This is a genomic window from Phyllobacterium sp. YR531, from assembly GCF_000282595.1.
Taxonomy (GTDB): Bacteria; Pseudomonadota; Alphaproteobacteria; order Rhizobiales; family Rhizobiaceae; genus Phyllobacterium.
In genome coordinates this window covers 227,893-336,087 of record NZ_AKIZ01000014.1, presented here as the reverse complement: position 1 = coordinate 336,087, position 108,195 = coordinate 227,893, and the positions used below count along the sequence as shown (strand labels likewise).

Genomic DNA, 108,195 nt, shown 5'->3' with positions numbered 1-108,195 from the left:
TTGACCTCGGCATCAGCAAGTCGGCCACGCTCGGCCTCAGCTATACCGGGCAGTTCTCATCGCAGAACCATGACAACGCCATCAAGGCCGACCTCAGCGTCAGGTTTTGACAAACCATCCGTCCCAACCGCAGAAATGTTTCCCCTCTGCGGAAACTTGCAGGCCCTTCTGGGCCTGTCTTTTTAAGTGCAGTGATAGTCACTGCTGGTCGGCAGCCGGTGCCTAGGTTCGGACCCTAGCAATAGAGCGGCAGGGTGAGGACCACAACGAAGCCCCGTTCGTTACGGGGGCGGAAGCTCAGACTTCCGCCATGAGCCTTGGCCACTTCCTGCGCTATGGCAAAACCAAGACCGGAACTGCCTTCATGCGATTTGGAGGTAGAGAAGCGCTGCATGGCTTTTTCCCAGCCTTCGGGCGGAATACCCGGACCATCATCTTCCACCTCGACCAGAGCCTGCGTTTCACCAGCGCTGACGCGCACCTCCAGCCGATGTCGCGCACCGTGCCGAAGCGCATTGTCAATCACGTTGACAATAGCTTCCCGCAAGCTGACCGCATCTCCAAGGACAAACGGCCTGTCCTCAGGAGCTTCGAAAGATACCACTATATCCGGGTCGACAGTAATCGGGACCGCGGCGCGCCAGGCGCGGCGCGCTACATCGACAAGGCTTATCGGTTCAAGTTGCACAGAATCCGCACGGTGTATGACCATGGCGTGGCTAAGCAACTGGTTTGTCAGACGCGATAGCTCTCCGGTCCGCTCCTTGACTCGATCAAAGTGCTGCCGATCGGCTTTGCTCATCTTGCCCGAGCCGAGCAAATCAATCTGGGCTGTCAGTGCCGTCAGCGGCGTGCGTATCTGATGTGCGGCATCAGCGATAAAGCGCTGCAGCAGATCCACTCGCTCGCCGAGGCGGCCCATGAAATGATTGATCGATCCGACGAAAGGATCAAGTTCGCGAGGGACATTCACCGAAACCGGAGTCAGATCGTGCGGATCGCGGCGGCGTACCGCTGTGCCCAGATGCTCCACGGGCTGTAACGCATAACGGATGGCCAGCATGGCGCCCGCAAATGCCAGCAAGCTCATGACGATGACTAGAATGGTTGCGCGCAAAGTGAGCTCACGGGTCAAAGCTGAGCGCGCTTCATTGGTCTGGGCGACGATCACATAGGCCCGGCCCGTAACAGCGGGATCGGCCAGAACCCGGGTGGCGCGGGTGATACGAACATCCTCACCCTTATAAGTGCCCTCCTCGACACGCATCGCATCGCTATTGCCTTCCGGCGGGCTCGGGTCCTGCAGATCGTCATATCCTGTCAGGGTCCGGCCATTGGTATCGATGACGCGGTAAAATATCCGGTCACGATCTGCTAACCCGAGCAACTCAAAGGCTGAGGCCGGCAGGCGGACGCTGAGCTTGCCATCTTCTACGGCAAGGCTTTCCGCCATTTGCAATGCCGCGCCCACAAGCAGGCGGTCATAGGCCTTGTCTGCGGCGGTATCGGCATAATACCAGGCGGCACTGACCAGCAAGGCTGCACCAATGCCAAGCACCAGCGAAATACGCCGTGCGAGACGGGCAAACAGCGAGGGCTGATGTGCAGAGGGTTCAGGATGCATCGCCGGACACCAGCTGATAACCCAGACCGCGCACCGTCACGATGTGGGCTTTCGCGCCTTCAAGCTTTTTGCGCAGGCGGCCCACATAAAGCTCGATGGCATTGGCATTGGCAGCTTCTTCAAAGCCGAAGAGCTGGTCGAGCAGCTCATCCTTGCTGAAAACGCGGCCTGGCCGTGCGACAAGCACTTCAAGCAGTGTGAGTTCCCGCCGTTTCAACTGGATTTCGCGTTGTCCCACATGCACCGAACGCGTGGCGCGATCCACGGCAATATCACCGCACTTGATAAGATTGGTCGCCTCACCGCCGCTATGTCGCCGCATCAAAACACGCGCTCGTGCTTCCAGCTCGCGAAAATCGAAAGGCTTTACCAGATAATCATCGGCACCAAGATCAAGCGCGCTGACGCGATCATCAATTTCCGACCGCGCCGTCAGGATCAGCACCGGAACGGCATTGCCGGACTTACGAATTGATTTGAGTATTTCAAAGCCATCCATACCGGGCAGCATGACATCGAGAATGATCAGCGCATACTCGGTGAAATCGATTATTTCCGCCGCACTGCGGCCATTGGTTTCCCAATCGACAGCATGGCCTGTCGCCTCGAAGCGTTTGGCGATCGCTTCCCCCACATCGTGCGTGTCTTCAACCAGCAATATACGCATGGCTTTTCATTGCCATGAAACAGGAAGACCCGCAAACAGTATGATTACCGTCGTGTCACCTGACGCAACTGCTCAACCGACAGCCTTGACTGAATACAACCCTGCATTCGTTGCAGCCCGCGCATTTTCGAGCGATGAATCAATGGCTTATTCAGTTTTGGGGCAGAAGCAGCAGCGTCGAGCCAGCCGGCGCATCAGGGGAGATAGGCTTCCTTGACTGCGGCATCAGCCTTGCCCTTAAACTTGGAGGTAAGCTATGTGGCGAAAACCGCTTAGCATTACCCTCATCGTAAAAAGAACCCGGACGAGCTGGTCACTCACGATCCGGGTTCACTTTACGAAATGAGGAAAGGGGCGGACGAGAGTTCGCCCCACTCCAAGGCTGACTATATCACTTTCCAGTCATTTCTAAAGTCTCAATTAGTCTAATATGAATGCGGTTCAGGGGTGGACGACGGCGGTCAGAGGCTTATTCTATTGTTCCGAACATAGTGCGGGACCGACAGACAATGCGAATGAATTTAGGCAACCGCTCGCTGGGGTTGCAGTGGCTGATCCTTCTCGCGCTTTCCCTGCTTTTCTTTGTGATTTTTCAGGCAATGCGCCTGCCCGCTGCACTGCTTTTGGGACCAATGGCGGCGGCAATTGCTGTTGCGGCTGCCGAAGGCGTGGTGCGTGTTCCGGTGCGACCCTTCGTCGTGTCTCAAGGTGTTATCGGCTGCCTCATCGCCCATAGTATTGAGCCTTCCACCCTCACGGAAATGGTGCATGACTGGCCGATATTTCTGATTGTAATCGCCTCTGTGATTCTTGCCAGCAATACGCTTGGCTGGTTTCTGGCACGCTGGCAGGTGCTACCGGGTACAACCGCTGTTTGGGGCTCATCGCCGGGAGCAGCAGCAGCCATGACCTTGATGGCCGAGGCATATGGTGCGGACATCCGCCTTGTCGCATTCATGCAATATCTGCGTGTTGTCTTCGTCGCTGTCGTGGCATCGCTGGTATCCCGCATCTGGGTAACAGGGCCCGTTGCCGCAGCACCAGAGTTCATCTGGTTTCCGCCGTTGGACTGGATCGGTTTCGGGCAGACATTGCTGCTGATCGTGGGCGGAAGCTGGTTGGCGGTCCGCTTGCGAATTCCGGCCGGACCAATGCTGGTGCCAATGATCCTCGGGGTAATCTTGCATAATACCGGACTGATGACGATTGTGCTGCCGCCTTGGCTGCTGGCGGCAAGTTACGCGCTGATCGGTTGGAACATCGGCTCCCGCTTTACACGTCCGATCCTCGTTCATGCCGCGCGTGCCCTGCCCCGCGTGGTTGCATCAATATTGACGCTTATAACAATCTGCGGTGGTATCGCGGCGCTGCTGGTTTATTTTGCCGATGTTGACCCATTAACCGCCTATCTTGCCACCAGTCCGGGCGGCGCGGATTCCATCGCCATCATTGCCGCATCCAGCGACGTGGATTTGCCATTCGTCATGGCAATGCAGACGGCCCGCTTTCTTATTGTGCTGATAACTGGCCCGGCCATCGCCCGCTTCATCGCAAAGCGGACAGGACTGGCGGGCAGAAATGATCTGTAAAAGACCGGAGGCAACAAATGAGCGTTGAGCAACTCAAGGATGTAAAAGCCGTTATCTTCGACGTATTCGGGACGGTTGTTGACTGGCGCACCGGCGTATCGCGTGAAGCCGCAGCCTTTCTGACGCGCCATAATCGCCAGGATATCAATCCGGATGATTTCGCCGATTGCTGGCGGGATTTTTATGCCCCGGCAATGGCAGAGGTTAATAGCGGGCGCCGTCCTTTTGTACGGCTCGACATTTTGCATCGTGAAAATCTGGATAAGGTGCTTGAGAAACTCGGCATTGACGCTGCGGCGATACCGCATTCCGAACTCGATGAACTTAATCGCGCATGGCACAGGCTGGACCCTTGGCCAGACTCCGTGCAGGGCATCCAGCGTTTAAAGAAGCGGTTCATCGTTGCACCGCTTTCCAACGGCAACATCATTCTGATGATCAATATGGCGAAGCGCGCCGGCTTGCCTTGGGATGCGATCCTCGGGGCAGAGGTCGCAGGGATATACAAGCCCATGCCGGAAGCTTATCTCAGAACCGCAGATATTCTGGCAATGCGCCCGGAGGAAATCTGTCTGGTTGCCGCGCATAATGATGACCTTGCAGCGGCACGCAAATGTGGCCTGCGCACGGCGTTTGTTTTACGTCCCACCGATCATGGCCCCAACCAGAAAACCGATCTCTGTCCAACGCAGGAATGGGATGTCATTGCCGACACTATCGATGATCTTGCGGCCAAGCTTGGTACATAGAAAAGGCGGCAATTCATGGGTGTAAAAATCGAAACTTCGCGCCTTACGCTGCGGCCTTGGGCGGACCAGGACATTGAACAACTCAGCCGAGGCTTGAACGATCTCGAGCTGGCAAAGTGGCTGGCGTTCGTCCCTCACCCCTATTCAATGTCGCACGCCCAAAATTGGGTGAAGAGGTGCCAGGAAATTTCAAGCACAACCGACCGACCCATTGCATATGAATTTGCGATTGAACTCAAGCCGGAGCGAACGGTGATCGGTGGGGTCAGTCTCAACAAGATTGACTGGAAGCTGGGGACGGCTGGTGGTGGAATCTGGATAGCCAAGCCATATCAGGGGCGCGGCTATGGACGCGAAGCATTTGAAGCAAAAATCCGGTTTGCTTTTGGCGCACTGGGCCTGACAAAGCTGGTCAATGGTTACTTCGACGGCAACGAGAACTCCTGGACGATGCAGCATAAATTAGGGTATCGCCGCACTGGCGAAGTTCCCGCCCGTTGCATGGCTGATGGAAGGCAAACGATAGAGCATGTAACGACATTGCTACGAAGTGATTGGAAAGATCGCGCGGACTAAAGCTCTTGGCCTATTCAACGATCTCGCTGAAGTTGGAGCTTAGATATTGCGCGTGTTTTCACGTTCACCCGCGTCACACCGCTGACAATATTTCTGGCCAATGCTGCGCCTGAACTCCACCGGCAAGGGCTGCGGAGTGAATACATGGCCATGACGGAGTGGATTAAAATGGACGACAAAGAAGTGGGCATCAAAATCAACGCCAGGATGCTGCCATTTCCGCAGTCGATCAGCCCGGAGGCGCAGGCTGTCTTGCGCCGTCTCGTTAATGAAGACGGCGTGCCGCTGAATTCGCTGCATACCATGCCTGCAATTGATGACCATGACGGCTGGCTGGCTGTCAAGGAGGCTACCGGGCGCTACTACACCGCACTTGCCGAGCAGCTCGCCCCCACTCTTCGCTCAAGCGTGGAAACGGTGAAAACCGGGGATGCAGTTATTCACATCGCGACTCCTGCTGAGCCTTTCAATACAGAACTCGCCTATATCGAACTCCATGGCGGCGCTTTTGTGTTTGGCGGCGGAGAGGCCTGCCGGGTCGGTGCGCAGATGCAGGCGGATCAGCTGGGAATACGTTGCTTCAGCATAGATTACCGGATGCCGCCTGAGCATTGCCACCCCGCCGCGCTTGATGATTGTCTGGCTGCTTATCGCTATGTGCTGGATCGCCATGAATCCGGCAACGTCATTATCGGTGGCCGCTCGGCCGGGGGAAACCTCGCCGTTGCCATGCTGCTACGGGCAAGAGACGAAGGTCTGCCGTTTCCAGCGGCGCTGATCCTTTTATCGCCTGAAGTAGACCTCACAGAATCCGGTGATAGCTTTCAGGTCAATACGATGATCGACGCAATGCTGCCGATATCGCTCATGCAACCCAATCTTCTCTATGCAGGCGGAGCCGATCTTACCGACCCGTACGTGTCGCCTCTGTTTGGAGACTTTGACGGTTTCCCGCCCACTTTCCTGCAGACCGGGACCCGGGATCTTTTCTTGTCCAACGCCGTTCGGATGCACCGTTCACTGCGACGTGTCGGCGTATCCGCCGAACTGCATGTTTTCGAGGCGATGCCGCATGGCGGATTCACCGGTGGAACCCCTGAGGATGCTGAACTGTTGGTTGAAATCAGGAACTTCGTCAAACGCCATTTGAACGCCACCCGCCTTTAACGGCGAGCATTTTCCACAATTGCTGTCACCACGACATTATACAGTTCAGGAGGAAGATCATGGCCCATCCCCTCCATTATCATGAGTTCAGCATCCTTGATGTTTGCTGCAATATCCCTGCCTGCTTCCGGCGGGACTAATTTATCGGCAGATCCATGCACAACAACGGTTGCGGCCGTAATGCCATGCAGACGGGGTCGAATGTCGCCGGTAGCGACAAGGGCGGCAAGCTGCCTACCGAATCCGGCAGGGTTATATGCTCGTTTGATTTCCGTCAGAGCTTGCGCACGTTGTGCATCCTCATCGAATGGATAAGCGGGGCTAGCAATAACGCGCGCTGTCGCAACTGCGTGGTTGAGGAAGCCAGCTTCATCGTCCAACGGGTGCGGTGCGGGTCGCATTAATGCGGCCATCGCGTCCGGTGCAGACGGTGGTAAAGCAGCATTACCGGTTCCGGACATAATGACAGCGAGTGAAAGCACGCGATCCGGATGACTACTAGCCACCAGTTGAGCAATCATTCCACCCATTGACCTTCCAACAAGATGCGCTTGTTCTATCCCGAGGGCATCAAAAAGACCGATAACATCGCTTGCCATATTGTCGAGTGTATATGGCACCTCAGGATTTTCGCCGCTGGCAACGGCCTTGGCTACGGTGGTCAAATCGGGAACTGGCGCATTATCGAAGTAAGTTGAAAGGCCGACATCTCTGTTGTCGAAACGAATGACACGAAAACCCCGTGCAGCCAAAATATTGCAGAACGGCAAACTCCAGCGGATCATCTGCACCCCCAACCCGGAAATCAGCACTATCGGGTCGTTGGCTTCCGATCCAAAGGCATCATATTCAATAGTAGTTCCATTCACTAAAACCGAAGCCATGCTTGCTAAGTCCTTTTCAACCCTCCCTAATTATATCCGGGTAATTTTCAAAATAGCAATATTACCCGTATAATATTATTGGGAAGCTTGGTTGGCAAAGCACGTTATTGATTCCGACGTCCTCCGGTATCATAACTTGCTTAGTAGGTGTCACCCTAAGAGGGAGAACGGCCAGATATGCGCCCGTTTGTAACGACCAATTTCAGTTAAAAGACCAACACTAGTGCTACGAAGTTCAAATAATGCGCGTCCTGAAGGCCTCGCGAAAGCGTGTGGCACAAAAATGGAAGCGATATGTGGCAGCACCCGATAATGAACAGCCAGCTTACTTCAACAAAAGCAATAATTATCGATGCTGGGGGAGTGGTAAATGGTACGGACGGGTCGCTTCACCGTGCCGACAAAGACCCAGTGTTTACTGGTTTTCCAGCAAATAAGAGGCTAATGTGGCATATAATGCGGAACGCTGTCTGGCTCAAATTTCCGTAATATTCATACCTAATCTAATCGACCATGTTGATGAGATTCATTGGCTAATGTTTCAATTACCCGGCATTCTGCAACGCGACCGCAAGCACACTCAGCTAACATACGCTGTAGTTCCGATCGCAAAGAGTTAAGGCTTGTAATTCTGGCTTCGACATCCGCCAGCCGGGCCGATGCTATACGATCTGCGGTACTGCATGACTGGTTCGGATTGTCTTGCAATGAGAGCAAAGTTCGGATGGCCTCAACCTCAAATCCAAGCTCTCGGGCATGTCTTATAAAAGCCAGTCGCGATATCCCCTTTTTATCATAACGTCGCTGTTGACCCTCCGTCCGGGTGGGTGGCGGTAAAAGTCCAATTTGTTCGTAATATCGAATTGTCGGTACCTTCACACCAGTGTGCTTGGCCAACTCGCCTATTGAATAATCCATGAAAATACCCCTTGAACCTCTAGTCACTATAGGGTGTAGCGTCCGCTGACAAAAGGAGCATCTTATGTCAGAGCATTGCTGCAAGCACGAAGCCGGGGACACTTGTACACCACCCCTACTCACTCTTCCGTCAGGTACAGTGAACGGCGTAAAAGAAATCAACGATACGTGCTGCTCTGGTGGCGTGCCGGTTTTCGATGGCGTAGACCCTCGGTATAAGCGAATTCTTTGGGCTGTCATTGGCATTAATGGTGCAATGTTCTTTACAGAAATGATCGCTGGCCAAATGGCAGGTTCACAGGCATTGAAAGCCGATGCTTTGGACTTTCTCGCCGATACGGTCACATATGGATTAAGTCTGGCTGTTATCGGAGCCAGCCTTCGAATTCGTGCAACAGCAGCCCTGTTCAAGGGTCTATCGCTGTTTCTCATGGCCTTGTGGGTCTTTGGTTCTACTGTTTATCAAATTCTGGTACTGGGGTTACCGAGCGCAGAGGTAATGGGCGCCATTGGCTTTCTGGCACTTGCTGCAAATGTGGGTTCGGTTTTTCTGCTGCGGCCATACAAAGATGGCGATGCCAATGTGCGATCCGTATGGTTATGTTCCCGAAACGATGCCATTGGCAATGTTGTCGTGATGGCGGCGGCACTCGGAGTCTGGGGAACTTCAATGGCTTGGCCCGACCTTGCCGTGGCAGCGCTAATGGCAGGTATTTTTCTCACATCAGCATTGCAGATTCTCAAACAAGCCTGGAGCGAATACAAGGGTGGATCGCGCGCCGACAGGCTTGGTATCGCTTAAGCAAGACGAATCTTGGGCAATATCCAATGTTGGCAATAAGCTGCACAAAACCACGATGTGGAGCATGCTCTGTTCGTCAGGGACGAGGTCATTACAAATAAAAAATGCTGGGGAGTGGTGAATGGTACGGACGGGTGGATTCGAACCACCGACCTCAGGAGCCACAATCCTGCGCTCTAACCAACTGAGCTACGACCGCACACCGTCAAGTTTTTGACTTGGCGTCACATACGGAGAATTGATGCTTTTTGCAAGCACCTGATGCAACAAAAGGCAGCGACATTCCCAAAAAAACGCGCCAGCCTGTTATGAAAAAGAAAAAAGGCCGGGGGGAGGACCCGGCCTTTTCCATTATTGCGAGAACGAGGCGGGAGGAGGTGCCGGTTCTCGCGTCCCCGGCGGCTGGGAGGAGGAATGCCGCAGGAGAATACCTAACGTAAGTGCCTTATTAGGCTACCTTAACGTCCTTGATTGCCTTCTCTACAGCGGACTTGACCGGTGCGGAGATTTCTTCAACTGCCTTGGAAGCAACAGCCTGAAGCTCTTTAGCCTGGCCGGTGATTGCTTCAGCCTGCTTGCGAACAAATGCAGTCTGCAGTTCGATAACTTCGCCGAACGACTTTACGCCGAACAGAGCTTCGATGTGTGCAAAGCCAGCTTCTGTGTTGGTGCGCAGGGCAGCCAGCGCCTTCAACGAAATTGCAGTGCTGTTGGACTGTGCAGTTTCGAAAGTTGATTCGAGAGTCTTCTGTGCAGCTTCTGCCTGATCCTTGATCTTGGCATAAGCTTCCTTGGACTGGGCAACGCCCTTTTCAGTGAATTCGCGAACCTGATCGGTTACAGCGGTTGCATCGAAGGCAGGAATTGCAAATGCGTCGGCAGTCTGTTTAGCAGTCTTGCTCATAATAAGGCCCTTCCTTGGTGCAGATGTTTGTCTCTGCAAGTTGTTTGATGGACCGTATATAGACTCATTTATTGTGCATTGCAACATTTTTCTTGCGCTGCACCATTTCCTGTTGATTTTGCTCAGAAATTATTATGGGGACGATTACAAAGTGCAGGCGCAAGTTAACTAAACCAAGAGAAAGAGCTGCCAGACAAGAGCCTGACTGTGGACGTGCGCCCTTGTGGCTATTATTAATAAAGTATTAAGGACTTCGTATGAATGCGACGTCCGCTGCGGAGCTGCTAAACAATAATGGCGTCTGGAACTTACCCGTTCATCGACATTGCCGTTCTCGATGAAATTCGCGAGCACTTTGCCAATGGCGATGCGCTCGTGGTCATTTCGCCGGATCTGACCCATGTCATATGGGCCAATGGCCAAGGCGCGGCCATGCTTGGCTATGCAACGGTCGATGATATACTCAATGCAGGCGAAGTTCTGAGCGTTCAGGCGCAGCGGCAATTGAAAGCGCTGGACGGTTTCCCCTCCATCGGCCATGGACGCACGGTTTCTTTGCGTGCCGCCTTTGGCCTCACCAGCCGCATTCTGACTTTTCAGGCAAGCGATCTTGTGCTGCCGCGTGGGGAGCAGGCCATTCTGCTGACCATTGCCAATATTGACCGTGCGAGTTCCGATGCTCAGATCGCAGCTCTGGCAATAAAAGGCTTCGGCGACGAGACGACCCATGCAGCCATTGTTAATGGTTCGGGGGCGGTGATTGCCGCATCGCAGCAATTTTCCAGATTGAGCTTTAACGACAAGAATCTCAGCGATCTGGTACGCGAGGTTCGGCATGAGCGTAATCGTCTGGTGAAGCGTCCCGTCGCTACATCAAACGGCGCAGTGCCAACAGGCATAGCCCGCCTGACTGACAGCCCTGCCCTGCATCTTCTCCTGGCAATCGAACCAGAAGATAACCGGCAAACGGCTCCCGTGGCCGATCTGATCCCGGCTGCACCTGTTCCTGATATTGAGGTGAGCATTGCACCGCAAGCTCAACTGTCTTTCGAACAGTCTGTGCCGGAACCATCTGTACCTGCCGACATCAAAGCAACAGAAACTGTTGCAGATGTGGATGAGCGAACTTCTGAAGCCTTCTACTACAAGCCTACCGACGCTACAGCGCGGTTTGTGTGGAAGGTCGATGCACAGGCGAACTTCAGCGAAATTTCACCGGAGTTTGCCGCGGCAGTAGGACCAGTTTCCGCTGATGTTATCGGCAAGTCTTTCCGGGATGTGGCAGCGGCTTACGGTTTCGACGCGGATGGCGAAATCGCCGGGCTGCTGGAGCGGCGCGATACGTGGTCCGGGCGTTCGGTCCTCTGGCCGATCCAAGGAACCAGCCTGCGCGTACCAATCGAGCTGGCGGCACTGCCGATTTATTCACGCGAACGGGCGTTTATGGGATTTCGCGGTTTTGGTATTGCGAAGATGGGCGATGTTGCGGATATCCCTGATGGCGTTGGCGCGACATTGGAATCAAACGAGACTGATACTGCCGTTGACCAGGCGCCAGTCAGCGAGAGCGATATGTTTGCGGGCGAAACGCCCGCGTTGTCTTTAACATCGCCGGAACCGAGCAATGTCGTGGCGCTCAAGACGCAGCGAAGCCTGCAGAATGACGGGCGCCTTAACGATGCAGAGCGCAACGCGTTTCGCGAAATCGCTGAAAGATTGCGCCGCGAGGTTCTGGCTGAACCTGCCGCGGCTGCAACGCAGAAAACTGCCGAAGTTCCCGACGCAAATACACCGCTGGCAAAGGTCAAATCCAACGTTCCGGACGCGGAGGTCGTCGGACCGGGATTTGCCGTCAAAGCCTCGGTCACAGCGCCCGAAACACCCTCCAAGGATTTTGCCAGCGACATTCGCGAACAGGCCCGCCAAGGAGTTGATACGTCTATTCTTGCTGCCTTGCCGCTCGCTGTATTGATTCACCGTGAAGGACAGATTCTCTACGCCAACAGCGCCATGCTTGAAACGATCGCATATGAGAATGCAGAGGCGATCAATGCCGCAGGCGGGTTGAGCACGCTGTTTGCCGATAGTGCGGAAGATGACGAGGATGAAGACGAAAGCGGCATGAACCTTCGCCGCAATGACGGCTCGACGCTTCGTGTGGAAGCGCATTTACAGGCGGTACGCTGGAATGATGAAAGTGGCGCGGGGTCACGGGCCTTGCTTCTGGCTCTGTCGCCGCAGGTGAAAGCCGCGAACCACTTTGATGAAAGCGAACGTCTGCTTCTGCAGACGCGTATCGACGAACTGAATGCTATTCTCGATACGGCTACGGATGGTGTGATCCTGCTCGATTCAGCCGGTTCTATCCGGTCAGTCAATCATTCCGCATCTGCACTGTTCGGCTATGAGCCGGATGAGGTCAGCGGCAAGGCATTCTCGTTGCTGTTTGCAATCGAGAGCCAGCGTGCGGCCATGGATTATCTCAACAGCCTCTCCGATAATGGCGTCGCCAGCTTGCTCAATGATGGACGCGAAGTCATTGGCCGGGAGAGTCAGGGCCGGTTCATTCCGCTATTCATGACAATTGGCAAGCTGGATGCCTCCAAGGGCTTTTGTGTCGTGCTGCGTGATATCACCCACTGGAAGCGCGCGGAAGAAGAACTCGTCAGCGCAAAGCGTGAGGCGGAACGTACATCGACGCAAAAAAGTGAATTTCTGGCACGCATCAGCCATGAGATTCGCACGCCACTCAATGCCATCATAGGCTTTTCGGAGTTGATGGCTGACGAGAAGTTCGGCCCTATCGGCAGTGAGCGCTACCGCGATTATTTGCATGACATCAGCCGCTCCGGCAATCACGTGCTGTCACTGGTCAATGATCTTCTGGACATTTCCAAGATCGAGGCTGGCGCTGTTGAGATGAATTTCGAAGCGGTTTCGCTGAACGATGCACTGACAGAGGCTGTTGCGATCATGCAGCCGCAGGCCAATCGCGAACGTGTCATCATCCGCTCCAGCCTGACTTCACGCCTGCCTGACATCGTCGCGGACAATCGCTCGATCACCCAGATTGCGTTGAACCTTCTCTCCAATGCGGTGCGTTTCACCGGCCCCGGCGGGCAGGTCATCGTTTCCACAAGTTATGAAGCCAGCGGCGATGTGCTGTTGCGAGTGCGTGACACGGGGATTGGCATGACCCGGCAGGAGGTTGAACAAGCCTTGCGGCCCTACAAGCAGATTACCACACCGGGCAATGTGCGTAGCGATGGAACCGGTCTAGGCCTGCCACTGACCAAGGCCATGGCGGAAGCAAACCGGGCAAATTTCCACATCGACTCCAGCCCGGGACGCGGCACGATGGTAGAAATTACATTCCCTTCCACGAGGGTTTTGGCTGAGTGATATAAACCACATCAATAGCGGGGTATATCAATCATCAATTGGAAGAATAAGGCTACGACTGGCAATTTCCTGATGTAAAGGAGATTGTCATGGTTAAAACCCTTGTTCTTGTATTTCATCCGGACTTCAAAGAGTCACGCGCCAACAAGGCCTTGGTAAAGAACATTACGGAGTTGCCCGGTGTCGAAACTTTCGATGTGCAGGCGGCCTATCCGGACAATGTTATCGATACGGATAAAGAGGTCGCAAGGCTTTTAGCCGCAGACCGCATCGTCTTCCAGTTTCCCATTCAATGGTACAGCGCCCCGCCTATCCTCCAAGCTTGGCAGAACGCCGTTCTGACACGCATGTATTATATCAATTATGAAAATGAGGGTCGGTTGCTTGAGGGCAAGCCGCTGCTGCTTGCTGTAACGGCTGGCAATACGCCTTCCGCTTATACAACTGGCGGCGCGAACATCATGCCATTGCAGGAGATACTCAATCCGCTGCGGGTGACCGCCAATCGCTGCGGCCTGCAATGGAGCGACCCATTCATCGTTTACGAGGCAATGAAAGCGAGCGACGAGCAATTGCGCGTCGTAGCCGAACGCTATCGCAATTGGCTTTTCTCCGGAAATGATGAGCCGGACATCCAGACACATCAATCACAAGCTTTGGCGGCTTTGTAAGCGCATCAGCATCACGGGCGGCGCTTCTGCGAATAACAGAAGCACAATCCGTTTTTGTGATCAGGCGACGATTTCGATGGGTCCGTGATTGTCACAATGATCGCCATGCGGATGATGCAAATGGCCATCAACCAGATAATCAATGTGATCGCCATGTGGAACAGCCTCGTGGCCACAACCCGGTCCATGTACATGGGATGCATCATGACCGGCACAATGATGGTCCGGTGTGCATTCCGCAGGGTTCTTCTCGCTGACCTCAATGACATGCTCATCGATATGGTCACCGTGAGGATGGTGGAGGTGACCATCGTGAAGATAATCAACGTGATCACCGTGGCGAATGGCGGTATGACCGCATCCTGCCTCATGTTTGTGATCGTGATTATCGTGATGGGCAGCGTTGCAATTACTCATAATTATTTCCTTTATAAAATATGCAGTCCATAAATGGGCTCGCGATTGCCCGAGACACAATAGACCACAATTTGCCCATTCCTGCTCCAGAAAAATCATGCTGGCAGGGATAAAAACGGCTGCAATGCTGTTCACACGCAATAAAATTGCCAGAAAGACGCTATATCGACTTGAATTGCTATCCATGATGGCTAAACCGTGAATGGCGTTGCAAATATTGTTCGTTGGTTTCTGACACAACGATAGTAAATCTCGGAAATGCCCATGTCCTGGCTAAGGCCAAGAAACCTTCTCGCGACTATCCTGGTATTGGCGCTCATCGCCGGTGGGATACTTGTTGCCTTGCCAAGCCTTGTCAGCACCGACCTCATCCGGGCGCGTCTGGTTCAGGAGATCAGCAACTGGACAGGCTATGGTGTCGAAGCGAAGCAAGCGCCTCACATCTCGTTCTTTCCAACATTCACCGCATCAATGGGCGACGTGACGATCCGCAACCCTTGGGCTAGCGATGGCGCACCTTTCATGCAGGCGGAACGCATCGAGGTTGATCTGTCTCTCGTCTCGGCGCTCATGGGAAAGATAGAATTTACCGAGACCAAGATCGTCAGGCCGCGCTTTGTCCTTGATGAGCCGATCAAGAGCCTGTCGGATATTGGCGAAGCTCTTGCCAAGAGCGATGGCCGCATCGGCGATGTCATGCGCGAAGCGAAGGCCGCCATTGTCGCAAATCCTGCCAAGCCAGACATGAGTGCAGTTTCATCACAGCCATTCGGACGCGTGCGGCTCGAAGATGCGATGGTAACATTCAAACGGCCAATCAATGGCGCGGAAGAACAGATTTCCAGCATAAGCGGTGTTTTTGACTGGCCGCAGACTTCAGGTGTAGCGAGCTTTCAGGGCAAGGCCATATGGCACGGCGAGGAGACGGAAATCGATAGCTCCGCCAGCAAGGCATTGCTGTTGCTGGCGGGTGGCGCAAGCCCGATGCAGATCAATCTCAGCTCGACACCTTTGACGCTTTCGTTCAATGGCTCCGCCAATATTGCCAAGGACCGGTTTTTCGAAGGAACCCTTTCCCTCACTTCACCATCGTTACGGCGGACGCTGGAATGGTCGAGAATGGCCGAAATTCCCGCAGCGCCCATCGGCAGCTTTACACTTGATGCTTCCGTCACCGGCTCATCGACCCGCGTCAAGCTGGATAGCCTGACTGCCACGCTGAACGACAATCCGGCCAAGGGTGTTATTGAGGTCACCCTCGATAATGCGGCTAACGGCACTCCACTTGGAATCAACGGGACATTGGCTTTCGAGACGCTGGACCTGCGCTCGGTATTTTCGGGCATCATGCCGCTACCCGATGGCACTGCCGGCTCAGACAGTGTGATCAGCACGGCCTTCCTCAAACAGCTCAATCTCGACCTGCGGGTTTCCACCCAAAAGGCAACCGCGGGAAATGTGAGCCTTTCGAACGTGGCAGCGACAGCGCAAGTGCGCAACGGCCGCGCAATATTCGATATTGGCGATGCAACTGCATTTGATGGATCGATTGCAGGCAGCTTTCAGCTCGCGGATGAACCTGAGGCCGGAACAACGGGTGAGTTGCGGTTGAACGGTACTGACGTCAACAGCGCCTCGATTGCCTCACTGCTTGGGCTTGGCAATCGTTTTGAACTCGGCAAAGGCACCGTTTCTCTTGTGCTGAAGGGGCCAATCAAACGTTGGTCGACTGCATTGAACAGCGCCAAAGGCACCCTTTCCATGCGTTTTGGCAATGGTCAAATCCGCAGCATTGATCTCAACCGCTTGCTCAGCAAAGCCAAAACAGATCGGTTTTTCAGCCTTAACGAGAAGACCGATGCCTGGCTTGCACTCGACAGGCTGGAACTAAAAGCCAATATCATGGACGGCGTTGCGGCACTTGAAACCGCGCAAATCCAGAACAAGCTTGGCACACTGACATTTGCGGGCATTGTGACTCTGATGAGCAAGAGCCTTGCTTTGACCGGTGACTTTGCTGCTCCTGTCACCGTGCCTGCTCCCGCAGAAGCTGCCCCCGCCGACGCTCCGAAGCCTGAACCCGTATTCAATCACACGCGGTTCTTTATCGGCGGCTCATGGGATAATCCGTTCATTTCACCGATTATTTCGCAGTAGAGCCGGAGGAAAATCCATCGTGATCATACTCAAGTTGGATCACGTTCAACTCGCCATGCCAGCTGGCGAGGAACCGGCAGCGCGCAGCTTCTATGATGGCCTGCTTGGCATACCGGAAGTACCGAAGCCGTCTCAACTTGCTTCAAGAGGTGGATGCTGGTTTGAAAACGGCAGCGTCAAAGTACATCTCGGTGTCGAACCGGGCTTCCAACCGGCACGGAAAGCACACCCGGCTTTTATCGTTGATGATCTGGATGCGCTGACAACACTATTGGAAGCCAACGGGTTTTTAACGAGCGAAGACCAGCCGTTGGATGGCTATGCCCGCAGGTATGTATACGACCCTTTCGGCAATCGCATTGAGTTGATGCAAGTTATCTTGTTGTAGCGCCCCTTTATCTCCCCCCTTGTGGGGGAGAAAGTGATTTCGGCATCTTAGCCCTTGCTAAGTGCCAGAAATCACAAGAGAGGGGAAAGTGCCTATCGGTTGATTCTATCTCCGGTTGAAACACCGTCTCTAGATGCCAAAAACGACTGTATACGATTTAGGGAAATGATCCCCTCTCTTGGATTTTCTAAGAATTTAGCGAAGAGGCTAAATTCAAGAAAATCCGTTCTCCCCCACAAAGGGGGGAGATAAGGCAGCGCCAATCCGCGTTAGTTCCTCGCGGCCGCTTGCTCGTCGCGGGCACGGTTGACCTCGCGGCGCTTATTGGCAATTGAGGCTATGATCACGCCGACGGCAACGATGGCGATAAGGATTGTGCAGGCCGCATTGATTTCCGGCGTAACGCCCAGACGCACCTGCGAGTAGATGCGCATCGGCAAGGTGGTAGCGCCCGGACCTGATGTGAAACTGGAGATAACCAGATCATCAAGGGACAGGGTGAAAGCTAGCATCCAGCCGGAAACAACTGCTGGCAGGATAACCGGCAAGGTCACTTTGAAGAAAGTGGTGACAGGCGTCGCGCCAAGGTCCATGGCCGCTTCTTCCAGCGAGCGGTCAAATGTAACAAGCCGCGACTGGACCACCACAGCCACAAAGCACATGGAAAAAGTGATGTGTGCGAGTGTCACTGTCAAAATACCGCGGTCGAGACCGATAGCGACAAACAGCAGGAGCAGTGACAGGCCGGTAATCACTTCAGGCATAACCAGCGGCGCATATATCATCGCGGAAAACAGCATGCGTCCGCGAAAACGCGTGTAACGTGTCATCGCCAAGGCCCCGAGAGTGCCGAGAATGGTGGCAAATGTCGCGGAAATCAGACCGACGCGAATAGTGACCCATGCCGCGTCGATAAAAGCCTGATTGTTGAACAGCGATGTGTACCATTTCGTTGAAAAGCCGGCCCAGACTGTGACCAGACGGGATTCATTGAAGGAATAGATCACCAGCAGGACAATGGGCAGGTAAAGAAAAGCGAAGCCCAGAACCAGCGAAGCGATGTTGAAGCGAGACCAGGTAGTGTTCATATTATTTCTCGCTTTCCTGGGCTTTGGCTTCGGACCGTTGGAACAGCACAATGGGCACAACCAGCAGCAACAGCAGGATAACGGCAACAGCTGATGAAACCGGCCAGTCGCGGTTCGAGAAGAACTCGCTCCACAATGTCTTGCCGATCATGAGTGTCGATGAACCGCCCAACAGATCAGGGATGACGAATTCGCCTGTGGCAGGAATGAAAACAAGGAAACAGCCAGCGATGACGCCGGGCATGGACAGCGGGAAAGTGATCTTCCAGAACGCCATGAGAGGCGTACAGCCAAGATCTTCAGCCGCTTCCACAAGCGAATAATCCATCTTTTCCAGTGCCGAATAAATCGGCAGCACAAGGAATGGCAGATATGAATAGACAATTCCGATGAAGATGGCGGTATTGGTGTTGAGAATGTTTAGCGGCGTATCGATAACGTTGGCCCACATGAGGAACTGATTGAGCAGGCCTTCGGGTTTTAGAATACCAATCCACGCATAAACGCGGATAAGAAAACTCGTCCAGAATGGCAGGATAACCAGCATCAGCAGCGTTGGGCGGATTGTCGCCGGGGCCCGCGCCATACCATAGGCAATCGGATAGCCGATAATAAGCGTGAGGAATGTCGAGACAATCGCGATGACTAGGCTTGATATATAGGCTTTGTAATAAAGCGGGTCTTCGACCAGCCAGACATAATTATCCCAGGAAAACTGCGATATGCTGTTGAAGACAGACTTGATGCCCGCTGTAATATCCACCACCGGCGTATAAGGCGGAATGGCCATCGCCACTTCGGATAGCGAAATCTTGAATACGATAATGAACGGGATAAGAAAGAAAACCAACAGCCATAGATAAGGGATGCTGATGACCAGCCGGCTTGTGACAGAGGCTATCAATTTTTGCATTGCATAGCCCTCCTCACGCGGTCAGAAGAATACCGGCATCGGTATCGAAGTTGACCCAAACCATATCCTCATAGCCCAGCGGGTCTTCCACGGTGCGAACCGCATTGAGACTTGCGGCCTTGATGATACGGCCATTTTCAAGCCGCACATGGAACACCGTCATGTCCCCGAAATAGGCGATATCGTAAAGTTCACCATAAGCGGCATTAACGGCAGGATTGGCTGGCTCTTTGCGGCTGAGGCGGATTTTCTCCGGCCGGATGGCAAAGCCGACAGTTTGCCCAACGGAACAGTTGCGCGTCGCATCGGTACGGATGGTCATCTTGTCGGCGGCAACATCAATGTCAATCTTGCCGTTTTCCACCGCCGCGGCGGTGCCTTCGAACATGTTCACATTGCCGATGAAGTCGGCGACAAATTTCGAATTCGGAGCCTCATAGACTTCCGCAGGTGTTGCAACCTGTTTGACTTTGCCCTTATCCATGACCGCGATGCGATCGGACATGGTCATGGCCTCCTCCTGATCATGGGTCACGACAACGAATGTCAGGCCCAGCTTCATTTGCAGGTCCATCAGCTCGAACTGGGTTTCTTCCCGCAGCTTCTTGTCCAGCGCGCCCAAAGGCTCATCGAGAAGCAGCACTTTGGGGCGCTTGGCCACGCAACGGGCCAGAGCAACGCGCTGGCGCTGGCCACCGGAAAGCTGGTGCGGCTTGCGTTTGGCAAATTGCTCGAGCTTGACCAGCTTGAGCATCTCCGCGACGCGCGCTTCAATCTCGTTTTTCGGCATGCCATCCTGCTTCAGACCGAAGGCGATATTTGCCTCGACAGTCATATGCGGAAACAGTGCATAGGACTGGAACATCATGTTGACCGGGCGCTTGTAGGGCGGGATACCGCTCATGTCCTGACCATCGATCAGGATGCGGCCCGATGTGGGCGTTTCGAAGCCAGCCAGCATGCGGAGCAGGGTTGACTTGCCACAGCCGGATGCTCCAAGCAGCGCAAAGAACTCGCGATTATAGATATTCAGGGAAAGATCATCCACGGCGGTAAAGTCACCGAACCTCTTGGTGACGTTCTCGATAGCAATGAAGGGCTTTGCTTCCGGATCATTCCACGGTGCGAATTTGCGTCGAAAACTTCCCAATGACTTCATGATGTCCCCGATATTCTATCGCTTTTGTTGAAAGACCCCGGCATTGGTTGCCGGGGTCTTTTGCATGTTATTGGCCTGTTACAACTTTCGTCCACAGGCGCGTTACAACGCGCTGCACCTTTGTATCATAGGGGGTAACCGTGAACAGCTTTCCAAGAACCTCTGGCGTCGGGTAGATCGCCGGGTCATCCATGATTTCCTTGCTGACAAACTCCTGCGAGGCTTTGTTGCCATTGGCGTAGAACACGACATTGGAAGCCTTGGCGGCAACATCCGGACGCATCAGATAGTTGATGAGCTCATGTGCTTCGGCCACGTGTGGCGCGTCGGCCGGAATTGCCAGCACGTCAAACCACATTTGCGCAGCGCCGGGAATGGCATAACCAACCTCGACGCCAGCCTTGGCTTCCGCAGCACGATCGCGAGCCTGGAAAATATCGCCGGAATAGCCAAGCGCCAGGCAAACGTCGCCATTTGCCAGACCGTTAATGTATTCGGACGAATGGAACTTGCGGATGTTCGGGCGAACTTTCTCAAGCAATTCGCCCGCCTTTGCCAGATCATCCGGATTCTTGCTATCAGGATCGAGGCCCAGATAGGCAAGAACGGACGGCATCACATCGGTCGCCGAATCAAGAACATTGATACCGCAGTCCTTGAACTTCGCGGCCAGCTCCGGCTTGAACAACGCGTCCCATGTCGGCGGCTCGTCGGTACCGAGGATTTCCTTGGCCTTGGCGACATTGTAGCCGAGGCCAGTGGTGCCCCACATCCAGTCAACGGCATACTCGTTGCCGGGATCATATTTCTGAATACGTTCGCTGATGACATCCCACATGTTGGAAAGGTTCGGCAGCTTGGACTTATCCAGCTTCTGGAACACACCGGCAGCGATCTGGCGCTGCAAGAACGATGCTGTCGGAACAACAACGTCATAGCCTGTACCACCGGCCAGAAGCTTGGTTTCGAGAATTTCATTGGAATCGAAGGTGTCATAGACAACCTTGATTCCAGTTTCCTTGGTAAAATCTTCAAGTGTGGTCGGATCGATATAGTCAGACCAGTTATACACATTGACGACGCGTTCCTGCGCCCAAACAGACGTTGTCAGCCCCAGCGCAAGCGTTGCGGTCAACAATACAGTTTTGATACCCATTATTTTCTCCATGCTGCCGGCATCTCCAACAATGCCGCTTGTTCCCAGATCGATGTTCCGCTGTATCTTTGTGCACCTGCAAGGCGCACCGCACAGGTGAGTTTCCCCTACCTTTTTAGATTGCGATCACTTCGTCAACTGGGATCGGGCAACTCTGATGCGGAAAGTTGCTTTGACATGATGTTTTTTAGGTTCAACTTCTTGTGGTCACGAGCTTTTTGACCCGGAAACCAGTGAACGCACTAGCACAAATAAACGCTTCCAGAGGGACGAGAATCGACCGGGCGACCGCCCATATTTTTCGTAATACTCATCCTCCGGCATCCGGCGCTTCTTGCCTGACGTGATGTGCTGCTTCGTAATAGCCCACAAAAGGTAATAATAACTGCTCATATTTATCTCCAGCAAAAAATGAATTGCACGAAATTGTAAAATGGGCAGGTTATTCCTCCATATCTACGCGCTCCGATGAAACAGGTTTTTCACAAATGAAAAATGAGAATTGGGATGATCTGAAGCTGTTCCTGCATGTTGCTCGCGAAGGCGGGCTAACTGGCGCATCGGAAAAGACCGGTGCCAGTCCGGCAACAATCGGGCGGCGTCTGCTTGCGTTGGAACACCGGATGGGCCGCAACTTTTTTGTGCGCAGGCAAACCGGCTATTCCCTGACCAAGGACGGCCAAGCGCTTTTGACTCATGTACTAGCCATGAACGAAGCTGCACAATCCATTGGCGCCTGGAATGAAGGCGTCAACGAGTTGCCAACGGTCCGCATATCCGCGGGGAGTTGGATGTCGCATTTCATGGCAGTTAATCTGGCGCAGCTTTGGACCCCGGATGATCCCTTTCGCCTTTGCTTCAAGACGGCAGAAATCCGCCTCGACCTCGCGCACCGGGAGGCGGAAATCGGCATTCGCAACTCTTTTCCGGAAAGCACAAGCCTTGCTGCCCGCCCGATAGGCGATGTTGCCTATGCGCCCTATTGTGCCAGCCACTTCAACATGGTCCGTGACTGCAATTGGGTGGGTATCGGGGCAGACGACGCGGTCGCCCCCTCGGCGCGCTGGCTACTGGCGCAGACCGATCTGTGGGTAACGATCTGGGCGAACACACCGCGCATGCTGCACGATCTTTTGCGTAGTGGTGCAGGGCGCGGTGTTCTGCCCTGCTTTGTCGGCGATACCGACCCCGCGCTGGTGCGCGCCGGAGAGGATATAAAACCGCTTTATCACCGGCAATGGCTCGTCATGCATAATGATGACAGGCATCGCCCGGAAATCCGCACCCTGGTGGAGCGGCTAGCGCAGTTGATTGAAAAACAGCAACCACTGTTTCGCGGATTAAGGCCAAGAGGATAACTACTGAAAATCAAAGGCACTCAAGCCCGTGACCATTTCATCAAGGCCGAGTGGGCGTGTGACCGGCGGTTCGGCACGGGAAAGGCAGGCCGAACGTTCGCATAGGCGGCAGGCAGGGCCGACCGGCGTGACGCCAACAAATTTGCCAAGTGGTGCGGCGCTGATGCTGCGATTGCCCAAGGCTGAGCCATAGACAGTCTCGTCGGCAAAGCCGATATCGCAACCCAAAAGCAGTGCCGTACGACGCGGGCGCTCGTTGAAGGCACCCTGCGGTCCCTCGAGTGTGCGGGCGATGGTGAGAAATTCCGCGCCATCCGGCATTTCTACAGCTTCGACCAATATCTGGCCGGGCTGTGAAAAGGCAGCATATGCAGCAAGTTTGGGGCAATCGCCACCGAAGCGCGACTGCGGAAAGCCCTGTGCCCCTGCCCTGCGGAAACGGTTCCCCGCATGATCGACTTCGAGCATGAAAAAGGGAATGCCGTTGCCGGGAGCGGCAAGCGTCGTAAGCCGGTTTGCCGCCTGCTCATAAGAAACCGAAAACCGGGAACGCAACACATCCACATCGTATCGCGCGCGCGTCGCGGCTGTCTGGAACGCCTGATAGGGCATCATCAATGCATGGGCGGCGTAGCGGCCAAACTCAAAACGGGCGATGCGGCGCGCTTCATCCGACGAGAACTTCATATCCTGAATTTCGGCGGCGATAACCACCTGCATACGGATCAGTACCGCTTCCATAGCCAGTTCACGCAATTGGTCGAATGGCGAGAGGCGCTCTGACAGGAACAGGCGTTGGGAATGCCGGTCATAACGGCGGCGCCAATTGGGCATGGTCGCAACCGGTAGAATACGTACCGTGGTGCCATATTCGCTTTTGAGCCAGGCTTTCAACGCGCCGGAAAGATCATCCCCGGGCTTTATCAGATTGAGGAAACTGTCGACCTCTCCCTCAATGCGCGGAAAATAATTGGCGCGACGCTCCATGACTTCGCGCACTTCATTGAGCGGCAGCCGTGTGCCGGAAAGTGATGGCGTGTGTCCGTCTTTTGCAAGAAGCTCCGACAGGTCAGACAGACGTTCCTGCTGCTCTCGATAAGCCCGATAAAGCTTGATCATTCCCGTTGCGGCATTAGGCGCAGCATTGGATATCTCGATCAGCTCCTGATCGCCGGGCAATTCACCACTCAATAATGGATCGGAGAACACCTCTTTCAGGGCCACCATGGATGAGCCGGATTCAAGCTGCAGCGTATCGAGATCGATCTTGTAGGTAGAGGAAAGCTTCAGCAGCAGTTGCACAGTCAGCGGACGCTGGTTGCGTTCAATCAGGTTGAGATAAGACGGAGAAATGCCGAGCGCTTCGGCCATTGATGTCTGCGTCAAGCCCTGTTCATTGCGAATGCGCCTGATGCGCGGACCTGCAAAGATTTTGCCCTCAGCCATCACAACTCCCGCATTCTGTGACAAGATTTACATTAGAACGCCTTCAAAAAGATATTACAATTTTTACAGATTTACAATCGGATATTGTAAATCGCTCGACAAGATAACTCGATAAATCAGCGTTAATTGGCGATATTGCTCGCTTTCATCGCAGTGCAATGTAAATTTAGTCATACAGAAACGGCGATATACACCTCCCGATCTGACCGCCGCAAAAGCAAAACTTTATTCTGGAGACGACAATGACTGATTTTTACAATCTTGTACCGAATGCGCCTGCTGGCCGCTATGACAATATTGAACGCCCTTACACTGTCGAGGATGTAAAGCGGCTGCGCGGCTCGGTACAGATCAAGCACACGCTTGCGGAGAACGGTGCAAACCGGTTGTGGAAGCTCATTCACGAGGAAGATTTCGTCAACGCGTTGGGCGCTCTTTCGGGCAATCAGGCAATGCAGATGGTTCGCGCCGGACTGAAGGCGATTTATCTCTCTGGCTGGCAGGTTGCTGCGGATGCCAATACAGCCTCGTCCATGTATCCGGACCAGTCGCTTTATCCGGCAAATGCTGCCCCTGAACTGGCCAAGCGCATCAACAAGACATTGCAACGTGCCGACCAGATCGAAACTGCCGAAGGCAATGGACTTTCAGTTGATACATGGTTTGCGCCGATCATCGCTGATGCGGAGGCAGGTTTTGGCGGACCACTTAATGCTTTCGAGATCATGAAAGCCTTTATTGAAGCTGGTGCTGCCGGCGTTCACTACGAAGACCAGCTGGCTTCTGAAAAGAAGTGCGGACATCTTGGCGGCAAGGTTCTGATCCCAACCGCTGCACATATACGCAACCTTGACGCTGCGCGGCTTGCTGCGGACGTGATGGGAACGCCAACATTGGTTATTGCCCGCACCGATGCGGAAGCTGCAAAGCTTCTGACCTCGGATATTGACGAGCGCGACCAGCCATTCGTTGATTACGATGCAGGACGCACGACAGAAGGCTTCTATCAGGTCAAGAACGGCCTCGACTCCTGTATCGCCCGTGCCGTCGCCTATGCGCCACATGCGGACCTCATCTGGTGCGAGACATCAAAACCCGATCTGGAACAGGCACGGCGTTTTGCCGAGGGCGTGCACAAGGAACATCCGGGCAAGTTGCTGGCTTATAACTGCTCGCCTTCCTTTAACTGGAAGAAGCATCTGGACGAGGCAACCATCGCCAAGTTCCAGCGCGAATTGGGTGCGATGGGCTACAAGTTCCAGTTCATCACGCTGGCCGGTTTCCATCAGTTGAACTTTGGCATGTTTGAACTGGCACGTGGCTACAAGGAACGGCAGATGTCCGCCTATTCCGAGTTGCAAGAGGCAGAGTTCGCCGCGGAAGTTAATGGCTACACAGCCACCAAGCATCAGCGCGAAGTCGGCACCGGCTATTTCGATGCGGTCTCACTGGCAATCACCGGCGGTCAGTCATCGACCACTGCAATGAAAGAATCAACGGAAACCGCGCAATTCCGCCCGGCTGCCGAATAAAGATAACGAGAGGAGAACAATCATGGCTTCCATTTCACGCGTAAAAGAACGGGCTGAGGAACAGGCTTCCTCCATGAATGCGGACCAGCAGGCTGTCATTCGTATGGTCGCCAATGATCTGCACCGCCTCAACCAGTCTGTCATGAAAGCAGTTGATGCCGGGGTTTCCGTGGAACTGGTCCGCTCCGCCCGTCACCACGGTGGTGATGGCAACTGGGGCGATCTTCTGATCCCGGTCGTTGTTACCCGGCAGTAGTATTTGCTGTGGCCTTCTCTGGTTCGGTCTGGGACCAGCACGGCACACGGAACCGCCCGCAAGCAATTGCGGGCGGTTTTGTTTTCAGGATTTCGGATAGTGCCTCACCTCTACATCATTCTCGGGCTTGACCCGAGAACCCAAAGAACAGCGCTGGCGCGATCAAATTAGATCCTCGGGTCAAGGGCCCGAGGATGACGGAGAGGTGGTATAAGGGGAAATAACCGACGCCGTCTTAGATCAACTGCCGTAGGATAATAAACAGTGTGAACGATAGCCCGATCGACACGGGCAGCGTGAGAACCCATGCCATTAACAGATTGCGGACTGTCGACATTTGCAGCCCGGACCCGTTGGCGGTCATTGTTCCTGCCACGCCGGACGACAGAATATGCGTCGTGGAAACCGGCAAACCCAGTGTGTCCGCTGTAAAGATCGTGCCCATGGCCACCAGTTCGGCTGAGGCACCCTGCCCGTAGGTCAAATGCGTCTTGCCAATCTTTTCGCCTACCGTGACAACGATGCGCTTCCAGCCGACCATGGTGCCCAGCCCAAGCGCCAGCGCGACGGCAACCTTTACCCAAGTCGGAATGAACTTCGTCGCGTCGTCGATTGCCTTGTGATAGGTTTTGATGGCCGCCAAATCAGCTGGCTCGACGGGAAGCAGCTTGTTTTTTTCGATCAGTTTCAGCGCCTCACCAGTAAGATACATATCGTTACGGGTATTGCTGACCATGCCATCAGGTACGTTGGCAACAGAACCATAGGGCGAAACATTCGTATGTGTATCAGTGATGAGCTGGCGCAGACCGACTGTCGTTTCGTCGCTCCATGTTTTGTTACGCACCGCATCGCCAACCACTTTTCTGGAGTCGGACACGGTAATGCCGGGCTTTTCATATTTCTGCAAAGTATCGGCAGCAGCAACAGATGCGGACTTGTAGGCCTCCAGATAATTGACATCCGGTGTGCGGTTCAGAGCAAAGGCGGTCGGAACGACGCCGATCAAGATCAGCATGATCAAGCCCATGCCTTTTTGGCCATCATTCGAACCGTGGGCAAAGGAAACGCCGGTGCATGTGAAAATAAGCAATGCCCTGATCCAGAATGGTGGAGGTGTGCTGCCCTTTGGCGCTTCGTAGAGCGCCTTGTTGCGGATGAAAAGCTTCATCGCCAGCAACAGCAAGGCAGCGGCACCGAAACCGACAAGCGGCGAAACAAGCAGGGACATGCCAACTTCCGTCGCCTTGGACCAGTCGACACCACTTGTCGCGGTCCCGGCAGGCGCCAGAAACTGATTGGCAAGGCCAACCCCGACGATCGAACCGATGAGCGTGTGCGAACTTGAAGATGGCAGGCCGAGATACCACGTGCCAAGATTCCAAAGGATTGCCGCTGTCAGCAGCGAAAACACCATTGCAAGACCGGCGCTGGAACCGACCTGCATGATAAGTTCCACTGGAAGAAGCGATATGATGCCAAAGGCAACCGCGCCGCTTGCGGTAAGAACGCCGAGGAAGTTGAAAAAGCCTGACCATATGACAGCGATCTCAGCAGGCAAGGAATTGGTATAGATGACGGTCGCTACAGCATTGGCCGTGTCATGGAAGCCGTTCACAAACTCAAAACCGAGAGCCGTGACCAGTGCCAGACCCAACAGTATCCACGGCACTGCAACCGAGCTGGTCAAATCCTGTGTGAGTGACCAAGCCACATAGAACAGACCGCCAATCAGAATTGCCACCACGGCATAATTCGGCAGATTGCCCAACTTGCCGGGTTTACCCAGCGGATGATCGGCACCAATCGGGCCTGTATCTTTTGTACTGGTGATCGTCATAGCAAAATCCCCTCATCAAAGAAGGAAAAGCTAGGACTGCTGCGTGAACCTCTGATGACAGTATGGGTTCCATTTGATTCTTCTTTGCTCTATCGCTTGGTGAAGAAAAATAAACTCTGGAAACGTTCATGCATAAGGTAGTCATCAGCGGCACTGGCGTGTTTACGCCTGATCAGTCCATCAGCAATGCCGAACTGGTGGCAGCTTTCAATACCTACGCGACAAAGCAAAATGAGTTGCACGCGGAAGAAATTGCCGCGGGCACGCGTGAGGCGATGACCATGTCCAATGAGGATTTCATTGTTCGCGCCTCGGGTATTGAAAACCGCTATGTCCTCAACAAATCCAGTATTCTCGATCCGGAAATCATGCACCCGGTTTTACCGGAGCGCGGCGACGAAGACATCTCTGTCATGGCACAAATGGCGGTGCACGCGGCAACATTGGCGTTGAAAAAAGCTGGCCGCGATGCATCGGAGATTGATGCGGTTATCTGCGCGGCGTCAAATCATGAGCGCGCTTATCCTGCCATCGCTATCGAAGTACAGCAGGCACTTGGTATTGAGGGCTTCGGCTTCGACATGAACGTTGCCTGTTCATCTGCTACGTTCGGCATTCAGGCGGCGGCAGACATGATCCGTTCAGGGTCGGCACGCGCCATCCTTATGGTCAATCCGGAAATCTGCTCGGCACATCTCGAATGGCGTGATCGCGACTGCCATTTCATCTTTGGCGATGTTTGCACGGCGGTACTGCTCGAACGCGACGACCTCGCGACGGCGGAAGACCGGTTCGAGATCGTCTCGACGCGATGCCTGACCCAGTTTTCCAATAATATTCGCAACAATAATGGCTTCTTGCGACGGACACGCGAAGGCCACATGACGGACCGCCGCGACATGCTTTTCAAGCAGGAAGGCCGCAAGGTGTTCAAGCAGGTCGTGCCGATTGTTTCCGACCTGATCCTGACGCATCTTGCAGATGAGAATATCGCACCGGCACATTTATCGCGGCTATGGTTGCATCAGGCAAACAAAGGCATGAATGATCTGATTGGCGTCAAAGTGCTTGGCCGCGAGCCTGAGCCCGGCGAGCAGCCCAACATCCTGCAGGATTATGCCAATACCTCCTCGGCGGGTTCGATCATCGCATTCTCGAAATATTCCGATGATCTTGCCCCCGGCAGCCTCGGCGTCATCTGCTCGTTTGGGGCAGGATATTCAGTCGGCAGCGTGATTGTGCGTAAGGTTTAAGTCTATAATTGTTCATTTAAGAATTATTGACCGCTTGTATTTCGTACGGCATGACCGTACATAGGTGATATATGAAAATTCGTAGTGTCCGGCACAAAGGACTTAAGCGTTTTGTTGAAGATGATGATGCTAAAGGGATAAGGCCCGATTTAACAAACAGGATCAGAAATATTCTCGCCGCACTGATTGTTGCGGACGGCATCGATAATCTACGCGGCCCGCCCGGTTGGCGAATTCATTTGCTGACTGGTGATCGAGCCAATATTTGGAGCATCTCGGCGTCCGGAAACTGGCGGATCACCTTCGAGATTATCGGCGGCGAAATCTCTGATCTGGATTTGGAGGATTATCACTGATGAGTGACACAATTGAAAAGATCGGGATGAAGCCGCCCCATGTCGGAGGTTTTATACGCGACGAAATTTTGAATGAACTCGGGTTGTCGATTACCAAGGCCGCAACAGCGTTAAATGTGCGCCGCGCTACCCTGTCCGATCTCGTGAACGAGAAAACGTCCCTCACCCCTGAAATGGCTCTGCGGATAGAAAAAGCATTTGGCGTGAACATGGATATATTGCTGAAAATTCAAGCTTGGTATGACACGGTGACCATGCGTCAGCATGCCGACCAGATCAACGTGCAACGATATAGTCCGGTCAACGAACACTGATCCTGTTGCTTAAATCCGGTCCATCAGCGCATACCAGCTCAGCGCGAGAAACAGCATGGGCGCGCGGAATGTGCGCCCACCCGGGAATGATGGAACTTTCAGATCTTCCAGCAGCTTTAACCGGTCCCGATTACCCGCTACAGTCTCCGCATAGAGCTTGCCGACGAAGTTCGACAGCATCACGCCATGCCCGGAATAGCCTCCGGCAGAAATGACATTTGGCATGACTTCGCGCACGAATGGCTGGCGCGGCATGGTGATACCGACAGAACCACCCCAGGCCTGCGTCATTTCCACATTTGCGAGTGCCGGATAAATCTCTGCAATCTGGCGGCGGATATGGGTGCTGATGTCCAGCGGATTATCAGCCGTATAGGCTTCTCGCCCTCCGAACAGGAGGCGGCCATCCTGCGAGCGGCGGAAATAACGCACCACAAAGCGGGAGTCATCGACACTCTCACCACCGGGCAGGACCGGACTGTCGTCACCCAAAGGCACAGTTGCGCCAATGAAGGAGCGTATCGGCATGACATGCGATGCGCTGACAGGCTCCAGATTTCCACCATAGGCGTTGACCGCGATCAGCGCCTTTGCCGCTGTTATGGTGCCGGTGGCAGTGGTGGCCGTAACCTTGCCGTTCTCTGATTTGATGCCGGTAACTTTGGTGTTTTCATAAAGATGCGCACCGGCCTTTGCCGCGGCACGCGCAGTGCCGACAACAAGTTTCATCGGTTGAATATGCCCCGTGCCCTTGTCGTAGAGCCCGCCAAGATACCGGGTTGAACCAAGCCGCTCGGCAGTTTCATCCGCTTCCATGTAGTGAATGTGGGGGTAATTGAACCGAGTCGTCATCAGTTCCGCATGCTCGCGATAGCTTTTCAGATAACGCTTCTTGTGCACAACGGACATCTGCCCGGGCACATATTCAATATCGATCTTGTGCGTTTCCGCAAATTCCAGCAGGTGGCTTTTCGCCTCCTCGGCAAGATCAAACAGTGCTTTGGCCCGCTCGAAACCATATTGCGCTTCAAGCTCTTCCGCCCACGACCGTTGCCCTGTGCCAAGCTGGCCGCCATTGCGCCCCGATGCACCATCGCCAAACCTGAAAGCTTCGAGCAAGACAACATCGACACCAGCTGATGCCAGATGCACAGCGGCCGATAGACCCGTGAATCCGCCGCCAACGATAACGACATCAGCGCTGCGCGAGCCATCCAAAGCAGGATATTGCGTGCGATCGGCAATCGTGGATTCGTACCATGATATGCCGGGCGAGATGGGAGACTGATATGCCATTTTGAATACAATCCGTTTGGAAAAACTTGGCTCCGCTTATCTCTCCCCTTGCGGGAGAGATAGGATTTTCCTGGGTTTAGACCCTTTGCTAAATCCTTGGAAAATCCAAGTGAGGGGGTAGTTCAGCAGGCAATCCCCTCTCTTGTGATTTCTAGCACTTAGCAAATGCTAAGATGCTGAAATCACTTTCTCCCCCACAAGGGGGGAGAAAGGCGTTAACTCAAACGTTCAGCAGCAGATATTCGCGCTCCCAAGGGCTGATAACCTCCATGAAGGTTTCAAACTCGGCGCGCTTGATCGCGGCATAGGTGATGGCGAAGGACTCGCCCAGCATGGCAATCAAGTCCCTGTCCTGCTCAAACAGCAAAGTGGCCTCAATCAATCCTCGCGGCAGTTCAATCAGATTATCGTTGACAGTGGTCGAAGCCGGCGCATCAGGTTCGACCTTGTTGTTCATGCCCAGCAAGCCGCACGCAAGTGAAGCCGCAAGTGCCAGATATGGATTGGCGTCGGAGGAAGGAATGCGGTTTTCGACACGCCGTGCTGCCGGGTCCGAACGCGGCACACGGAATGCCGTGGTGCGGTTGTCGTAACCCCATTTGACATTGACCGGAGCCGAGGCCGCAGGCGTCAGGCGGCGATAGGAATTCACATAGGGGGCGAACATGACCAGCGAAGCCGGAACATGTTTCTGCATACCGCCGATAAAGTGCCGGAATGCTTCGCTTTCCGTACCATCGGGGTTGGAAAACACATTCCGCCCCGTCTTTTTATCGACAATGGACTGATGAATATGCATCGCCGATCCGGGCTGACCCTGGATGGGCTTTGCCATGAAGGTTGCATACATATCGTGCTTGAGTGCAGCTTCCCTGATTGTGCGCTTGAACAGGAACACCTGATCTGCAAGCTCAACGGGATCACCGTGACGCAGGTTGATCTCCAGCTGCGCTGCGCCTTCTTCGTGGATCAGCGTATCGATCTCAAGACCCTGGCTTTCAGAGAAGTGATAGATATCATCGATAAGCTCGTCGAATTCGTTGACGCCGGCAATGGAATAACCCTGCCCGCCGCCAATGGCGCGGCCCGACCTGCCAACCGGAGGTGTCAGCGGATAGTCCGGATCAGGATTCTTCTTGACGAGGTAGAATTCGATTTCGGGCGCGACGACCGGCTTGAGGCCCTTTTTGCTATAGGCGGCTACGACACGCTTCAATACATTGCGCGGTGTAAACTCTACAGCTTGCCCGTCCTTATTGACGAGATCGCATATGACCTGCGCGGTGCGGTCGCTTTCCCAAGGCACTTCCGACAAGGTCGAAAGATCGGGCATAAGCTTCAGGTCGCCATCGTCTTCCGGATAAGAAAAGCCATGACCATCTTCCGGATAGGAACCGGAAATCGTTGCCATGAACACAGCGGAAGGCAAGGCAAGCGATGTGTTGGAAGTAAATTTTTTCGACGGCATCATCTTGCCGCGCGCCACGCCTGCCTGGTCCGGGGTAATGCATTCTATGTCTTCGATGTCCCGCCAGGCCAGCCATTCAGCAGCTTCACGCCAGTTTTTCACTCCCCGGGTGGCCTTGACGTAAGCGGGCGTACGCCGCCGTGTCGCTGTGGTCCGCGCGGGTTTTTTTTCAGGAGTTTCGGAGGGCATCAATCACCAGTTTTTATTGCGGTGACAAGATGATAGCGCATAAAACAAGCCGATGGGAGGCTGGACGGAGAAAATTATTTCAACTTATCGATGCGGCGATTTTCGGTGTGCGGATAAGGAGTTCCGGTACCCGCACACCATTTTTGTTATTGCTTGGGAGAATCTGCGCCTGCGCTTACTTCTGCCCATGCATCAAAATCACGCTGCATTTCCCTGATTTTCTCGCGGCCGCCATCAAGTGCAATCTTGCCAAGCAAAAGACGCAGCGGCGGGTCTTTTGCCTCCACGGCTTTGACGATGGCCTGCACAGCCTTCACCGGATCGCCCGGCTGATTGCCGCTCGCGGCACGGATCTGGCGCATACGCTCGCCTGCTGAAGCACGATAGTCTTCAATCGTTTCCGGAGCTTCATTGGCAGAACGACCTGCCCAATCCGTACGGAACCCGCTTGGCTCAACGATCAGTACCTTGATGCCGAGATGAGCGACTTCCTTGGAAAGGGACTCAGAAAGCCCTTCCACAGCAAACTTTGTACCATTGTAGAAGCCCACCGCCGGGAAGCCTCGCAACCCGCCAATTGACGAGATGTTGACGACCGTACCGGAACGCTGCCTGCGCAAGATCGGCAGGACAGCGCGGGTCATATCCATAAGACCCCAGATATTGATATCGAACATCTTGCGGGCTTCGCTGAGATCACTCTCCTCAAGAGAGCCGAAATAGCCAATGCCGGCATTATTGACCAACACGTCTATCCGCCCGAAGCGCTCTTCCGCCGCCTTGACCGCAGCAGCTACTTCATCGAGCTTGGTGACGTCGAGTTTGAGGACAAGCGCATTGTCTTCATGGCCTTTGACGATATCGTCAAGTTGAGCTGGATTGCGAGCCGTAACCACAGTGGGATAGCCAAGCGCAAGAGTGTGTTGGGCAAGTTCGCGGCCAAAGCCGGTTGAGCAGCCAGTGATGAACCAGACAGGTTTGGATGTCATGATGATTTCCTTGAAAAAGCATAACGCCAGAGCGGCAGCTAGACCGGGCAGCGCTTATCAGAAGGGGAATACAAGGAAAATGTAGGCCCCCTAGCCGATCTTTCAAGGCTAAAGGCGCTTTTAAATGCAGCGTCCGCCATCGACCTCCAGCGCGACGCCGGTGATGAACTGAGCCTCGTCAGAGGCCAGATAGAGCGCGGCATTGGCAACATCCAGCGGTACTGAAAGACGGCCGAGAGGAATTGTGGCCTTGAATTGTGCACGGCGCTCCGGCGTATCCTCGCCCAGAAACAGTCCAAGCATGGGTGTTTCACCTGCCGCAGGGCAAAGGCAATTGACGCGGATATTCTTTGGGCCAAGCTCGACTGCCATGGACTTGGTAACGCTGATCGCCCAACCCTTTGAAGCATTGTACCAGGTCAGACCCGGGCGCGGGCGTAAACCGGCGGTTGATGCGGTTGTGATAATTGAGCCGCTGCCCTGCCGCTCCATGATCGGAACAACGGCGAGCGCTGTATAGTAAATCGCCTTCATATTGATGGCGGCAATCAGATCATATGTATCTTCGTCCACGCCCAGCATTGAGCCGTTACGATGGGAGTAACCCGCATTATTAACCATGATGTCGATGCGGCCAAACTTATCCATCGTAGCTTGAACCATCGCGTCAATCTCTTCCTTGCGCGTCACATCCGTATGAACGGCAAGGGCAGTTTTACCAATGGACCCGGCTACGGCTTCCGCCCCCACGAGATTGAGATCGGCAACGACAACATTTGCACCTTCTTCTGCAAAGCGGCGCGCCATTGCCTCGCCGAAACCTGATGCTGCACCAGTAATGATCGCTGTTTTGCCTGCCAAACGGGCCATACTCCATCCTCCATCTATTCTGATTTATCTGTGAGCTTTAATCGTGGCGGAAAACGATCGTCTTGGTTGCAGACATATCATAAAGCGCCTCAAAGCCCTTTTCGCGGCCATGACCTGAACGCTTGAAGCCGCCAAAAGGCAGTTCCACACCTCCGCCAGCGCCATAAGCGTTGACATAGACCTGTCCCGCCCGCACACGCTTTGCAACACGATGCTGTCTTGCTCCGTCTTTGGTCCAGACACCCGCTACCAGACCATACTCAGTGCCATTTGCCATCCGGATTGCGTCCGCTTCATCCTCGAATGCAAAGAGCGAAAGCACGGGGCCGAAGACCTCTTCCTGTGCCAAAGTCGCAGACGGATCGACGGCGCCAAAAAGAACCGGTGCAACATAAAAACCCGTAAGGGGCGCATCGATATGGATCGAGCCCCGCGCGATGACCTCAATGCCGGCTTCGGCAGCCGCTGTTACATAGTTTTCCACCCGGCGCTTTTGCGCTGCATTGATCATGGGTCCAAGATCAAGATCGGCATCATGCGGCCCTGCAACAAGCTCGCGGAACCGCGATCCCAAGGCATCGGCAACCTTATCATAAATCGGACGTTCAATCAGAATGCGGCTGCCTGCAGAACAGGTTTGGCCGCCGTTCTGTATGATTGCATTGACGAGAACCGGAAATGCCTTTTCGATATCCGCATCGGCAAAAACAATTTGCGGGGATTTTCCACCCAACTCCATTGTCACACCGCGATTATGCGCCGCGGCTGCCTGCTGAATCGCCGTGCCGGTGGCTGGTGAGCCGGTGAACGTCACATAATCCACGCCGGGATGCGCTGATAATGCAGCTCCAGCCTCGCTGCCATAACCGGTGATGATGTTGAGCACACCATCGGGGAATCCCGCTTCGATGGCCAGTTCGCCAATGCGAATTGTTGATAATGATGCATCTTCGGCGGGCTTGATGACCAGAGTATTGCCCATGGCAAGAGCAGCACCGACCACGCGCGCCATGATTTGCATGGGATAATTCCACGGCGTGATGCCAGCCACAACACCATGGGGCTCCCGCAATGTCAGGGCCGTATAACCATCCAGAAACGGGATTGTATCGCCATGAATCTTATCGGCAGCGCCACCATAGAATTCATAATAGCGGATCGTGGCCGCAACATCGGCCTTACCCTGTCTTATCGGCTTACCCGTATCGCGTGCTTCGAGTGCCGCCAGTTCATCGCCATGTTTTTCTATGAGCAGCCCAAGGCGTGTCAGGAGGCGCCCGCGTTCAAAGGCAGGCATGCGGGACCATGGCCCTTCTTCAAAAGCCTGACGGGCCGCATCGACAGCACGATCAACATCAATAGCATCGTAGGAAGGTACGGTGGCAAATTCCAACCCGTCGGACGGGCAGACGACAGGGATCGTTTTTCCATTCGTTGCTGCAACGCGCCTGCCATTGATGATGCCGAGGAAATTCTTATCCTGTGCGACAATTCGCGAGAGATTCTGTAACATGGCTGTTTCCCGTTCGTTGTAGTCGTACCGGAACTTCAGCGGATTGGAAATGCAATTTGACGCAGTTTGCGCTTAAGGACTGGTCATTTTAAATCGATTAGATTATAGAAACCATGCGCCTCAAAGTTCGACTTTGCATCGCGCAATTCAGGCATAGCGAGACTCTATTCATGACAAGTCAGATTATCCCGGTTGAACCATTTGATTGTATCGTTTTCGGCGGAACCGGCGATCTTGCCGAACGCAAACTTATTCCGGCGCTTTATCAGCGCCAGCGTGACGGCCAGCTTTCGGAACCGACACGCATCATCGGTGCATCGCGTTCGGCCATGTCGACTGAGGATTATCGCAAATTCGCGCAGGCTGCGATCAAGGAATTCGTCAAGGCCGACGAGTATGACAAAAAACAGGTCGACCAGTTTCTGGAGCGCCTTTCCTATGTGGCCGTCGATGCGACATCTGAATCTGGATGGGAAGAACTCAAGACAGAAATCGGCACAGACCACAAGCGTATCCGCGCATTCTATCTTGCGGTCAGCCCTTCCCTTTTCGGCGATATTGCCAGCCGCCTGAAAAGCTACAAGCTCGTTACCGACCACACACGCATCATCGTTGAAAAGCCGATTGGCCGCGATCTGGACAGCGCGATTGCGCTCAACGATACGATTGGTCACGTGTTCAGCGAACAGCAGATTTTCCGCATTGATCACTATCTCGGCAAAGAAACAGTCCAGAACCTCATGGCGCTGCGCTTTGCCAACGCATTTTATGAGCCTCTGTGGAATTCCGCGCATATCGATCATGTTCAAATTACTGTCGCCGAACAGGTAGGGCTGGAAGGCCGTGCCGGTTACTATGATAAGGCCGGAGCGTTGCGCGATATGGTGCAGAACCATATCATGCAGCTATTGTGTCTTGTAGCGATGGAGCCGCCGGCTTCCATGGATGCCGATGCGGTTCGCGATGAAAAACTGAAGGTCCTGCGCTCGCTCAGCCCTATCACATCACAGAATGCCGATGAGCTTACCGTACGCGGCCAATATCGCGCGGGCGCGTCGTCCGGCGGTGCCGTAAAAGGCTATCTGGATGAACTCGGCACGCCGAGCAATACAGAAACATTCGTTGCCATAAAGGCCGAGATTGCTAACTGGCGCTGGGCTGGCGTCCCATTCTATCTACGCACGGGCAAACGCCTTGGTGCACGCGCTTCGGAAATCGTCGTTTCATTCAAGCCGATTCCTCATTCAATTTTCGGTGAGACAGCCGGGCGGGTTGTTGCCAACCAGCTTGTTATTCGCCTGCAGCCGGATGAGGGCGTCAAGCAGTGGATGATGATCAAGGACCCGGGTCCGGGCGGCATGCGGTTGCGTCACGTTCCACTGGATATGAGCTTTGCAGAGTCATTCAAAGTTCGCAGCCCAGATGCTTATGAGCGCCTTCTGATGGACGTGGTGCGCGGCAACCAGACATTGTTCATGCGGCGTGACGAAGTGGTCGCGGCATGGCGCTGGGTCGATCCTATCCTCAAGGCCTGGGCCGAGACCGAACAGGCACCTTCCGGCTATACTGCCGGAACATGGGGCCCATCATCCGCCATCGCACTTATTGAGCGTGACGGCCGCACATGGCACGAGCCGGAATAGGCTTTTATCATGGTGACTGATCCTAGGCTGAATAGTTTTGATAATGGCGCTACACTTGCAGAAGCATTGGCGACGGCCGTTGCAAACCGTCTTGCGGCGGGTTGCAACGACAATGGGAAAGCCGTGCTGGCAGTTTCAGGCGGCACGACCCCTGCCCGCTTTTTCAAAGCCTTATCGGTCAAGGATCTGCCTTGGAACAAAATTACCATAACGCTGGTGGACGAACGCTTTGTGCCGCCCTCCAGCGACCGCTCCAATGAACGTCTGGTGCGCGACGCGCTTTTGCAGAATGCGGCGGCGGGAGCTAATTTTGTCGGTCTCTATCATGAAGCTGACGACGCCAATGAAGGGGCGGAGATTGCCGCGACGGAAATTGCCAAGCTGGGGCAGCCATTCGATGTGGTCGTGCTCGGCATGGGGGGCGATGGTCACACCGCGTCGTTCTTCCCGGGCGGCGACAATTTGAACAAGGCCATTTCCACAGACCAGACATCATTGGTTTTGCCTATGACGGCAGAAAATGCAGGTGAGCCGCGTTTGACACTGACGCTGCCGGTCATCGTGAATGCACGCTTCGTTGCTTTACATATTGAAGGCGCGGGCAAGATGACTGCACTGGAAGCAGCGCTTGGCGAAGGCGACGTCAGAGACATGCCCATCCGCGCCGTGCTTCGACACGAGCCGATCGAACTTGAGATTTTCTGGGCTCCTTAAGCGCCCGGATGCGTGATCGCCAGGAGGCTCCCAAACTCCTTGGCAAGCGCTACAAGGAGAGAACACATGACCGTCATGCAACGGGTGAAAAGCATTACCAATCGCATCCGCGAACAGTCAAAGCCAACGCGGGATGTATATCTGGATCATTTGCGCGAGGCCGCTTCCCGGAAACCCAAGCGGTCGGCACTTGCCTGCGCAAATCTCGCGCATGGTTTTGCAGCCTGCAGTCCGTCAGACAAGGAAGCGCTGGCCGGAGATGTGGTGCCAAACGTTGGCATCATAACCTCTTATAATGACATGCTTTCGGCACACCAACCCTTTGAAACCTATCCGAACCTGATCAAACAGGCGGTGAAAGAAGCGGGTGGTGTTGCGCAGGTTGCAGGCGGCGTGCCAGCCATGTGCGATGGCGTGACACAGGGTCAGCCCGGTATGGAACTGTCGCTGTTTTCACGCGATGTGATTGCCATGGCAACTGCAATTGGCTTATCGCATGACATGTTCGATTCTGCCGTTTATCTGGGCGTTTGCGACAAGATCGTTCCGGGTCTCGTCATCGGCGCGCTGACTTTCGGTCATCTGCCAGCCGTGTTCATTCCTGCAGGCCCGATGACGACCGGCCTGCCGAACGACGAAAAGGCAAAGACACGCCAGCTTTATGCGGAGGGCAAGGTCGGACGCGAGGAATTGCTGGAATCGGAGTCAAAATCCTATCACGGTCCGGGCACCTGCACCTTTTATGGTACGGCAAATTCCAATCAGATGCTAATGGAGATTATGGGCCTGCATATGCCGGGCTCCTCATTCATCAATCCCGGCACTCCACTGCGTGATGCCTTGACCCGGGAAGCTGCAAAGCGTGCACTGGCCATCACTGCGCTCGGCAATGAATTCACTCCCGTCGGCGAAATGATCGACGAGCGCTCCATAGTCAACGGTGTTGTGGGACTGCATGCAACGGGCGGCTCGACCAACCACACCATGCATCTGGTCGCAATGGCGGCAGCAGCAGGCATCAAACTGACATGGCAGGATATTTCCGATCTGTCTGACGTGGTGCCGCTTCTGGCCCGCGTCTATCCAAACGGCTTGGCAGACGTGAACCATTTTCACGCGGCTGGCGGCATGGGCTATATCATCCGCGAATTGCTGGACGGCGGATTATTGCATGAGGATGTCAAGACCGTCTGGGGCGGCACCGACGGCTTGCGTGCCTATACAATAGAGCCAAAGCTTGGTGAAAATGGCACTGTTGTCCGCGATCCCATTGCAGCCGAAAGCGCCGACAAGAAAGTGCTTTCCACCTGCGCAGCGCCCTTTCAGGTTACTGGTGGCCTGAAGATGCTCAAGGGCAATCTTGGCACTGCTGTTATCAAGACTTCCGCGGTCAAGGCAGAGCGCCATATCATCGAAGCACCTGCCCTCGTCTTTGACAGTCAGGCGGCATTGCAGGATGCCTTCAAGGCTGGCCAGCTCAACCGCGATTTCGTGGCAGTCGTCCGCTTTCAGGGACCGCGTGCCAACGGCATGCCCGAATTGCACAAGCTGACGCCTGCGCTGGGCGTTTTGCAGGACCGCGGCCATATGGTTGCGCTTGTAACCGACGGTCGTATGTCGGGCGCATCAGGCAAGGTTCCGGCAGCAATTCACGTGACACCGGAAGCACTGGATGGCGGCATCATTGGCAAAATACGTGATGGCGACATTGTAAGGCTGGACGCCGAGATCGGCACGCTCGATGTGCTTGAAGACCCGGCAGTTCTGGCAGCACGCCCCGCTGCGGTGGGCGATATGAGCCATAATGGATACGGCATGGGACGCGAATTGTTCGCATCGTTCCGTAATGTTGTCGGGCGTGCAGACGCAGGCGCTTCGGTGTTTGGACTTTAGTAGCATTGCATCAGTGTGTAGACGTACCTAAGCTCCTGTCTGTTCTGAGAGTTGAGGGGTGCCAGCCACTGAATATTCGTAACGAGGAAGTCAACCAGCTTGCAGCAAAACTGGCGGCTCGCAAAAATATAAGCAAGACCGAGGCTGTGAAACTCGCTTTGATGAAGGAATTACAGCTGACGGATAAGGAAGTTTCGCTAGAGGAGCGTATACGGCCAATACAGGACAAGATCGCCTCTTATCCTGATACTGGATTTAAAGCAGATAAGGCATTCTTTGATGACCTTAGCGGTGATTATTGAGGATCATAAGTACACCTGTGCTCATAGAGCCTGAAGCCATTGGTGTGACGAAAAATCAGTAGTTCGTGCGGCGCTCGTCGGAAGGTGAGCGCCCGAATTGAGCGCGATAGCTCTGCGCAAAATAAGAATGCGAAGTGAAACCCGTCGCCAGTGCCACGTCCAAAATTGGCGAATGGGTCTGCCGCAAAAGCTCGCGAGCACGTTCGAGACGCAGGCTCATATAGTATCGACCGGGTGTCATATTGAGATGGCGCAGGAATAACCGCTCCACCTGACGCACCGATAGTCCTACGGCCTTGGCCAGACGTACGGCAGACTTGGGTTGCTCCAGATTGTCGGCCATAAGCTCGACGATCTTGCGCAATTTTTCCGATTTGCCCGTGAGGTCACGTTCCGGCCCGATACGCTGACGGTCCGTCTGTGAGCGTATACGCTCATGATGAAACTGGTTTGCAACTTCGTTGGCGAGCGCCGGACTGAAATCCTGTTTGATAATCTCCAGCATGAGATCGATGGACGTCGTACCGCCAGCGCATGTATAGCGTTTGCGGTCTATCTCGAAGACATTTCCCGTACACTCGATCTGCGGGAACCGCTCCTGAAATCCTGCCCGGTTTTCCCAATGGATCGTGCAGCGATGTCCTTCCAACTGGCCCGCTTCGGCGAGAATATAGCTGCCGATGTTCAGCCCGCCGAGCGCTGCGCCGCGCCGCCCAAGGTTGCGCAGGGTTGCAATCACCTTCGGCTTATCTTCGAATTCCGTGGTCAATCCGGCACAGATGAAAAAGATATCCGCTGCCGGAAGTTCCGCGAGCGCATATTCGACATTGATCTGGAGGCCATTGGATGCCGTCACCGGAGCCCCGGTCGCCGAAACCGTTATCCACGAATAGAACGGCTCTTCCGACATGCGATTGGCCGTGCGCATCGTATCGATGGCAGCGGCAAGGCTGAACATCGGGAATTTGTCAACGAGCAGAAAGGCAAAGGTTCTGCCGACCTTGAGTGCTTCGGCCATGCGCTGTTGTAACGGGATTCCCTATTTGAGCAAACTGATCAGAAACGCGGCGGGTTTTTACCGGCCGAGCGATAGGCCGCTACAAGTGTATTGGCCATCAGCATGGCAATCGTCATTGGGCCAACCCCGCCCGGAACGGGTGTAATTGCTCCTGCAACCGTTGCGGCATCGGCAAAATCGACATCGCCGACGAGCCGGGTCTTGCCCTCGCCTCGTTCGGGTGCCGGAATACGATTGATGCCGACATCTATAATGGTCGCTCCGGGTTTGACCCAATCGGCCTTGATCATTTGCGATCTGCCGACTGCTGCCACAAGAATATCGGCAGTGCGGCAAAGAGCGGCAAGATCTTTGGTCTTGCTGTGAGCAATGGTTACTGTCGCATTGTGCGCCAGCAGCAAATTGAACATGGGCTTGCCAACAATATTCGAGCGACCAACAACGACAGCATTCAGGCCGGACAGATCGCGCCCGAGAATACGATCAATCAACAGCATGGAGCCAGCAGGTGTGCACGGCACAAAAGCGGTTTCAATTTCGCCTGTTCCCAATTTGCCGACATTGATGAAGTGAAAACCATCCACATCCTTGTCTGGCGAAATTGTCTGGATGATCCGCCCGGAATCGATATGTTTTGGCAATGGCAGCTGTACAAGAATGCCGTGGATTTTTGGGTCCGCATTCAGCTTCTCCACCAGCACAACAAGATCTTCCTCTGAAGTTTCGGCCGACAGGGTATGCTGCTCGGAATGAAATCCGCATTCGCGCGCTTTTCTACCTTTCGATGCAACATAGACCTGGCTTGCCGGGTCCTCCCCTACGATCACGACGGCGATACCCGGTGTAATCCCGCTGTCCTTGATCAGTTCGGCAGCAAATGTCTTGACCTTCGATACCACATCCTCGGCAATTTCCTTGCCATTGATCGTCACTGCCATGTGCTGCTCCTGGAAATCGTACTTCGCGGATTGAGCGTCATTCTCTTGATTTTGCGCCCAAACAATACCGTCAGAACGGCGTTCCCTGACGCAATAGCGAAAGCGTTGAAGAACCGCAATGCGATGATACGTTGCAGGGCTTGGCTAACTCAGAAAATCCAAGCATGATTGTGTGACACGTTACCGATTCCGGGAATTCAAATGCGCTATTCAGCTTTCAGCCTTCTAAAAAATGCCCTCAACGGCAACAAGGACTGGAAGCCGGCATGGCGTAAACCCGATCCCAAGTCAGCCTATGACGTGGTTATAATCGGTGGCGGCCATGGCCTCGCAACAGCCTATTATCTCGCCAAGGAACACGGCATCCGTAATATTGCCGTAGTGGAAAAGGGCTGGCTCGGTTCAGGCAATATCGGTCGCAACACCACCGCGATACGCTCCAACTACCTGCTTTCCGAGAATCAGCATTTTTACGAAGCGTCGATGAAGCTATGGGAAACCATGTCTCACGATCTCAATTACAATGTGATGTTTTCGCAGCGCGGCGTTGTCAATCTCGCCCATTCACTCCCGCAGCTCGATATCTATGCAAGACGCGGCAACCAGATGCGGCTGAATGGCATTGATGCCGAATTGATGAACCCGGCCCAGATCAAGAAACTCATACCCGGCCTTGATATCAGCAGTTCAGCACGTTTTCCGATTATCGGCGGACTTATGCAACGTAGTGCCGGCACGGCGAGGCACGATGCTGTCGTGTGGGGATATGCCCGCGCCGCCGATCAGCTGGGCGTGGATATCATCGAGAACTGCGAAGTGACGAGTTTTCTGAAAGATGGCGATACCGTTACCGGCGTTATGACAACGCGCGGGCCAATCAATGCCAAAAAGGTAGCCTGTGCCGTGGCTGGAAACACCAGCGAGTTGATGCGCAGGGCCGGTATCGACCGTTTGCCACTGGAATCGCATGTGTTGCAGGCATTCGTTTCCGAGGCGCTGAAGCCGGTTGTCGATACGGTCGCAACCTTTGGTGGCGGTCATCTCTATTTCAGCCAATCCGATAAGGGTGGTCTGGTGTTTGGTGGTGATATTGATGGCTATAACTCCTACGCACAGCGTGGCAACCTTCCGGTTGTTGAAGACGTGATGAGCGAGTTTGTAGCGCTTATTCCGGCACTGGCACGGGTTAAGCTTCTGCGTTCATGGGGTGGTATCATGGATATGAGCATGGACGGCTCACCTATCATCACGACAGGACCGCTACCGGGAATGTATCTGAATACCGGCTGGTGCTATGGCGGGTTCAAGGCAACGCCAATTTCCGGCAAATGCTTTGCTTGGACAATTGCAAAAAATGAACCGCACCCGCTATCCGCGCCGTTTACGCTTGATCGTTTCTACCGCGGATATGTCATTGACGATAAGGGGCAAGGCCCCACGCCGAGACTGCATTAGAGCGGCATTTCAACCGGTCTGCCGTTCTGCTTCTTCGCGGAGTATTTCTCGTAGTTCTGCAATGTCATCCAGCATGTCGTCAATATTGGAATTGTCGTGCTGGCGTGGCGCAACATGCGCGTCGGCATAGGCATAGAGAAACTCAGCCACAGCCGTCTCATCCTCTGCGAACTCAGCGGAAACACTGCCACTGCGCGCCCGCTTGATGGCGGCACCAAGGCGTGAGGCAGCCGGCACGGAGGCTTCCTGAGTAACGGGTTTCGTGCGCCTGCCATTGCCGAGAGGTGCCGGATCTGAGGGAGAATCTCCAGCACGATTACCCGCGCGAAAACTTTCAAGCATTCCCAGCAGGATGGCGATGCCAAGCCCGGCAAAAAGCCCACCGAGCAAGCCAGCTATAGCGACAAGTTTGCGCGATCCGCCAGTGCTTTCCAGCGCCGGACGAGCCGGGGAAATGACCCTTATATTGGTGGTGTTTACACTTTCAAGCTCACCGGTTTCCTTGGCGCGCAGGAGAAATGCTTCATAGACCGCACGCTTGGCGGCGACCTCGCGATCAAGCTCCCGCAACTTGACCATGTCTTCATTGTTGGTAGCCGTGCGTGCCTTCAACTGGTTCAGGCGCGCCATCAACTCCTGTTCCTGCTGCTGAGACCGTTTAAGTTCCGTTTGTACAGATGAGGCGATGCGCTGCAGTTCGTTGCGGATTTCAGTACGAATGCCGCTGACTTGCGATTGCGCCTGAATGAGCTGCGGGTGGCGAGGTCCAAGCTTTGTTGCAAGGCCATCTGCCTGCTGTTTCAAGGCACCATATTGCGATCGCAGAGCGACGATGACGCCCGAGCGGAATTCTTCCGGCAAAGTATTGCCAAGAACACCCTCGACGGAAGTGCTGCGGATTGATGCTGCCTGTGCATTCAGGCGGATTGTCTGGTTGCGGGCTGCAGTCAATTCATCATTGGTGCGCGTAATTTCGTCATCGCTGATAAGCCGGCCCTGAACGTCCACAAGATCATTCTCGGCCTTGAATTTCTGGACGGCATTTTCAGCCACCTCAACGCCTGCACGCAAATCGTTCAACCGGGCGGTCAGCACCTCCGTGGCCTGTCTTGCGGTATCAGACTGAATATTGCCCTGCTCTTCGCGGAACACATCCGACACCGTATTGGCGATGAGCGCCGACTTCTCCGGATCGCGCGAATCAACAGTAATGTTAAAAATGTAGTTCTTCGTGCTGCGCTCGACATTCAGGTGTTCGTAAAGATTGCGTAGCAGCAATGTCTCGCGCGTTGTGGCGTCCGGCGTGCTGTCGGTGGAAAACAGTTCGCGTATCGTCGCAAACAATCCACGCTCTCTCAGGTCACCGTTGAATTCCGGATCTTTGGCGAGTCCGGCTCTTTCAATGACTTTGGTCAAGACACTGCTGGACTGGATAATCCGCAGTTGGCTTTCAGCGACGGCGAGCGAAGCATCCAGAGGAAGCTGGGTCGATGAAATTTCCTTGTCGACGATCTTGAGATCTCGCGGGTCAACCAGCACTTCCACAGTCGAGGAATAGAGCTTGGGCAGTGTCATGGCATAACCAACACCCAGCAATGCTCCGATAATCGTGGTGGCTACGATCAACGATTTGGATCGGCCGACCCTGTTTATGACAATACGGGGATCGACAAGAGGCTTCCACTCATCATCCTGATAGTCATCTTTTTGAGGCTTTGCCCGGACCTGTTGCGGCCGCTGCGATGGAGCAGACACTGGCTTTTTAAACATCTCTGGCTCTGGAGTTGCCGGTTCGGCAGTTGCGGGGATAAAGACCGGGGGTGCTGCTGGTTCTTTCTCCCGCAGCAGCTCGTTATAGGTCGCTGCGGGCATGCGGACTTCATTCTCGGCGGCATCAACGCGGCGATTAAGCTCGGCCTTGATCGCAGCCATATCCGCGCGCATACGATTTATCGCATCCTGTTCGACCGCTTCATTACCCAACTCTTCGGGAATATCATTCGGCGGTGATTGAGTAGGCTCGGATTCTGCAGCAAGGCGCAAATTGCGCATTCTATGATAATGGTCGAGACTGGTTTCGTTGCGAACAGGCGCCGCAGCCTCAGCACGCGGTGTCTGCGCCTCCGGGCTCTGCTCGCTGGCAAACGAGAGAAGCGAGCGCCGCTTTACCGTCTCGTTTTCACGATTAGTCATCCGCAACTGAACTCCAACATCCTGACCCAACTGCGATCAATCGCGGATACTGCGATCCACGGTTAATCCACACTAAAGTTCTATGGAAAATAAATCGTTAATTATCACAACTTCTCGCTTACAGAGGAGTCATATCGACATGCAACTTATATCCAGTGGCTTCGGCGTATCGCCTCAATGTTGCAATTGAGGGTGAAACTCGACCTCCCTCCAATCTTGCAATTGCAGATTGGGTAGTCGCCATTCGCTTGGCAAGCTCAGCTTGGGATAATTTTGCTTGGGTTCGTGTACGAATAAGAAGCTCGATAACTGTATATTCCACATCAGCCTGTTTGTAATGCTCGCGGAATGCAGGATCTTTTACGTACTTTTTCTTCAATTCCCCGAGAGTTTTCATACTTCCACCTGTTTCATTCGTTGGTAGGCCAAAGCCAAGGCACCTCGAGGCGTTCGCTGCGATTTTTTTACAAAGACATGTAAGATCACAATTCGCTTTCCCGTTACAGCTATGTACATCCCCCGAGCTATTCCCTCAGCCGCTTTGGCTCGAAGCTCCCATAACTTGCCATCGATATGCTTCACATGCGGCTCGCGCATATTTTCCAGTCCGATACTTTCCACTAGCTCCATCAGACGGATTAACCGCGCTTGCAAACCGGGAGGTAGTGCATCCATCTCCGCTTCCGCAGGGATGGATATTTCGACAGTCCAATCCATTTAAATATAGCCTATATGATATAATTTGAAAATATGCAGCGAAGAAAATAAGAAGCTAGAATGGGTGGAAGGCATTTACAACCAGCCCATACGAGCCGTTAAACCTTTTACGCTACATACAATCAAATGTTCTTGCGCAGGATATGAAATTGATTGTTCGGCATGTCAAAGCCAATGCGGGGCTGATCCGCGACTATTTCTCGGTGATCAGTGGATCAGCGGGACGGCTGGTCATCTCGCTGGCCTATTTCGTCGCCCTTGCCAATACATTGACGATTGCCGAGTTTGGATTGTTTGCAACCGCATCAGCAACAGGTGTCGTGCTTTCGCGGCTTGTATCGTTCGGTTTTGTCTCCCCATTATACCGGATTTCAACCGTCAAACCTCAGCTTCTGGGTGCCTATACGGGAGGGTTTCTCGCGGCGGTTGTCATTTCCCTGCCTATTTTCGTGCTGGCAGCCTATCTTGCTCATCTCGTCTTCTTCGGTGCCGACCTTGCAATTGGCACGTTTGCCGTAATCGTCGCCGCCGAAGCGCTGTTGTGGCGTTCGCTGGAAGTTGTCGTCGTCGTCAATAATGGCCTCAACCGATTTGGCCGCGCCGCATTGCTGGTCATCATCGGCACAGCGCTTAGGGCCATTGCGGCAGTTCTTTTTGCTTTTTCCAGCGCTACCAACCTCGCTATCTGGAGCTGGTGGTATGCCGGGGCAAACGGGATAGCATTGATCATTGCCATTATCTGGTTCTATCCCAAGGTGCGGCTGCGGCTGGTGCCAAAACTCTATCGCCGGCGGCTAAGCGACTCTTTTGCGGTTACAGGCGCGGAAGTCCTGTTCTACATTCAGTCGGAGATGGACAAGCTGCTGGTATTGGCGGTCGGCGGCCCACAGACGGCGGGTGTTTACGCAATCATCATGCGCCTTGTCGATCTGACGGCTCTGCCCGTACGTTCCTTTAACATGATGCTGGTGCAAAAGTTGATGCGCACGCCAGACATGCTCAAATCCATGAAGATACGCGGAGGACTGGAATTCGGTGTGTTTCTGGTGTCAACACTTGGGTTGGCAGCGCTCGCGCTATTTCTGCACATTTTCCCGCGGGCGCTGGGCGATAATGTAGCGTCGGTTGTTGCATTGCTGCCGTTGGTCATTCTGGTGCCCGGTTTGCGTAATCTCGTCGAATATCAGGCAGAAATTCTCTATGCGCGCGGGCAATCCGGTCTACGGGCGATCAACCTTGCGGTACTTGGGATTATCAAAGCAGGTTTGCTGTCCTGGCTGCTGGTGACCTTTCTGGAAGTAAATGATTGGCTGATCTGGCTCAATGCCATGTTCGCGGTCATCTATCTTGTTTCTACCATCCTGACCTATCGAGCCATCAAGAGACCGGCACGGCGGGTCTAGAAAAACAGCTTCCGTATACGATCCGTGCCGTCGCCAAGGAATGACTGGATACCTATCGCTACTTGATAGGGCGCCATTTCCTCGACGAACTTCACGAGTTCGTCATCCGTCGGAGCCGGTGCAGACCAGTGAATCCGGCAGAACTCCCTGCCATCGTGATAATGGTCCTTTGCCATCAGAACTTCATCGACATAACGGCCATAAATCATGCACTCTGAAAACTTGCGTGTCCGGCCAATGGTCGCAACCCAGTGCCTGCCGCTGCGCTTCTCGATATGATTGCACATGCCAATAATGGCATCGCGGCGCCACGCAATGAGTGTCCCGATGTAGTCATGCCCGGCGACGCTGACAGGTGTAATCCCAAGCAGATTACCGGCATTTTCAGACCAGATGAGTTGATCACCCGGGACGGGACGCAACAGATCACCATCGCGCCGGAACAGCCGCGTGTCGTTACCTTGCCAGAACAGCGAGCAATCAAATGGCTTCAGGAAGGTGACATCTGAATCAATATAGATGAACGCGTCATCATCCGTATGTTGAGCAATCGCGATACGACGGAATTGCTGCATATGCCAACCGCGCAGAGGCATGGTTCTGGGCGACAGCCAGATCCGGCGGCGGCCAAAATTTGTCGGATCCGGAAACGGCCTTATCCAGCCGGGCATCAGATCGTTTTCGTCGATCACGATGCGATTGGGCGTTTCAAGCTGCTTGAACAGGGCAACATCGCGATGTTCGACCAAGATATAGTGCTTGGTATAACCCGTCACAAAACGATCAATGGTTTCGCACAGCAATTGGCAACGCCGGAAATCCGGCGCATAACTTGCCGTGACCAATGCGTTCTTCAATTGCGACCTCTCAGTTTTGCTCGCATAACGCGTAACAGAAAAAGCGGGTTACCGACAATATAGCGTCGCCATAAACGCGCCGGTTCCTGTACCAGACGATACAGCCATTCAAAACGTAGTTTTTGCACCAGCGCAGGAGCACGTGGCACGGCACCAGCCATGAAATCGAACAGAGCGCCTACACCCATTGCCACCACGCAATGATCTGGCGTGAGCTTTTGCGCCATGAACAATTCCTGGCGGGGAACGCCCATCGCGACCAGCAATATGTGTGGAGAAAACTCTTTCAACGATGCCAGAATACCGGGTTCCTCCGCCATGGTGAAAAACCCGTCACTCACAATGCGGATATCATGTTGCGGGGCAATCTGACGAAATTTAGCCGCAGCTCCTGCTACGACTTCCGGTTTGGCACCGATCAGTCCGATGCGGATAGGGTTGGTTTCAGCCTTCAGGATAGCGGGCGTAAAATCCGTGCCATTCAAATTTGCGGGAAAAGATGCTCCGTGCAGAATTTTTGAAGCGATATCGACGCCGATGCCATCGGGCAGGACGAGAAAATGTTCCAACGCTTCACGAAACCCGGCATCAGTCTGCGCTACATTTGCATTATGAGCATTCAGCCAGGTGATAAGTGTGAACTGCCTGTTGGCGATGCGCTCGCGTATCAGATCAATGGCATCCTGCCATGGCAGGGCGACAACCGGTACGCCGAGGACGGAGCGAATGGGCGGGGCAGTCTCGCTCATTTTATCGCCTGAAGCCGGTCGAGGCCAAGTTTGATCTGCCGGTCAAACCGCTCCTGCTGCGCCATCCGAAAAGCTTTGCCTGATCGTATCATGTCTTCACCCTCCCGAACGCGCGCAACCATCTGGTTGACGGCTTTGGCAAAGGCAGCCGGATCATCCGCCACAACACAATTATCCGGCACATCGGCAATACCGCGCACGGAAAGAGCAGTGGCGACACTTGGCAAGCCAAGCTCGAAAGTTTCGATTGTTTTCAATTGAACCCCGGTCCCGGCGCGGCTGATGAGCGGGATTACTGCACAGCTGCGAACGAAATCCGTGGCGTCCGGCACGCGCCCTGCAAAATTTACCTTCGGCCATGCAGCCTTGAGGTCGGCTGGCGTACTGCCCGCAACAGTAATGCGGATATTCTTATCAAGGTGCGGCGCGACTTCGCGCAAAAACCACTCAAGGCCGATGCGATTTGGTTGCCATGTCCACGTGCCGATCAGGCCCAAATCATGCTCAATCACGCGATCAGACATTTTCGTGGTGTCCGCTTCGGTCACCAACGGCAAGGCGGCTGCGCGCCCGGTTGTTTCAAGTTGCAATGCTGTGATGTCTTCATCGGCCAAGGTGAAGACAAATGATGCGCTGTCGCACAGGCGTTTTTCCAATCCTGCCAAAAGCCGGGACTCACGACTGAACAGATATTTTTGCACAAGGCTTGTTGCAGCATCGGCATTTTCGCGGGCAGAGCGATGCTCGACATTGTGCGCGATGAATACTTTCGGCTTGTCGGCAAAACAGTCCTCAAAGGCTCCGGCAAGGGCAACGCCATTTAGCACATAGGCGTCAAACGGTTCTGCTGAGGCGATAGCTGCCCGGAACTTCTCCTTGGTGATGATGCGTAGTTTTACCGAAGATACGGTGAGGCCCGTGAGCACGGCTTTTCCCAACCAACGCAATTTTTGGCCAAGGCTAGCGGTATCGTTGCGAACATCGACCTCCCCCAACAATATTGTGCTGCCGGGGTCCAGCGGCGCACTGCCAGGCCAGACAAAGCCGATGACAGTGACTTTTACACCAGCGCGCCTTAACCCATCGATAATCGCCTTGTTGGCGATTTCGTAGCCTGTGGCCGGTTTACCGTCCGGGACGATGGAGGTGACAAAAAGTACGTGCATTGTGGCTCGAACGTAATGAAATGTTGAACAAGTGTCTTCTATATCTTCATATAGATAAATAACGGATAAATAGTCCCGTGATGAAATTGAACGGCCACGACAATATAACCATCGTAACACAGTCGCCCGACCTTTCGCCGGAAGCGATTGATGTTGTCGTCACACTGCCCACATTCAAACGGCCGGATCATCTATTGAAAACCCTCGCTTCGCTGAAGGCGCAGGTTACGTCCCGTTCATTTGCAATTATCGTCATGGAAAACGAAGCGGAAAAACGCGAGGGCGCTACTGTCGCTGCGCCATTGTTTGAGGCTGGAGAATATCGCGGCCTAGTAATCATTGCGCATAATCGCGGCAATTGTAACGCATACAATGCCGGATGGCTGACAGCACTCGCAATATTTCCGAACTTCAAATCATTGGTGGTTATCGACGATGACGAAGTTGCCGACCCGCATTGGCTGGAAAATCTTTGCAAGACGCGCGAACTGTATGGTGTCGATTTCGTCGGTGGCCCGCAGATACCTATGTTTGCAAAACCGGAACATCAGGTATGGGCTAGCCATCCTGTTTTCAGCCCGCATTACGACACAACCGGACGCGTGCCGATCATTTACTCGTCAGGTAATCTGCTAGTCGGGCGTAATGTGCTTGAAGCGATGCCTTTTCCTTTCCTTGATCTCACTTTCAATTTCATGGGTGGTGGCGATTCCGACTTCATAAGCCGGAGTGTCGTCAAGGGATTCACCATCGCCTGGTGTGCTGAAGCGGCGGTTTACGAAACCGTGCCTGCACGACGAGTCGAGGCGGACTGGATCAGAGCGCGCGCTTTGCGCAACGGCGTCATTTCGAGCCTGATTGAAAAACGCAAACGCTCCAATGAGCCTTTCGGCAAGTTGAAGACAATCCTGAAAAGTCTGGCGCTTCTAGCCGTTTCACCTGTTCGTGCCGTGATAAAGACAGCGCAGACCGGCTCTCTGTCCATAGGTGTCTATCAGATCTATATTGGGCTTGGCCGTGTTTTGGCAGAATTCGGATATTCGAATGAGCAATATAGGCAACCTGAAAAGAACTGACTCCTTCATAGCGATCCCGGCGCGGCTGGTGGCAAGCCTTCTGGCTGCGCTGATCCTGTGTGTCTTGCTCGTTTCGTTTCGGCCATTTCAGCCAGCCAGCACTGCTATTGCAGGCAGCGGCGGTGATGTCGTCAACCAGCTTGGATTCGGGGCATTGGGCGGCGTGTCAATCCTGGCCATGATCGTGCTGGCCAACCCGCAACGTCTTTGGGCACTCCTGAGCCCGATGTGGATCGTCATGTTCGGCTTCCTGTTTCTTTCGACCATGGTTGCCGTAGATCCCGGCGCCGCGCAGCGTGCGGTAATCTTCACAATAATCGGCGTCCTGTGTGTCGTTGCAGTCCTTTCTTTGCCACCTGACATGGACGGGTTTTCGCTTGCGCTGGTCATTGCCGCCACGGCGGTTCTGGTGCTCTCCTATGTAGGTCTGGTTATTTTCCCAGACCTCGCCAAGCACACTGCGAGCGAAATCGAGTCCGAACATGCCGGACTCTGGCGCGGTATATTCGCCCACAAGAACGTTGCCGGACCAGTAATGGCTGCATTTTCATTCGGGGGTATTTATCTCATCCGCCGCGGCTGGCGGACCAGCGGCATCGGCATACTTGTATTCGCACTGCTGTTTGTGGCGCATACGGGATCGAAAACGTCTACAGCGCTTGTTCCCATGGTCATTCTTCTCGTCATGGTGCCCGGTCTTTTCGGCTTGAGAATACTGACAGCGTTGCTCATAGCCGCTGCGCTCACCGGCTTTTTCTTTTTCACAATAGGTACGTTGTTCTTTCCACCAACTCACGACCTTTTGCAGCAGCTGGGTGCCGATGCGACATTTACCGGGCGCACGTCGATCTGGCAGTTCGGCCTTGAAAAACTCAGTGAGACTCCATGGCGTGGCTATGGTTTGGAAAGCTTCTGGGAAGCACCTGTCGTGCGGCAAGCCGAAACGCCTTATTATCTGGACTGGGATGTGCGGGGCATCGTCCATGCACATAATGGCTATCTGGACATAGCAATCGCAATGGGTGTTCCGGCGCTGATCTGCGCAATATTTGTTCTCGTGCTGTTGCCGCTCATCGACTATGTGCGAACATTGAGAAAACGCGAGAATATCTACCTGTCCGACTTCTTCATGATGTGTCTGACATTCTCGTTGATGAATGCCTTCCTCGAAAGCTTCTTCTTTCGACGTGCCGATCCTGTCTGGTTGCTTGTGGTCATGGCATGTTTCGGATTGCGCATGACTGCACGCATCCCATTGCCATCACGCACCTGATTTTGACCAAAGCCTGTTGACCGGATGCTTGCGACCGGATCAAAGTGCCGCCTGTTCAAATGGAGAGAGACGATGGTTGACAATGTGGTTCTGGTTGGTTGCGGCAATATGGGTTTTGCCATGCTCAAGGGCTGGCTTGACGCCGGTATATTGCAGCCAGGCCAAGTGACCGTTGTTGAGCCAACCCCTGCTCTGCTTGAACGCGCGGCAACTTTAGGGGTGAATGCGTTGGCCGACGCGTCGAAGATCAAGGACGAGCTTGCACCGCGCATTATTCTCGTCGCAGTCAAACCACAGGTTATGCGCGATGTGCTTCCCGCCTATGTGCGATTTGCCGGCATCTCGACCTTTGTCAGTGTGGCTGCAGGAATAAAAGTTGCCTTTTTTGAAGAGCATCTGGGTTCCAATGCCGCGATCATTCGCACAATACCCAATACACCGGCGGCAATCGGCAAGGGAATGATTGTCACCTTCCGCAATGGGCATGTCAAAGACAGCGATGCGGCCCTCGTTGATCGCCTGCTTGAGACAAGCGGCGCTGTAGCAGCAGTGGATGATGAGAGCCTGATCGATGTGGCGACAGCGGTTTCAGGTTCCGGACCGGCCTACGTGTTCCATTTCATCGAAGCTTTGACCGAGGCTGCGGTCGATGCGGGACTAGAGCGGAAGACGGCGGAGATATTGGCTATGCAGACGGTATTTGGTGCCGGTGCTTTGGCTGCCTCCAGCGAGGATACGCCTACAAAGCTGCGCGAACAGGTGACAAGCCCCAAGGGAACCACGGCCGCTGCGCTTGATGTTTTGATGGGTGATGACAGACTGAAGAAGCTCGTGACGGAAGCCGTCTCTGCCGCACACAAGCGTGCCGTCGAGCTGGGCAGTCAGGCATAAAAATGCGACCGGAGATTTCCGGCCGCACTTATTGGCTTTGCTGGAGGCAAAGAGTGTTTTAGCTCGGCTTTTTGGTGACGAGCGTCAAAAGCCCTTTTGAATCAAGGCTGGCGATAACGACTGCCTCTGATGTCAGGCCTTTTTCCTTCAAGGCGGCGGTTACTTCCGGTGACTTGTCGATGGAAGAACGCAGCTTCTTTACATCGCCATCGCTGCGCTGAGCGACTGCGTCATTGACCTGCGTCTTGGTGGCGTCAGGCAATTCGTTGATATCGACGATATTGATCGTCGTGATCTGCGGCGCGCCGGTCTGAGCCGGTGCCTGACCAGATGGAGCGGTTTCTGCCGCGCTTGGTGGCGTCTGCGGTGCAGTCTGTGCATAAGCAGCCGAAGTGGCCAAGGGGAATGCCGCGCAAAGCGCGAGCACTATCATCTTTCGCATCGTTTTTCCTTTCAGATGATTGGCGAACGATCATCTATTGATGATGCGCGCCACTTCACCTGCGAAATTCGATCTCAACCGGTCGATGATCGGGTTTTTTCGGGGCAATATAATGGCCAAAATATGGCCTGCCGCCCTATGCGAATAAGCTTACTGAAGCAGAAGCTGTCTTCCCAATCATTGTATCAGCCAGAATTTCATATGAGCGCACGCGCGCCTTATGATCGAATATGTGACCCGTAACCATGATTTCATCAGCGCCGGTACGTTGTATGAATTCTTCGACCCCGGCCTTTATTGCAGGAGCCGCACCTACAACTGAACAAGACAAGGATTGGCGCAAGATCGCCTTGGCATGAAGATCAAGCGTTTCTTCATAGCCTTCGACCGGAGCAGGAAGCGGTCCTGGATTTCCGGTACGCAAGTTTACGAATGCCTGCTGCTGGGAAGTTTGCAGTAGCCGCGCCTCATCATCGCTTTCGGCAGCGAATACATTGAGGCCAAGCATCACATAGGGCTTGTCCAGATATCGTGAAGGTTCAAACCGGGCACGATAGATCTCGATGGCGCGCTCCATTTCTGCCGGAGCAAAATGCGATGCAAAAGCATAGGGAAGACCGAGAGCCGCAGCGAGCTGAGCACCGAAAAGACTGGAACCAAGTATCCAGACCGGCACCTCAAGTCCTGCACCCGGAACTGCAATAACGTGCTGGCCAGGTTGCGGTGGGCTGAAGTAACCCAGCAACTCGACTACATCCTGCGGAAAGCCGTTAATGTCCTGATTGAGATTGCGGCGCAGCGCCTGAGCAGTGATCTGGTCAGTCCCCGGAGCACGGCCAACACCAAGATCAATGCGGCCGGGATGCAGGGCTGCCAAAGTGCCGAAAGCCTCGGCCACCATCAGCGGCGAGTGGTTGGGCAGCATAATGCCACCCGCACCGAGGCGAATTTTTGAGGTTCCTGCCGCCACTTGAGCGATCACAACAGCCGTTGCCGCACTGGCAATGCCGCGCATGCTGTGATGTTCCGCAAGCCACAAACGATTATAACCAAGACGCTCGGCATTCTGCGCGAGATCCAGCGAATTACAGAGTGATTGCGAGGCATTGCTGCCTTCTGCAATCGGTGAGAGGTCGAGGACGGATAATGGGATCATGACCTTCATATAGGCGGCGGCTGACGCTGCACAATGCGGCCAAGCAATTTCATGATTCACAAAAATTGAACGTTGGTTGAATAAGAATTCTATCTTATCGGCCTGCGCCGGACACTATTAGATCGTACCGGTGCGGGGAGAAGCCAAGCGCAGCTCCATTCCAACAACAGGGCGCATTTCCTGTGATAGCTGTTCGTCGGATTCGCGGATGGCTGTTTCGATGAAATAGGCGATCATCTCAAAGCCTTCATCGTCTGCAAGAGCGCACAATCTGGAAAGCTCCGCTTTCAGAACTTCCAGCGTCTTGGTCCTCTTGTTCATCCATTCCTCTCCCACAACCCCAAAGAACGTTACAACGCTCCATTCAACTCCCAGCTGCAGCGTAGGCACGCTTCAAGCTGTCAGCACGACAATTGATCCGGCGATACTGTCGTGGACCTGTCATTCATTGTAATTCTTACAAATTGAATCAGATGGTGTTTTCCAGCGGGACACTAATACGAAAAATAACATTTTGAAAAGATCAAATTTATTCGGCCTGACCTTTAAATGGTGTCAGTTTAGACTAAAATTAATTTAAAATTTTATATTATAAACTGTAACCCCGCGACTTTGTTAAATAACTTACTTTTCACATCTAAAAGCTCGACATCTGGATTTCAGGTTTACCACACATCTTTTTTGAACCGGTCCGTGTTGCCTGATCGATAATGCCCGAAGCAAGGTCAGAAACGACCTCGATAGCAATGTCCTCAGGCAAGCCGGTTTCAGCCATTCCTGCCCTCATTGCTGCTTCACTGGCTTCTGTACCAGTACCACAAATATAGGCTTTGGCTTCCAATACCGCAGCCTTCTGGAACTTCTTATTGTTGATATCGCCGCCTTCACTTTCGGTTTCAACCTGCCCTTTTATGCTGAACGCATGGCTGGCCGTCATCGGGGTGAATGCGAGAAAGGCTACTGTTGCCATAACCACTGATGATCTCAAAAAGTGCATGATACGCCCTTTCCAGTCCATACATTTAAAGCGCGGCGGCTTCGCCGTTGTTAGCTTTGTTAATGCATTATAAACGATGTGAACCTGTTTGTGTTCCGTAAGACTGTTCAACTGGCTGTGATTGGCTGAGTAGGCATAAAAGTCAGCAGCAAAATGCTGCAATGCACCAAATGCAATGCTGCTATGCAATATTGTCTGTATTAAATCACGGCAATTGAGTTATCTTCAAATCAGGAATTTTCGACAGCGTCACCTCCTCCCGACCCTGTCGAAACGGACGGTCTCTTCTCCTCCCAGAAGACCCTCCATAACCAACGAAACCCACCGCACCTCCTCCCGCGGTGGGTTTTGTTGTTTCAGCCCCCCTTTTTTGCGCAGAAAAGAAAATACCGCTTCAATCCTTCCGGAATGAAACGGCATTAAATAAGGTAAACGGCAAAGGCCGAATAAACCGACTACTGTTTCCCGGTTTCCACTTTGCGGCGTGCAACGCTTTCCTCAAGCGTCAACTTTTTCTCCGGCTTTGCGCGCTCGGTAAGAGATTTGGGCGGCGGTACGAAGGAAAAATCCTTGACCGGCGAGTTAGCGGGAACATTGCTTGTCGGGCTGGTCGTGCAACCGGCAACAAGGATCGCCGACAGGATAATCAAGGTAGGTGCAGCTCGCATTCAACTTTCCTTTGCATGAAACGCCATTTCATAGCGCCGACTTCAAATCAAACACGACGCATAATGCTAGCGGTTGACCATCCAATAATGGCGATAGCGCGTCAACGCACGAGAATTGCCCGCAAATCATTGACGTTTGTTCCAGTTGGCCCCGGCACAAATAAATCGTCTATCGCATTGAATGCCGTCCAGGCATTATTGCCATTCAGATAGGTCGATGCATCGTGCCCCTTTGCCAACAGACGTGCCACACTGGTGCTATCAGCGAAAGCACCTGCATTATCCTCGGACCCGTCTATACCATCCGTATCGGCGGCAAACGCACTGATGCCGTTCGCACCATCGATATCCATTGCGAGGGAGAGCAGAAATTCGGTATTGCGCCCGCCCTTGCCCTTTCCCCGTACGGTAACCGTGGTTTCACCACCGGAAAGAATGACAACGGGCTTTGCGAATGGTTGATTCTTTGCAAGTACGTGCTTCGCCAATGCAGCATGAACATGGGCAACCTCACGTGCTTCGCCCTCTATTGCATCAGACAGGATGACAGCCTCGATCCCGTTGGCCCGCGCCGTTCTGGCAGCAGCCTCCAGCGAAACGCCTGCCGATGCAATCACGTGATACTCATGATCGTTGAATACAGCATCGCGGGGCTTCGGGGCATCTGCCGCAGCAGACCGGAGATGCGCCAGCGCACTTTGCGGCAGATCAAATCCATAGCGGTCAACAATAGCCAAGGCTTCCTCACGCATTGTCTCGTCGGGAACTGTGGGACCGGACGCTACAAAGGCCGGATTGTCGCCCGGGATATCCGATACAATTAACGAGTAAACACGAGCGGGGTGTGCCGCAGTAGCAAGACGCCCGCCTTTAATGGTGGAGAGGTGCTTGCGCACGGCATTCATGGCGGAGATCGGCGCTCCCGAAGCGAGCAAAGTCTTGTTGACGGCGATTTCATCCTCAATGGTCATGCCTTCCGGCGGCGATGGCAGCAAGGCAGACCCGCCCCCTGATATGAGGGCAATGACGAGATCATCCGCTGTCAAATTCGACACGGTTTCCAAAAGGCGTTTCGAAGCAACGAGGCCCGCTGCATCGGGCACGGGGTGAGACGCTTCAATAATCTCTATATGTTTACAAGGAGCGCCAAACCCGTAACGGGTCACGACAAGTCCTTCGATGGGACTGCCCGGATATTTGCTCGCCCATGCCTTTTCAAATGCACTCGCCATTTGTGCTGAACCTTTGCCAGCGCCGATAATGATTGTCCGGCCTTTCGGCTTTGGCGGTAGATGGGAGGCAATTGTCCGCTCAGGGTCTGCAGCATCAACAGCTGCGCGAAACAGTTGCGTGAAAAATTCCTTGTCGTTCATGGGTGTCAAACTTCCAGATCAAATACAAAAACACCGTCCGGACCACCAACGGCTGAAGATACAATGCGTCCGCCAATTGCCTGATGCTCAGGATCAATGAGATAGGCATCGCGGGCTGCGGCATCGGTGAAATCAAGAATGAAACCTTCTGTATAGCCTTTGTCCATACCCGCCTCGGGGCTGACATTGACCCCGGATGTGAAGGCGAGTGCGCCGGGCAACCGTTTACAGAGTTTGGCAAGATCATCGTAACAAGCTTGCCGCTCCGACGCGGGAACGTCGGCACGAAAACGGATGAATACACAGTGGCGGATCATGGAGAGGCCTTCCCTAAAGACATTGGATGCGCATCCTGACGAGATTGCCGAAAATTGCGAGCGATATTTCCGTCAGTTTCGATATTGCCGCGCAGTAAAACCATCACTTTAAAATACGTTCTACAGATAGCGCCATGGCAAGAAGACGCCTGTCGGTTCCATGCTGTGCCATGAGCATTAACCCGGCTGGCAATACGAGATTTGGCATAGGCAGGCTTATAGCCGTCAGATCAAACTGGTTGGCGACCTGCGTATTGCGAAGAAGCAGAGATTCTGTGTCCCGGTAAAAGTTTTCATCTTCGACAGCGACAATGGAAGGTGCGACGATCGGAACGGTTGGCAGCACCAGAAAATCATAGGCCTTGATACGCTTATCCATTTCTCGCACCAGCGACTGGCGCTTTATCATCAGGTCTATGTAGTCACTTTCCGATACTTCAAGTCTTCGCAGAAGTGGCCGTTGCACACGCTGGTCAACATCCAACGTATCATCCCGCAGCCATGCGGCGTGGATTCTGCTTGCTTCAATCCCTGCAATCGAACCCACGGATGTTGCCCGCGCCAGAGCTGCAATCAAATCATCTATTGAGCAGTCTGCAAGGATTGCCCCTGCTTTCTCAAAAGCCTGCAAACTCGAACTAAAGGCCTTTTCGACCTCTGGCTCCGTATTCTTGAACAACACTCCACGCGGAACACCTATACGCAGACCCGACAGGGAAATCGCGTCGAGAGGACGCGGATGTTCGCCAGCCAGAACCGAATCGGTGAAGGCACAATCTGAGACATTGCGTGCCAAAGGCCCAACCGAATCCAGACTGGGTGAGAGCGGAAGCGCGCCCTGCAAGGGAACGCGCTTGGCGGTCGGCTTGAAGCCAACAACACCATTCAACGCTGCGGGGATACGGATGGACCCGCCCGTATCCGATCCTATCGAAATTTCGCTCGTTCCTTCGGCAACCGATATTCCAGCCCCTATGGACGAACCACCAGCAATGCGTAGAGAATCAACGGCGTTGCCCGCAACCGGATGATGCGGGTTCAAACCAACGGCCGTGAAAGCAAACTCTGTCATCAGCGTTTTGCCAATAATGACCGCGCCTGCTGCACGCAGACGTTGAACCATAAGGGCATCCTCGCTAGCGGCTTCCGCTGTTTTGCGGATGATTGAGCCCGCCAATGTGGTCTCGCCGGCGACATCAAACAGGTCCTTGATAGAGACAATTCGCCCATCGAGCGGCCCAAGGCTTTGGTTCTTTTGCAGACGCACATCGGAAGCCTCGCCTTCCCGGCGTGCAGTGTGGTCATACACCTGTGTAAAGACCCGCTCGTCATCTTCGCGCTCCGCCAGACGCGCAAGAATGTGCTCAAGCCTTTGCCGGGCTGACGGGTTGGGTTTTGACAAGAGAATATCCCGCTGGTGTTGCAGTTGCACCTTCTATAGCGCGAAGACATTTGCGATTAAAGCCCGATGCTTGCCATGCAGACAGTGCAATGGTGCATTGCAACATTCGCAGTTTTAAATCGATATTATTTCAAGCAAGCTTTGTTGCAGGGAGGGCCAACAATAAAAGGGGTAAGAGCCATGAGCCTTCGCAATCGCATTCAGAAATACCGCCAATATCGCCAGAACCTCCACGAGCTGCGTCTTTGCAGCGATCGCAACCTTGCTGACCTTGGAATTTCTCGCGCAGATATCCGCCAGATCGCCTGGTCGGCCTGCAACTGATCAGTCAGTTTCAACAAAACGCCATGAGTTTCGCTCCGGCGTTTTTTCGTGCACATGAACGGTTAATCGCCTTACATTTGGGTACGCTGCACCACAATAGCGATGAAAAGCGCTATTGATGGGACAGTGTTTATAAATAAACCCAGAACTGCCAGCAAACGCCAGCGCTCTTTCCTGACAAACGATCCTATGGCGAGCGCCGTACCGGCGATGCCTGACCCGACAAGGGCAATAACGATCCCCCCAATGAGAGCGAGACCATCAGCTGTGCCGGCAAACAGCAAAGCCGCCAAGGCACCGGCAACTGGAGACAGAAGCGACGCTATTGCCAAGCCGGGCGCTGCCTTCCTGCTCTCTGTCGCAGATGAAGATACCGGGTTATTCAACAAAATCCCTCGAAGCATTGGCAGTGGTCGATGTACCATATGAAGCCCGTCTATATAGCCGCATTGCAGACAATTGCCATACATGAGCGACGCGCCCATACCATCGCATTGCACGCGGCTTCCCAAAACGGTACTAACAGCTTGGCTCCATCGTAGTCTCAGAACCCAGCTTCGAGTGAATCAGTGATCAAAGCGTTCATCATTCATCTATCCAGATCACAAGACAGGCAATTGCAGGTTGATCTGCTCAGGCAAACCCTGCCAGTCCCGACAGATGTGATCGATGCTGTCGATGCCCGCAACCTGACTGAGGATGACATTCGTCGCGTCTATAAACGTGCACTGCATGTTCCGCGATATCCTTTTGACCTCAATATACGTGAAGTGGCCTGTTTTCTCTCACACCGAAAGGCATGGCAGGCCATTGTTGATCAGAAACTCGACGCGGGGCTGGTGCTGGAGGATGATGTCGCCCTGACGCCTGACTTTGCCAAAGCTTACGCGGCAGCGGCTGAGTTCGTCCGGCCAGGTGATTTTATCCGTTTTCCATTCCGCCCGCACCGGGAGCAGGGGCCAGAGGTTTTCACAGCCGACAATGCCCGCATCCTGAAAGCCGAACCGGTCGGATTGGGCATGGTCATGCAACTTGTCAGCCATGATGCGGCAAAGAAATTGCTGACCGCTACCGAAACATTTGACCGCCCGGTGGACACCACCCTGCAAATGAACTGGATAACCGGGCTTTCACCACTTGCTGTCGTGCCTGGGGGTGTAAAGGAAGTTTCATCGCAACTTGGCGGGAGTACGATCCAGCAACCAAAGCCTTTGCTTGAAAAACTGAAGCGCGAAATATTGCGGCCGGTTTATCGTATGCAGGTTGCGGCCTATTCCCGGCGCAAGGGGAGCTGATCTTGCCTGTACCGATTTTTCTCTACCATCAGATCTCTACGCCTCCGGCCTACAAGACGCCATTTCGAAGCATGATCGTCAGCCCTGAATCGTTCAGGCGTCAGATGGGCTGGCTCAAGCGGCTTGGCTATCAGGGGCTCTCCCTGCGCGAATGCATGCCTTATATTACCGGCCAAAAAGCCGGGAAAGTCGCGGCAATCACCTTCGATGATGGATTTGTAAATGTCTATCAGAATGCCATGCCAGTCCTACGTGAATTCGGCTTCACCGCAACGAATTTCTTCGTCAGCAACCAGATCGGCGGATCGAATGAATGGGATCGGCCTCTCGGGGTATTACCAGCCGCCTGCATGGATGCTGATCAAATCAGGCAATGGCTTTCCGCTGGGCACGAAGTTGGCGCCCATACAATGGACCATGTCCATTTGAGTGAACTTCCTGAGGAGCAGGCGTTTGAACAGCTTCTGTCTTGCAAAGAAAAACTGGAGGCAATCACCGGAGAAGTGGTTGATTCATTTGCCTATCCCTATGGCGATCAAAACGACAAGGTTCGGGAACTGGTGCGGAAGGCCGGCTATGGAGTGGCCGGCGGCACCGACCGGCGGCGCGCGGCGGGAAGTGATGATTTGATGAATCTTCCACGGCTGACAGTCCGCCGCGACGATACCTCGCTTCATTTTATCGCGAAGTGTTTGCTGCGCTGAACCTGACTGATACGGTTACCCTTTCCAGAGAGGCAGACCTGTCGATTTCGCTACTTCGGGGTCTGCCGTGTAAACGGGCTGGCCATCGCGCAGAAGTGCCACCAGTACATCATGGTCTGTCTGGCTATGCTGCCGTCCCAGATTGAGATCGTTATAGATATGTCCCTGGGAAGCCGGATTGATACCGGTGATGATGACGGCCCGCGCACCGCTGGCGAGTGCATAAAGCACGGCTGTCACACCATTTGAGAATCTGGTTTCCAGATCATCCTCAGTATTGAGATAACCCATGATGCGCTTGAACAGCGCCATGCGTTGCAGCCTGTTTACGATATGCAGGTGACTATAGGTGTAATTGAACGCGGCTAACCCGTCTTCGAGTTCCTTGCGGCTCTGAGTCCAGCGCATCACATAAAGATGCCCTGTCGATTGACCTTTCAGGGCTTTCCTCACGGCAATAGCGTTGTCGTTGGTGCCATAGACCTGCCGGTACTGCAGAAAAGTCACATCGGGTGCATCAATTCCCCAGGCAGATGTCACAGACTGCGACCCGTTGATTGTGAGGACATGATAGTTCGCTTGATAGCCTTCAGGCAGATGGGAAACCGGCGCTGAGCCGACGACCAGGACAGGATTCTGAAATGGCGAAGGGTAATGCGGCGGCTTGGGCCGGAGCGTATAATAGCCGACACGGCGCAGCAGTGATTTGTAAGCTTTCAATTCTTAATCCCGATGCAATGACACGAGATGTTCATAGGCCATTTGCAAGGCTGTGAATATCCTTCTCCGATATATGTTTGAACGGGATTATACTGATGGTTGCCGGCGGCCAAACAACAAAAGATTGCATGAGCAAATTAGCCGGCTGTTCTCTTGAACTATGTTCTTGTGGGAAAGAAGTGGTGCCCAGACGCGGATTCGAACCACGGACACGCGGATTTTCAATCCGCTGCTCTACCAACTGAGCTATCTGGGCACTTTTGGCTGCCAGAGCGGCAGTCCATTCCGACGTGTTGGTTTTCGTTGGAAGCGGGTGGGTTATAACACTAAAAATCCTGCTGTCCAGCATCAACTAACGAATTTTTCGCCGTTTTTCTGCCGCTTGCAAAGGGCAAAGATAGATGCCTTCTTGATGGGGATACAGACAGGATTCGTTTTATATGATTGATACGGGGGATAAAGCCGCCAAAGCAAAGTCTTTTGGCTGGGGAATCATTGGCAGTGGACAAATAGCCGGACAATTTGCCGCTGATCTGGCGTTGGCGGCCGGGGCGGTACTTGTTGCCAACTATTCACGAACAGCAGACAACGCCAAGCGATTTCAGGAAAATTTCGGCAGCAAGCGCGCCTATTCTGATTTGGATACTTTCATAGCCGATCCTGAAATCGATGCAGTGTATATTGCAACACCCAACTCCATACATCTGGCACAGACGCTCAAGGCCATCCGGTCCGGCAAGGCAATTCTCACCGAGAAGCCACTTGCGCCCTCTCACACCGAAGCGTCTGTCATCGAGCGGGAGGCAACCCGTGCGGATGTATTTGCCATGGAAGCAATGTGGTCGAGATTCCTCCCGGCAATTACGGCCGCAAAAGCCAAGGTGGATGCCGGAGAGATCGGGGCAATTCGTAAAATCACCGCCGAACTGGCCCATCAGCGCACTTATGATCCCAAAAGCCGCCTGTTCAGCCGATCCTTGGGCGGTGGTGCCAGCCTGGACCTCGGCGTCTATTGCGTTTCCCTGGCAATGTTTTTTCTCGGCCAGCCACAGAAGGTCTCGGGACTATGGCATGCGGCTCCCAACGGTGTCGACATGAGCTCCGAGATCATCCTGCATTATGATCATGCTCAGGCTGAACTTTCCTGCGGTTTCGACCGCGATGGGATCAACCACTTCATCATTGAGGGCACGACCGGCTCGATTCGTCTATCTGCTCCTTTCTTTAAGGCAAACGAACTGACACTCTACAAGGGCTTTGCACAGCAATCCCTTTTCAGCCCCCTCACCGGCCCACGCGGGATTTTGGGCAGGTTACTTGATCGGCTGCCCGTCCCCGGGCGCACAGTTGAAGAACACGATTTTGAAGGCAATGGCCTGCAATTCGAGGCCATTGCAGTGATGGAGGCGATGCGTCAGGGCAAAACAGGGTCAACCGTCATGCCGATTGCAGACAGCATCAGTGTTCTGCGCGCTATCAATATTGTGCTGGCACAGCCAGCCAGTCAGCGCATCATCAAATTATAATTGGTGGCTACATGTCTTCTTCGCCGTCGCTGTCTTCCGCGCTTTCCACGGCAGGCAGGACATAGGCACCGGTCAACCAGCGGTTAAGATCAACATTGCGGCAACGCGACGAGCAGAACGGGTAATGCTCACGCTGGGATGGTCGTTTGCATTCCGGGCAAGGGCGTGTCGGCCGCAGGGGCGTAACATTCGCCATACTGTTTTTGTCGTCAGTCAATATCGCAGTCCGTTTAGTGGGCAGAAGCCTGCCAATTGGCATAGACCGGAAACCCTTCGCCCTGCAAAAGGTTCAAGGTCTCGTAAAGGGGCAGACCAACAACATTGCTATAGGAGCCAACCAGCTTGACCACAAAGCTATCGGCAAGCCCCTGGATCGCATAGCCACCAGCCTTGCCGCGCCATTCGCCGGAAGCAAGATAGCTCTCAATCTCTTCGCGCGAAAGACGCTTGAAGCGAACGCGCGTCTCGATCAGGTCCTGACGCAGCTTTCCGCCCGGCGTTACCAAGCAAAGTCCGGTATACACCCTGTGTGAACGTCCAGAGAGCAGTCGCAAACAGGACGTTGCATCGTCAAGTATTTCTGCTTTCGGAAGAATACGCCTCCCAACGGCGACAACCGTGTCGGCGCTGAGAATATAGGCTTTGCCAAGTTCAGCGTTTCCATTCAATTCCGCAGCAACCTTCTCTGCCTTCAGGCGTGAAAGCCGGCGCGCCAGAGAACGCGGATGTTCCGCACGCAGCGGCGTTTCATCCACATCGGCAGGCAGCAGACTATCCGGTTCAATGCCGATCTGCCCGAGCAGCGACAGGCGGCGCGGTGAACCGGAAGCTAGAACGAATTTGGGCTGATCGCTCATAAAGAGAATTCCTGCGGACAGGCTGAGGGTCGTTTACTTGAAACGATAGGTGATACGACCCTTGGTCAGGTCATATGGGGTCATTTCGACAAGAACCTTGTCGCCGGCAAGAACGCGAATGCGGTTCTTGCGCATACGTCCAGCCGTGTGAGCAATGATTTCATGATCGTTTTCGAGCTTTACCCGAAACATCGCGTTGGGCAACAGCTCCGTCACGAGGCCAGGAAACTCCAGTACTTCTTCTTTCGCCATGCGTAGTTCTATCTCCAGAAATTGAATTTGCGGCCGTGTTCGACCGCAATTTTGCGCGGAACCTATAGTATTGCGCAGCATTTGTGAACAAGGGAGTTCGATCCAATTGTGCGGACGCACAAGAGTATCAAGTCAATGGACCGAAACGATCCTCAATATGTTGTTTCAGATGATCGCGAACGTCGCGATAGGCACCCAGAATCTGGTCCCTGCGACCGCGCACCAGTGTCGGGTCGGGCGTAGGCCAATATTCTACATGAACTGACGTCGTTCGCGTCAGTTCTAACGCCATGTGGTGAGCCTTGGGCGATAACGTAATAATAAGGTCGAAATAATCATCCTCAAGTTCCTTGAAGGTACGCGGGCTTGCCGAAAGCCTTTTCAGCCCGATCTCATCAAGAACAGCGTCAACAAATGGATCGAGTTCACCTTTTTCGACACCAGCAGACGCAACATAAACCTTTGACGGCAATATATTTCGTGCCAGTGCCTCTGCCATGGGCGAGCGAATGGAATTCATTCCGCATATGAACAGAACTGCGCCCGGAATCCTCGGTTTGTCCCCTACCGTTTCGTCGGGCAGGTGATCAGGCAAACCGGGTACTGGTGCGCCTACCCCCGCCAATGCAGCACACATACCAATGTAAAAAGCCGCCGGGCAGTATCGAAATCGACCTCTATCTTGCCGCCGAGCCGATCCATCAGGGCTTGTGAGCCCTCATTATGCAAACCCCTCCGGCCCATATCGATGGCCTCGATTTTGCTCGGACTAGAGGCGCGAATGGCATCATAATAGCTTTCGCAGATGAGGAAGTAGTCCTTGATGACCTTGCGCAGAGGCGTAAGCGAGAGAATGTGGGTGACAACATCATCGCCACTTTCCCGCGAAATCGCAAAAATCAGGCGCGATTCAACAAGAGAAATCTTGAGTTTGTAAGGTCCGGCCCCCTCATCGCTGACCGGACGGAAACTATTTTCTTCAATCAGATCGAAAATCGCGACTGCGCGCTCATGCTCGACGTCAGGTGTCGAACGGCCGATCGTGTCGTCCAGTTCCACATCTATCAATCTAGAGCTTGCCGTCATCAGAATCCTAAAGGTTCAAGCGGATTGCGACCGAATTGCCATGCGCATCAAGTCCCTCTGCGCGAGCCAGTTCAATCGCAGCGGGTCCCAAAGCACGGAGTTGCTCGACACCCAGTCTCAGAATGGAGGTTCGTTTGACATAGTCAAGCACCGAAAGTCCTGAAGAGAATCGTGCCGATCGTGCGGTCGGCAAAACATGGTTAGAACCGCCGACATAATCGCCAATAACTTCCGGCGTATAACGGCCAATGAAGATCGCGCCTGCATTGCGGACACCGTCCAGCAGCACCTCCGCATCGGCAGATGCAATTTCAAGATGTTCCGGTGCAATGCGATTAACCAGTGGCAAAGCCGACTGCAAATCATTGACAAGAATGACGGCGCCGTAGTCCCGCCAGCTTTCGCTTGCAGTCTTGCCACGCGGCAATGTCTTGAGTTGATGCTCCACGGCGGCCGTGACAGCCGTTCCGAACGCTTCGTCATCCGTGATGAGAATGGATTGGGCAGCACTATCGTGCTCGGCCTGCGCCAGAAGATCAGCAGCAATCCAATCAGGATTATTGTCAGCATCGGCCAAAATCAGTACTTCTGATGGACCGGCAATCATATCGATGCCTACGGTGCCGAATACACGGCGCTTTGCAGCGGCCACATATGCATTGCCGGGACCGACGATCTTGGCGACTGGCGCGATGGTTTCAGTTCCATAGGCCAGTGCCGCGATAGCCTGTGCACCGCCAACACGATAAATCTCAGAGACACCAGCCAACCGTGCAGCTACCAGAACCAGAGGATTGAGATTGCCCTCCGGCGATGGAACCACCATGACGATACGCTCGACACCAGCTACCTTCGCCGGGACTGCATTCATCAGCACAGAACTTGGATAGCTCGCCGTGCCGCCAGGTACATAGAGCCCGACGGAATCGATCGCGGTCCAGCGCGAACCCAATTCAACGCCGAGTGCATCGGTATAGCGATCATCTTTCGGCATCTGCCGCGCATGGTGCGAATGGATGCGATCCCTCGCCAGCGTCAGCGCTTCAACCGTTTTCGGATTAGCGGAGGCCATGGCCATATCAATTTCAGCCGCTGTGACAGCAATGCCATGGTGTGAAAGATCGATACGGTCAAACTGCTTTGAATAGTCGATAAGCGCCGCGTCACCGTTTGCACGCACATTTTTAATGATGGCTTCGACCACGCGATCCACATCTTCCGACACTTCACGCTTGGTAGAAAGAAATGCTGAAAACTTATTCTCAAAATCAGGGTCGGCCTGTTTAAGCACCGATGTCATACTTAAATTCCTTAATCTTCATGTTCCGGACGTGATTGTGTTTCCCAGGCAGGACCCAGATCAGCCATCTGCGCCTCAATGGCTTCGACTTCCAGACGCAGGGCTTTATTGGCTGCAAACACCAGCTCAATAGTGCCGGATGGGGCATCGGAAACGATAAAACGGATTGCCAGAATGGAAAGAATATCGTCCTTGTAATGGCGATCGATACCCGTAGCTTTAGCACTTGATACCTGGCCAAAATGCAGTGCCGTACGGCGGCGCTCGAAACTGCGATGTCGCTTGCCATCGTCAGCCTGTTCCCAGACAAACCGGTTGACACCAAGCACCAGCTTCTTTTCCGCTGCCAGATAGTCGATATCACCGACCTTCAACACGGAATCCTGCAGGTGTGCAGATAGAATTTGCAGATCTTCCTCATCAAGGGCGATGAGTTTGAGAGTATCCATGTCGACCCTTTTCCTCACATTGTAGGATCAGGGTTTCCATTCGAAGACCCCGCTCTCCTCCCTGTTAGAGGAAAGCGAGGGCAAATGGAATTATGCATCACGCATAATCGACCGGGAAATTCAGAACTCTCAATCGCTGATGCGTTCGACCACCGCACCGCAACGGGTCAGCTTTTCTTCGAGCCGCTCGAAACCACGGTCCAGATGATAAACGCGGTTTACCGTCGTTTCGCCTTCTGCCGCGAGACCGGCAATGACGAGGGAGACCGAAGCGCGCAGGTCAGTTGCCATGACCGGCGCACCGCGCAGGCGCTCAACACCTTCGATCTTTGCGGTCTGGCCAGACAGGGAAATCTTTGCGCCAAGACGCGCCAGTTCCTGCACATGCATGAAGCGGTTTTCGAAAATAGTCTCTGTGATATGCGATGTACCCTTGGCTTTGGTCATCAAGCCCATGAACTGGGCTTGAAGATCTGTCGGGAAGCCGGGGAATGGCTGCGTTGTAACATCGACCGGCATGATGCCATGACCGTTGCGCACGATACGCAGACCGGAATTGGTTTCCGAGATTTCCGCACCGGCCTGACCAAGCGTTGCTAGAGCAGCGGTCAACAGGCTGGCATCAGCGCCTTCCAGAATGACGTCGCCGCCTGTCATGGCAACTGCCATGGCGTAAGTGCCGGTCTCGATACGATCCGGAATAACACGCACGCGCGCACCGGAGAGGCTGGTTACGCCTTCAATTGTTATCGTCGCAGTGCCCGCACCGCTGACCTTCGCGCCCATGGCATTAAGGCAATCGGCCAAGTTGACGACTTCTGGTTCCTGAGCGGCGTTCTCAATGATTGTTTCGCCCTTGGCCAAGGTTGCGGCCATCATCAGGACGTGTGTTGCACCAACGGAAACCTTTGGGAATACATAACGTGCGCCGACAAGCCCCCCCTTTGCACTGGCTTTGACATAGCCATTTTCGATCTCGATATCGGCACCGAGCGCCCGCAGACCATCAATGAACAAATCCACAGGGCGCGTACCGATGGCGCATCCGCCCGGCAAAGACACTGTTGCAACGCCCATGCGGGCAAGCAGGGGGCCAATGACCCAGAAACTGGCGCGCATCTTGGAGACCAGCTCGTAAGGGGCAACCGTATCGACAATGTTGCGGGCTGTGAAATGGATAGTGCGTGAGTAAGCACCATCCTGACGTTCACGGCGGCCATTGACTGAGTAATCAACACCGTGATTGCCAAGGATACGAATAAGCTGCTCGACATCCGCCAGATGCGGCACATTCTCAAGCGTTAATGTATCGTCAGTCAAAAGAGAGGCGATCATCAACGGCAGGGCCGCGTTCTTGGCACCCGAGATAGGAATTACGCCATTGAGCTTGTTACCGCCAACAATCTTGATGCGATCCATAATCTGTCACTTTCGCGGGGAATATACCCGTCCTGTCGTTAAGGCCCTTTGCAGAGCGGGTTGATGTAAACCATCACGTGTTCTGGTTCAAGAAAGGCTTTCGCCTGCTGTGCATAACACCAAATGCGATTCGCCTTGGCGATTTACTATCTTCTCAAATGCAACTGCGTCGTTTCTGCGTCAAAACAACTACAGACAAGATTGATGCACTTTATTCTTCAGCAGCTGAATGCGGCTCGCCGACCGCAGCCTTCAATCCTTCCTCGCGATCATCAGCATCGCCGGAACGCCGTGATCTCGACTGCTGTTTACGCCGCGCGAGATTTGCACGTAGCTGTTCGGAGCGGCGCTTTTCACGCTCTTCCTGTTCCCGGCTGGGATTTTTTGGCAAAGAAGGCATTGGTTTTGTCCGGTATTTTTACCAGCGTACCAGTGATTTCCCGGCGACTGGCCTGTGTTTTTTGATCTCATTGGACATTTTACCCAAGAGATTACGATTGCTTGCTTGCGATTTCAGCAATGATATGCCAGAAGTCCGCCGCGTTCGCAAATCGGCTGCGGTAGCTCAGTGGTAGAGCACTCCATTGGTAATGGAGAGGTCGAGAGTTCAATCCTCTCTCGCAGCACCAGTTCCTGACAATCCGGAATAATCCCGAGTCTCGCCCGTTTTGCTGGTGGCGTGAGTATGGTGTCTAACACTCACCTTGCCACTTGAACCCATTCGCCTACTCGAACTTTTCCAGTTCCTCCTTAAATCGTTCAACCATCCATGTGGTAGCAGGCCCCATCGCCTCGTTGACGGGATGAAGCGCGACAAGATTATAAGGCAGCTCCGGATAAGGCTCCAAATCCAATGGCACCAGCCTGCCCTCGGCTATGTCGTCTTTCACCAGCCATTTCGGCAAGCCGCCCCAACCAAGACCGGCCAGCATTAAAGAATGTTTTGTCGCGACATCCGTCAAGCGCCAGGTTTTATAGGCAAAAACTCCGAAATCCTTGCCCTTTGTATGTTCACTCAGATCGGTTATCACCAGTTGGATATGGTCGCGGATTACCGCCAGAGGTACCGGCCCTTCATACAGGGCCAGCGGATGATCCGGCGCGGCCACGGGTATCATAGCAGTCCGTCCCAACCGGCACATGACCAGCTCGTCATAGGCCTCCAGAGGTGGCCCGCCAAACCCGATATCCGCCTGTTTCTTCAGCACGAGATCCCACACAACGCCCAAGGCACCCACATGCAAACGCAGGCTGACAGTGGGGAATTGCAACTGAAACGCAGTCAGTACTGCAATAAGCACCGGCGATGGTAAGGTGACGTCCACGGCCACAGCGATCTCTGCCTCAAGCCCCTGCTTCAAGCCTTCAGCACGGGACCGCAGATTTTGCAGCACAGTCACCATACGCCTCGCATCTTCCAGCATGGCTGTGCCGGCTTCGGTCAGGCGAGGCTCACGCGTCCCGCCGCGCTCAAAGAGTTGCAACTCAAGTTGAGCTTCCAGATTGGCAATCGTATAGCTGATCACCGATTGTGACCGATTAAGCCGTCTGGCAGCCGCAGAGAAACTCCCTGTTTCAGCCACTGCTACAAAGACCTGCAACTGGTCGAGGGTGGGATTTGGCAACATGATCTAATATCTACTTTATCGATAGGTTCGATAGATATTTTCCCAGTTTTCCTAATAGATGTCTAGGACCAAATATTGGTCATCAGTTTCGTTCCTGAAAGGACCAATATAATGTCATCCATTCTGCTCATCACTTCGAGCCCCCGTGCTGAAGCCTCACACTCTACTCGTGTTGCAACGGAATTTGCGAAGAAGCTGGCATCGGCAAAGCTGGGAAACAGCCTCGTTACCCGCGATCTTGCAGCATCCCCTCTTCCGCACATTGATGCTGACTATACAGCCGGAATCTATACGCCTGAAGAAGCACGCACGGCTCCACAGGCAAAGGTAGTGGGTGCATCGGACGTGGTTGTTGATGAGTTGTTCGCCGCAGATACTATCGTTCTTGCAACTGGCATGATCAACTTCAACATCTCATCTACATTGAAGTCGTGGCTTGATCACGTAATGCGTGCCGGCAGAACATTCAGCTACGGCGCTGAAGGTCCGAAGGGCCTTGTAACTGGCAAGAAGGTTTATGTGGTTCTTGCATCTGGCGGTGTTTATTCCGATGGACCCGGAGCATCTTTCGATCATGCCACGCCATATCTGAAGACCGCTCTCGGATTCATCGGCATGACTGATGTAGAGTTTATCCGCATTGAAGGTGTTGCAATGGGCCCTGAAGCTGAAGCAAAAGCGATTTCGTCGGCCATCGAACAAACCAATGATTTCGCACTCGCTGCCTGAACTACCTTAATTGAAAACAAAAGCGGGCTCAACGGCCCGCTTTTTGTTTGATCTGCTATTACAAGTATTGAGACTTATCCTTGGCGCTTCCGTTCCGCGTCGTCCAGCCGTTTCAATTGATCAAGTAGGCTTTCGGGAACGGTTTCTTCCACTTTGTAGATTCCAGCTGCTCTAATGGCCGACCGGTAACACGATTGCGATATATGTCGTCGCAATATCTGGGATAGTTGTTTTTCGTAGGTCCGGTTGCTGCCGTCCATTGTTTTAGACTCCAACTTGTTTTGTCCTTTTAAACCCGTTCTCTACGAAGAAGGTTCCTCTTTTCCTACAATGCAAGGTCTTAACGCAATGTGTCGCTGCGCCGCAGTCTAAAGTCTCGTCAGGTTTTCAACGGAAAATTGGAACGTCTTGAGCTTGAGAACGTTAACCGCCAAATCATTTCCGGGGGAAAATACATTGGTCGAGACATTCCATTATCTCAATTCACTTCCGGTCGTGCCCCATGCGATCGCGCTTATCATTGCATATATTCTGGCACTTCCCATAGGTATGGAACGCGAGGCGGAAGAGAGAAGCGCGGGTGTCCGAACTTTTCCACTTGTGGCGATGGCGAGCTGCGGATTTATCCAGGGCGCAGAGCGGCTGGTTACCGACAATCCTGAAGCTCTGGCACGCATCGTTGAAGGCCTGATAACCGGCGTTGGATTCATCGGTGGCGGTGCAATCCTGCAGTTGAAAGATTCTGTCCGGGGAACGGCCACTGCAGCAAGCATATGGGCAACCGGCGCCATAGGTGTTGCTGTAGGACTGGAGAGTTACGATGTGGCGTTCATCATTTCGCTCTTTACGTTTCTCACACTCCGACTGATGTTGCCGCTGAAGAAGGAACCGAAGAAATAAATCCGGCGGCGTATTATCGGCCAGAGTTCCGCTTCTGCAGTGAGATTTCCCATTTCATGGCCGACTCCACGATGGCATCAAGATCATCCAGTTTCGGCTCCCAACCTAGCTCGTTGCGCGCCTTGCTGCTGTCGGCGACGATGGAAGGAGCATCGCCCGGACGCGCCGTGGTGGGACGCGCATCTATGGGTGCACCATGGACGCGTTCGACACTCGTAATGACTTCTTTGACAGAGTAGCCGCGACCATATCCACAGTTAGCGACCAGACTGCTGCCACCCGCTCTCAGACGATCCAACGCGAGCCGGTGTGCCATTACAAGATCTGTCACATGGATATAATCGCGCACGCATGTGCCATCCGGCGTCGGGTAATCATTACCGAAGATTTCCATATAGCGGCGCTTGCCCAGCGCCGTCTCGCAGGCAACCTTGATCAAGTGCGTGGCGCCGCGGGTAGATTGCCCGGTACGCCCTTTTGGGTCAGCGCCGGCAACGTTGAAATAACGGAGTGCGGTATAGTGAAAATTATGAGCCGCCGCCGTATCAAGAAGCATGCGCTCGGTCATGAGTTTTGACATTCCGTAAGGAGATTGCGGACTGGTCGCAAAATCCTCTGTTACCGGCATCATGCCGCCATCGCCATAGACCGCAGCCGTAGACGAGAAAATGAAATTTTTCACATCCGATTTGACCACCGCATCAATAAGATCACGCGATCGGGACGTATTGTTTTCGTAATACGTCAGGGGATCCTTGACCGAGTCAGGAACAACCACCGACCCCGCGAAATGGATGACGGCATCCACGTAGTTACGTTCGATTGTCTGGCGTACCAGGCTTTGATCGGAAATGTCGCCTACAACAAGTTTTGCTTCAACGGGAAGCGCCCACTCAAAACCCGTGGATAGTCTGTCGATAACGACGACAGATTCGCCTGCGTCGAGCAAATCCCAGACCATATGACTACCAATATAGCCAGCTCCCCCGGTCACAAGCACTGTCATAATCGAAGCCCTCAACAAATTCCGTTTTATCTGCAGTCATTCGCCACATCACCCGTATGCAAAATTTAGCCCCACAAATCAAATATATACCGCCCGCAGGCGTACGTTCCGCAGTAGCGTGTTCAATATCGATCTCGGCAATGTGACCAAGCGTGGCAAATTGCCCATACTCTCGTCATGGATTTCAACGGTCAAAAAAGCTAATACGTTCATGATACAGGAGCAATTCATGGACTATCGTCGGTTTTTCGAAGACGCGATTGACCAGCTGCATGCTGAAAAGCGCTACCGGGTCTTCGCTAATTTGGAACGGATCGTGGGTAAATTTCCGCGTGCGCTTTGGCGCACGGCGGATGAGACGCGTGAAATCACTGTTTGGTGCTCAAACGATTATCTGGGCATGGGTCAGCATCCGAAAGTCATTGCTGCAATGCACGACGCATCGAGCCGTATGGGTTCAGGCGCTGGTGGTACACGCAATATTTCGGGAAACAACCATCCGCTTGTAGAACTTGAAGCCGAATTGGCTGACCTACATGCGAAGGAAGCGGGGCTCGTTTTTACTTCGGGCTTCGTATCCAATGAAGCGTCGATCTCAACTATCGCCAAGCTTTTACCGAACTGCCTCATTCTATCAGACGAATTGAACCACGCCTCCATGATTGAAGGCGTCAGCCGGTCTGGCGCTGAGAAAAAGATATTCCGGCACAATGACATTGTGCACTTGGAAGAGCTGCTCAAAGCTGCGGGCAAAGAACGCGCCAAATTGATCGTGTTTGAGTCGGTTTATTCGATGGACGGCGACATCGCGCCGATCGCAGCAATAGCCGATCTTGCTGAAAAGTATAATGCCATGACCTATATCGACGAAGTTCATGCCGTTGGCATGTATGGTAATCGTGGTGGTGGTATTACGGATCGCGAGGGTCTGTCACACCGAATCGATATTATTGAAGGCACACTGGCCAAGGCCTTTGGCACACTAGGTGGCTATATCACCGGGACCAAAAGCGTTATCGATGCTGTTCGCTCCTATGCCCCCGGCTTTATTTTCACGACGGCATTGCCGCCGGTGATAGCCGCAGCTGCGACTGAATCAATCCGGCACCTCAAAGTGTCTCAGGAAGAGCGCCGTATGCACCAGTGTCAGGCTCAACTGACCAAGGATGTGCTGGCGCAAGCGAACCTGCCGGTAATGCCGTCGGAAACGCACATTGTGCCAATCCACGTTGGTGATCCGGAACTGTGCAAAAAAGCCAGCGACCGGCTTCTTCAGAAGCACGGCCTTTATATTCAACCGATCAACTATCCGACTGTGCCTCGCGGCACGGAACGTCTGCGGATCACGCCAACACCTTTCCATTCAAACGAACTGGTGGTCGAGTTGAAGGATGCATTGGTTGAAGTGTGGACTGCGCTCGGCATCCCCTTTTCGAAGGACAGCACTCCCGCTATCGAGTCGAATGATCGCGTGGTGACGCTCGCTGTATCCAAAGCTGGCGGCTGATTTCGACGATGGATCAGCGCTTGCTGATCCACTCGGCGAGCCTGTCTGCTGCCTCTTCTACCTGGTCCAGACGCCGTGCAAAGCACAGCCTCAGAAATGCTTCTCCCCCATCGCCAAAAGCGGTACCCGGTGCCAGACCAACTTTCCCCTCATCGACAATATCGAAGGCGGCGCGGTATGAGTCTGTGATGCCCTTGATTCCGAACATGAGGTAGAATGCACCCGCCGGGGGTGAAAGGTGCACGCGTCCTGTGGCGGCAAGTCTGGCACACAGGATATCCCGCGCTTTATGTGCACGTTCGACCTGTGAACGAATAAAGTCGTCGCCTTGGTTCAACGCAACAACCGCTCCACGCTGCATGAATTGGGCAACACCGGAAGTTGAATACTGGATCAGATTCTCTATTGTCTGACCAAGAGACGGATGCGCAACAAGCCAACCGACCCGCCATCCCGTCATTGCCCAGTTCTTTGAAAAACTATTGACGAAGATGATGCGATCTTCCGGGTCCATGACATCAAGAAATGATGGGGCTCTGCGCGCGCCGTAATAGAAATGTGCATAGATTTCATCTGCAACTATCCACAAACCATGCTGACGGGCAATTGCAAGAATTTCTTTCAATGTCTCAATGTCTGCAGTCCATCCGGAAGGATTAGAGGGCGTATTGATAAACAGCGCCTTGGTTTTTGGGGTGATTGCGCCGCGAATTTTCTGCGGATCAAAGGTCCAGCCATTACCGGTAAAATCCTGCGTCACGGGTATGGGTGTTGCACCGGCTATCGCGGCAGCGGCCGCAAAATTCGGCCACGCGGGAGACAGATAGATAACTTCATCCCCTGCTCCGGCTGTTGCTTGAACAGCGAGCTGGATGGATTGCATTCCCGAACCCGTCACATAGAAATGCTCAACAGGAAGATCGGCCGCAAAGTGCCGCCTGTAGTAATCGGACAGTGCCTGCCGCAACTCTGGGATGCCGCGCTGCCAGGTATAGAATGTTTCGCCATTGTCGAGGCCTTCGCCCGCCGCATTGCGAATGAACTCCGGCGTTGGAAGATCGCCTTCCCCGGCCCATAGAGGAATAACCCCTTCCTGCCTCCTGCCATGATTCATGACAGCGACAATGCCACTCTCCGGAGCCACTGCAGCTTCATGACGGAGATGCTGAACCAAACTCATGCGCCGTTCCCACTCATTTTTATTCAGGATTCTCAGGATAATCCGGAGAGACCCATTGAACAAAAGGCGTAACGCAATGCCTGGCTTTTATCACGCGGATATTTGTGATGTTTCCATCAGTCGAAATGATGTGCTGCTGACAATATCTGACAAAAGAAAACCCCGGCTTGGTGGCCGGGGTTTGTAGTGCTTATTTTTTTGCGAGCAGATCGCGTATTTCAGTAAGTAGAACTTCTTCCCTTGCTGGTGCAGGGTCAGCCGCAACTTCCTTCTTCTTGAAGCGGTTCATGGCTTTGACAACCATGAACAGCACCCATGCAATGATGAGGAAGTTGATGAGCAATGTGATGAAATTGCCGTAAGCAATGGTTGCACCGGCTTCACGTGCCGCTGCAAGCGTAGGTGCCGGAGCTCCTGACAATTGGATGTAAAGATTTGAGAAATCGATACCACCGGTCAACAGACCAATGATCGGCATTAATAGATCAGCCACAATGGATTCGACCAGTTTGCCAAAAGCACCACCGATGATCACACCGATTGCGAGATCAACCATGTTGCCTTTCAAGGCAAATTCTTTGAATTCCTTTAGCATGATATACCACTCTCCAGTATTGTGTGATAATGCGAACCATCCGTCCCAGATGGTCTTAGTCCAAGCACGACACTAACAGAATTTTTGTATTAATTAATAGACCGGTTGAATGTTTCTACAGCTGATTGGCCGGCTGCGGTGCCTGCTCCCCAGCGTATAACCACTCAACGCTTTCGACAGATACGGGGATTAAAGAATGGCAAGTTGGACCGCGATAATCGTCGCGATTCTTTACTTCTTGATACAGTCCTGGACAATCTACATTGCGGATCGTCAAAGTGAAGCCACGATAAACAAATCACGCCCACTATTATACTCACTTGCAATAGCTGCAAGTGGCAGCAGCTGGCTCTATTACGGCTCAACGGGCTACGCTGCGCTGCATGGGGCCGAGTTCATTGGGCTTTATGTAGGAATTTTGCTCGTCTTCACGATCGGCTTTCCCTTTCTGCTGAAATTACGGCAATTGGCGCGCGTTGAAGGCATTACCTCCATCTCTGACATGATCGGCGCACGTTATGGCAAGAGCTTTACCGTTGCCGCCATTGTTACTTCGATCACAGCCATCGCACTGATCCCTTATTTTGCCCTACAGATGACGTCGATCCACTATCTTTTAGATGTGCTGGCAGGCGCACACGAACCACAAGCAGACCACGAGCATGGCGGCCATCTGACAATACCATTCCTTTTCATAACGCTTACCGCAGTATGCATTATCTTTTATAGCGGATGGTCCAATCCCTCTGCGGAGCGCTATAATGGATTTGTTCATAGCCTGGCCTTGGACACGGTTCTGAAGTATGTCGCAATACTATGCATAGGGACGGCAACTGCTGCTTGGCTGTTCGGTTCGCCCACTGATGTTTTCAGTATAGTTTGGGCTAGTCGAAACCAAATACCTGCGATTCAGCAGAGCTTCTCCGTAGGAAACTTTATCAGCCTTGTTGTATTCGGAGCTTCGTCTGCATTTCTGCTACCCAATCAATTTCATCTCATAGTTGTTCATAACAAAAATGACGGCGAGTTGCGCACAGCACGCTGGTTTGTACCGGTTACAATGCTATTTCTGGGAATTTTCATATTTCTGATAGCTATTGTCGGCTCTGTCGTTCTGCCAGAGGATACTTCCGTCGACTTCTACTTCCTTGCCCTGCCCATTGCTGGGGGGCAACCCTGGCTGACAATAATCGCGCTTGCCGGTGGACTGGCTGCAGCAACAACAATGATGCTCTTTCCATCCATATTATTGTCGGTGATGATTTCAAATGACCTGCTTTTGCCGCTTTTTCTTAAGCGCACATCGGCAGGCACAGGCATTTCCAAAGACTTCTCGAAAACCATATTCATGCTTCGCCGTGCTGCCGTCTGTGCAATTCTTCTTACAGCCTTTGGCTATCAGTTTATCATCTCTGCAAGCACCAATTTTGCGTCGCTCATCCTCATCTCCGCCACCGCCATGGTACAGCTAGTACCAGCCTTTTTGGGTGGAATGCTGTGGAGTCGGGCCAATGCCCGCGGCGTATATCTTGGTACACTGGGTGGTATGGCTGTCTGGTTTTACACGATGATACTGCCAAGCCTGGTGCCAATAGATTCCAGCTTCATTACGGACGGACCGTGGGGAATCATTGCTTTACGACCACAGGCTCTGTTTGGATTTGATGCATCCCACTTCGTGAATGGTCTTTTTTGGACCCTGTCCGTTAACATCGCCCTTTTCATAGCAGGCTCATTCTCGCGCACTGCTACCCCCAGCGAGCGAATTCAGGCATCAATATTTATCGCAGATAAGGTGCTTTCCAAAAATGTGCTTAAAAGCCTGGAGTCCAATATATCGGTCAGGCAACTCAAAGCCACGCTGGCAAAATATATTGGCAGCACACAGACAGAACTTGCATTCAGCAACTTTCATAGACAGTCCAACATTATGTTGGGTGACGATGATCCTGCAGATTTCAACACCATACATTTTTCTGAACAATTCCTGTCCGGCATCGTCGGGCCACCTTCCGCGCGATTGATCTTGTCTCTCGCGATGGGGCCTGCCAGCATGGCACAGCGGCAAGCCCAAACTCTGCTTGATCACGCCACAGATGCTTTTTCACAGAACCGGCAACTGCTGCAAACAGCGTTGGATCAAATGGATCAAGGGATTGGTGTATTCGACAGCCAATACCGCCTCAGCTGTTGGAATTTGCAATTCCAGATCATTCTGGAACTGCCGCGAGAGCAGCAGCGCATGGGTACCTCGCTTGACCGGATTCTCATCGCTCTATTCCGCCACGGAGACATCTTTACCCTGAAACAACCGGTAACCAGGGAAGCCTTCATCAACGCCTCGGAGCCATTGCGGCTAAAGCTAAAAAAAAGCGGAAGAACTATGGAAATCCGTTCCAACCCCATGCCCGATGGCGGATTGGTTACAACCTTTACCGATATAAGCGAAATCGTTAACACAGATGAGTTGTTGCGGCAGACCAATGAATCGCTGGAGCAGCGTGTTCGTGATCGCACAGCGGAGCTGACATTGGCAAACCAGCAACTGGCCAAGGCCCAAAAGCGAGCAGAAGAAGCCAACATTGAAAAGACCCGTTTTCTGGCCGATGCCGGTCACGATATTCTCCAGCCATTGAATGCTGCACGCCTATACTCATCGGCATTGATCGAGCGCTTGGGTGATATGCGTGAGAGTGACCTTGTACAAAATATCGACTCCTCACTGGAGGCCGTCGAGTCCATAATCAGCGCGCTTCTCGATATCTCCCAGCTCGATACCGGTGCACTCAAACCTGTTATCTCCGTATTTCGTCTTGATGCGTTGCTCCAACAGATAGGGAGAGATTTCTCCCCTGTTGCTCATGAAAAAGGGTTGGAACTGCGTATTGTTGCAACTTCTGCAATCGTTACCACAGACCGCAATCTGTTAAGGCGCCTGATCCAAAACCTTGTCTCCAATGCAATCAAGTATAGCCGTAGTGGACGGATACTGGTCGGCGTGAGAAAGCAAGGCGAATTTGTACAGTTAAAGGTTTGCGACACAGGCATCGGTATTGCTCCATCAAAACTCGACTATATTTTCCGCGAATTCGCCCGCCTGGCCGAAGGTATGAAAGAATCGGATGGTCTTGGACTGGGTTTGTCCATTGTAGAACGAATTGGCAAAATTCTTGATTTGGATATCGTGGTGAGCTCTGTCGTTGGCAAGGGTTCAGTGTTTTCAGTAACAATTCCGCTTTCCAACGCCTTGGCACTGTCTTCCAGTCCAACCATCCCGGTAATGCAACCGGCAGGTTCTTTAAGTGGCATGCGCATACTTTGCGTCGATGACAATACGGAGTCCCTGGCGGGTTTGGAACAACTCCTGAGTGCCTGGGGCTGTACAGTGTTTCCCTTTCAAAATGGCAACGACGTGCGCGAATTTTGTCTGCAGGGACAATCTGCTCCAGATGCAATTCTTGCCGACTATAACCTTGCGGAAGAGAATGGCCTCGACTTGATACAATTGTTCCGAAGCCACTATGACAGAGATGTCCATGCGGCGTTGATCACCGCAGAGAGGTCCAATGACGTGCAGCAGCAGGCAAATACGCTCGGAATATCCCTCATCAATAAGCCGGTACGGCCAGCAATCTTGCGAGCTCTACTTTCGCATTTCCGTCAGGATATTGCGGCGCAATGACTACTGCAGCCCGGCATGCGAAATTTCTACAGGCGCTGCTTCTTCCTTGAAACGAGCAATTCTTATCACAGCTTGCGTGCGGCTCTCTACGCCAAGCTTGTAAAGTACCGCTGATACGTGCGCTTTGATCGTCGCTTCCGAAACGTTGAGATCGTGTGCTATCTGCTTGTTAAGCATTCCATCAGCCATCAAATCAAGCACGCGTGCCTGTTGGGGCGTCAGCTTGCGAATGCATTTGATCAGATCGGCGAGATCCGCATCCAACTGACCTTGCTCCTCATCGATCAATGGTGACCAGATCCCACCATCAAGGATCGTTTGCACTGCCGTGCTGATAACTTCCGGGGTCGACGCTTTGGATATGAATCCTGAGGCACCCAACCCGAGCGCTGCCCGAATTGTTACCGGATCGTCCGTCGCCGAAACGATTGCGATTGGAACGAGGGGTTGGAGAGACCTCAGAGAAATCAGTCCCGTCATTCCGCCAATTCCATTCAAGGACAGATCCAGCAAAATCAAATCGATATCGAGAGATGATGTAATAAGCTCTTTGGCTCCATCGAGATCGCCAATTTCAATGATCTCGACGTTATCTGTGGAAGATGAAAGCGCAAGTTTCAATGCACCTCTGAACAAGGGGTGATCATCTACAATCACAAGTGTATACTTCATGGCCTAACAACCCTTGATAATAAAATGAAGCAGCTCTAATCCTAAATGTCTAATGCTAACGACTAACGCCAATTTTTCTGATATATCAACCAGATTTTAACACGTGAAAAAGTTTTACTCACCACAGCTTTATTGGCTACATGCGAAATGCGGAAAAGCCTTGTTAAAATCTTAATCACAAGCGATTATCCATTGTGGGAATAGTTTGAAAGTCGAATTCGATGATTACACATACTCTCTATCCCGAGACGCAACCTTATTCTGAACAAATGTTGGAAGTGTCGGAGCTTCACACAATTCACGTGGAGGAGTGCGGCAATCCTGACGGCAAGCCTGTCATCATGGTTCACGGCGGGCCGGGTGGTGGTATAAACCCGACCATGCGCCGCCTGCATGATCCCGAGCTTTACCGTATCATTCTGTTCGATCAACGCGGTTGCGGAAAATCAACGCCATATGCCGAGTTGAATGAAAACACGACCTGGGATCTGGTCGCCGATATGGAGCGTATTCGCACCCATCTCGGTGTAGAAAAGTGGCAGGTTTTTGGGGGCTCATGGGGATCAACACTTTCTCTGGCCTATGCCCAATCTCATCCTGACAAAGTAACCGAGCTTATCCTGCGCGGTATATTTCTTATTCGCCGTTTCGAAATTGACTGGTTCTACTCAAACGGGGCGAGCATTATTTATCCGGACCGCTTTGAGGCATATCAGGAGCATATTCCTGAGGACGAGCGCGGCGATATGATAGCCGCCTATTACAAACGTCTTACCGACCCTGACGAAGCTGTACGTCTGGCTGCAGCCAAGCTTTGGGCACGATGGGAGGGCTCTGCGCTTTCCCTGTTGCCCGACCCTGCCAGAGCGGATGCATTCGGTGCTGATCATTTTGCTATCGCCTTCGCGCGCATCGAGTGCCACTATTTCCAGAACAAGGGCTTTTTCGACACGGATGACCACCTGCTGCGCAATGCACATCTGATCCGAGATATTCCAGGTATCATTGTCCACGGGCGTTATGACATGTGCACACCTGTACTGAACGCATGGCACTTGAAGAAAGTCTGGCCCGAGGCCGATCTTCGCATTGTCGAGGATGCCGGACACGCTGTCAGTGAACCGGGAATCGTGCACGAGCTCGTTTCTGCCACCAAACGTTTCGCAGCCTGAAGTATTTTGGCCGGCGCTGACTGCCGGCTAAAACCTCTTTTCAAAGTTACAACTTCTCTTCGGCGCAATATGGTTAGGATAGATTACCCTCCCTTGACTGCTCAGGCGGCGAGGTGCTTACGCCGGGATTTAATAACCCATATATGGCCGAACGGGTCGACAAGCACACCTGCTCGATCACCGCTTTCCAGCGTTTCCACCTCATTACGGGCTTCTCCGCCTTCCGAGACGGCGTGATGCATTACCCGGTCCGCATCATCCACATGGATGTCGAGCATAACAGGCGTCGCACCAATGGCATGGGCAGATCGCGGACCGCCCAATGATGCATCCGCATCGCGTTTCGGATTTGCTCCCACGATCATGATCACAGATTCACCCATACGGATTTCAGCAGCTATCATCACTCCGTCGTGCAAATATGGCCGCCCGGCCAACTTTGCACCAAATACATTCTCATAAAAATCGAGGGCATCCTGCTGGTCGCCATGACGCACAAAAAGCCTGATCGAAACCTCTCCAATCAATGTTGGTACGGCAAACATTTCATCGCTCCCAGAGAAGAATCCTGAGCGATAAATGTGCCTCAAAATACGGAACAAATCAAGAACAATTGCGCTTTACTGCACAGTTCCTACTGCCAAGTTCCTGTCAGAGAACACGAACTTCAGGTTTTCTGCGGGGCTGCGGGAGTCTTGTCTTCACCATCAAGTTCTTTGGCCAATCCCATGAACCGCCGCATGAATTTTTCCATATAGTTTAGGCCTTTTTCGAAGTCCTCGTCTGAAGGAAGATTATCGCGCACCACCGGGGGAAGCTTGCCTATACCAGCCACTGTGTCTTCGAGTTTGGCAACCCGCGCCTTGAGGTCGGCTATATCTTCCTCATAAAGAGTGCGTTCCTCGGCTGCAACTTTGCATGCCAACTGCCCAAGCTTTTCATGACAGATGGACATTTCGCCTGTCTTGTTGTTCATCCGGACATAGCCATCCACGGTTTTTTCAAGTGAGTAGTTGGTCGTCTCCTCTGCCAGTGCGGGGCCTGCCATAAATGACATCGCAACAAGAACGACAACCGATGCAAGTGTGTTGGTCATTAGAAATCTCCAGCAATTGGCGTTCGGCCAGGATCAGCTAACAATACGCCAAAAATCCGAACCGGGCCGATATTTCTGTTATCGACCACAGTCTATGCTTTGCGCATGGCGGATTTGCGTCTAGTAAATCTGCCATGACCCAATTGATCTATAAAATTGCACCACGTGCCCTCTGGCAAACAGCCGAAAGTAACGGTTTGTTTGATGGCGCACCTATCGACCATGCCGATGGATATATTCATTTCTCCACGGCAGAGCAGGCCCGCGAAACGGCCGACAAGCATTTTGCCGGGCAGGCCGACCTGCTGTTGATTGCCGTTCGATCCGACAAACTCGGTCAGGCTCTCAAGTTCGAAGTGTCTCGTGGTGGCGCCCTCTTTCCGCATCTATATGCAGCATTGCCGCTTGATGCGGTTGAATGGGTCAAGCCCCTGCCACTCGATGGCGATGGCAAACATGTATTTCCGGAACTCAACGGATGAGCGATCTATTCCAGGCAATTGGCCGCAAACTCCTGTTCAGCTTCGATCCAGAGAGTGCTCATGGGCTTTCAATCAAAGCGCTCAAAACGGGATTGCTTCCAGCGTGCACCGCGACCAACGATCCGGCTTTGCGTATCAATGTAGCTGGCATTGAGTTTCCCAATCCACTCGGCATGGCTGCGGGTTACGACAAGAATGCCGAGATTCCCGATGCCTTGCTGAAGCTTGGTTTCGGGTTTGCTGAGGTTGGCACATTGACGCCAGTGGCCCAAGCGGGAAATCCGAAGCCTCGCATTTTCCGGCTGGTGGAAGATGATGCAGTCATCAATCGGCTTGGCTTCAACAATGGCGGACATGACGCTGCTTTTCAGCGCCTGAGTGAACGGCGGGCACGCGGCGGCATCGTCGGAGTCAATATCGGCGCGAACAAAGATTCTACGGATCGCGTTGCAGACTACGTTGCAGGGATACGCAAGTTTTATGAACTTGCCAGCTACTTCACCGTCAACATTTCTTCGCCCAACACGCCTGGCTTGCGGGACCTGCAAGCGCGGGAAAGCTTGAAAGAACTGCTTGGTCAGGTTTTGGAAACCCGTGACGGACTAGCTGAGACTGCTGGAACCAGACGGCCCGTTTTCCTGAAGATCGCGCCAGATTTGCCGGACAGCAGTCTTGATGACATCGCCGCCGAAATTGCCCTGCATCCACTTGATGGCCTTATCATTTCGAACACGACATTGGCACGTTCGGGCTTGAAGAGCATTAATCATACTGCAGAAGCAGGTGGGCTTTCGGGGCGGCCTGTTTTTGAGCGTTCGACAATTGTGCTTGCCAAGATGCGTCAACGCGTTGGCGTGAATCTTCCGATTATAGGCGTGGGCGGTGTTGATAGTGCCGCAACGGCGATCGCCAAGATCCGGGCAGGTGCAGACCTTGTCCAGCTTTATACCAGTATGATTTACCGCGGACCGGGGCTTCCAGGCCAGATCGTCAAAGATTTATCGGCAGCGCTTCGGCGTGATGGTATCAAGCATATCGCCGAACTGCGCGACCGGGATGTCAGTGACTGGGCATCGCGAAACACACCGGACTAATTTGCGAACTGCAGACGGGCCCTACTGGGAAGGATACACAACAACGAAATACCGCGCAGCCCTAGAAACAGGTGCAGAGCCAGCCACAATCCATGATTGCCAAAATATTTCGGCAATACGAAATAGGCGATGAAGTAACCAACCAGCGACAGGATCATCATATTGCGCATGTCGCGCGACCACGTTGCGCCTATGAACACCCCATCCATGTGGAATGCCAGCAGGCCGACGACGGGCGCAAGCGCTGCCCAAGGCATGTAGAGCGCCGCCATTGCCTGTACTTCCGGCGACTTTATTAGCATCGCAACAATGGCATCCCCATAGATAAGGAAAAACAGCGCCATGATTGATGCCAGCACCATCCCCCACAGGAACGACAATCTTATTCCGCGATCAAACGCCGGGCGATAATGAGCACCCACCGCGCGACCGGAAATCTGTTCTGCAGCCGTTGTAACGCCGTCGATCAGATAGCCAGATATCAGCAGAAAATTCATGAGAACGGCGTTCGTCGCCAGCGTTATTGCACCAGCTTCAGTGCCTGCCCGTGTGAAATAGGCATAAGCAATCAAGAGGAAGAATGAGCGCAGCATGATATCGCGGTTGACCGTAAACATCCGGCGTATCTCATGCATATCGAAAATGCGCGCACGTGAGGGATTGGGGACTGCACGAAACTGCCTGTAAATAACAACGAGGCCAACCAGCAAGGCAACGCTTTCACCCAGCACAGTTCCCCATGCAATACCGACAACGCCCCAGCCGAGGATCAATCCAAACCAGATCGTCATCGCCACATTCACGCCATTGAGCAGGAATTGCAGATAGAGCCCCTGCATGGCTTTTCCCTGTCCCAACAGCAATCCAAGCACCACGAAGTTTCCCAAAGCCATGGGAGAAGAGAGCAGCCGTATCGACACATAAGTCGACATGGCCTCCGCAACTGCATTGTCCGGGTTCATGAAGCTGATTGTAGCGCCAAGTATGAGCGGCATTGCAGCTATGAAGATCAATCCTGCAATCAGGGCAATCCCGATAGCACGCCAGAATACAGCCTGTTGCTCCACATTGTCGTGCCTGCCCATCGCCTGCGCAACCAAACCGGTTGTACCTGCGCGCAGGAAGTTCATGGTGGAAAACAGGAAGTCAAAAACCAGCGCGCCAATTGCAAGTCCGCCAAGCAAATGCGGATCCCCAAGCTGGCCAACTACTGCAGTGTCCACGAGGCCAAGCAGCGGTGTGGTCAGTGACGCCAACATGACCGGAATGGTAATCGCCAGCATCAGACGGTTCGTTACTTCAAATGGACGAACTGTCTTTGTGGCTGTGATAGGCGTTGTATCAGTCGTCATGCACGCACCGGGAATGCAACCAAAAGTAGCTGCTACCCTCTTCTATGCCACCACAATCCGCAGCTTTCCAGACTAATCGCTGCGATCTTCATCAACTTGCAAGAACGAGAGCCCAGTACCGCTCCCCGCCACCGCCTTTTGCTTCGGCATATGCCAAACCATAGCGCTTGAAGCGAGCGTCCAGCATATTACGCCGATGCGGTGGAGACGCCATCCACATGGCAAAAAGCCGATCAATATCCATGCGCCCCATGGCAATATTCTCAGCGGCTGCACCATGGATTTCGTTATCCTTGACTCGCGCTTCAAAACTTTTTCCCCAGCCCGTAGTGTGAACCATTCGCCCGGCTTTCGCCATGTACGCGGCCTGCTGTCCTGCCGCCCGTTCCAGAGCAGCATCGCTCACCAATCCGGACAAACCATTACCAGTGCGTATATTATTGATGTTTGCGCTGGCCGAGCCCGATGCGCCGGTGCCATTTCCAGCTGGTCCGATAGTCTGGCACGCGGCTACGGGAAACAGGGTTGCCAAGGCAGCGAGGTGTACGAACCGCCGGCGGGAAATCTGAAGACTGTTATTTGGCATGAGCAACCCTTGAATATTGAGCGCATGCGGGTAGCGCTCAATTATGGCTGCTTCACGTTACAGTGGAGCAAATTGGCAATATTCTTCTACCGGCGATAGTTCAGAATCCGCAATATGATGAAACAAGGAACAACGACCGCGGCTCCCAAAAGCAAATAGGATGCGAAGCCTTCAATCGCGCCAAAACCGAGATTCCAGATGCGCCGGATGAAGTTTTCGATTCCATAGACGATATCCATGGGCGACCAGTCGAAGGCACTCATAACGACGCCTACAACCAGTGAGACAATTATCAGCTTCAGCAACACCCTTCCCGGCGTATCTCCCAAGAAACGGTTTGTGCGTTCTGACATGTTTACTCCAGTGCTCGCTGCATATGCCGACAACTCTTATGATCTTTACCAACCACGATCAAGTTTGACCTGTTCGTTGATATTCGCCCAACGCCATGTAAGGTTGGGATTGGAACTGCGTGATTCAACCGCTGAGTGATATTCAGGTGCTTTGCGGTTGTCCCACACGGCAGCGGGAGAGACATGATGAGCACGACCCTGGCACGCTGGAAGCCCAGCGCCTTGGCATTGGCCAGTTTTTTTATCCTAACCATTCCAGCTTTTGCACAAACGCCGCCACCGAGCGCGTTGCCGGATTTGACCCCTGCGCAAATGCGCGAGGACCTGAAGTTTCTCAAGACAGAGTGGGCTTCTCAGGACAAAAGCTTCTCCGATACACAACGCCTTGAGTTCGAGCGCATCGTCGACAATACGACAGCCGCCGCCGATAAACTTTCTACAAAAGGCTTTGCACTGGAAGTGATGCGCGCTGTAGCTGTTGCCCGAAACGGGCATACGGTAGCCCGGGCAGCCAATATGATGAACGCTCTGCCGGTCAAAGCATGGTGGTTCGCTGATGGTTTGTACATTGTCAAAGTGCAACCGGAACTTGCATACCTGATTGGCGCGCGTATCGAAAAACTCGGCTCCCTTAGCGCTGATGAAGCGCTCGCGAAAATTGCGCCGTTTATCTCCGGCACTGACCAACGCATCCGCTTCCTGAGCGCCAATCTTTTGACCAGCCCCGATGTGCTGGAACACGTTGGTGCCACATCCGGGCAGGAAATCCCGCTTACATTACGCCTTGCGGACGGGCGTACCGAACAGGTCAAATTAAACGCCGTATCGACCCCGGATCCGGGCGACAAAGGCAAAAACATCAATAGAGGGTACACCGTCCTTGTGCCTGATGATCCTGATCTCGAGGGGCGGTGGAACCATGTGCTTGACCCCATAAAAGAACGCTCGCCGCTCTATACAAAACGTACGGATGTGACGACCTCCTGGTTGGAGGACAAGAAGGTCTTCTACATACGCCTCGACGCAGTCTCGAGTGTCGATGATACGCCGCTGGACCAGAAGTTTGCCGGTATTTTCAGGCAGTCACTGCTTCCATCGATACCCAAAACCATTGTCATCGACCTTCGCCTCAACAGCGGCGGAGATTTCTTCAACACCATCCTTTTTTCGCAATCATTGCCACGACTTGTTACACCGAAAGGCCGTATTCTGGTGCTCGTGAGCCGAGCGACTTTTTCTGCAGGTATTTCTACGGCGGCCATGCTCAAAGGCGCATCGCAGGGGAATGTCACCCTTATCGGCGAGACCATGGGCGACAGCGGTCAGTTCTGGTCCGAAGGCGAGACCATTCCTCTTCCAATCTCGAAAATCGGAGTAGAATACAGCAACCAGTTTGAGGATTATGAAAACGGCTGCACCGACCCCGCAACGTGCTTTTGGGCAGTGGTGGCATTTGGTCCGAGGAACATCTCTTTGACACCTGAAGAAAAGATTGATGTCACGTTTGCAGACTATGCAGCGGGACGTGACCCGGTTCTTGAAAAAGCATTATCACTGGCGAAATGATAGGTGATTGCCCGGCAAATCCTCAATAGTAATCATTACCTGCCAGCGCTTTGAATGGCGTAGCAATAGTCCTATACTGGCAGTGAACTGAGCCCACTGGCTTGTGGAACGGGGATAATTTATATGATTTCAACGGCCAGATTCATGGGCGCCGCAGTTTTAAGCTGGATCTGCGTTGCCGGCGTCACAGGTGCTTTTGCCCAATCGGGCAAGCCAGGCTGCGTGTTGACGCAAGTCGGCGGTACATCGCGCCAGATACTGAAGTGCAATAACGGTTTGACAATCACGCCGGAACGTGGGGCTCAATATACTCTGCTCGACCGCAATCGCGACGGCAATGTTGATGCGGCGCGCCTGCAAAGGAAAGCTATTCTGCTCGATGCACCCAAATTGCCTTCAGGATTCGAAGTTATCACACCGCAAGCCATAGCCGCCGTCCGCGGCACGAAATGGGCAGTCGATACAAGCGCTGGGACTACCGCAGTTTTCGTGGTCAGGGGCGCTGTTCAAGTGACGCGGCCGGATGGCAATAATGGCGTCGTGCTCAAACCCGGCGAAGGTGTCGATGTGGATACCGGCCGTGGTCCACTGATCGTCAAGCGCTGGCCTGCAGCCCGGGCATCTGCATTGCTGGCGCGGCTCGGACAGTAGACCACGATGAATAAACGTTTGGCGCTTACGCTGGCCGCCCTGATTTTGACCTGCGTCTGGAGCGCTGGTCTGGGAATAATGCACATCAGAGGAAATGTCTGGTTTCTTGAACGCGTTGAAGCCACGCTTACCGATTTGAGAACGATCATCCGCGGTAAAAAATCCGTTCCCGATATCGTCAGGATAATCGCGATTGATGACGCCACGGTAGCACAGGCGGGCAGCTATCCCCTTGCCCGGGCAAAGCTTGCAGCGATGGTCGAAGAGGTGGCGAGTTTAAAGCCCAAGCTTATCGCCCTCGACATGCTGTTTGTCGATCCGGGCACAGTGGATGGAGATGCAGCATTATCAGCGGCACTGTCTTCGAGCAAATCTCTCATCGCTGCAGCTGCAGTCTTTCCCGATGGAAGACAGGTGGTTGATGACAGCGCCGATGCGCTGGAGCGCGTACCCGATGCAGCAAGCTTTCTGCTGCCCCAGAAACAGTTTTCAGATGCTGCGCCCATCGGAATCGTCAATGTGGCCACTGACCAGTCCGGCACTCCCCGATACATCCCCATGCTGTTCAAGAGAGGCAGTGAGATACAGCCTTCTTTCTCGTTGCAGGCAGTGGCACTGGCATCGGGAAATGAGCCAACCTTCGAACCCGGCGGTGTTTCGTTGGGGGACCAGTTTATTCGCACAGATGCAGGCCAGACGGTTCCGATCACATTTTACGGGCCTCGCGGTACAATCAAAACAATCAGCGGGGTGGCAGCACTCAATGGACAACTGACTGCTGCCGATGTGGAAGGCAAAATTATCGTGCTCGGCACCACGGTTACCGGCGGCGGCGATGTTTTTCCAACACCTTTTGATCAGGTCTTGCCGGGTGTTGAAGTCATCTCAACAGCAATAACGCAGCTGGCGGGTGGCGATTCAATGGTTCGCAATCGATTGACGCATATGATTGACGCCGGTTTCGCGTTTGTTATCCCGCTGATACTCGTTGGACTGTTAGCTTGGCAACGCAGCGTGATCGGTCTTTGTGCCATGGTCGCTGTGCTTGTTGTTTGGCTGATGGTGAACATCTTCGCATTTAACAGCGGCGTATGGCTGAGCGCTTCACTGCCAATCACCGCTGCAGGACTACCGGTCCTATTGTTTGGGGCCGTTCAGCTTTTTCTTGGCCGCCGCCGTGCCCAGCACTTCGCTGATCAAAGCAAGATGCTGCAGAATGTTCAGGCTCCGGGCCTTGGTCACTGGCTCGCACGCAACCCCGACTTTCTGATTGAACCTGTCCGGCAGGATGCTGCAATCGTCTTTATTGATCTTTCCGGTTTTACCGGCCTCAGCGAAACACTTGGCCCCAATTCGACGCGCGAACTGCTGAATGCATTCTACAAACTTGTCGATGACGAGGTTGCGGCATGCAGCGGCACGATCACCAGCTACATGGGCGACGGCGCGATGATCCTGTTTGGCCTACCGCAAGCTTCGGCGGACGATGCGCCCAACGCAGTGCGCTGTTGTATCAACCTGTGCAACCGAACCCGCTTGTGGCTGGCATCGCTGCCCTTGTCGAGCAGTTCCCGGATTGGCTTCAAGACAGGCGCACATTTTGGCACAGTCATAGCATCGCGCCTCGGCGGCGATGGACGCCAACAGATTACCGCGACCGGAGACACGGTGAACGTCGCAAGCCGGTTGATGGAAGTGGCGGCCTCTAACAAAGCGGAACTCGCCTTGAGCTCGGAGATTTTGCACGTAGCTGGCTCCGATAGTGCACCCTACAAAACAGGCGCGCTCACCGGGCCTCTCGAGACGGAGATTCGTGGACGCTCCGGTTCCGTAACGATCTGGCTGTGGAGTGGAGCTCAATAAAGGCTGGAGCGGGTGAAGGGAATCGAACCCTCGTATTCAGCTTGGGAAGCTGCTGCTCTACCATTGAGCTACACCCGCCTACTCTTATCAGGACTGTTTGCAGCCAGCTTTGTCAAGCAGGACTCAGCATCATCAAGCTCATTTGAAATGTTTGGAGAGCTTGAGCCCTTGGGCCTGATAGTTTGAACCTAAGTCCGTACCGTAAAGTGCACCGGGGCGCTCAAGCATATGCTCATAGATCAATCGTCCAACAATCTGGCCGTGCTCAAGGATGAACGGCACTTCGTGACTGCGAACCTCCAGCACGGCGCGGCTTCCGGTGCCGCCTGCAGCCGTGTGGCCGAAGCCGGGATCGAAGAAACCGGCATAGTGAACCCGGAATTCGCCAACCAGCGGATCAAAAGGTGTCATTTCCGCCGCATAAAGCGGCGGCACATGCACTGCCTCTCGAGAAACCAGAATATAAAATTCGTCAGGATCAAGGACCAGTTCGCGAGCACCGCGATCATGAATTGGTTCCCAGAAGTCAAAAAGGTCATGCGCGCCACGCTTGTCGACGTCGACGACACCGGTATGGTGCTTTCCACGATATCCGACAAGTCCATTCGCATCACCTGTCAAATCGATAGAAAGCGCGATACCACCGCCGGAGATATTTGGCGTCTCCGATGCGACCAATGTTTCATTGGCGTGTAGGGCTGTCAGTTCCGCCTCTTCCAGCTGAGCCCTGCCCGTCCGGAACCTTATCTGTGACAGGCGAGAGCCTGCCCTTGCGACGATCGGGAATGTGCGGGGGCTGACTTCCAGATAAAGCGGTCCCTTATATCCGGCTGGAACTTTATCGAATTCCTGCGCACCGTCTACAATTACACGCGTGAAGATATCCAGCCTGCCTGTCGAGCTCTTCGGATTGGCGGAAGCTGATACATTTTCCGGAAGGTTCAGGCTTTCCAGAAGCGGCACGATGTAAACACAGCCGGTTTCGAGAACTGCTCCCTCGCTCAGATCAATCTCGTGCAGTTTCAGCCGCTCGAGCTTGGCCAAAACCGGAGTCCCCGGCCCTGGCATGAAGCTGGCCCGTACCCGATAGGCTTTGGTGCCCAAGCGCAGATCGAGACTTGCCGGCTGAATCTGATCACTGTCAAAATCCCGCGCAGTCTTCAGCGACCCCGCCTGATATAATGCCTTGATACCGTTATCGGCGAGAATGCCCGCGGGTTGTCTGCTCATGTTGGCCGTTCAATCCTGTAAAATCTCACAAAAGCTTTAGCGTTTCACCCCGTTGACGCAAGCGCCAGAGAGGATTAAAGCAGTTTTATCCCGTGGTGATTTGGCCGGCCGGCTTGCAGCCACGTAAAATAATTTGCTAAAAGAGGCCCGGTATCGTCCGGCCTTTTTGCGATTCACGCAAGGCCGGTTTTTTATTGCCTGATCAGGCAGATTGAGAAGACGATGCCAGAAGATACAAAAATCGGGAAAACTGCCCGTACATTCCGCCCTGCTACCCAACTCGTTCATGCCGGTACTCTCCGTTCCGGCTTTGGTGAAACGTCCGAATCCCTGTTTCTCACACAAGGATTTGTTTATCCCAGCGCAGAAGCTGCCGAGGCGCGCTTCAAGGGCGAAGAGCCAGGTTTCATCTATTCTCGCTACGCCAATCCAACAACCGACATGTTCGAAAAGCGCATGTGTGCATTGGAAGGCGCGGAAGATGCGCGTGCGACCGCATCCGGCATGGCAGCGGTTGCCGCAGCCATCATCTGTCAGGTCAAAGCTGGCGACCACGTATTGGCCGCGCGCGCGATGTTCGGCTCCTGTCGCTACATCATCGAGACACTGCTGCCCCGTTACGGCGTGGATTTCACGCTTATAGACGGCTCAAGGATCGAGAACTGGCAGAATGCTATCCGGCCCAACACAAAGGTGTTGTTCCTCGAAAGCCCGACAAACCCGACACTCGAAGTCATCGACATCAGTGCCGTTGCTGACGTCGCCAATTCGGTTGGCGCGAAGCTCATTGTCGACAATGTTTTTGCTACACCGCTATTCCAGAAGCCACTGGAACTTGGCGCGCACATTGTTGTCTATTCAACAACGAAGCACATTGATGGCCAAGGACGTTGCCTCGGGGGCATGATCCTTTCCGACAAAGCCTGGATCGATGAAAACCTGCATGAATATTTCCGTCATACGGGTCCAGGTCTCAGCCCTTTCAATTCATGGGTCATGCTGAAGGGGCTGGAAACTCTGTCCGTTCGCGTAAAGCAGCAAACGGAAAGTGCTGCAAAAATTGCAGATTTCCTGTCAACGCATTCCGCAATTTCAAAAGTGATCTATCCGGGACGTGCAGATCATCCGCAGGCCGACATCATTTCCCGGCAGATGAAGGGTGGCTCGACGCTGCTTGCTTTCGAAGTAAAGGGCGGCAAAAAGGCGGCATTCAACTTTGAAAATACGCTTGAGATCATTCTGATATCCAACAATCTGGGCGACTCCAAAAGCCTTGTTACGCACCCGACTACTACGACGCATAAAAACCTTACGGATGAAGCGCGGGCAGAGCTTGGCATTTCAGACGGACTGTTACGCTTGTCTGTCGGATTGGAAGATGCAGATGATTTGATCGAAGATCTCGATGTCGCCTTGAAGGCTGCTCTTTAATCAACCGCAATTGTCGCGCCGGGAATAAATCCGGCGCGGTTTGTCTGATATCAGGCTTTCCAGGCCGCGATCACAAATGATTTAGATATTGAAGGTTGACCTCACGGCTTTCAGCCGTGATATCAAATAGATACGTCATAATGAATGTGCGCGTACCGAATACATTGAACCACGTGCAATGTTTCCGGATGAGATGGAGAGTGCCCCGCGATGAGAGCGGAAATGTATAAAGCCACCACGCACGACATAGAGGTCAGTGTTGAGCCGTTTTATCTGGAGGACCAGTCCGATCCGGCTGCAAACCACTATGTCTGGGGCTATCGCATAACCATCGCCAATGAATCTGAGCGTACCGTACAATTGCGATCACGCTATTGGAGAATAACGGATGCACACGGACGTGTGGAGGAAGTGAGCGGCGCTGGCGTTATTGGTGAACAACCGGTTTTGAACCCCGGAGACAGTTTTCAATATTCATCGGGATGTCCATTGAAAACGGCATCGGGAGTGATGGCTGGACATTATGTTATGCAAACAAATGGCGGAGATCGATTCAACATTGAAATTCCGGCATTTTCTCTTGATCTTCCTGATCAATTGCGGACATTGAATTGATGCAAGAGAACAACCGCACCCAATCGCCTTATATCAAAGCGCTCAGCTGCTCAGCTGTAGCTTTTCTCATAGGTCTTGCTGCAATCTTTTTTGGTTTTCGCCTGCCCAGCTTTACTACTAATGTGGAAGCAGCAAGCCAGCTCGTCGCGCTTGTGGCAGTTCCTGGGCTGATTGTCGGTTTGCTTGCCAAGAAATCTACACGCCCATGGCCGTTATGGCTGATTATCAGCGCCTTCATCATCATATTGATCGTTGTGACAGTCGCACATGAGATGACTGCCGAATTTCGGGCCTGAAAGCCTCGCGGGTCAGGCTTTCTTGACAAATTTAGTTTTCAGCACCAAACCTTTTACTTGCTTGGTATTGCATTCGATTTCGCCATCCCGGCCATTCAGGCGTATATTCTTAACGAGCGTGCCGCGCTTGATTGTTTCCGAAGTGCCTTTGACCTTCAAGTCTTTGATCAGAGTGACGGAATCGCCGTCATTAAGCTCGGCGCCGTTGCTATCCCGGATTTCCATAAAGCGAAGTTCCTAGTTTTTTGGCAGGAACTCTGCCGGATCGAAATCATACTGCGTGGAGCAAAATTCGCAGGTAACACTGATTTTGCCTTCTTCAATGCTGTCGTTGATTTCTTCAGCAGTGAATCCCGAAAGCACACCGGCAATCTTCTCCCGTGAGCATGAGCAGTCATCATTGACTGTGACAGCATCAAAAACACGGACACCACGCTCATGGAAAAGACGGTAAAGCAACCGTTCGGCACCGACCTGCGGGTCTGTCAATTCAGAGCTTTCAATCGTTGAAACGAGGGCCTTTACCTCTGACCATTCGTCATCCTCAACAGGTTCAACTTCCGCATCCAGCTCGGAAGTCGGCGCATCGCCGCCGGGCAGATCACGCTGGCGCATACGCAATTCAGACTCTGGAAGAAACTGCACGATCAAACCGCCGGCGCGCCATTGTTCGACAGGCTTGCCGTTCTCGCCGCGTGCAATCAATTTTGCAACGGAGAGGCGCACATCAGTTGGTATCTGTTCTGATTGACGGAAGTAGGTCTTCGCGATCTCTTCAAGGTTTGAGCCGTCCATGGCAACAATACCCTGATAACGCTGGGAGTACTCGCCTTGATCGACGGTGAGAGCAAGGGTGCCCCGCCCCATGAGTTCGACTTGCGAAAGCTCGTCCGCTTCGATTGCGTCTGCCAGTCGATCTTCATCGTAGCGGGCGTAGGCGCGAACAGAATTGGGTGTGCGAAAATCAACGACCAGCATATCCACCGGCCCGTCAGATTGGGACTGGAAGATAAACTTGCCTTCAAACTTAAGCGATGTGCCAAGCAGGACAGTGAGCACAATCGCCTCGGCCAAAAGCTTCGCCACAGGCTCCGGATAGTCGTGGCGGTTTAATATGCCGTCAAGCGTCGAGCCCAGTTGAACGGCACGTCCACGGGCGTCCAGATCCTGAACCTGAAATGGTACGACGGCATCATCACCGGCAAATACATACTCATCGGGAAAGCTTGACGATTCAGACACCGGAGCGCCCTCCTTCAAGGCACCATGCAAGAATAGCCTTTTGTGCATGTAGCCGGTTCTCAGCCTCGTCAAAGACTACCGAGTGCGGTCCGTCAATGACAGAATCCGTGACTTCCTCGCCTCGGTGGGCCGGCAGGCAGTGCATGAAAAGCGCATCAGGGTTTGCATGCTTCATCAAAGCATCGTTGACCTGATAAGGCATGAAGACGTTATGGCCACGTGCACGATTTTCCTGCCCCATGGAAACCCATGTGTCCGTAACGATGCAATCAACGCCTTCGACAGCAGCTATGGGATCAGTGGTCAATTTGATCTTGCCCCCTGCACCCTTTGCCCAATCAAGATATTTGCGCTCAGGCTCGCTGCCGTCGGGCGTAGCAATATTGAGATTGAAATCAAAGCGTGCCGCTGCTTCCACCAGCGAGTGCAAGACATTGTTACCATCACCCGTCCAGGCAAACGTCTTGCCCTTAACCGGGCCACGATGCTCTTCAAAAGTCATGATATCGGCCATGATCTGACAAGGATGCGTGTCGTCTGTCAGCGCATTGATAACCGGAACAGTGGCATTTTCGGCCATCTCAATAAGGCGTTCATGGGTCGTCGTGCGCATCATGATAATGTCCACGTAACGTGACAAGACCTTTGCCGTGTCTGCTATGGTTTCGCTGCGGCCAAGCTGCATTTCAGACCCCGTCAACATCAGCGTTTCGCCGCCGAGTTGCCGCATGCCGACATCGAACGAAACGCGAGTACGCGTCGATGGTTTGTCAAAAATCATCGCCAGCACCTTACCGGCGAAAGGCTTTTCAACATTGCCAGCCTTGAGACGGGTCTTGCGTGCACGTGCATCATCGAGAATGAGCCGTAGATCGCCCGAAGAAAGCGCCGAGAGATCCGTAAAGTGACGGAGATCCTGCTTGATTGTCATTGGATTGCCCTCACGCGATCTTCTGTCTGGATGCAGGAGCAAGACGCTCCGCCGCAGCTTCGATCTTCGACAGCGCTTCGCGCATCTCCTCTTCACTTACAACCAGAGGTGGAAGAAGACGAATAACATTGTCACCCGCACCCACAGTCAACAGGTGCTCATCACGCAGAGCCTGAACCAGTGTCGTGTTTGGCACAACGGCCTTGAGCCCGATCAGAAGACCACGCCCCCGCACTTCAGAAATAACTTCCGGGTAGCGGTCAGAGATGGAAGCCAATCCCTGTTTTATGAACAGGGCCATTTTTTGCACATGATCCAGAAAACCGTCCGCAAGAACGATATCGAGAACCGCATTACCAACTGCCATTGCCAAAGGATTGCCGCCATAGGTTGTACCATGCACGCCAGCAGTCATGCCTTTGGCAGCCTCAGCAGTTGCAAGGCAGGCGCCCAGTGGAAATCCGCCTCCGATACCCTTGGCCACAGCCATGATGTCAGGCTGTATGCCAGACCACTCGTGAGCAAAAAGTTTGCCAGTACGGCCCATGCCCGACTGGACTTCATCCAGGATGAGAAGAATGCCTTCCTCATCGCATAGCTTGCGTAAGGCACGCAGATCTTCGTCGGCAACAGGACGCACACCGCCCTCGCCCTGAATTGGCTCTATGAGAATAGCCGCAGTCTGAGGCCCGATCGCGGCTTTCAAAGCCTTCTCATCCCCAAAAGGAACCTGATCGAAACCCTCAACCTTGGGGCCAAAACCTTCCAGATATTTTGCCTGTCCGCCTGCGGCGATTGTCGCAAGTGTCCGGCCGTGAAATGCACCTTCAAAGGTGATGATGTGGAACCGCTCCGGATTGCCGTTCACATAGTGATACCGGCGCGCGGTCTTGATAGCGCATTCAAGCGCTTCGGCGCCCGAATTTGTAAAGAACACCTTGTCGGCAAATGTATTGTCAACAAGCCGCTGCCCAAGACGCTTTTGTCCGGGGATTTCATAGATATTGGAAAGATGCCAAAGCTTCTCGGCCTGGGTCTTCAGAGTTTCAACCAGATGCGGATGCGAATAGCCAAGCAGGTTCACGGCGATGCCGGCAGCAAAATCAAGATAGTTTTCGCCACTCTCGGTCGTCAGCCACACACCCTTTCCTCGCTCAAAGCGCAAATCCGCACGAGCATAAGTGTCGTATAGCGGTTGCGCGTTTGCGTCCGTCATTTTTTCCGGGCCTCCAAAACCCTATTTGTCAAACTGCTGATCCATAAAGGAAATCGGCAATGATTAAATCAAAAAGCCGCCCCACAATGCCATTTTTGGGGGCGGCCACACGGCATCAATATCATCATTCACTTTCCAATTGTCAAATAAACAGTTTGAAAGACTTACATCACAAATATTGCTGGAATTCGGCTTCAACCAGCCGTTTCAGCATCTGGCCATTATTTGATTTGTCGACAAAGCCGTAAAACGTCATTTTTGCAACAGTTTAACGTTCAAGTTGGGGAAAACCAAAAAAAGCACCCTTCCAAACCAAGCCTGACTCTTGTCACGGAGTCATCGCATATTGTAGCTTGAGAAACGAAATAGCTAGATTTCGTACGGCGTCCTCGTCATCTGAATAGATATAGTACTGATACAATCTGGAGCAGTCCAGATGCGAGGAAGGATTCAGTCTGAAAGCCGTACAAAACAGAGCCCCATATGGAGCTAGGGAACAATGAACTGGACAGATGAGCGCGTAGAGCAGCTGAAAAAACTTTGGGCCGAAGGTCTGAGTGCAAGCCAGATCGCAGCACAGCTGGGTGGTGTCAGCCGTAACGCCGTTATCGGCAAGGTGCACCGGCTGAAGTTGTCCGGGCGCGGCAAGACGACTTCTTCGCAGACGCGCAGCAAAAAAGTCAACACAGCAGCCTCCAGCAGCCAGCGCAGCGGCGGGGCAACTGTTGGTCACATGTCAAGTCGCGTGGTAAACCGCAGCGTTGGAGCGACGGCTTTGCAGGCTGAATACAGCACCGACATTGTGCCTGTTGTTACACGCACCGTTACAGATGTGGTTGTGCCGATCTCACGCAAGCTCGAACTGGTTGAACTCAGCGAACGCACCTGCAAGTGGCCGGTAGGCGATCCATTGCTGCCCGGTTTCAATTTCTGCGGCAATGATGTTGGCGAAGGTGGGCCCTACTGCACATATCATTCGCGACTGGCGTACCAGCCGGCTTCTGATCGCCGCCGCCGTTAATTTCCATTTCGATATCTTATGAAAAGGCGCCGTTTGGCGCCTTTTCTATTTTGGGCATGTCAAACGACCCGGGCTAAATTTTCTGCGGTCCGAAAACGACTGTGAAGGATGAGCCCTCCCCTACCTGCGAGCGGATTACCAACCTTGCGCGGTGCCGTGTCAGAATATGTTTCACAATGGCAAGTCCCAAGCCTGTCCCTTTTTGCGCCCTGCTTGTTTCGACATCAATCCGGTAAAATCGCTCTGTCAGGCGTGGAATATGTTCATCCGGAATACCGGGACCAAAATCCTGAACGGTGGCCTTGATCACGTCACCTGTCTGTTTGAGTTCAAGAATAACGCGTTTGCCCGACTGGCCATATTTGCAAGCATTCTCCAGCAAGTTTTGAAACACCTGCGTGAGTTCATCCCGATCCCCGAGTACATTAAGCGGGCCCGGGCTGATGTCGCGTTCAATAGTGATCCCGAGATCTGTCGCCACGGGACGCAGTGAATCTGCAACATGATTTAGCACGGCGGTCAGGTCCACTTGGTCCTTGACCGCAATATGCGCCTTCATTTCAATGCGTGACAAAGACAAAAGATCATCAATGAGGCGTGCCATACGTTCAGCCTGCTTCTGCATGATCTCGAGAAAGTTCTCGCGGGCAGCCTCATCCTTGCGTGCCGGGCCTCTCAATGTCTCGATAAACCCCGTTAGCGAAGCCAGAGGTGTGCGCAATTCATGACTGGCATTGGCAATGAAGTCAGACCGCATCCGCTCAAGCCGTCGGGCTTCTGTCTGATCGCGGAATGAAAGAATATACTGGCGATCAGTGGCTCTTGTCTGGTCGAGCAGAAGCACTGTTGCGCTGTACCAGCGCTCAACCGGCACCCGTTCGAAATAATCCACCGAGCGCGATACGCCATCTGCCATAACCGAGTGAACCAGCGTCTGCATTTCAGGTGCACGGAAGTGCAGCATAAGCACACCGCCGCGCTCCACTGATCTGAATGCGCCGCTCGCAGCCGGATTGACATAAAGGATAGTCCCTTCATGGTCGAAAATAATCAGCGGATCGGGCAATTGGGCTGCCAGTTGTTGACCCGACAAATGAAAGATTGCCGGATCACTGGGGTCTGTGGCAGCGAGATTCTCCTGCCGCGGCAGCGCGGCTGATACAGCAACGACTGTTAACAGTACAAGCATCAAAACAGCGAAGCTTAGCCACCAGGACTCACTTACTCCTAAAATCAAGGCAGTGATGAAGGCGGCTGCGGCAAGGATGAAACGTGAACGGACAATGCGCTCCAAGACCCGGCGCCTTAGTCCGCTACTATCCTGCCCCCACATGCTCATGCACTAACCTCCCGATCTGTCAGCGTTTTTAGTCACTAGACGATACACTGCTGTCCCAATATCATGGATTTATGTCAATTGAGGATGTTCACATTGGGCAAAGATTCAAAAAAGAAATCAACATCATCCAAATCCGATATTCAGCCACTCAAATTGAAGATTGATGGCAAGAAACGTCAATTCGACATCAACAATCCGAAACTGCCGGATTGGATTGATGATAGCGATCTGACATCGGGTGGCTTTCCCTATACGGAGAAAATGCCCAAGGATGATTATGCCGAAACGCTGGAAAAGCTGCAGATCGAGCTCGTCAAAATGCAAAGCTGGCTTCAGGAAACCGGCGGTCGGGTTATCTCGGTCTTCGAAGGCCGTGACGCTGCCGGCAAAGGCGGAACGATTTTCAATCTTCGCCAATATATGAATCCACGTTCGGCGCGTAATGTTGCGCTGCCAAAACCAAGTGAGACCGAGCGCACACAATGGTATTTCCAGCGCTACGTTTCGCATTTTCCGAGTGCTGGTGAATTCGTCACCTTCGACCGTTCCTGGTACAACCGCGGTGGCGTTGAACCTGTCATGGGATTTTGTACGCCAGACCAGCATGAGTCATTTCTGGAAGAGACTCCGGGTTTCGAACGTATGATCGTTGCAGACGGTATCTACTTTTTCAAATTCTGGCTGGACATCGGCCAGACAATGCAGCTCAAACGTTTTCATGACCGTCGCCATAGCCCATTGAAGAACTGGAAATTCTCACCGATAGACATCGCCGGCGCAGAGAAATGGGATGATTATACCAAGGCGCGCGATGGCATGATGGCTCGCACACACACAGCACATGCGCCCTGGACGATTGTGCGTTCCAACGATAAACGCCGCGCCAGAATTGCTGTCATACGGCGGATTCTACTAAGCCTTCCATATACGGATCGCGATTTGACAGTGATCGGCAACGAGGACTCGCTGATTATCGGAAATGGCCCCGACTTCATTTGAATGAAATTGCAGTTTGCGCAGGATGATGTGGCGTCTTTTCCCAAAGAAAGGGCGCCGCATATAATTGCCATAGAGCTCGCCATGCCGCTGCAGAAATCAACAACCAATATAATGGCAGGCCTGAAGCGATTGGACCTGATGGCTTTTCGTTTTTCAACGCCGCACGACCGAGCAGATGAAAAGACAGGAAACCAGAGATAATATTCATCAGGTCGAATATGAGGATAGGGCTGACAAAACCAGCGCCTTTCACGAAAGTGATCATCGCGAGCGCATAAATGATGAATAGCCCCATGAAGGGGAATAGCAGTGCAGACGCAAGTAAGCCGGTTGTCTGCAAATGGTAGATCAAAAAGCGCTTCAAACCAACTTTCTTCAGCATTTGAGAAGGTTGGCGCATCTCGACCAGCCAAGTCTGCATCCACCCTTTCAACCATCGCGTTCTCTGTTTCAGCCAGACTTTCACGTCGTTGGGCGCATCCTCCAAAGTTGGGAGGGAAAGCATCTCGATATGATAACCATTGCGAGCAAGCCTTGATCCCAGCTCTGCATCCTCAGTGACATTGAAAGGGTCCCAACCACCAACTTGCATCAGACATTCGCGGCGAAAATGATTAGACGTTCCACCAAGCGGTATGACAAATTTCCCATTCGCCAACCAAGGCAGAAGACCTCTGAAATGTGCTGCATACTCAAATGCAAATTGTCGCGCTATCCAGCTGTCTGCGCCGTTGGCAATAACCAGGGGAGCTTGAAGGCAGCCCAGCTCGTCGGAAGCCCCTGAAAATCTTTGCCACGCCTCGCGCAATTGACCGGAGTGTGGCCGATCTTCTGCGTCATAGACCACGATAAATTCACCTTCCGCCAGTTGCAGCCCGTAATTTAGGGCTTTTGGCTTTGTTCTTGGGCCAGTTGCCGGAACAGGGGTAATTCTGAACCTTGCGGGCAAGAGCTCACCTTGAAGAGCCGCAAGCGTTGGATGATCATCCTCTTCGCACAGAAACAGAACCTCCAGACAGGAACAGGGCCAGTCGAGGGCTTTCAACGCCCTAACAAGTTGGGGAACGACTGCCGCTTCCTTATAAAGAGCCACCATCACACTATACACCGGAACTTCAATTTTCTTGCCCGTATCTGCCGGGGCTTCATAGGCAAGCACATGTCGGCTGGCCAAAAGCCGCAATGCGATACAGCCCATGAAAAGGGTGGAAAAAAGCACATGCAGCGTTGACCACAGTGCTCCCGGAGCAATTATGATCAGGAAAAGACAAGTTACGATGATCGCTGCGATGACGGCCCCCTGCTGGCCATCGGCAACCGTTCTGGCGGTATGCCCTGTGGCGTTCTCCAGCATGCTCACTGCATTGCCCGCAAGATAGTCCGCATGTTTGGTTCGAAGAAGCTCCGCGAGGCACAATGGCGAAATGAAAGTCTCACGTGCTCTCTCCTTTTCGGAGATCGCATGGTTTTGCCTTATATGGGCAATGCGGGCCATAGTGGGTGACGTATGGATTTTTATGGTCAGATCATCAGTCAAGGTTAGAATGTGCGGCGTTCGGGCCAAGCTGGCAAACCTTTGCCCATTTGGAATGATAACATGGGAAGAGGCCGACACTTCTTCGAAATTCAAGCCCGCTACTTCTGAAAGGCAGCGGGTTATCAGTGTATGGTTCAGATCACTTGCCCAATAGAGCTCACCGATGAATGATGTGCCATTCTTCCGATAATTTCTGAACGCAGTCACCACCTGTTCTTTTGCTGCACCAGCGCAGAAAAGCCGCGCAGCGATTGCAGCCTCCAGATCATAATTCCTTGCATGCGCCTTATGCAGCATGACGAACATTCTGCATATCTAACTAATCGCCCCAATAATCGTCGTTAAGTTGCAATTTATACAGCGCCGCAATCCAGAGTGTATTATTGTTAAACATTTTTTTGTAATAATTCTTTTCAAGAAAGAATATATATTGCGACGTGTCAACAATAATTTAGTTTATATACGAAAGTCTACTTAGTTTCTACTTATCACAACCAACAGTCATAGCGCTTATCACTTCCGGCTGCATGAGACACCGATGGCCTGAACGCCAAATAGCGGTTTCCGTTTTCGGCCTTATGCGCTAGCTTCGCGGTAAATCACTTGCTGCACGAGATCCCATGCGCTCTAAAACTATTGCCACTTTTTTATCAGGGATCATTTTGCTGCTAGCGACGCAGGTGACCAATGCCTCTGATTTTCCACATTATTGGGACGGGCGTGAGCGGGTATCCAAGCCTGACCTTACTGCGGTCAAGCGTATTCGCTTTGTAACGACTGTTGATTACCCTCCCTTCAACTTTATAGACAATGCCGGGCGGATATCAGGGTTCAATATTGATCTGGCCCGCGCGATCTGTGCCGAGCTTGAAGCAACGGCACTCTGTCAGATAGAAGCGCGCCCATGGAACGAATTGCAGTCGGCACTGGAGAGCGGTGAGGCAGAGGCAATTCTTGCTGGTCTTCGACCTACAGCCAGCTTGCGGGGCAAATATACATTCACAGCCCCATACATGCGACTGGCTGCCCGCTTTCTGATACGCAATGACCAAACCCTGCCCTCCCCATCTGACAAGACCCTGGAAAACAAGACTGTCGGCGTAATCGCAGATTCAGTACATCAGGCAATTTTCGCTGATTATTTCCCGAAATCCCATTGGGTCGGGTACCCTACACGCGAGTTGATGCTCAAGGATCTCAAAGCCAAAAAAATCGATGCCGTCTTTGGAGATGGTTCCGATCTGTCCTTCTGGATCGGCAGCCCGGATGCTGCAAACTGCTGTACATTTGCTGGTCGTCCTTATACAGCCCCTCAGTTTCTGGGAGACGGGCTGATGATCGCCACAACGATCCAGAATAGCGATCTTGCCGAGGGCTTTAACTTCGCCCTGAAGAGCATGGAAGCAAAAGGCACAATATCAGAGCTCTATCTGCGGTATTTCCCAATCGATTTTTATTGATCTTCCCAAATAATCGCTAAAATCAGTTCCAGACAGGCCATTACTTGGTGACATGTGATTGACGCAGGATATCTCACGCCATAGTGTCCGCCCGCTCCACTAGACAGCAGGAAATACAGGAAAAACGAATGACTTCGCGCCCAGATACCCAAATCGAACTGACCCCCGAATTGATCGCGGCGGCAGCAGAGGCCAAAGCATGGCCCTTCGAAGAGGCGCAGAAAATCATCAAACGGTATCAGAAGACGGGTTATCCCGAGACAGTTCTGTTCGAAACCGGCTATGGCCCATCCGGCCTTCCGCATATCGGTACATTTGGTGAAGTCGCGCGCACCTCCATGGTACGTCATGCATTCCGCATTTTGACCAATGATACCGTCAAGACCAATCTTTTGTGCTTCTCGGACGATATGGATGGTATGCGCAAAATTCCGGATAATGTGCCGGATCCCTCAATGCTTGAACCGCATCTGCACAAGCCACTTTCGGCCGTTCCCAATCCCTATGGCGGCGATTACAAAAGCTTTGCCGATCATAACAATGTCATGCTGTGCCGGTTTCTGGACACGTTCGGTTTTGACTATGAATTTGCCAGCGCGACGGAATATTACAAGCAAGGTCGCTTCGATCAGGTCCTGCTAAGAGCTGCCGAACGTTATGATGACATTATGAAAGTCATGTTGCCAACACTCGGTGAGGAGCGTCAGGCAACTTATAGCCCGTTCCTGCCAATATCACCGACAAGCGGCCGTGTTCTTTATGTTCCCATGAAGAATGTCGATGCGAAGAACGGCACAATTACCTTTGATGATGAGAATGGGGTGGAAACCACCCTTTCCGTGACCGGCGGCAACGTCAAGCTGCAATGGAAGCCTGACTTCGGTATGCGCTGGGCGGCTCTCGGGGTCGATTTCGAAATGTTCGGTAAGGACCATCAGACGAATGCCATCATCTATGATCGTATTTGCGAGATACTTGGTGGACGCGCACCCGAGCATTTCGTTTACGAGCTATTTCTCGATGACATCGGTCAAAAGATTTCCAAGTCCAAGGGAAATGGTCTCAGCATTGATGAATGGCTGACCTACGCTCCAACTGAAAGCTTGGGCCTTTATATGTTCCAGAAGCCGCGTACTGCAAAGCGCCTCTATTTCGATGTCATTCCCAAAGCGGTGGATGAGTATTTCACATATCTGTCCGCCTATGAGCGTCAATCGTGGAAAGACCGGCTGAACAATCCTGTCTGGCACCTGCATGCCGGCAACCCTCCGACGGTCGAGATGCCGGTGCCTTTTGCTCTGTTGCTCAATCTGGTCAGTGCGTCGAATGCGGAAAACAGCGGCGTACTCTGGGGATTCATTTCGCGTTACGCTCCCGGCGTGACACCGGAAAAAAATCCGGAACTCGACGCTCTGGTGAAATACGCTATCCGTTACTTCAATGACTTCGTGAAGCCGACCAAGAAGTTCCGCATGCCGGACGAAGTCGAGCGGGTTGCACTACATGAAATGTCGGACAAGCTGGCCACACTGCCTTCGGATGCCGATGGCACCACGATACAGAATGCCATTCTCGATGTTGCACGCGCTATCGAACGCTATCAGGATCATACGAAGAAAAGTCCGGAAGGTGGGCCGGGTGTTGCTGTCTCATTCTTCCAGATGCTCTATGAGGTTCTGATTGGCCAGGAACGTGGCCCCCGCTTCGGTTCGTTCGTCGCGTTATATGGCATCGAAGAAACTCGTGCGCTTGTTGCAAAAGCTTTAGCGGGCGAGTTACTCTGAACCAACAGTTTGGAGGAACGCATGATCGACCACACCGGAATAATTGTCAGCGATTTCGAGGCGGGTAAAAAGTTTTACTCTCAAGCTCTCGGGGCAATCGGATATAGCCTGATTGTCGAGTTTCCCGCTTCGGTTACAGGCAGTGCCGATGTGGCAGGGTTTGGCGAGAATGGTAAACCTGATTTTTGGGTTATCAGTGGCACGCCAAACAAGCCACCGCTTCATATTGCTTTCAGGGTGAATAGCCGCGACATTGTCGATGCCTTCCACAAAACGGGACTGGAGGCTGGTGGAAATGATAATGGGCAGCCCGGCCTACGCCCGCACTATCATCCCAATTATTATGCGGCGTTCATACATGATGCGGACGGCCATAATATTGAAGCTGTTTGCCACGAGGCCTGACGCCTTACTAAGCGACTCTATCTGACAGACAGAGTTTGGCCATTACTGTGGTGCCGGAGGAAATGGTGCGTCTGGCGCTGTAACAGGTG

General features: G+C 53.2%; 109 protein-coding genes, 4 tRNA genes and 1 riboswitch (1 of these 114 only partly in view). Of the genes, 47 read left to right on the top strand and 66 right to left on the bottom strand.

Features of this window, described 5'->3' with window-relative positions; genetic code table 11:
- Positions 1–235: 235 nt before the first annotated feature.
- Both PMI41_RS06135 and PMI41_RS06130 read right to left on the bottom strand, forming a co-directional pair.
- On the bottom strand, positions 236–1,624 hold the full coding sequence (locus PMI41_RS06135; RefSeq protein WP_008122861.1) for a sensor histidine kinase N-terminal domain-containing protein: 1,389 nt from the start codon (positions 1,622–1,624) through the stop codon (positions 236–238).
- Positions 1,614–2,291 (bottom strand): response regulator transcription factor, encoded by a 678-nt coding sequence (locus tag PMI41_RS06130; protein WP_008122858.1) that lies wholly within the window; start codon positions 2,289–2,291, stop codon positions 1,614–1,616. The genes PMI41_RS06135 and PMI41_RS06130 overlap by 11 nt, the downstream gene beginning before the upstream one ends.
- 515 nt (positions 2,292–2,806) lie before the next feature.
- On the opposite strand from PMI41_RS06130, the gene PMI41_RS06125 reads away from it, so the two are divergent.
- From PMI41_RS06125 to PMI41_RS06110, 4 genes are all read left to right on the top strand, one after another.
- Entirely contained in the window at positions 2,807–3,880 is a 1,074-nt protein-coding gene (locus PMI41_RS06125; protein WP_040853852.1) for an AbrB family transcriptional regulator, read from the top strand.
- Positions 3,881–3,897: 17 nt separating this feature from the next.
- The gene (locus tag PMI41_RS06120; RefSeq protein ID WP_008122854.1) at positions 3,898–4,629 is read left to right on the top strand and encodes a haloacid dehalogenase type II; all 732 of its coding nucleotides are present in this window, start codon (positions 3,898–3,900) and stop codon (positions 4,627–4,629) included.
- Positions 4,630–4,644: 15 nt separating this feature from the next.
- The gene (locus PMI41_RS24170; RefSeq protein ID WP_008122851.1) at positions 4,645–5,205 is read left to right on the top strand and encodes a GNAT family protein; all 561 of its coding nucleotides are present in this window, start codon (positions 4,645–4,647) and stop codon (positions 5,203–5,205) included.
- A 144-nt stretch (positions 5,206–5,349) separates the two neighbouring features.
- Positions 5,350–6,372 (top strand): alpha/beta hydrolase, encoded by a 1,023-nt coding sequence (locus PMI41_RS06110; RefSeq protein ID WP_008122849.1) that lies wholly within the window; start codon positions 5,350–5,352, stop codon positions 6,370–6,372.
- Here PMI41_RS06110 and PMI41_RS06105 read toward each other — a convergent pair.
- Both PMI41_RS06105 and PMI41_RS24585 read right to left on the bottom strand, forming a co-directional pair.
- On the bottom strand, positions 6,369–7,256 hold the full coding sequence (locus PMI41_RS06105; protein WP_008122846.1) for an alpha/beta hydrolase: 888 nt from the start codon (positions 7,254–7,256) through the stop codon (positions 6,369–6,371). The two genes, PMI41_RS06110 and PMI41_RS06105, sit on opposite strands and share 4 nt — an antisense overlap.
- A gap of 498 nt (positions 7,257–7,754) precedes the next feature.
- Positions 7,755–8,174 carry a helix-turn-helix domain-containing protein gene (locus PMI41_RS24585; protein ID WP_008122844.1) on the bottom strand — a complete coding sequence of 140 codons (420 nt, stop codon included), beginning with the start codon at positions 8,172–8,174 and terminating at the stop codon, positions 7,755–7,757.
- A 64-nt stretch (positions 8,175–8,238) separates the two neighbouring features.
- On the opposite strand from PMI41_RS24585, the gene PMI41_RS06095 reads away from it, so the two are divergent.
- Positions 8,239–8,976, top strand: coding sequence for a cation transporter (locus tag PMI41_RS06095; protein WP_008122842.1), 738 nt, complete (start codon positions 8,239–8,241; stop codon positions 8,974–8,976).
- Positions 8,977–9,098: 122 nt separating this feature from the next.
- Here PMI41_RS06095 and PMI41_RS06090 read toward each other — a convergent pair.
- Positions 9,099–9,175: transfer RNA gene (locus tag PMI41_RS06090), tRNA-His, on the bottom strand.
- A gap of 249 nt (positions 9,176–9,424) precedes the next feature.
- Positions 9,425–9,880, bottom strand: coding sequence for a phasin (locus PMI41_RS06080; RefSeq protein ID WP_008122840.1), 456 nt, complete (start codon positions 9,878–9,880; stop codon positions 9,425–9,427).
- Positions 9,881–10,174: 294 nt separating this feature from the next.
- Here PMI41_RS06080 and PMI41_RS06075 point away from each other — a divergent pair, with 294 nt between their 5' ends.
- A complete protein-coding gene (locus PMI41_RS06075) occupies positions 10,175–13,282 on the top strand; it encodes a PAS domain-containing sensor histidine kinase (RefSeq protein WP_008122837.1) in 3,108 nt (1,035 codons plus the stop codon).
- Positions 13,283–13,371: 89 nt separating this feature from the next.
- Positions 13,372–13,953, top strand: a complete 582-nt coding sequence (locus tag PMI41_RS06070; RefSeq protein WP_008122835.1) for an NAD(P)H-dependent oxidoreductase — start codon at positions 13,372–13,374, stop codon at positions 13,951–13,953.
- Between the two features lie 60 nt (positions 13,954–14,013).
- Here PMI41_RS06070 and PMI41_RS24580 read toward each other — a convergent pair whose 3' ends face one another.
- Positions 14,014–14,370 (bottom strand): hypothetical protein, encoded by a 357-nt coding sequence (locus PMI41_RS24580; RefSeq protein ID WP_008122832.1) that lies wholly within the window; start codon positions 14,368–14,370, stop codon positions 14,014–14,016.
- 264 nt (positions 14,371–14,634) lie between these two features.
- On the opposite strand from PMI41_RS24580, the gene PMI41_RS06060 reads away from it, so the two are divergent.
- Entirely contained in the window at positions 14,635–16,527 is a 1,893-nt protein-coding gene (locus tag PMI41_RS06060; protein ID WP_008122829.1) for an AsmA-like C-terminal region-containing protein, read from the top strand.
- Positions 16,528–16,546: 19 nt separating this feature from the next.
- Positions 16,547–16,915 carry a VOC family protein gene (locus PMI41_RS06055; protein ID WP_008122828.1) on the top strand — a complete coding sequence of 123 codons (369 nt, stop codon included), beginning with the start codon at positions 16,547–16,549 and terminating at the stop codon, positions 16,913–16,915.
- 269 nt (positions 16,916–17,184) lie between these two features.
- Here PMI41_RS06055 and PMI41_RS06050 read toward each other — a convergent pair whose 3' ends face one another.
- From PMI41_RS06050 to PMI41_RS24945, 5 genes are all read right to left on the bottom strand, one after another.
- The gene (locus PMI41_RS06050; protein ID WP_008122825.1) at positions 17,185–18,003 is read right to left on the bottom strand and encodes an ABC transporter permease subunit; all 819 of its coding nucleotides are present in this window, start codon (positions 18,001–18,003) and stop codon (positions 17,185–17,187) included.
- Between the two features lies 1 nt (position 18,004).
- Positions 18,005–18,916, bottom strand: coding sequence for an ABC transporter permease subunit (locus PMI41_RS06045; protein WP_008122823.1), 912 nt, complete (start codon positions 18,914–18,916; stop codon positions 18,005–18,007).
- A gap of 13 nt (positions 18,917–18,929) precedes the next feature.
- On the bottom strand, positions 18,930–20,075 hold the full coding sequence (locus tag PMI41_RS06040) for an ABC transporter ATP-binding protein (RefSeq protein WP_008122820.1): 1,146 nt from the start codon (positions 20,073–20,075) through the stop codon (positions 18,930–18,932).
- A gap of 67 nt (positions 20,076–20,142) precedes the next feature.
- Entirely contained in the window at positions 20,143–21,231 is a 1,089-nt protein-coding gene (locus tag PMI41_RS06035) for a polyamine ABC transporter substrate-binding protein (protein ID WP_008122818.1), read from the bottom strand.
- 207 nt (positions 21,232–21,438) lie between these two features.
- Positions 21,439–21,624, bottom strand: a complete 186-nt coding sequence (locus PMI41_RS24945) for a hypothetical protein (protein WP_008122817.1) — start codon at positions 21,622–21,624, stop codon at positions 21,439–21,441.
- Between the two features lie 95 nt (positions 21,625–21,719).
- Here PMI41_RS24945 and PMI41_RS06030 point away from each other — a divergent pair, with 95 nt between their 5' ends.
- A complete protein-coding gene (locus tag PMI41_RS06030) occupies positions 21,720–22,589 on the top strand; it encodes a LysR family transcriptional regulator (RefSeq protein WP_008122814.1) in 870 nt (289 codons plus the stop codon).
- Here PMI41_RS06030 and PMI41_RS06025 read toward each other — a convergent pair whose 3' ends face one another.
- Entirely contained in the window at positions 22,590–24,035 is a 1,446-nt protein-coding gene (locus tag PMI41_RS06025; protein ID WP_008122812.1) for a short-chain fatty acyl-CoA regulator family protein, read from the bottom strand.
- Between the two features lie 242 nt (positions 24,036–24,277).
- Between PMI41_RS06025 and aceA the strand changes: the two genes are divergently transcribed.
- Entirely contained in the window at positions 24,278–25,567 is a 1,290-nt protein-coding gene (gene aceA / locus PMI41_RS06020) for an isocitrate lyase (protein WP_008122810.1), read from the top strand.
- 22 nt (positions 25,568–25,589) lie between these two features.
- A complete protein-coding gene (locus PMI41_RS06015; RefSeq protein ID WP_008122808.1) occupies positions 25,590–25,823 on the top strand; it encodes a hypothetical protein in 234 nt (77 codons plus the stop codon).
- A gap of 235 nt (positions 25,824–26,058) precedes the next feature.
- Here the strand turns inward: PMI41_RS06015 and PMI41_RS06010 are convergent, their stop codons facing one another.
- Positions 26,059–27,663 carry an inorganic phosphate transporter gene (locus PMI41_RS06010; protein ID WP_008122807.1) on the bottom strand — a complete coding sequence of 535 codons (1,605 nt, stop codon included), beginning with the start codon at positions 27,661–27,663 and terminating at the stop codon, positions 26,059–26,061.
- A 128-nt stretch (positions 27,664–27,791) separates the two neighbouring features.
- Between PMI41_RS06010 and PMI41_RS06005 the strand changes: the two genes are divergently transcribed.
- From PMI41_RS06005 to PMI41_RS05995, 3 genes are all read left to right on the top strand, one after another.
- A complete protein-coding gene (locus PMI41_RS06005) occupies positions 27,792–28,916 on the top strand; it encodes a beta-ketoacyl-ACP synthase III (RefSeq protein ID WP_008122805.1) in 1,125 nt (374 codons plus the stop codon).
- A 71-nt stretch (positions 28,917–28,987) separates the two neighbouring features.
- The gene (locus tag PMI41_RS06000; RefSeq protein ID WP_008122803.1) at positions 28,988–29,272 is read left to right on the top strand and encodes a type II toxin-antitoxin system RelE/ParE family toxin; all 285 of its coding nucleotides are present in this window, start codon (positions 28,988–28,990) and stop codon (positions 29,270–29,272) included.
- On the top strand, positions 29,272–29,586 hold the full coding sequence (locus PMI41_RS05995) for a HigA family addiction module antitoxin (RefSeq protein ID WP_008122801.1): 315 nt from the start codon (positions 29,272–29,274) through the stop codon (positions 29,584–29,586). The genes PMI41_RS06000 and PMI41_RS05995 overlap by 1 nt, the downstream gene beginning before the upstream one ends.
- Before the next feature lie 9 nt (positions 29,587–29,595).
- Here PMI41_RS05995 and PMI41_RS05990 read toward each other — a convergent pair whose 3' ends face one another.
- The 5 genes from PMI41_RS05990 to PMI41_RS05970 form a co-directional block, all read right to left on the bottom strand.
- Positions 29,596–30,882 carry an FAD-binding oxidoreductase gene (locus PMI41_RS05990; protein WP_008122799.1) on the bottom strand — a complete coding sequence of 429 codons (1,287 nt, stop codon included), beginning with the start codon at positions 30,880–30,882 and terminating at the stop codon, positions 29,596–29,598.
- 220 nt (positions 30,883–31,102) lie between these two features.
- Positions 31,103–32,539, bottom strand: a complete 1,437-nt coding sequence (locus PMI41_RS05985; protein ID WP_008122797.1) for a glutamine synthetase family protein — start codon at positions 32,537–32,539, stop codon at positions 31,103–31,105.
- A gap of 146 nt (positions 32,540–32,685) precedes the next feature.
- Positions 32,686–33,528, bottom strand: a complete 843-nt coding sequence (locus tag PMI41_RS05980) for an oxidoreductase (RefSeq protein ID WP_008122794.1) — start codon at positions 33,526–33,528, stop codon at positions 32,686–32,688.
- Between the two features lie 120 nt (positions 33,529–33,648).
- Complete coding sequence (locus PMI41_RS05975; protein ID WP_008122792.1) at positions 33,649–34,398, bottom strand: SDR family oxidoreductase; 750 nt, start codon at positions 34,396–34,398, stop codon at positions 33,649–33,651.
- 37 nt (positions 34,399–34,435) lie between these two features.
- A complete protein-coding gene (locus tag PMI41_RS05970; RefSeq protein WP_008122790.1) occupies positions 34,436–35,911 on the bottom strand; it encodes an aldehyde dehydrogenase family protein in 1,476 nt (491 codons plus the stop codon).
- A 170-nt stretch (positions 35,912–36,081) separates the two neighbouring features.
- On the opposite strand from PMI41_RS05970, the gene zwf reads away from it, so the two are divergent.
- The 4 genes from zwf (at position 36,082) to PMI41_RS05950 (ending at position 40,463) form a co-directional block, all read left to right on the top strand.
- The gene (gene zwf / locus PMI41_RS05965; RefSeq protein WP_008122787.1) at positions 36,082–37,554 is read left to right on the top strand and encodes a glucose-6-phosphate dehydrogenase; all 1,473 of its coding nucleotides are present in this window, start codon (positions 36,082–36,084) and stop codon (positions 37,552–37,554) included.
- Between the two features lie 9 nt (positions 37,555–37,563).
- Positions 37,564–38,268: a 6-phosphogluconolactonase gene (pgl, locus tag PMI41_RS05960; protein WP_008122785.1), complete on the top strand. Its 705-nt coding sequence runs from the start codon at positions 37,564–37,566 to the stop codon at positions 38,266–38,268.
- A 66-nt stretch (positions 38,269–38,334) separates the two neighbouring features.
- Positions 38,335–40,161 carry a phosphogluconate dehydratase gene (gene edd / locus PMI41_RS05955; protein WP_008122783.1) on the top strand — a complete coding sequence of 609 codons (1,827 nt, stop codon included), beginning with the start codon at positions 38,335–38,337 and terminating at the stop codon, positions 40,159–40,161.
- Between the two features lie 5 nt (positions 40,162–40,166).
- Positions 40,167–40,463: a type II toxin-antitoxin system VapB family antitoxin gene (locus tag PMI41_RS05950; protein WP_008122781.1), complete on the top strand. Its 297-nt coding sequence runs from the start codon at positions 40,167–40,169 to the stop codon at positions 40,461–40,463.
- A gap of 55 nt (positions 40,464–40,518) precedes the next feature.
- On the opposite strand, the gene PMI41_RS05945 is transcribed toward PMI41_RS05950, so the two are convergent.
- Positions 40,519–41,481, bottom strand: a complete 963-nt coding sequence (locus PMI41_RS05945; protein ID WP_008122779.1) for a GlxA family transcriptional regulator — start codon at positions 41,479–41,481, stop codon at positions 40,519–40,521.
- Positions 41,482–41,519: 38 nt separating this feature from the next.
- Positions 41,520–42,419 carry a bifunctional methylenetetrahydrofolate dehydrogenase/methenyltetrahydrofolate cyclohydrolase gene (locus PMI41_RS05940; RefSeq protein ID WP_008122777.1) on the bottom strand — a complete coding sequence of 300 codons (900 nt, stop codon included), beginning with the start codon at positions 42,417–42,419 and terminating at the stop codon, positions 41,520–41,522.
- Positions 42,420–42,620: 201 nt separating this feature from the next.
- On the opposite strand from PMI41_RS05940, the gene PMI41_RS05935 reads away from it, so the two are divergent.
- Entirely contained in the window at positions 42,621–43,874 is a 1,254-nt protein-coding gene (locus PMI41_RS05935; protein WP_008122775.1) for a sarcosine oxidase subunit beta family protein, read from the top strand.
- Between the two features lie 9 nt (positions 43,875–43,883).
- Here the strand turns inward: PMI41_RS05935 and PMI41_RS05930 are convergent, their stop codons facing one another.
- The 3 genes from PMI41_RS05930 to PMI41_RS05920 form a co-directional block, all read right to left on the bottom strand.
- Positions 43,884–46,067: a GumC family protein gene (locus tag PMI41_RS05930; RefSeq protein ID WP_008122773.1), complete on the bottom strand. Its 2,184-nt coding sequence runs from the start codon at positions 46,065–46,067 to the stop codon at positions 43,884–43,886.
- A 118-nt stretch (positions 46,068–46,185) separates the two neighbouring features.
- Positions 46,186–46,464: a helix-turn-helix transcriptional regulator gene (locus tag PMI41_RS05925; RefSeq protein ID WP_008122771.1), complete on the bottom strand. Its 279-nt coding sequence runs from the start codon at positions 46,462–46,464 to the stop codon at positions 46,186–46,188.
- Entirely contained in the window at positions 46,461–46,784 is a 324-nt protein-coding gene (locus PMI41_RS05920) for a type II toxin-antitoxin system RelE/ParE family toxin (RefSeq protein WP_008122769.1), read from the bottom strand. Before PMI41_RS05920 ends, PMI41_RS05925 begins: the two co-directional genes overlap by 4 nt.
- A gap of 149 nt (positions 46,785–46,933) precedes the next feature.
- Here PMI41_RS05920 and PMI41_RS05915 point away from each other — a divergent pair, with 149 nt between their 5' ends.
- Complete coding sequence (locus tag PMI41_RS05915; RefSeq protein ID WP_008122767.1) at positions 46,934–48,187, top strand: lipopolysaccharide biosynthesis protein; 1,254 nt, start codon at positions 46,934–46,936, stop codon at positions 48,185–48,187.
- Here PMI41_RS05915 and PMI41_RS05910 read toward each other — a convergent pair.
- Genes PMI41_RS05910 through PMI41_RS05900 form a run of 3 tightly spaced genes read right to left on the bottom strand, consistent with a single transcriptional unit; the run spans position 48,184 to position 50,959 of the window.
- A complete protein-coding gene (locus PMI41_RS05910; RefSeq protein WP_008122766.1) occupies positions 48,184–49,044 on the bottom strand; it encodes a DUF6492 family protein in 861 nt (286 codons plus the stop codon). The genes PMI41_RS05915 and PMI41_RS05910 overlap by 4 nt on opposite strands.
- Complete coding sequence (locus PMI41_RS05905) at positions 49,041–49,793, bottom strand: WecB/TagA/CpsF family glycosyltransferase (protein ID WP_008122763.1); 753 nt, start codon at positions 49,791–49,793, stop codon at positions 49,041–49,043. Before PMI41_RS05905 ends, PMI41_RS05910 begins: the two co-directional genes overlap by 4 nt.
- Positions 49,790–50,959 (bottom strand): glycosyltransferase family 4 protein, encoded by a 1,170-nt coding sequence (locus PMI41_RS05900; RefSeq protein ID WP_008122761.1) that lies wholly within the window; start codon positions 50,957–50,959, stop codon positions 49,790–49,792. The genes PMI41_RS05905 and PMI41_RS05900 overlap by 4 nt, the downstream gene beginning before the upstream one ends.
- A gap of 80 nt (positions 50,960–51,039) precedes the next feature.
- Between PMI41_RS05900 and PMI41_RS05895 the strand changes: the two genes are divergently transcribed.
- From PMI41_RS05895 to proC, 3 genes are all read left to right on the top strand, one after another.
- Positions 51,040–52,035, top strand: coding sequence for a glycosyltransferase (locus PMI41_RS05895; protein WP_008122759.1), 996 nt, complete (start codon positions 51,040–51,042; stop codon positions 52,033–52,035).
- Entirely contained in the window at positions 52,004–53,308 is a 1,305-nt protein-coding gene (locus tag PMI41_RS05890; protein ID WP_008122757.1) for an O-antigen ligase, read from the top strand. Before PMI41_RS05895 ends, PMI41_RS05890 begins: the two co-directional genes overlap by 32 nt.
- Positions 53,309–53,380: 72 nt before the next feature.
- On the top strand, positions 53,381–54,199 hold the full coding sequence (gene proC, locus PMI41_RS05885) for a pyrroline-5-carboxylate reductase (RefSeq protein WP_008122755.1): 819 nt from the start codon (positions 53,381–53,383) through the stop codon (positions 54,197–54,199).
- 58 nt (positions 54,200–54,257) lie between these two features.
- On the opposite strand, the gene PMI41_RS05880 is transcribed toward proC, so the two are convergent.
- The 8 genes from PMI41_RS05880 to PMI41_RS05845 form a co-directional block, all read right to left on the bottom strand.
- Positions 54,258–54,641: a hypothetical protein gene (locus PMI41_RS05880; RefSeq protein WP_008122754.1), complete on the bottom strand. Its 384-nt coding sequence runs from the start codon at positions 54,639–54,641 to the stop codon at positions 54,258–54,260.
- Positions 54,642–54,777: 136 nt separating this feature from the next.
- Entirely contained in the window at positions 54,778–55,797 is a 1,020-nt protein-coding gene (locus tag PMI41_RS05875; protein ID WP_040853924.1) for an LLM class flavin-dependent oxidoreductase, read from the bottom strand.
- 117 nt (positions 55,798–55,914) lie between these two features.
- On the bottom strand, positions 55,915–56,118 hold the full coding sequence (locus PMI41_RS05870) for a hypothetical protein (RefSeq protein WP_008122751.1): 204 nt from the start codon (positions 56,116–56,118) through the stop codon (positions 55,915–55,917).
- Positions 56,119–56,434: 316 nt separating this feature from the next.
- Positions 56,435–56,956, bottom strand: coding sequence for a hypothetical protein (locus PMI41_RS05865; protein ID WP_157179319.1), 522 nt, complete (start codon positions 56,954–56,956; stop codon positions 56,435–56,437).
- 293 nt (positions 56,957–57,249) lie between these two features.
- A complete protein-coding gene (locus PMI41_RS05860; protein WP_008122747.1) occupies positions 57,250–57,462 on the bottom strand; it encodes a hypothetical protein in 213 nt (70 codons plus the stop codon).
- 101 nt (positions 57,463–57,563) lie between these two features.
- Positions 57,564–58,844 (bottom strand): glycerate kinase, encoded by a 1,281-nt coding sequence (locus PMI41_RS05855; RefSeq protein WP_040853841.1) that lies wholly within the window; start codon positions 58,842–58,844, stop codon positions 57,564–57,566.
- Entirely contained in the window at positions 58,841–59,152 is a 312-nt protein-coding gene (locus tag PMI41_RS05850) for a Dabb family protein (protein ID WP_008122745.1), read from the bottom strand. Before PMI41_RS05850 ends, PMI41_RS05855 begins: the two co-directional genes overlap by 4 nt.
- Positions 59,153–59,255: 103 nt before the next feature.
- Positions 59,256–60,554, bottom strand: a complete 1,299-nt coding sequence (locus tag PMI41_RS05845; protein WP_008122744.1) for an amidase — start codon at positions 60,552–60,554, stop codon at positions 59,256–59,258.
- A gap of 180 nt (positions 60,555–60,734) precedes the next feature.
- Between PMI41_RS05845 and PMI41_RS24575 the strand changes: the two genes are divergently transcribed.
- On the top strand, positions 60,735–60,878 hold the full coding sequence (locus PMI41_RS24575) for a DUF1127 domain-containing protein (protein ID WP_008122743.1): 144 nt from the start codon (positions 60,735–60,737) through the stop codon (positions 60,876–60,878).
- A 71-nt stretch (positions 60,879–60,949) separates the two neighbouring features.
- On the opposite strand, the gene PMI41_RS05835 is transcribed toward PMI41_RS24575, so the two are convergent.
- A complete protein-coding gene (locus PMI41_RS05835; protein WP_008122742.1) occupies positions 60,950–61,264 on the bottom strand; it encodes a hypothetical protein in 315 nt (104 codons plus the stop codon).
- A gap of 183 nt (positions 61,265–61,447) precedes the next feature.
- Here PMI41_RS05835 and PMI41_RS05830 point away from each other — a divergent pair, with 183 nt between their 5' ends.
- Together PMI41_RS05830 and PMI41_RS05825 are read left to right on the top strand one after the other, a co-directional pair.
- Positions 61,448–62,173 (top strand): glycosyltransferase family 25 protein, encoded by a 726-nt coding sequence (locus PMI41_RS05830; RefSeq protein ID WP_008122741.1) that lies wholly within the window; start codon positions 61,448–61,450, stop codon positions 62,171–62,173.
- 2 nt (positions 62,174–62,175) lie between these two features.
- Positions 62,176–62,877 (top strand): polysaccharide deacetylase family protein, encoded by a 702-nt coding sequence (locus PMI41_RS05825; protein WP_040853836.1) that lies wholly within the window; start codon positions 62,176–62,178, stop codon positions 62,875–62,877.
- A gap of 15 nt (positions 62,878–62,892) precedes the next feature.
- On the opposite strand, the gene PMI41_RS05820 is transcribed toward PMI41_RS05825, so the two are convergent.
- Both PMI41_RS05820 and PMI41_RS05815 read right to left on the bottom strand, forming a co-directional pair.
- Positions 62,893–63,597: a hypothetical protein gene (locus tag PMI41_RS05820; protein ID WP_008122739.1), complete on the bottom strand. Its 705-nt coding sequence runs from the start codon at positions 63,595–63,597 to the stop codon at positions 62,893–62,895.
- 180 nt (positions 63,598–63,777) lie between these two features.
- Positions 63,778–63,853, bottom strand: a tRNA-Phe gene (locus tag PMI41_RS05815).
- A gap of 184 nt (positions 63,854–64,037) precedes the next feature.
- On the opposite strand from PMI41_RS05815, the gene PMI41_RS05810 reads away from it, so the two are divergent.
- Positions 64,038–65,123, top strand: a complete 1,086-nt coding sequence (locus PMI41_RS05810; protein ID WP_008122736.1) for a Gfo/Idh/MocA family oxidoreductase — start codon at positions 64,038–64,040, stop codon at positions 65,121–65,123.
- 7 nt (positions 65,124–65,130) lie between these two features.
- Here the strand turns inward: PMI41_RS05810 and yacG are convergent, their stop codons facing one another.
- The 9 genes from yacG to PMI41_RS05765 form a co-directional block, all read right to left on the bottom strand.
- The gene (yacG, locus tag PMI41_RS05805) at positions 65,131–65,319 is read right to left on the bottom strand and encodes a DNA gyrase inhibitor YacG (RefSeq protein ID WP_040853834.1); all 189 of its coding nucleotides are present in this window, start codon (positions 65,317–65,319) and stop codon (positions 65,131–65,133) included.
- Positions 65,320–65,353: 34 nt separating this feature from the next.
- Positions 65,354–65,980 carry a Maf-like protein gene (locus PMI41_RS05800; protein ID WP_008122733.1) on the bottom strand — a complete coding sequence of 209 codons (627 nt, stop codon included), beginning with the start codon at positions 65,978–65,980 and terminating at the stop codon, positions 65,354–65,356.
- A 33-nt stretch (positions 65,981–66,013) separates the two neighbouring features.
- On the bottom strand, positions 66,014–66,232 hold the full coding sequence (gene infA, locus PMI41_RS05795; RefSeq protein ID WP_008122731.1) for a translation initiation factor IF-1: 219 nt from the start codon (positions 66,230–66,232) through the stop codon (positions 66,014–66,016).
- A gap of 127 nt (positions 66,233–66,359) precedes the next feature.
- Entirely contained in the window at positions 66,360–66,869 is a 510-nt protein-coding gene (locus PMI41_RS05790) for a low molecular weight phosphatase family protein (RefSeq protein ID WP_008122730.1), read from the bottom strand.
- The gene (locus PMI41_RS05785; RefSeq protein ID WP_008122729.1) at positions 66,845–67,318 is read right to left on the bottom strand and encodes a UPF0262 family protein; all 474 of its coding nucleotides are present in this window, start codon (positions 67,316–67,318) and stop codon (positions 66,845–66,847) included. Before PMI41_RS05785 ends, PMI41_RS05790 begins: the two co-directional genes overlap by 25 nt.
- A 7-nt stretch (positions 67,319–67,325) precedes the next feature.
- Positions 67,326–68,618 (bottom strand): histidinol dehydrogenase, encoded by a 1,293-nt coding sequence (gene hisD, locus PMI41_RS05780; protein WP_008122728.1) that lies wholly within the window; start codon positions 68,616–68,618, stop codon positions 67,326–67,328.
- Between the two features lie 11 nt (positions 68,619–68,629).
- Positions 68,630–69,067, bottom strand: coding sequence for a DUF2948 family protein (locus PMI41_RS05775; protein ID WP_008122727.1), 438 nt, complete (start codon positions 69,065–69,067; stop codon positions 68,630–68,632).
- A 129-nt stretch (positions 69,068–69,196) separates the two neighbouring features.
- Positions 69,197–70,486, bottom strand: a complete 1,290-nt coding sequence (gene murA, locus PMI41_RS05770) for a UDP-N-acetylglucosamine 1-carboxyvinyltransferase (RefSeq protein ID WP_008122726.1) — start codon at positions 70,484–70,486, stop codon at positions 69,197–69,199.
- Between the two features lie 211 nt (positions 70,487–70,697).
- Complete coding sequence (locus tag PMI41_RS05765; RefSeq protein WP_008122725.1) at positions 70,698–70,886, bottom strand: hypothetical protein; 189 nt, start codon at positions 70,884–70,886, stop codon at positions 70,698–70,700.
- Between the two features lie 154 nt (positions 70,887–71,040).
- Between PMI41_RS05765 and PMI41_RS05760 the strand changes: the two genes are divergently transcribed.
- Positions 71,041–71,115: transfer RNA gene (locus PMI41_RS05760), tRNA-Thr, on the top strand.
- Positions 71,116–71,211: 96 nt separating this feature from the next.
- Here the strand turns inward: PMI41_RS05760 and PMI41_RS05755 are convergent.
- A complete protein-coding gene (locus tag PMI41_RS05755; protein ID WP_008122724.1) occupies positions 71,212–72,114 on the bottom strand; it encodes a LysR family transcriptional regulator in 903 nt (300 codons plus the stop codon).
- Positions 72,115–72,225: 111 nt separating this feature from the next.
- Here PMI41_RS05755 and PMI41_RS05750 point away from each other — a divergent pair, with 111 nt between their 5' ends.
- Positions 72,226–72,843: an FMN-dependent NADH-azoreductase gene (locus PMI41_RS05750; protein WP_008122723.1), complete on the top strand. Its 618-nt coding sequence runs from the start codon at positions 72,226–72,228 to the stop codon at positions 72,841–72,843.
- A 456-nt stretch (positions 72,844–73,299) separates the two neighbouring features.
- Positions 73,300–73,743, top strand: coding sequence for an MgtC/SapB family protein (locus PMI41_RS05745; protein WP_008122719.1), 444 nt, complete (start codon positions 73,300–73,302; stop codon positions 73,741–73,743).
- A 13-nt stretch (positions 73,744–73,756) separates the two neighbouring features.
- Here PMI41_RS05745 and galE read toward each other — a convergent pair whose 3' ends face one another.
- Positions 73,757–74,749 (bottom strand): UDP-glucose 4-epimerase GalE, encoded by a 993-nt coding sequence (gene galE, locus PMI41_RS05740; protein ID WP_008122717.1) that lies wholly within the window; start codon positions 74,747–74,749, stop codon positions 73,757–73,759.
- A gap of 229 nt (positions 74,750–74,978) precedes the next feature.
- Between galE and hemA the strand changes: the two genes are divergently transcribed.
- Complete coding sequence (gene hemA, locus PMI41_RS05735; RefSeq protein ID WP_008122715.1) at positions 74,979–76,256, top strand: 5-aminolevulinate synthase; 1,278 nt, start codon at positions 74,979–74,981, stop codon at positions 76,254–76,256.
- Positions 76,257–76,269: 13 nt separating this feature from the next.
- On the opposite strand, the gene PMI41_RS05730 is transcribed toward hemA, so the two are convergent.
- Positions 76,270–77,436 (bottom strand): pyridoxal phosphate-dependent aminotransferase, encoded by a 1,167-nt coding sequence (locus PMI41_RS05730; RefSeq protein ID WP_008122714.1) that lies wholly within the window; start codon positions 77,434–77,436, stop codon positions 76,270–76,272.
- A gap of 190 nt (positions 77,437–77,626) precedes the next feature.
- The gene (gene mscL, locus PMI41_RS05725) at positions 77,627–78,031 is read right to left on the bottom strand and encodes a large conductance mechanosensitive channel protein MscL (RefSeq protein ID WP_008122712.1); all 405 of its coding nucleotides are present in this window, start codon (positions 78,029–78,031) and stop codon (positions 77,627–77,629) included.
- Between the two features lie 196 nt (positions 78,032–78,227).
- Between mscL and PMI41_RS05720 the strand changes: the two genes are divergently transcribed.
- Complete coding sequence (locus tag PMI41_RS05720; RefSeq protein WP_008122710.1) at positions 78,228–81,713, top strand: PAS-domain containing protein; 3,486 nt, start codon at positions 78,228–78,230, stop codon at positions 81,711–81,713.
- On the opposite strand, the gene PMI41_RS05715 is transcribed toward PMI41_RS05720, so the two are convergent.
- On the bottom strand, positions 81,714–82,385 hold the full coding sequence (locus PMI41_RS05715; RefSeq protein ID WP_008122708.1) for a response regulator transcription factor: 672 nt from the start codon (positions 82,383–82,385) through the stop codon (positions 81,714–81,716).
- Between the two features lie 221 nt (positions 82,386–82,606).
- Here PMI41_RS05715 and pip point away from each other — a divergent pair, with 221 nt between their 5' ends.
- Entirely contained in the window at positions 82,607–83,557 is a 951-nt protein-coding gene (gene pip / locus PMI41_RS05710; RefSeq protein WP_008122706.1) for a prolyl aminopeptidase, read from the top strand.
- 101 nt (positions 83,558–83,658) lie between these two features.
- Here the strand turns inward: pip and PMI41_RS05705 are convergent, their stop codons facing one another.
- Together PMI41_RS05705 and PMI41_RS05700 are read right to left on the bottom strand one after the other, a co-directional pair.
- The gene (locus tag PMI41_RS05705) at positions 83,659–84,102 is read right to left on the bottom strand and encodes a VOC family protein (RefSeq protein WP_008122704.1); all 444 of its coding nucleotides are present in this window, start codon (positions 84,100–84,102) and stop codon (positions 83,659–83,661) included.
- 122 nt (positions 84,103–84,224) lie between these two features.
- Positions 84,225–84,653, bottom strand: coding sequence for a hypothetical protein (locus PMI41_RS05700; protein WP_008122702.1), 429 nt, complete (start codon positions 84,651–84,653; stop codon positions 84,225–84,227).
- Positions 84,654–84,787: 134 nt separating this feature from the next.
- Between PMI41_RS05700 and PMI41_RS05695 the strand changes: the two genes are divergently transcribed.
- Entirely contained in the window at positions 84,788–85,135 is a 348-nt protein-coding gene (locus tag PMI41_RS05695) for a DUF952 domain-containing protein (protein WP_008122698.1), read from the top strand.
- Positions 85,132–86,229 carry a quinone-dependent dihydroorotate dehydrogenase gene (locus PMI41_RS05690; protein WP_008122696.1) on the top strand — a complete coding sequence of 366 codons (1,098 nt, stop codon included), beginning with the start codon at positions 85,132–85,134 and terminating at the stop codon, positions 86,227–86,229. The genes PMI41_RS05695 and PMI41_RS05690 overlap by 4 nt, the downstream gene beginning before the upstream one ends.
- Here PMI41_RS05690 and PMI41_RS05685 read toward each other — a convergent pair.
- The 3 genes from PMI41_RS05685 to PMI41_RS05675 form a co-directional block, all read right to left on the bottom strand.
- Complete coding sequence (locus PMI41_RS05685; RefSeq protein WP_008122694.1) at positions 86,226–87,581, bottom strand: MATE family efflux transporter; 1,356 nt, start codon at positions 87,579–87,581, stop codon at positions 86,226–86,228. The genes PMI41_RS05690 and PMI41_RS05685 overlap by 4 nt on opposite strands.
- 91 nt (positions 87,582–87,672) lie before the next feature.
- A complete protein-coding gene (locus PMI41_RS05680) occupies positions 87,673–88,167 on the bottom strand; it encodes a CAP domain-containing protein (RefSeq protein ID WP_008122693.1) in 495 nt (164 codons plus the stop codon).
- Between the two features lie 86 nt (positions 88,168–88,253).
- Positions 88,254–88,520, bottom strand: a complete 267-nt coding sequence (locus PMI41_RS05675; protein ID WP_008122692.1) for a DUF6460 domain-containing protein — start codon at positions 88,518–88,520, stop codon at positions 88,254–88,256.
- A gap of 183 nt (positions 88,521–88,703) precedes the next feature.
- Between PMI41_RS05675 and PMI41_RS05670 the strand changes: the two genes are divergently transcribed.
- The 3 genes from PMI41_RS05670 (at position 88,704) to PMI41_RS05660 (ending at position 92,600) form a co-directional block, all read left to right on the top strand.
- The gene (locus PMI41_RS05670) at positions 88,704–90,086 is read left to right on the top strand and encodes a peptidase S41 (protein ID WP_244423903.1); all 1,383 of its coding nucleotides are present in this window, start codon (positions 88,704–88,706) and stop codon (positions 90,084–90,086) included.
- A gap of 123 nt (positions 90,087–90,209) precedes the next feature.
- Positions 90,210–90,737 carry a FecR domain-containing protein gene (locus PMI41_RS05665; RefSeq protein WP_008122688.1) on the top strand — a complete coding sequence of 176 codons (528 nt, stop codon included), beginning with the start codon at positions 90,210–90,212 and terminating at the stop codon, positions 90,735–90,737.
- Between the two features lie 6 nt (positions 90,738–90,743).
- Positions 90,744–92,600, top strand: a complete 1,857-nt coding sequence (locus tag PMI41_RS05660; RefSeq protein ID WP_008122685.1) for an adenylate/guanylate cyclase domain-containing protein — start codon at positions 90,744–90,746, stop codon at positions 92,598–92,600.
- A 4-nt stretch (positions 92,601–92,604) separates the two neighbouring features.
- Here the strand turns inward: PMI41_RS05660 and PMI41_RS05655 are convergent.
- A tRNA-Gly gene (locus tag PMI41_RS05655) sits at positions 92,605–92,678 on the bottom strand.
- A 60-nt stretch (positions 92,679–92,738) separates the two neighbouring features.
- Positions 92,739–93,830 carry a 2'-deoxycytidine 5'-triphosphate deaminase gene (locus PMI41_RS05650; protein WP_008122683.1) on the bottom strand — a complete coding sequence of 364 codons (1,092 nt, stop codon included), beginning with the start codon at positions 93,828–93,830 and terminating at the stop codon, positions 92,739–92,741.
- A gap of 82 nt (positions 93,831–93,912) precedes the next feature.
- A riboswitch (SAM riboswitch) is annotated at positions 93,913–93,992 on the top strand.
- A gap of 60 nt (positions 93,993–94,052) precedes the next feature.
- On the opposite strand from PMI41_RS05650, the gene PMI41_RS05645 reads away from it, so the two are divergent.
- The 3 genes from PMI41_RS05645 (at position 94,053) to PMI41_RS05635 (ending at position 96,172) form a co-directional block, all read left to right on the top strand.
- Positions 94,053–95,261 (top strand): O-succinylhomoserine sulfhydrylase, encoded by a 1,209-nt coding sequence (locus PMI41_RS05645; RefSeq protein ID WP_008122682.1) that lies wholly within the window; start codon positions 94,053–94,055, stop codon positions 95,259–95,261.
- Between the two features lie 222 nt (positions 95,262–95,483).
- Entirely contained in the window at positions 95,484–95,876 is a 393-nt protein-coding gene (gene apaG / locus PMI41_RS05640; RefSeq protein WP_040853833.1) for a Co2+/Mg2+ efflux protein ApaG, read from the top strand.
- A complete protein-coding gene (locus PMI41_RS05635; protein WP_008122678.1) occupies positions 95,876–96,172 on the top strand; it encodes a hypothetical protein in 297 nt (98 codons plus the stop codon). The genes apaG and PMI41_RS05635 overlap by 1 nt, the downstream gene beginning before the upstream one ends.
- Positions 96,173–96,184: 12 nt before the next feature.
- On the opposite strand, the gene PMI41_RS05630 is transcribed toward PMI41_RS05635, so the two are convergent.
- The 4 genes from PMI41_RS05630 to PMI41_RS05615 are packed head-to-tail and all read right to left on the bottom strand — an operon-like array spanning position 96,185 to position 99,561.
- Positions 96,185–96,397, bottom strand: a complete 213-nt coding sequence (locus PMI41_RS05630; protein ID WP_008122676.1) for an alkylphosphonate utilization protein — start codon at positions 96,395–96,397, stop codon at positions 96,185–96,187.
- 12 nt (positions 96,398–96,409) lie between these two features.
- Entirely contained in the window at positions 96,410–97,414 is a 1,005-nt protein-coding gene (locus tag PMI41_RS05625) for an Hsp33 family molecular chaperone (RefSeq protein ID WP_040853832.1), read from the bottom strand.
- Entirely contained in the window at positions 97,407–98,345 is a 939-nt protein-coding gene (argF, locus tag PMI41_RS05620) for an ornithine carbamoyltransferase (protein ID WP_008122672.1), read from the bottom strand. Before argF ends, PMI41_RS05625 begins: the two co-directional genes overlap by 8 nt.
- Before the next feature lie 10 nt (positions 98,346–98,355).
- Positions 98,356–99,561: an aspartate aminotransferase family protein gene (locus PMI41_RS05615; RefSeq protein ID WP_008122670.1), complete on the bottom strand. Its 1,206-nt coding sequence runs from the start codon at positions 99,559–99,561 to the stop codon at positions 98,356–98,358.
- 499 nt (positions 99,562–100,060) lie between these two features.
- On the opposite strand from PMI41_RS05615, the gene PMI41_RS05610 reads away from it, so the two are divergent.
- Positions 100,061–100,582 carry a GcrA family cell cycle regulator gene (locus PMI41_RS05610; RefSeq protein ID WP_008122667.1) on the top strand — a complete coding sequence of 174 codons (522 nt, stop codon included), beginning with the start codon at positions 100,061–100,063 and terminating at the stop codon, positions 100,580–100,582.
- Positions 100,583–100,655: 73 nt separating this feature from the next.
- On the opposite strand, the gene phoR is transcribed toward PMI41_RS05610, so the two are convergent.
- On the bottom strand, positions 100,656–101,921 hold the full coding sequence (gene phoR / locus PMI41_RS05605) for a phosphate regulon sensor histidine kinase PhoR (protein ID WP_008122665.1): 1,266 nt from the start codon (positions 101,919–101,921) through the stop codon (positions 100,656–100,658).
- Positions 101,922–102,014: 93 nt separating this feature from the next.
- Here phoR and ppk2 point away from each other — a divergent pair, with 93 nt between their 5' ends.
- A complete protein-coding gene (gene ppk2 / locus PMI41_RS05600) occupies positions 102,015–102,920 on the top strand; it encodes a polyphosphate kinase 2 (RefSeq protein WP_008122661.1) in 906 nt (301 codons plus the stop codon).
- Here the strand turns inward: ppk2 and PMI41_RS05595 are convergent.
- A complete protein-coding gene (locus tag PMI41_RS05595) occupies positions 102,913–104,754 on the bottom strand; it encodes a glycosyltransferase (RefSeq protein WP_052025839.1) in 1,842 nt (613 codons plus the stop codon). The two genes, ppk2 and PMI41_RS05595, sit on opposite strands and share 8 nt — an antisense overlap.
- Positions 104,755–105,077: 323 nt before the next feature.
- On the opposite strand from PMI41_RS05595, the gene PMI41_RS05590 reads away from it, so the two are divergent.
- The 3 genes from PMI41_RS05590 (at position 105,078) to PMI41_RS05580 (ending at position 108,106) form a co-directional block, all read left to right on the top strand.
- On the top strand, positions 105,078–105,917 hold the full coding sequence (locus PMI41_RS05590; RefSeq protein ID WP_008122657.1) for a transporter substrate-binding domain-containing protein: 840 nt from the start codon (positions 105,078–105,080) through the stop codon (positions 105,915–105,917).
- Positions 105,918–106,045: 128 nt separating this feature from the next.
- Positions 106,046–107,701, top strand: coding sequence for a lysine--tRNA ligase (locus PMI41_RS05585; RefSeq protein WP_008122655.1), 1,656 nt, complete (start codon positions 106,046–106,048; stop codon positions 107,699–107,701).
- Between the two features lie 21 nt (positions 107,702–107,722).
- A complete protein-coding gene (locus tag PMI41_RS05580) occupies positions 107,723–108,106 on the top strand; it encodes a VOC family protein (RefSeq protein ID WP_008122654.1) in 384 nt (127 codons plus the stop codon).
- Between the two features lie 42 nt (positions 108,107–108,148).
- Here the strand turns inward: PMI41_RS05580 and PMI41_RS05575 are convergent, their stop codons facing one another.
- Positions 108,149–108,195: the final stretch of a thermonuclease family protein gene (locus PMI41_RS05575; protein WP_008122650.1), read on the bottom strand. Its footprint extends 838 nt past the window's final position; only the last 47 of its 885 coding nucleotides appear in the window; its start codon lies off the right edge, out of view; the stop codon is at positions 108,149–108,151.

Excerpts from the sequence above, each read along its gene's own strand:
- PMI41_RS06035 (WP_008122818.1), bottom strand. The coding sequence starts at position 21,231 with ATGGGTATCAAAACTGTATTGTTGACCGCAACGCTTGCGCTGGGGCTG.
- PMI41_RS06015 (WP_008122808.1), top strand. The coding sequence starts at position 25,590 with ATGGCTTCCATTTCACGCGTAAAAGAACGGGCTGAGGAACAGGCTTCC.
- PMI41_RS05880 (WP_008122754.1), bottom strand. The coding sequence starts at position 54,641 with ATGCGAAAGATGATAGTGCTCGCGCTTTGCGCGGCATTCCCCTTGGCC.
- PMI41_RS05615 (WP_008122670.1), bottom strand. The coding sequence starts at position 99,561 with ATGACGGACGCAAACGCGCAACCGCTATACGACACTTATGCTCGTGCG.
- PMI41_RS06030 (WP_008122814.1), top strand. The coding sequence starts at position 21,720 with ATGAAAAATGAGAATTGGGATGATCTGAAGCTGTTCCTGCATGTTGCT.
- PMI41_RS05970 (WP_008122790.1), bottom strand. The coding sequence starts at position 35,911 with ATGTTACAGAATCTCTCGCGAATTGTCGCACAGGATAAGAATTTCCTC.
- PMI41_RS05595 (WP_052025839.1), bottom strand. The coding sequence starts at position 104,754 with ATGCTGCATAAGGCGCATGCAAGGAATTATGATCTGGAGGCTGCAATC.
- PMI41_RS05995 (WP_008122801.1), top strand. The coding sequence starts at position 29,272 with ATGAGTGACACAATTGAAAAGATCGGGATGAAGCCGCCCCATGTCGGA.
- PMI41_RS05720 (WP_008122710.1), top strand. The coding sequence starts at position 78,228 with ATGGCAAGTTGGACCGCGATAATCGTCGCGATTCTTTACTTCTTGATA.
- PMI41_RS05895 (WP_008122759.1), top strand. The coding sequence starts at position 51,040 with ATGAAATTGAACGGCCACGACAATATAACCATCGTAACACAGTCGCCC.
- PMI41_RS05635 (WP_008122678.1), top strand. The coding sequence starts at position 95,876 with ATGCAAGAGAACAACCGCACCCAATCGCCTTATATCAAAGCGCTCAGC.
- PMI41_RS05750 (WP_008122723.1), top strand. The coding sequence starts at position 72,226 with ATGTCATCCATTCTGCTCATCACTTCGAGCCCCCGTGCTGAAGCCTCA.
- argF (WP_008122672.1), bottom strand. The coding sequence starts at position 98,345 with ATGACAATCAAGCAGGATCTCCGTCACTTTACGGATCTCTCGGCGCTT.
- PMI41_RS05940 (WP_008122777.1), bottom strand. The coding sequence starts at position 42,419 with ATGGCAGTGACGATCAATGGCAAGGAAATTGCCGAGGATGTGGTATCG.
- PMI41_RS24945 (WP_008122817.1), bottom strand. The coding sequence starts at position 21,624 with ATGAGCAGTTATTATTACCTTTTGTGGGCTATTACGAAGCAGCACATC.
- PMI41_RS05920 (WP_008122769.1), bottom strand. The coding sequence starts at position 46,784 with ATGGATTGGACTGTCGAAATATCCATCCCTGCGGAAGCGGAGATGGAT.
- PMI41_RS05900 (WP_008122761.1), bottom strand. The coding sequence starts at position 50,959 with ATGCACGTACTTTTTGTCACCTCCATCGTCCCGGACGGTAAACCGGCC.
- PMI41_RS06050 (WP_008122825.1), bottom strand. The coding sequence starts at position 18,003 with ATGAACACTACCTGGTCTCGCTTCAACATCGCTTCGCTGGTTCTGGGC.
- PMI41_RS05660 (WP_008122685.1), top strand. The coding sequence starts at position 90,744 with ATGAATAAACGTTTGGCGCTTACGCTGGCCGCCCTGATTTTGACCTGC.
- PMI41_RS05975 (WP_008122792.1), bottom strand. The coding sequence starts at position 34,398 with ATGGCCCGTTTGGCAGGCAAAACAGCGATCATTACTGGTGCAGCATCA.
- PMI41_RS06005 (WP_008122805.1), top strand. The coding sequence starts at position 27,792 with ATGCATAAGGTAGTCATCAGCGGCACTGGCGTGTTTACGCCTGATCAG.
- hemA (WP_008122715.1), top strand. The coding sequence starts at position 74,979 with ATGGACTATCGTCGGTTTTTCGAAGACGCGATTGACCAGCTGCATGCT.
- PMI41_RS06060 (WP_008122829.1), top strand. The coding sequence starts at position 14,635 with ATGTCCTGGCTAAGGCCAAGAAACCTTCTCGCGACTATCCTGGTATTG.
- PMI41_RS05990 (WP_008122799.1), bottom strand. The coding sequence starts at position 30,882 with ATGGCATATCAGTCTCCCATCTCGCCCGGCATATCATGGTACGAATCC.
- aceA (WP_008122810.1), top strand. The coding sequence starts at position 24,278 with ATGACTGATTTTTACAATCTTGTACCGAATGCGCCTGCTGGCCGCTAT.
- PMI41_RS05810 (WP_008122736.1), top strand. The coding sequence starts at position 64,038 with ATGATTGATACGGGGGATAAAGCCGCCAAAGCAAAGTCTTTTGGCTGG.
- PMI41_RS05580 (WP_008122654.1), top strand. The coding sequence starts at position 107,723 with ATGATCGACCACACCGGAATAATTGTCAGCGATTTCGAGGCGGGTAAA.
- pip (WP_008122706.1), top strand. The coding sequence starts at position 82,607 with ATGATTACACATACTCTCTATCCCGAGACGCAACCTTATTCTGAACAA.
- PMI41_RS06125 (WP_040853852.1), top strand. The coding sequence starts at position 2,807 with ATGAATTTAGGCAACCGCTCGCTGGGGTTGCAGTGGCTGATCCTTCTC.
- PMI41_RS06080 (WP_008122840.1), bottom strand. The coding sequence starts at position 9,880 with ATGAGCAAGACTGCTAAACAGACTGCCGACGCATTTGCAATTCCTGCC.
- PMI41_RS05690 (WP_008122696.1), top strand. The coding sequence starts at position 85,132 with ATGAGCGATCTATTCCAGGCAATTGGCCGCAAACTCCTGTTCAGCTTC.
- PMI41_RS06110 (WP_008122849.1), top strand. The coding sequence starts at position 5,350 with ATGGCCATGACGGAGTGGATTAAAATGGACGACAAAGAAGTGGGCATC.
- PMI41_RS06045 (WP_008122823.1), bottom strand. The coding sequence starts at position 18,916 with ATGCAAAAATTGATAGCCTCTGTCACAAGCCGGCTGGTCATCAGCATC.
- PMI41_RS05665 (WP_008122688.1), top strand. The coding sequence starts at position 90,210 with ATGATTTCAACGGCCAGATTCATGGGCGCCGCAGTTTTAAGCTGGATC.
- PMI41_RS06135 (WP_008122861.1), bottom strand. The coding sequence starts at position 1,624 with ATGCATCCTGAACCCTCTGCACATCAGCCCTCGCTGTTTGCCCGTCTC.
- PMI41_RS05945 (WP_008122779.1), bottom strand. The coding sequence starts at position 41,481 with ATGGCCGAAGCACTCAAGGTCGGCAGAACCTTTGCCTTTCTGCTCGTT.
- PMI41_RS05870 (WP_008122751.1), bottom strand. The coding sequence starts at position 56,118 with ATGAACAAGAGGACCAAGACGCTGGAAGTTCTGAAAGCGGAGCTTTCC.
- PMI41_RS05790 (WP_008122730.1), bottom strand. The coding sequence starts at position 66,869 with ATGTGTGCTGCATTGGCGGGGGTAGGCGCACCAGTACCCGGTTTGCCT.
- PMI41_RS24580 (WP_008122832.1), bottom strand. The coding sequence starts at position 14,370 with ATGAGTAATTGCAACGCTGCCCATCACGATAATCACGATCACAAACAT.
- PMI41_RS24575 (WP_008122743.1), top strand. The coding sequence starts at position 60,735 with ATGAGCCTTCGCAATCGCATTCAGAAATACCGCCAATATCGCCAGAAC.
- PMI41_RS06095 (WP_008122842.1), top strand. The coding sequence starts at position 8,239 with ATGTCAGAGCATTGCTGCAAGCACGAAGCCGGGGACACTTGTACACCA.
- PMI41_RS05800 (WP_008122733.1), bottom strand. The coding sequence starts at position 65,980 with ATGAGCGATCAGCCCAAATTCGTTCTAGCTTCCGGTTCACCGCGCCGC.
- PMI41_RS05695 (WP_008122698.1), top strand. The coding sequence starts at position 84,788 with ATGACCCAATTGATCTATAAAATTGCACCACGTGCCCTCTGGCAAACA.
- hisD (WP_008122728.1), bottom strand. The coding sequence starts at position 68,618 with ATGACATCGGTGCTTAAACAGGCCGACCCTGATTTTGAGAATAAGTTT.
- PMI41_RS05680 (WP_008122693.1), bottom strand. The coding sequence starts at position 88,167 with ATGCCAAATAACAGTCTTCAGATTTCCCGCCGGCGGTTCGTACACCTC.
- apaG (WP_040853833.1), top strand. The coding sequence starts at position 95,484 with ATGTATAAAGCCACCACGCACGACATAGAGGTCAGTGTTGAGCCGTTT.
- PMI41_RS24170 (WP_008122851.1), top strand. The coding sequence starts at position 4,645 with ATGGGTGTAAAAATCGAAACTTCGCGCCTTACGCTGCGGCCTTGGGCG.
- PMI41_RS06075 (WP_008122837.1), top strand. The coding sequence starts at position 10,175 with ATGGCGTCTGGAACTTACCCGTTCATCGACATTGCCGTTCTCGATGAA.
- PMI41_RS05890 (WP_008122757.1), top strand. The coding sequence starts at position 52,004 with ATGAGCAATATAGGCAACCTGAAAAGAACTGACTCCTTCATAGCGATC.
- PMI41_RS05675 (WP_008122692.1), bottom strand. The coding sequence starts at position 88,520 with ATGTCAGAACGCACAAACCGTTTCTTGGGAGATACGCCGGGAAGGGTG.
- PMI41_RS05905 (WP_008122763.1), bottom strand. The coding sequence starts at position 49,793 with ATGAGCGAGACTGCCCCGCCCATTCGCTCCGTCCTCGGCGTACCGGTT.
- PMI41_RS05645 (WP_008122682.1), top strand. The coding sequence starts at position 94,053 with ATGCCAGAAGATACAAAAATCGGGAAAACTGCCCGTACATTCCGCCCT.
- PMI41_RS05980 (WP_008122794.1), bottom strand. The coding sequence starts at position 33,528 with ATGACATCCAAACCTGTCTGGTTCATCACTGGCTGCTCAACCGGCTTT.
- pgl (WP_008122785.1), top strand. The coding sequence starts at position 37,564 with ATGGTGACTGATCCTAGGCTGAATAGTTTTGATAATGGCGCTACACTT.
- PMI41_RS05630 (WP_008122676.1), bottom strand. The coding sequence starts at position 96,397 with ATGGAAATCCGGGATAGCAACGGCGCCGAGCTTAATGACGGCGATTCC.
- mscL (WP_008122712.1), bottom strand. The coding sequence starts at position 78,031 with ATGCTAAAGGAATTCAAAGAATTTGCCTTGAAAGGCAACATGGTTGAT.
- PMI41_RS05935 (WP_008122775.1), top strand. The coding sequence starts at position 42,621 with ATGCGCTATTCAGCTTTCAGCCTTCTAAAAAATGCCCTCAACGGCAAC.
- PMI41_RS05590 (WP_008122657.1), top strand. The coding sequence starts at position 105,078 with ATGCGCTCTAAAACTATTGCCACTTTTTTATCAGGGATCATTTTGCTG.
- infA (WP_008122731.1), bottom strand. The coding sequence starts at position 66,232 with ATGGCGAAAGAAGAAGTACTGGAGTTTCCTGGCCTCGTGACGGAGCTG.
- PMI41_RS06000 (WP_008122803.1), top strand. The coding sequence starts at position 28,988 with ATGAAAATTCGTAGTGTCCGGCACAAAGGACTTAAGCGTTTTGTTGAA.
- PMI41_RS06120 (WP_008122854.1), top strand. The coding sequence starts at position 3,898 with ATGAGCGTTGAGCAACTCAAGGATGTAAAAGCCGTTATCTTCGACGTA.
- PMI41_RS06130 (WP_008122858.1), bottom strand. The coding sequence starts at position 2,291 with ATGCGTATATTGCTGGTTGAAGACACGCACGATGTGGGGGAAGCGATC.
- proC (WP_008122755.1), top strand. The coding sequence starts at position 53,381 with ATGGTTGACAATGTGGTTCTGGTTGGTTGCGGCAATATGGGTTTTGCC.
- PMI41_RS05700 (WP_008122702.1), bottom strand. The coding sequence starts at position 84,653 with ATGACCAACACACTTGCATCGGTTGTCGTTCTTGTTGCGATGTCATTT.
- murA (WP_008122726.1), bottom strand. The coding sequence starts at position 70,486 with ATGGATCGCATCAAGATTGTTGGCGGTAACAAGCTCAATGGCGTAATT.
- PMI41_RS05985 (WP_008122797.1), bottom strand. The coding sequence starts at position 32,539 with ATGCCCTCCGAAACTCCTGAAAAAAAACCCGCGCGGACCACAGCGACA.
- PMI41_RS05860 (WP_008122747.1), bottom strand. The coding sequence starts at position 57,462 with ATGCGAGCTGCACCTACCTTGATTATCCTGTCGGCGATCCTTGTTGCC.
- PMI41_RS06010 (WP_008122807.1), bottom strand. The coding sequence starts at position 27,663 with ATGACGATCACCAGTACAAAAGATACAGGCCCGATTGGTGCCGATCAT.
- PMI41_RS05930 (WP_008122773.1), bottom strand. The coding sequence starts at position 46,067 with ATGACTAATCGTGAAAACGAGACGGTAAAGCGGCGCTCGCTTCTCTCG.
- edd (WP_008122783.1), top strand. The coding sequence starts at position 38,335 with ATGACCGTCATGCAACGGGTGAAAAGCATTACCAATCGCATCCGCGAA.
- PMI41_RS05585 (WP_008122655.1), top strand. The coding sequence starts at position 106,046 with ATGACTTCGCGCCCAGATACCCAAATCGAACTGACCCCCGAATTGATC.
- PMI41_RS05670 (WP_244423903.1), top strand. The coding sequence starts at position 88,704 with ATGATGAGCACGACCCTGGCACGCTGGAAGCCCAGCGCCTTGGCATTG.
- PMI41_RS05715 (WP_008122708.1), bottom strand. The coding sequence starts at position 82,385 with ATGAAGTATACACTTGTGATTGTAGATGATCACCCCTTGTTCAGAGGT.
- PMI41_RS06070 (WP_008122835.1), top strand. The coding sequence starts at position 13,372 with ATGGTTAAAACCCTTGTTCTTGTATTTCATCCGGACTTCAAAGAGTCA.
- PMI41_RS05875 (WP_040853924.1), bottom strand. The coding sequence starts at position 55,797 with ATGATCCCATTATCCGTCCTCGACCTCTCACCGATTGCAGAAGGCAGC.
- PMI41_RS24585 (WP_008122844.1), bottom strand. The coding sequence starts at position 8,174 with ATGGATTATTCAATAGGCGAGTTGGCCAAGCACACTGGTGTGAAGGTA.
- PMI41_RS06040 (WP_008122820.1), bottom strand. The coding sequence starts at position 20,075 with ATGAAGTCATTGGGAAGTTTTCGACGCAAATTCGCACCGTGGAATGAT.
- PMI41_RS05765 (WP_008122725.1), bottom strand. The coding sequence starts at position 70,886 with ATGCCTTCTTTGCCAAAAAATCCCAGCCGGGAACAGGAAGAGCGTGAA.
- PMI41_RS05755 (WP_008122724.1), bottom strand. The coding sequence starts at position 72,114 with ATGTTGCCAAATCCCACCCTCGACCAGTTGCAGGTCTTTGTAGCAGTG.
- yacG (WP_040853834.1), bottom strand. The coding sequence starts at position 65,319 with ATGGCGAATGTTACGCCCCTGCGGCCGACACGCCCTTGCCCGGAATGC.
- PMI41_RS05650 (WP_008122683.1), bottom strand. The coding sequence starts at position 93,830 with ATGAGCAGACAACCCGCGGGCATTCTCGCCGATAACGGTATCAAGGCA.
- galE (WP_008122717.1), bottom strand. The coding sequence starts at position 74,749 with ATGACAGTGCTTGTGACCGGGGGAGCTGGCTATATTGGTAGTCATATG.
- PMI41_RS06105 (WP_008122846.1), bottom strand. The coding sequence starts at position 7,256 with ATGGCTTCGGTTTTAGTGAATGGAACTACTATTGAATATGATGCCTTT.
- PMI41_RS05925 (WP_008122771.1), bottom strand. The coding sequence starts at position 46,464 with ATGAAAACTCTCGGGGAATTGAAGAAAAAGTACGTAAAAGATCCTGCA.
- PMI41_RS05610 (WP_008122667.1), top strand. The coding sequence starts at position 100,061 with ATGAACTGGACAGATGAGCGCGTAGAGCAGCTGAAAAAACTTTGGGCC.
- PMI41_RS05685 (WP_008122694.1), bottom strand. The coding sequence starts at position 87,581 with ATGACGACTGATACAACGCCTATCACAGCCACAAAGACAGTTCGTCCA.
- phoR (WP_008122665.1), bottom strand. The coding sequence starts at position 101,921 with ATGAGCATGTGGGGGCAGGATAGTAGCGGACTAAGGCGCCGGGTCTTG.
- PMI41_RS05850 (WP_008122745.1), bottom strand. The coding sequence starts at position 59,152 with ATGATCCGCCACTGTGTATTCATCCGTTTTCGTGCCGACGTTCCCGCG.
- PMI41_RS05785 (WP_008122729.1), bottom strand. The coding sequence starts at position 67,318 with ATGACGGCAAGCTCTAGATTGATAGATGTGGAACTGGACGACACGATC.
- zwf (WP_008122787.1), top strand. The coding sequence starts at position 36,082 with ATGACAAGTCAGATTATCCCGGTTGAACCATTTGATTGTATCGTTTTC.
- PMI41_RS06025 (WP_008122812.1), bottom strand. The coding sequence starts at position 24,035 with ATGGCTGAGGGCAAAATCTTTGCAGGTCCGCGCATCAGGCGCATTCGC.
- PMI41_RS05775 (WP_008122727.1), bottom strand. The coding sequence starts at position 69,067 with ATGGATACTCTCAAACTCATCGCCCTTGATGAGGAAGATCTGCAAATT.
- PMI41_RS05730 (WP_008122714.1), bottom strand. The coding sequence starts at position 77,436 with ATGAGTTTGGTTCAGCATCTCCGTCATGAAGCTGCAGTGGCTCCGGAG.
- PMI41_RS05705 (WP_008122704.1), bottom strand. The coding sequence starts at position 84,102 with ATGTTTGCCGTACCAACATTGATTGGAGAGGTTTCGATCAGGCTTTTT.